Annotated in this window: 86 protein-coding genes and 1 tRNA gene; 59 read left to right on the forward strand and 28 right to left on the reverse strand. The window is 43.4% G+C overall.

Features of this window, described 5'->3' with window-relative positions:
• The 11 genes from ACYVAA_RS03650 to ACYVAA_RS03700 form a co-directional block, all read left to right on the forward strand.
• Nucleotides 1-935 (forward strand): M20/M25/M40 family metallo-hydrolase (locus ACYVAA_RS03650; RefSeq protein ID WP_460538704.1); only part of this gene is annotated, 935 nt, incomplete at its 5' end.
• A 552-nt stretch (nt 936-1487) separates the two neighbouring features.
• A complete protein-coding gene (locus ACYVAA_RS03655; protein ID WP_460538705.1) occupies nt 1488-2657 on the forward strand; it encodes an SIS domain-containing protein in 1170 nt (389 codons plus the stop codon).
• 7 nt (nt 2658-2664) lie between these two features.
• Entirely contained in the window at nt 2665-3588 is a 924-nt protein-coding gene (locus ACYVAA_RS03660) for a 1-phosphofructokinase family hexose kinase (RefSeq protein ID WP_460538706.1), read from the forward strand.
• Nucleotides 3581-4525 carry a carbohydrate kinase family protein gene (locus ACYVAA_RS03665; RefSeq protein WP_460538707.1) on the forward strand — a complete coding sequence of 315 codons (945 nt, stop codon included), beginning with the start codon at nt 3581-3583 and terminating at the stop codon, nt 4523-4525. Before ACYVAA_RS03660 ends, ACYVAA_RS03665 begins: the two co-directional genes overlap by 8 nt.
• Before the next feature lie 8 nt (nt 4526-4533).
• Nucleotides 4534-5358, forward strand: a complete 825-nt coding sequence (locus ACYVAA_RS03670; protein ID WP_460538708.1) for a class II fructose-bisphosphate aldolase — start codon at nt 4534-4536, stop codon at nt 5356-5358.
• Nucleotides 5359-6339: an amidohydrolase family protein gene (locus ACYVAA_RS03675; RefSeq protein ID WP_460538709.1), complete on the forward strand. Its 981-nt coding sequence runs from the start codon at nt 5359-5361 to the stop codon at nt 6337-6339.
• Between the two features lie 68 nt (nt 6340-6407).
• Nucleotides 6408-7814: a Gfo/Idh/MocA family protein gene (locus ACYVAA_RS03680; protein WP_460538710.1), complete on the forward strand. Its 1407-nt coding sequence runs from the start codon at nt 6408-6410 to the stop codon at nt 7812-7814.
• Between the two features lie 203 nt (nt 7815-8017).
• Nucleotides 8018-9547 (forward strand): glutamine-hydrolyzing GMP synthase, encoded by a 1530-nt coding sequence (gene guaA, locus ACYVAA_RS03685; protein WP_460538711.1) that lies wholly within the window; start codon nt 8018-8020, stop codon nt 9545-9547.
• A 222-nt stretch (nt 9548-9769) separates the two neighbouring features.
• Nucleotides 9770-11437 carry an ABC transporter substrate-binding protein gene (locus tag ACYVAA_RS03690; protein WP_460538712.1) on the forward strand — a complete coding sequence of 556 codons (1668 nt, stop codon included), beginning with the start codon at nt 9770-9772 and terminating at the stop codon, nt 11435-11437.
• 8 nt (nt 11438-11445) lie between these two features.
• Complete coding sequence (gene hemL, locus ACYVAA_RS03695; protein WP_460538713.1) at nt 11446-12735, forward strand: glutamate-1-semialdehyde 2,1-aminomutase; 1290 nt, start codon at nt 11446-11448, stop codon at nt 12733-12735.
• 128 nt (nt 12736-12863) lie between these two features.
• Nucleotides 12864-13175, forward strand: coding sequence for an ArsC/Spx/MgsR family protein (locus ACYVAA_RS03700; RefSeq protein WP_460538714.1), 312 nt, complete (start codon nt 12864-12866; stop codon nt 13173-13175).
• 18 nt (nt 13176-13193) lie between these two features.
• Here ACYVAA_RS03700 and ACYVAA_RS03705 read toward each other — a convergent pair whose 3' ends face one another.
• Together ACYVAA_RS03705 and ACYVAA_RS03710 are read right to left on the reverse strand one after the other, a co-directional pair.
• Nucleotides 13194-13679 (reverse strand): copper resistance protein NlpE N-terminal domain-containing protein, encoded by a 486-nt coding sequence (locus ACYVAA_RS03705; protein ID WP_460538715.1) that lies wholly within the window; start codon nt 13677-13679, stop codon nt 13194-13196.
• 9 nt (nt 13680-13688) lie between these two features.
• Entirely contained in the window at nt 13689-14645 is a 957-nt protein-coding gene (locus ACYVAA_RS03710; RefSeq protein ID WP_460538716.1) for a Rossmann-fold NAD(P)-binding domain-containing protein, read from the reverse strand.
• A gap of 179 nt (nt 14646-14824) precedes the next feature.
• Between ACYVAA_RS03710 and kbl the strand changes: the two genes are divergently transcribed.
• Complete coding sequence (gene kbl, locus ACYVAA_RS03715) at nt 14825-16021, forward strand: glycine C-acetyltransferase (protein ID WP_460538717.1); 1197 nt, start codon at nt 14825-14827, stop codon at nt 16019-16021.
• 174 nt (nt 16022-16195) lie between these two features.
• On the opposite strand, the gene cdaA is transcribed toward kbl, so the two are convergent.
• Both cdaA and folP read right to left on the reverse strand, forming a co-directional pair.
• On the reverse strand, nt 16196-17065 hold the full coding sequence (gene cdaA, locus ACYVAA_RS03720; RefSeq protein ID WP_460538718.1) for a diadenylate cyclase: 870 nt from the start codon (nt 17063-17065) through the stop codon (nt 16196-16198).
• On the reverse strand, nt 17062-17946 hold the full coding sequence (folP, locus tag ACYVAA_RS03725; RefSeq protein ID WP_460538719.1) for a dihydropteroate synthase: 885 nt from the start codon (nt 17944-17946) through the stop codon (nt 17062-17064). Before folP ends, cdaA begins: the two co-directional genes overlap by 4 nt.
• Before the next feature lie 15 nt (nt 17947-17961).
• Here folP and ACYVAA_RS03730 point away from each other — a divergent pair, with 15 nt between their 5' ends.
• Genes ACYVAA_RS03730 through ACYVAA_RS03740 form a run of 3 tightly spaced genes read left to right on the forward strand, consistent with a single transcriptional unit; the run spans nt 17962 to nt 20124 of the window.
• Nucleotides 17962-18513 (forward strand): DUF1599 domain-containing protein, encoded by a 552-nt coding sequence (locus ACYVAA_RS03730; protein ID WP_460538720.1) that lies wholly within the window; start codon nt 17962-17964, stop codon nt 18511-18513.
• Nucleotides 18506-19597: a BT_3928 family protein gene (locus ACYVAA_RS03735; RefSeq protein WP_460538721.1), complete on the forward strand. Its 1092-nt coding sequence runs from the start codon at nt 18506-18508 to the stop codon at nt 19595-19597. The genes ACYVAA_RS03730 and ACYVAA_RS03735 overlap by 8 nt, the downstream gene beginning before the upstream one ends.
• On the forward strand, nt 19594-20124 hold the full coding sequence (locus tag ACYVAA_RS03740) for a shikimate kinase (RefSeq protein ID WP_460538722.1): 531 nt from the start codon (nt 19594-19596) through the stop codon (nt 20122-20124). Before ACYVAA_RS03735 ends, ACYVAA_RS03740 begins: the two co-directional genes overlap by 4 nt.
• Here the strand turns inward: ACYVAA_RS03740 and ACYVAA_RS03745 are convergent.
• Nucleotides 20114-21610, reverse strand: a complete 1497-nt coding sequence (locus tag ACYVAA_RS03745) for an OmpP1/FadL family transporter (RefSeq protein WP_460538723.1) — start codon at nt 21608-21610, stop codon at nt 20114-20116. The genes ACYVAA_RS03740 and ACYVAA_RS03745 overlap by 11 nt on opposite strands.
• A gap of 116 nt (nt 21611-21726) precedes the next feature.
• A complete protein-coding gene (locus ACYVAA_RS03750) occupies nt 21727-23010 on the reverse strand; it encodes a hypothetical protein (protein WP_460538724.1) in 1284 nt (427 codons plus the stop codon).
• 133 nt (nt 23011-23143) lie between these two features.
• Here ACYVAA_RS03750 and proS point away from each other — a divergent pair, with 133 nt between their 5' ends.
• The 3 genes from proS to floA all read left to right on the forward strand — a co-directional run bounded on the left by proS (nt 23144) and on the right by floA (nt 26281).
• The gene (gene proS, locus ACYVAA_RS03755) at nt 23144-24625 is read left to right on the forward strand and encodes a proline--tRNA ligase (RefSeq protein WP_460538725.1); all 1482 of its coding nucleotides are present in this window, start codon (nt 23144-23146) and stop codon (nt 24623-24625) included.
• A gap of 183 nt (nt 24626-24808) precedes the next feature.
• Complete coding sequence (locus ACYVAA_RS03760; RefSeq protein WP_460538726.1) at nt 24809-25270, forward strand: NfeD family protein; 462 nt, start codon at nt 24809-24811, stop codon at nt 25268-25270.
• A 3-nt stretch (nt 25271-25273) separates the two neighbouring features.
• A complete protein-coding gene (gene floA, locus ACYVAA_RS03765) occupies nt 25274-26281 on the forward strand; it encodes a flotillin-like FloA family protein (protein ID WP_460538727.1) in 1008 nt (335 codons plus the stop codon).
• Nucleotides 26282-26334: 53 nt separating this feature from the next.
• On the opposite strand, the gene ACYVAA_RS03770 is transcribed toward floA, so the two are convergent.
• Together ACYVAA_RS03770 and hemA are read right to left on the reverse strand one after the other, a co-directional pair.
• Nucleotides 26335-27894 carry a WG repeat-containing protein gene (locus tag ACYVAA_RS03770; RefSeq protein ID WP_460538728.1) on the reverse strand — a complete coding sequence of 520 codons (1560 nt, stop codon included), beginning with the start codon at nt 27892-27894 and terminating at the stop codon, nt 26335-26337.
• A 154-nt stretch (nt 27895-28048) separates the two neighbouring features.
• Entirely contained in the window at nt 28049-29326 is a 1278-nt protein-coding gene (hemA, locus tag ACYVAA_RS03775; protein WP_460538729.1) for a glutamyl-tRNA reductase, read from the reverse strand.
• Between the two features lie 245 nt (nt 29327-29571).
• On the opposite strand from hemA, the gene ACYVAA_RS03780 reads away from it, so the two are divergent.
• From ACYVAA_RS03780 to ACYVAA_RS03790, 3 genes are all read left to right on the forward strand, one after another.
• A complete protein-coding gene (locus ACYVAA_RS03780) occupies nt 29572-30282 on the forward strand; it encodes a ComEA family DNA-binding protein (RefSeq protein WP_460538730.1) in 711 nt (236 codons plus the stop codon).
• Nucleotides 30283-30463: 181 nt separating this feature from the next.
• The gene (locus ACYVAA_RS03785) at nt 30464-30931 is read left to right on the forward strand and encodes a type I restriction enzyme HsdR N-terminal domain-containing protein (protein WP_460538731.1); all 468 of its coding nucleotides are present in this window, start codon (nt 30464-30466) and stop codon (nt 30929-30931) included.
• A gap of 509 nt (nt 30932-31440) precedes the next feature.
• Nucleotides 31441-32202 (forward strand): TroA family protein, encoded by a 762-nt coding sequence (locus tag ACYVAA_RS03790; protein WP_460538732.1) that lies wholly within the window; start codon nt 31441-31443, stop codon nt 32200-32202.
• 12 nt (nt 32203-32214) lie between these two features.
• On the opposite strand, the gene ACYVAA_RS03795 is transcribed toward ACYVAA_RS03790, so the two are convergent.
• The 6 genes from ACYVAA_RS03795 to ACYVAA_RS03820 all read right to left on the reverse strand — a co-directional run bounded on the left by ACYVAA_RS03795 (nt 32215) and on the right by ACYVAA_RS03820 (nt 38641).
• Complete coding sequence (locus tag ACYVAA_RS03795; RefSeq protein ID WP_460538733.1) at nt 32215-33063, reverse strand: prephenate dehydrogenase; 849 nt, start codon at nt 33061-33063, stop codon at nt 32215-32217.
• A gap of 11 nt (nt 33064-33074) precedes the next feature.
• A complete protein-coding gene (locus ACYVAA_RS03800) occupies nt 33075-34235 on the reverse strand; it encodes a pyridoxal phosphate-dependent aminotransferase (protein ID WP_460538734.1) in 1161 nt (386 codons plus the stop codon).
• 3 nt (nt 34236-34238) lie between these two features.
• Nucleotides 34239-35078 carry a prephenate dehydratase gene (locus tag ACYVAA_RS03805; RefSeq protein ID WP_460538735.1) on the reverse strand — a complete coding sequence of 280 codons (840 nt, stop codon included), beginning with the start codon at nt 35076-35078 and terminating at the stop codon, nt 34239-34241.
• A gap of 178 nt (nt 35079-35256) precedes the next feature.
• Nucleotides 35257-36471, reverse strand: a complete 1215-nt coding sequence (locus ACYVAA_RS03810; protein WP_460538736.1) for a 3-phosphoshikimate 1-carboxyvinyltransferase — start codon at nt 36469-36471, stop codon at nt 35257-35259.
• Nucleotides 36468-37505 carry a 3-dehydroquinate synthase gene (gene aroB / locus ACYVAA_RS03815; protein WP_460538737.1) on the reverse strand — a complete coding sequence of 346 codons (1038 nt, stop codon included), beginning with the start codon at nt 37503-37505 and terminating at the stop codon, nt 36468-36470. Before aroB ends, ACYVAA_RS03810 begins: the two co-directional genes overlap by 4 nt.
• Before the next feature lie 32 nt (nt 37506-37537).
• Complete coding sequence (locus tag ACYVAA_RS03820) at nt 37538-38641, reverse strand: chorismate mutase (protein ID WP_460538738.1); 1104 nt, start codon at nt 38639-38641, stop codon at nt 37538-37540.
• Between the two features lie 534 nt (nt 38642-39175).
• Here ACYVAA_RS03820 and ACYVAA_RS03825 point away from each other — a divergent pair.
• The 3 genes from ACYVAA_RS03825 (at nt 39176) to ACYVAA_RS03835 (ending at nt 43466) form a co-directional block, all read left to right on the forward strand.
• The gene (locus tag ACYVAA_RS03825; protein WP_460538739.1) at nt 39176-40363 is read left to right on the forward strand and encodes a proline dehydrogenase family protein; all 1188 of its coding nucleotides are present in this window, start codon (nt 39176-39178) and stop codon (nt 40361-40363) included.
• A 20-nt stretch (nt 40364-40383) separates the two neighbouring features.
• Entirely contained in the window at nt 40384-42102 is a 1719-nt protein-coding gene (gene lysS, locus ACYVAA_RS03830) for a lysine--tRNA ligase (RefSeq protein ID WP_460538740.1), read from the forward strand.
• A 149-nt stretch (nt 42103-42251) separates the two neighbouring features.
• On the forward strand, nt 42252-43466 hold the full coding sequence (locus ACYVAA_RS03835) for an arginine deiminase (protein ID WP_460538791.1): 1215 nt from the start codon (nt 42252-42254) through the stop codon (nt 43464-43466).
• A 102-nt stretch (nt 43467-43568) separates the two neighbouring features.
• Here ACYVAA_RS03835 and ACYVAA_RS03840 read toward each other — a convergent pair whose 3' ends face one another.
• Entirely contained in the window at nt 43569-46325 is a 2757-nt protein-coding gene (locus ACYVAA_RS03840; RefSeq protein WP_460538741.1) for an LPS-assembly protein LptD, read from the reverse strand.
• Nucleotides 46326-46389: 64 nt separating this feature from the next.
• On the opposite strand from ACYVAA_RS03840, the gene ACYVAA_RS03845 reads away from it, so the two are divergent.
• From ACYVAA_RS03845 to ACYVAA_RS03855, 3 genes are all read left to right on the forward strand, one after another.
• Entirely contained in the window at nt 46390-47190 is an 801-nt protein-coding gene (locus tag ACYVAA_RS03845) for an N-acetylmuramoyl-L-alanine amidase family protein (RefSeq protein WP_460538742.1), read from the forward strand.
• Between the two features lie 176 nt (nt 47191-47366).
• Nucleotides 47367-48986 carry an acyl-CoA carboxylase subunit beta gene (locus ACYVAA_RS03850; protein WP_460538743.1) on the forward strand — a complete coding sequence of 540 codons (1620 nt, stop codon included), beginning with the start codon at nt 47367-47369 and terminating at the stop codon, nt 48984-48986.
• Between the two features lie 81 nt (nt 48987-49067).
• On the forward strand, nt 49068-49916 hold the full coding sequence (locus ACYVAA_RS03855; protein WP_460538745.1) for a transglutaminase-like domain-containing protein: 849 nt from the start codon (nt 49068-49070) through the stop codon (nt 49914-49916).
• Here ACYVAA_RS03855 and ACYVAA_RS03860 read toward each other — a convergent pair.
• Both ACYVAA_RS03860 and ACYVAA_RS03865 read right to left on the reverse strand, forming a co-directional pair.
• Entirely contained in the window at nt 49910-50494 is a 585-nt protein-coding gene (locus tag ACYVAA_RS03860) for a thioredoxin domain-containing protein (RefSeq protein WP_460538746.1), read from the reverse strand. The two genes, ACYVAA_RS03855 and ACYVAA_RS03860, sit on opposite strands and share 7 nt — an antisense overlap.
• 392 nt (nt 50495-50886) lie before the next feature.
• Nucleotides 50887-51516 (reverse strand): 4'-phosphopantetheinyl transferase family protein, encoded by a 630-nt coding sequence (locus tag ACYVAA_RS03865; RefSeq protein WP_460538747.1) that lies wholly within the window; start codon nt 51514-51516, stop codon nt 50887-50889.
• 39 nt (nt 51517-51555) lie between these two features.
• On the opposite strand from ACYVAA_RS03865, the gene ACYVAA_RS03870 reads away from it, so the two are divergent.
• The 5 genes from ACYVAA_RS03870 (at nt 51556) to ACYVAA_RS03890 (ending at nt 55496) form a co-directional block, all read left to right on the forward strand.
• Complete coding sequence (locus tag ACYVAA_RS03870; protein WP_460538748.1) at nt 51556-52476, forward strand: WD40 repeat domain-containing protein; 921 nt, start codon at nt 51556-51558, stop codon at nt 52474-52476.
• Entirely contained in the window at nt 52473-53357 is an 885-nt protein-coding gene (locus ACYVAA_RS03875) for a DivIVA domain-containing protein (RefSeq protein WP_460538749.1), read from the forward strand. Before ACYVAA_RS03870 ends, ACYVAA_RS03875 begins: the two co-directional genes overlap by 4 nt.
• Nucleotides 53357-53722, forward strand: a complete 366-nt coding sequence (gene folB, locus ACYVAA_RS03880) for a dihydroneopterin aldolase (RefSeq protein WP_460538750.1) — start codon at nt 53357-53359, stop codon at nt 53720-53722. The genes ACYVAA_RS03875 and folB overlap by 1 nt, the downstream gene beginning before the upstream one ends.
• A complete protein-coding gene (locus ACYVAA_RS03885; protein ID WP_460538751.1) occupies nt 53723-54181 on the forward strand; it encodes a DUF4268 domain-containing protein in 459 nt (152 codons plus the stop codon).
• Between the two features lie 424 nt (nt 54182-54605).
• A complete protein-coding gene (locus ACYVAA_RS03890) occupies nt 54606-55496 on the forward strand; it encodes a hypothetical protein (RefSeq protein ID WP_460538752.1) in 891 nt (296 codons plus the stop codon).
• Between the two features lie 12 nt (nt 55497-55508).
• Here ACYVAA_RS03890 and ACYVAA_RS03895 read toward each other — a convergent pair whose 3' ends face one another.
• Both ACYVAA_RS03895 and ACYVAA_RS03900 read right to left on the reverse strand, forming a co-directional pair.
• A complete protein-coding gene (locus ACYVAA_RS03895; protein WP_460538753.1) occupies nt 55509-56009 on the reverse strand; it encodes a DUF6265 family protein in 501 nt (166 codons plus the stop codon).
• A 13-nt stretch (nt 56010-56022) separates the two neighbouring features.
• The gene (locus tag ACYVAA_RS03900; protein ID WP_460538754.1) at nt 56023-56343 is read right to left on the reverse strand and encodes a HesB/IscA family protein; all 321 of its coding nucleotides are present in this window, start codon (nt 56341-56343) and stop codon (nt 56023-56025) included.
• 104 nt (nt 56344-56447) lie between these two features.
• Between ACYVAA_RS03900 and ACYVAA_RS03905 the strand changes: the two genes are divergently transcribed.
• Genes ACYVAA_RS03905 through ACYVAA_RS03920 form a run of 4 tightly spaced genes read left to right on the forward strand, consistent with a single transcriptional unit; the run spans nt 56448 to nt 58772 of the window.
• Entirely contained in the window at nt 56448-56969 is a 522-nt protein-coding gene (locus tag ACYVAA_RS03905) for a DUF7935 family protein (RefSeq protein WP_460538755.1), read from the forward strand.
• A gap of 12 nt (nt 56970-56981) precedes the next feature.
• Nucleotides 56982-57398, forward strand: coding sequence for a YkvA family protein (locus tag ACYVAA_RS03910; RefSeq protein WP_460538756.1), 417 nt, complete (start codon nt 56982-56984; stop codon nt 57396-57398).
• Nucleotides 57399-57435: 37 nt separating this feature from the next.
• Nucleotides 57436-58044, forward strand: coding sequence for a thioredoxin family protein (locus ACYVAA_RS03915; protein WP_460538757.1), 609 nt, complete (start codon nt 57436-57438; stop codon nt 58042-58044).
• An 11-nt stretch (nt 58045-58055) separates the two neighbouring features.
• Complete coding sequence (locus ACYVAA_RS03920; protein ID WP_460538758.1) at nt 58056-58772, forward strand: Rossmann-fold NAD(P)-binding domain-containing protein; 717 nt, start codon at nt 58056-58058, stop codon at nt 58770-58772.
• 19 nt (nt 58773-58791) lie between these two features.
• Here the strand turns inward: ACYVAA_RS03920 and ACYVAA_RS03925 are convergent, their stop codons facing one another.
• Complete coding sequence (locus tag ACYVAA_RS03925; protein ID WP_460538759.1) at nt 58792-59991, reverse strand: hypothetical protein; 1200 nt, start codon at nt 59989-59991, stop codon at nt 58792-58794.
• A gap of 33 nt (nt 59992-60024) precedes the next feature.
• On the opposite strand from ACYVAA_RS03925, the gene dtd reads away from it, so the two are divergent.
• From dtd to ACYVAA_RS03940, 3 genes are all read left to right on the forward strand, one after another.
• The gene (dtd, locus tag ACYVAA_RS03930) at nt 60025-60477 is read left to right on the forward strand and encodes a D-aminoacyl-tRNA deacylase (RefSeq protein ID WP_460538760.1); all 453 of its coding nucleotides are present in this window, start codon (nt 60025-60027) and stop codon (nt 60475-60477) included.
• A gap of 7 nt (nt 60478-60484) precedes the next feature.
• A complete protein-coding gene (locus ACYVAA_RS03935) occupies nt 60485-61993 on the forward strand; it encodes an ATP-binding cassette domain-containing protein (protein WP_460538761.1) in 1509 nt (502 codons plus the stop codon).
• 82 nt (nt 61994-62075) lie between these two features.
• On the forward strand, nt 62076-62402 hold the full coding sequence (locus tag ACYVAA_RS03940; protein ID WP_460538762.1) for a nucleotide pyrophosphohydrolase: 327 nt from the start codon (nt 62076-62078) through the stop codon (nt 62400-62402).
• A gap of 166 nt (nt 62403-62568) precedes the next feature.
• Here ACYVAA_RS03940 and ACYVAA_RS03945 read toward each other — a convergent pair whose 3' ends face one another.
• From ACYVAA_RS03945 to ACYVAA_RS03955, 3 genes are read right to left on the reverse strand one after another with little or no spacing between them, the layout of a single operon-like run.
• Nucleotides 62569-63732, reverse strand: coding sequence for a beta-ketoacyl-[acyl-carrier-protein] synthase family protein (locus ACYVAA_RS03945; RefSeq protein ID WP_460538763.1), 1164 nt, complete (start codon nt 63730-63732; stop codon nt 62569-62571).
• 1 nt (nt 63733) lies between these two features.
• Entirely contained in the window at nt 63734-64330 is a 597-nt protein-coding gene (bioD, locus tag ACYVAA_RS03950; RefSeq protein WP_460538764.1) for an ATP-dependent dethiobiotin synthetase BioD, read from the reverse strand.
• A gap of 1 nt (nt 64331) precedes the next feature.
• Nucleotides 64332-65453: an aminotransferase class I/II-fold pyridoxal phosphate-dependent enzyme gene (locus ACYVAA_RS03955; RefSeq protein WP_460538765.1), complete on the reverse strand. Its 1122-nt coding sequence runs from the start codon at nt 65451-65453 to the stop codon at nt 64332-64334.
• Nucleotides 65454-65708: 255 nt separating this feature from the next.
• Between ACYVAA_RS03955 and ACYVAA_RS03960 the strand changes: the two genes are divergently transcribed.
• Entirely contained in the window at nt 65709-66089 is a 381-nt protein-coding gene (locus tag ACYVAA_RS03960; protein WP_460538766.1) for a GxxExxY protein, read from the forward strand.
• A 103-nt stretch (nt 66090-66192) separates the two neighbouring features.
• Here ACYVAA_RS03960 and ACYVAA_RS03965 read toward each other — a convergent pair whose 3' ends face one another.
• The 3 genes from ACYVAA_RS03965 to ACYVAA_RS03975 form a co-directional block, all read right to left on the reverse strand.
• Entirely contained in the window at nt 66193-66918 is a 726-nt protein-coding gene (locus tag ACYVAA_RS03965; RefSeq protein ID WP_460538767.1) for a 2-phosphosulfolactate phosphatase, read from the reverse strand.
• A 52-nt stretch (nt 66919-66970) separates the two neighbouring features.
• Nucleotides 66971-68065, reverse strand: coding sequence for a glycine cleavage system aminomethyltransferase GcvT (gene gcvT, locus ACYVAA_RS03970; RefSeq protein ID WP_460538768.1), 1095 nt, complete (start codon nt 68063-68065; stop codon nt 66971-66973).
• Nucleotides 68066-68181: 116 nt separating this feature from the next.
• Complete coding sequence (locus ACYVAA_RS03975; RefSeq protein WP_460538769.1) at nt 68182-68508, reverse strand: HesB/IscA family protein; 327 nt, start codon at nt 68506-68508, stop codon at nt 68182-68184.
• A 97-nt stretch (nt 68509-68605) separates the two neighbouring features.
• Between ACYVAA_RS03975 and mce the strand changes: the two genes are divergently transcribed.
• Together mce and thiL are read left to right on the forward strand one after the other, a co-directional pair.
• Nucleotides 68606-69013 carry a VOC family protein gene (mce, locus tag ACYVAA_RS03980; RefSeq protein ID WP_460538770.1) on the forward strand — a complete coding sequence of 136 codons (408 nt, stop codon included), beginning with the start codon at nt 68606-68608 and terminating at the stop codon, nt 69011-69013.
• A 143-nt stretch (nt 69014-69156) separates the two neighbouring features.
• Nucleotides 69157-70200: a thiamine-phosphate kinase gene (gene thiL, locus ACYVAA_RS03985; protein ID WP_460538771.1), complete on the forward strand. Its 1044-nt coding sequence runs from the start codon at nt 69157-69159 to the stop codon at nt 70198-70200.
• Between the two features lie 130 nt (nt 70201-70330).
• Here thiL and ruvC read toward each other — a convergent pair whose 3' ends face one another.
• On the reverse strand, nt 70331-70900 hold the full coding sequence (gene ruvC / locus ACYVAA_RS03990; protein WP_460538772.1) for a crossover junction endodeoxyribonuclease RuvC: 570 nt from the start codon (nt 70898-70900) through the stop codon (nt 70331-70333).
• Between the two features lie 32 nt (nt 70901-70932).
• Between ruvC and ACYVAA_RS03995 the strand changes: the two genes are divergently transcribed.
• The 14 genes from ACYVAA_RS03995 to ACYVAA_RS04060 all read left to right on the forward strand — a co-directional run bounded on the left by ACYVAA_RS03995 (nt 70933) and on the right by ACYVAA_RS04060 (nt 82949).
• Complete coding sequence (locus ACYVAA_RS03995) at nt 70933-72048, forward strand: glycosyltransferase (RefSeq protein WP_460538773.1); 1116 nt, start codon at nt 70933-70935, stop codon at nt 72046-72048.
• A 28-nt stretch (nt 72049-72076) separates the two neighbouring features.
• Nucleotides 72077-72328 carry a hypothetical protein gene (locus tag ACYVAA_RS04000; RefSeq protein ID WP_460538774.1) on the forward strand — a complete coding sequence of 84 codons (252 nt, stop codon included), beginning with the start codon at nt 72077-72079 and terminating at the stop codon, nt 72326-72328.
• Between the two features lie 13 nt (nt 72329-72341).
• Nucleotides 72342-73553, forward strand: a complete 1212-nt coding sequence (locus tag ACYVAA_RS04005; protein ID WP_460538775.1) for a PP2C family protein-serine/threonine phosphatase — start codon at nt 72342-72344, stop codon at nt 73551-73553.
• 7 nt (nt 73554-73560) lie between these two features.
• On the forward strand, nt 73561-74187 hold the full coding sequence (locus tag ACYVAA_RS04010; protein ID WP_460538776.1) for a polysaccharide deacetylase family protein: 627 nt from the start codon (nt 73561-73563) through the stop codon (nt 74185-74187).
• Entirely contained in the window at nt 74184-75284 is a 1101-nt protein-coding gene (locus tag ACYVAA_RS04015) for a glycosyltransferase family protein (protein WP_460538777.1), read from the forward strand. The genes ACYVAA_RS04010 and ACYVAA_RS04015 overlap by 4 nt, the downstream gene beginning before the upstream one ends.
• Complete coding sequence (locus tag ACYVAA_RS04020) at nt 75284-76060, forward strand: TatD family hydrolase (RefSeq protein WP_460538778.1); 777 nt, start codon at nt 75284-75286, stop codon at nt 76058-76060. The genes ACYVAA_RS04015 and ACYVAA_RS04020 overlap by 1 nt, the downstream gene beginning before the upstream one ends.
• Nucleotides 76057-77133: an asparaginase gene (locus ACYVAA_RS04025; protein WP_460538779.1), complete on the forward strand. Its 1077-nt coding sequence runs from the start codon at nt 76057-76059 to the stop codon at nt 77131-77133. Before ACYVAA_RS04020 ends, ACYVAA_RS04025 begins: the two co-directional genes overlap by 4 nt.
• Before the next feature lie 212 nt (nt 77134-77345).
• Nucleotides 77346-77433 (forward strand) — tRNA-Ser (locus tag ACYVAA_RS04030).
• Between the two features lie 303 nt (nt 77434-77736).
• The gene (locus ACYVAA_RS04035; protein ID WP_460538780.1) at nt 77737-78552 is read left to right on the forward strand and encodes a MotA/TolQ/ExbB proton channel family protein; all 816 of its coding nucleotides are present in this window, start codon (nt 77737-77739) and stop codon (nt 78550-78552) included.
• Between the two features lie 53 nt (nt 78553-78605).
• Nucleotides 78606-78935 carry a hypothetical protein gene (locus ACYVAA_RS04040; RefSeq protein WP_460538781.1) on the forward strand — a complete coding sequence of 110 codons (330 nt, stop codon included), beginning with the start codon at nt 78606-78608 and terminating at the stop codon, nt 78933-78935.
• A 7-nt stretch (nt 78936-78942) separates the two neighbouring features.
• Nucleotides 78943-79578 (forward strand): ExbD/TolR family protein, encoded by a 636-nt coding sequence (locus ACYVAA_RS04045; RefSeq protein ID WP_460538782.1) that lies wholly within the window; start codon nt 78943-78945, stop codon nt 79576-79578.
• A gap of 2 nt (nt 79579-79580) precedes the next feature.
• Nucleotides 79581-80045 carry an ExbD/TolR family protein gene (locus ACYVAA_RS04050; RefSeq protein ID WP_460538783.1) on the forward strand — a complete coding sequence of 155 codons (465 nt, stop codon included), beginning with the start codon at nt 79581-79583 and terminating at the stop codon, nt 80043-80045.
• Nucleotides 80046-80130: 85 nt separating this feature from the next.
• Complete coding sequence (locus ACYVAA_RS04055; protein WP_460538784.1) at nt 80131-81429, forward strand: MFS transporter; 1299 nt, start codon at nt 80131-80133, stop codon at nt 81427-81429.
• Nucleotides 81430-81440: 11 nt separating this feature from the next.
• On the forward strand, nt 81441-82949 hold the full coding sequence (locus ACYVAA_RS04060; RefSeq protein ID WP_460538785.1) for a bifunctional ADP-dependent NAD(P)H-hydrate dehydratase/NAD(P)H-hydrate epimerase: 1509 nt from the start codon (nt 81441-81443) through the stop codon (nt 82947-82949).
• 140 nt (nt 82950-83089) lie between these two features.
• On the opposite strand, the gene asnS is transcribed toward ACYVAA_RS04060, so the two are convergent.
• The gene (gene asnS, locus ACYVAA_RS04065; RefSeq protein ID WP_460538786.1) at nt 83090-84541 is read right to left on the reverse strand and encodes an asparagine--tRNA ligase; all 1452 of its coding nucleotides are present in this window, start codon (nt 84539-84541) and stop codon (nt 83090-83092) included.
• A gap of 205 nt (nt 84542-84746) precedes the next feature.
• Between asnS and rpoN the strand changes: the two genes are divergently transcribed.
• Genes rpoN through ACYVAA_RS04080 form a run of 3 tightly spaced genes read left to right on the forward strand, consistent with a single transcriptional unit; the run spans nt 84747 to nt 87612 of the window.
• Nucleotides 84747-86201 carry an RNA polymerase factor sigma-54 gene (gene rpoN / locus ACYVAA_RS04070; RefSeq protein ID WP_460538787.1) on the forward strand — a complete coding sequence of 485 codons (1455 nt, stop codon included), beginning with the start codon at nt 84747-84749 and terminating at the stop codon, nt 86199-86201.
• Nucleotides 86201-86824 (forward strand): phosphatase PAP2 family protein, encoded by a 624-nt coding sequence (locus tag ACYVAA_RS04075; protein WP_460538788.1) that lies wholly within the window; start codon nt 86201-86203, stop codon nt 86822-86824. Before rpoN ends, ACYVAA_RS04075 begins: the two co-directional genes overlap by 1 nt.
• A gap of 2 nt (nt 86825-86826) precedes the next feature.
• A complete protein-coding gene (locus ACYVAA_RS04080; protein ID WP_460538789.1) occupies nt 86827-87612 on the forward strand; it encodes an enoyl-CoA hydratase/isomerase family protein in 786 nt (261 codons plus the stop codon).
• The last annotated feature ends 162 nt before the right edge of the window (nt 87613-87774 follow it).

An 87774-nucleotide genomic window follows, 5' to 3' on the forward strand; every position in this document is an offset into this window, starting at 1 on the left:
GGACTGCGGTAGGTGTAATCAATCCAGATGCATCCTATAAAGTGGTCATTGAAGCCCATGCAGATGAAATCAGTTGGTTTGTGAATTATATTACAGCGGAAGGCTATATCTATGTCAGGAGAAACGGTGGGTCTGACCATATGATCGCGCCTTCGATGCGGGTCAACATCCATACGGATAAAAAGGTGGTGCCCGGAGTTTTTGGCTGGCCTGCCATACATGTCAGAAAAGGGGATAAGGAGGAAAAGCCTTCCCTGGAGAATATTTTTATAGACGTTGGGGCCAGGTCAAAGGAAGAAGTGGAGGAGTTGGGGATTCATGTCGGATGCGTGGTGACGTTTAAGGATGAATTGATGGACCTTAATGGGAAGTTTTATTCCGGTAGGGCCCTTGACAATAGGATAGGGGGGTACATGATTGCGCAGGTGGCCAAGACCCTGTTTGACAAAGGCATTAAATTGCCATTTGGTCTGTATATCGTGAATGCTGTTCAGGAAGAAATAGGGCTTAGGGGTGCAGAGATGATAGCGGCCAAGATAAAGCCCAACGTGGCCGTGATCACGGATGTGTGTCACGATACCACTGCACCGATGTACAACAAAATTACAAGTGGAGAACAGGTGGCCGGAAAAGGTCCTGTGTTGACTTATGGGGCTTCTGTGCATAAAAAATTATTGGATTTGATTATAGCCTCTGCTAAGAAGAGGGAGTTGCCCTTTCAAAGGGCAGCAGCTTCCAGAAGTACAGGGACGGATACGGATGCTTTTGCTTACTCTAATGATGGAGTGCCTTCGGCATTGGTTTCGTTGCCATTGAAATATATGCATACAACTGTTGAAACAGCCAGTAAAGAAGACATAGAGCATGTGGTGGACTTAATAGTTGGGTTCCTTGAAGACCTGGATCCGGACTATAACTTCAAATATCTGGAGTGATCAATGGAAAGAAGCCTGCTGTTTAGCCGAGCAACTTCGTTTAAACTTGAGGTTCCATCAGGTTTGTTTACAGCAATACAGTATGCCTTTAAATAGAAATAAGAAGCCAGTGCTCAGGTCACTGGCTTTTTCTTTTTTAGTTGTCAAATAGAAGTGCCCCCGGTCTTAAGATGATGAAATATTTTTTTAAAATGGATGTGCTGAAATGTAGGCAGTTTTTCAGGAGGGGATTAAGGCTTTTAGAAAGCTTTTGTTGATTGGCAGAATAATATTGTTTGTAAGGTGGCTTTTGCCCTTGATTTAAGAGGATACTTTTGTTGATGGTGGATAGATCATTTGCTTGAAACATTAATTGTTTGTAGTTCGTTATATAAAAATGATTTGAAATTTTTTTGTTTCATTTTATTTCGTTTAATTTGAGGTGTATATGAAACGAAAGTTTGTCACTCAAGTAGCTCTACTTTGGTTTTCCTATGGGTTGGAGATGAAGGAGCGGGAGGAGATGAGCGGGAGGAGACGAATTTTACCAAATACGATTATTCAAATAAAAATATGATACAAACGACCTATTTGACCTTAAATACGGAAACGGCAGAAGCTAAAGGGGCTTTCCATACTGCAAAGGAGATTGCGGGACAGCCTGAATTGTGGACCATGGTTTTTGACCAGGTTGAGCGGATGAAGGAAGAAATTCAGTCATTTGTGGCGCCGATTTTTAAGAAAAACAATGCAAGGATTATCCTTACAGGAGCGGGGTCTTCTGCCTTTATAGGAGAATCCGCACAAGGAGTAGTGCAGCAAAAAACAGGGGTGTATACTCAGGCAATTGCCACCACAGATTTGGTGACCCATCCAGAATTATTCTTTTTAAAGGACAAGCCAACTTTATTGGTGTCTTTTGCCCGTTCTGGAAACAGTCCTGAAAGTGTGGAGGCGGTAAGGTTAGCCGATGAGTTCTGTGATGATGTTTATCATTTGGTTATCACCTGTAATGCAGAAGGGCAATTGGCAGCTTACGCAGAAGATTGTGGGGGGAATTGTCTGGCCATAGTGCTTCCGGAGGCAGCCAACGATAATAGCCTTGCCATGACCGGCAGCTTTACATCCATGTTGTTGACCGTATTGATGGTAGCTGGAATTGATGAATTGACAGCCATTAAGCCAGCTTTTGAAAATGCGGTGGAGACGGCGAATATCATGCTAAGAACCAAATTGGGGGATTTCGAGAAGTTGGCAGAGCGGGATTTTAAAAGAGTGATTTTCTTAGGTTCAGGGCCTATGTTGGGTATTGCCAGAGAATGTCATCTGAAGCTTCAAGAGCTTACAGACGGGCAGGTGGTATGTAAGCATGATTCCTTTTTAGGTTTCCGACACGGGCCTAGGGCTGTGGCCAATGAGGATTCGGTCATTGTATATTTGTTTGCCAAGGATGGGCATGTGGCCAGGTACGAAAAGGATCTGGCAGATAGCATCGGACAGGACAAGCGGGATATCAAAACTGTAAGTTTTGCTGCTGCTGATACCACTGGCTTTAATTCTATTTTGGAACTGGAGGCCGTAGGTAATGCTGAAGATGCCGTGTTTAATGTCTTGCCTGCTACTCTTGTAGGACAGTTATTGGGCTTCTATAAGTGTCTGCAATTGGGCCTGCAGCCCGATAATCCATCAGTAAGTGGCGCAATCAGTCGGGTAGTACAAGGAGTGAATATTTATAAAAGATAAGTCAAGGATGATTCTCTCGGTATGTCCAAATCCATCAATTGATACTTACGCCTGGATTTCCGCAATGGAAATGGGCGGAGCCAACCGAATCTCAAAACAGGAGGAATTTGCAGGAGGGAAGGGAGTGCATGTAGCTTTGGCCCTCAGTGAATTTGGTCAGAAAACCAACTTGCTGGGGAACTGGGCAGGGCATTCAGGCAAATGGATCGTCGAAACCTGTCGAGCACTGGGAATTGAGAGCACCGGGCCTGAGTTGGAAGGGGCGAACAGAAAATGCTACACTTTTCTTTCTGATGATCCAACCCTCAACCATACAGAGCTCTTGGAGCCCGGGCCGGAAATGACCCGCGAAAAATTGGAGGAGTTTATCCATGTTTTTGAGGAACAAATGAAGCAGTCCGACTTGGCCGTGCTGTCAGGTTCATGGCCAAAGCACGCCTCCGAAGGCGCTTATACGGCTTTGGTAGAGAAGGCGGCAGCGCTGAACAAAAAGGTGATTTTGGATTGTGCCGGGGCAATGCTTGAGAATGCTTTGGAAAAAGGCTTTTTCGGTCTTCATCTGAATGAACATGAGGCCAAAGCCATGTGCGGTACCGATGATCCGATGGAAGCAATCCAGCAGCTGAGTGAAAAGGTTGATTTAATTGCCTTAACCCGAGGGAAGGAAGGACTTTACTTGAATTACCTTGGGAAACTGATCCACGCCAATGTCACCATAGATAAGGTGGTGAGTACGGTTGGAAGTGGGGATTGTTTGACTGCGGGGGTGGCCTACGGGGTAAGCAATGGTTTGTCCGTAGAGGAGATCGCCCGTCATGGAGTGGCTTTTGGAGCGGCCAACTGTCTGAGGAAGGATTTGGGGATGCTGTACAGGAGCGATGTGGAGGCATTGCTTCCCAAAGTAACGATTAAAGAATTGAGCTATGCATAAAAAAGACCTGTTAGTAGTAGGGGAACTCAATATAGATCTGATATTAAACCAGATTCAAGGATTTCCTGAAGTAGGGGAGGAAAAGGTAGCCAAAAAAATGGACGTCACTCTGGGCAGTTCCTCGGCTATTTTTGCTTCCAATATTGCTACACTTGGTGTAGAAACCGCTTTTTGCGGTAAAGTTGGGAATGATGATTTCGGGCAATTTGTCTGTGAGGTTCTTAAGGGAAAGAAAGTCGATACTACTCATATATCCCTTTCAAAAGACCATAAAACTGGTTTGACCGTCGTGATGAATTACGACCAGGACAGGGCAAATGTGACCTATTGTGGAGCGATGGAGGATTTGAGCATTGATGATATCCCCTGGGGAGAGGCATCGGCTTACCGCCATTTCCATTTGTCCAATTATTTCCTTCAGAAAGGTATTCAAAAAGACATTGCCCAGATTTTCAAAAAGGCCAAGGAGGCAGGGATGACCACTTCTTTGGACCTGCAGGTGGATCCAGATAATAAATGGGATTTTGATTACAAGTCCTGTTTACCCTATGTGGATATCTTTCTTCCTAATGAAGCTGAATTACTGGCCCTGACCGGCAAGGACCGCGTCGAAGAAGGCTTGGCTTTGCTAAGCGAATATGCCAATACTATCGCCCTGAAAATGGGAATCAAGGGAGGCTTGGTCTACCAAAAAGGAAAAGTTACAAAAGCTGCGCCATTTGTGAACGAGCAGTTTGTGGATGCCATAGGGGCCGGAGATAGCTTTAATGCAGGTTTTATCTGTAAGTTTTTGGAAGGTAAGGACTGGGAAGAATGCCTCAGGTTTGCCAACCTGACAGGAGCTCTCAATACCACTGCCGCCGGCGGAACCGGCGCGTTTGATAGCCTGCAGGGACTTAAAAACAGGGCACAAACCATATTAAAACAAGAAATTTAATCATTGTCATGAAAATAAAGGATAAATTAAGCCAGTTTACCCAGCAAAAACGCGGTCTATTGGCCACCAATTTCTATAACCTTGAAACGCTTCAAGGAGTGTTGAAAGCAGCATCTGCCCTCAATGAGCCGATCATTCTTCAGCTTACCCAGAGTTCCATTGATTACATGGGCCTGAAGACAGCGGTCTCTTTAGGAAGAGCTGCATTGGATGAATATGGTGTAGAGGGTTGGATTCACTTGGACCATGGCGGTTCTGTGGAATTGGCACAGGCTTGTTTGGATGCAGGTTTTGACTCGGTGATGATAGATGGCAGCGAGCTTCCTTTTGAAGAGAATGTAAAGATCACTCAAGAAGTGGTGAAAAGGGCGCATAAATACGATGCGCATGTGGAGGCTGAACTTGGCTATGTGGCCAAGCTTGGGCAGTCACACCAGCACCAGGGCTTTACCACCGCTGAAGAGGCTAAAACTTTTGTGGAGCAGACCGGAGTGGATGCACTGGCAATTTCCATAGGTACTGCCCATGGGTTTTATAAGGAAGAGCCAAAGTTGCGCTTTGACCTGTTGAGTGAGATTGCTGCGGTTACTCCAGCCACGCTTGTGTTGCACGGAAGCTCAGGCGTGCCTGAAGAGCAATTGAGAGAGGCGATCTCCAAAGGGATCTGTAAGGTCAATTTGGCTACAGAGATTAAAAATATCTTTATGAAGACCTTGCAGCAATTGCTTTTGCAAAACGAGGAGATCGATTTGCGTAAGGTGTTTCCAAAGGCTACCAAGGAAGTAACCGACCTGGTGAGTTATAAGTTAGACATAATGAAAAACCAAAAATAAATGATTACCCCCTTTATAGACGCACATGTTCATTTGAATACTAACTCCATCGCAAAAATGGAAAAAGCGTTGGAGTATGGGGTTTCATTTCTTTCCATCAATACGGAAATTCCTTTTTTTGACTCCATAGAAGGACAGGCAAATGTGATCGAGGAGTTGAATAAGAAGTATCCCAATCGGATCAAGTACATTACCTCATTTTCTACGGAAGGATGGGGTGAACCTGATTGGGCAGAAAAAGCTATTCAGCAGATCAAAAGGGGCTTGGATAATGGTGCTGTAGGTGTCAAGATCTGGAAAAATATTGGGATGGAACTCCAGGATAAGGATGGGCGCTTTATCATGATCGATGATGAAAGTATCAAACCTATTTTGGATTATCTCGAAGAAAACAATATTCTTTTGATTGGCCATCAGGGTGAGCCAAAAAATTGCTGGTTGCCATTGGAGGAGATGACGGTTGATTCGGACAGGAACTACTTTAGTGGACATCCCGAGTACCATATGTACCTTCACCCTGAGTACCCTTCTTATGAAAAGCAAATGGAGGCCAGGGACAGGATTCTGGAACGTCACCCCCGACTTCAATTTGTAGGGCTCCATCTGTTGAGTATGGAGTGGAGCATCGATGAAGTGTCCAAACGCTTGGACAAGTATCCCAATTTGATTACTGATCTTGCTGAGAGGATCTGTCATTTGCAGCTCCAGAGCCAGTCCCGTTGGGAGGATGTAAGGGACTTTATGATCAAGTATCAGGACAGGATCATTTATGGGACTGATGTGATTGATGACGGTTCTTTTGGAGAAGAAGGCGTGGCAGAAAGGTTTGAGCGGTTGTGGAAATTTCATTGGGACTTCTTCGCTACAGACAAGGAGTTGGAGGCCCCCGAATTTACCGGTACTTTCAAAGGGCTGAGTTTGCCCGAGGAAGTACTTCAAAAAGTACTCTATACCAATGCGGCCAAAGTCTATGGTTTTTAATGACGACTCGAAGACCTAAGCTGTGTTTGACAAAATAAAATTTACACTAAACCATTAAGTCATTAATTATGAGCAACAATAGAAGAGATTTTCTTAAGCTTTCTGGGCTAGCAGGTATGGGCTTAGTAGGGGCAGGGATGAGTGGTTTTACCCAAGCGGAGCTAGATGAAGTATTAAAGCAAAGTAAGCGAAAGCATAGCCAGCGGTTCAATATGTCCGGTTATGCTGCGCCTAAGTTGGATGTGGTCCGCGTAGGTTTTATCGGCCTGGGAATGCGCGGCCCGGGGGCTGTTGAGCGAATGAGCAAAATTAAAGGCGTAGAGATCAACGCGCTTTGCGATCTAAGACCAGAAATGGTGGATGAGGTGCAAAAGACGCTGAAAGGTACGCCGCATAAGCCTACTTCCTACTCCGGATCTGCTTATGCATGGAAAGAAATGATTGACAAGGAAGATCTTGATCTGGTATATATTGTTACTCCTTGGGAATGGCATACACCAATGGCGGTTTATGCGATGGAAGCGGGCAAGCATGTGGCGGTAGAGGTTCCTGCAGCTACCACTTTGGAGGAATGCTGGCAATTGGTGGAGACTTCAGAGCGCACCAAGAAGCATTGTATGATGCTTGAGAACTGCTGCTATGATTTCTTTGAAATGATGACCTTGAACATGGCCAGAGATGGGTTCTTTGGTGATGTCATGCACGGAGAAGGAGCGTATATTCACGATCTTTTGGGATTGAACTTTAGCAAAGATGCCTACCAGGATATGTGGAGGTTGAAGGAGAACTTCCGTGATGGCAACCTTTATCCTACCCATGGATTGGGGCCGGTTTGCCAAATTATGGATATCAACAGGGGGGACCAAATGGATTATCTGACTTCTCTTTCCAGCAATGACTTCATGATGAAGAGCCATGCCCAAGAGTTGGCAGGAGATGATAACTTCTTTGCTTCTTATGCTACCAAAAATTACAGGGGTAATATGAACACCACGATGGTGAAAACCAAGAAGGGGCGTTCTATTATGATCCAGCATGATGTGACCTCTCCAAGACCTTACTCTAGGATCCATTTGGTAAGTGGTACTAAGGGAATGGCCAGAAAATGGCCTAAGGAAGGTGTAGCTACCGGTCATAGGTGGTTTACAGACGAGCAGATGACAGAGCTTCAGGAAAAATATACTCCGGAAATTACCAAAAAAGTGGGAGAGATGGCCAAGAAAATCGGTGGCCATGGAGGAATGGACTTCATGATGATCTGGAGATTGATCGACTGTTTGAGAAATGGATTGCCTTTGGATCAGGATGTGTATGATGCAGCACTTTGGAGCGCTATTGCGCCACTGACAGAGTGGTCTGTGGCTAACCGATCCAATTCAATAGATGTGCCTGACTTCACCGGGGGGGCTTGGAAAACCAATGCCCCTGTGGATGTTACTCTCAAAGGAGGAGGCACTACTGAGGTGAGAATTTAATGTCATAAATAACGTTTTCTATTTCCCAAAGCCCTGGCTCCTTGAGTCAGGGCTTTGTTTTTTTGTTTTAAGGATTAGGCTCCATGGTAAAGAAGGTGTGAACAAGAGGAAGAGGACTGAATAAATTTTAAGGGGTCCCAAATAATATTCCGAATTTTTAAAAAACTACTTTTTCGTTTCTTTAAGTGTGGTTACCTTTGCGCATGGCAGAACAAATACTAATCCTAGATTTTGGTTCCCAGTATACACAGCTTATCGCCAGAAGAGTACGAGAACTCGATGTTTACTGTGAAATCCATCCCTTCAATAAGATTCCGGAAATTACTTCAGACATTAAAGGGGTTATTTTATCCGGTAGCCCTTGCTCAGTAAAGGATGAAGGCGCTCCTGATATAGACCTTGATCAATTCCGAGGCAAACTTCCATTGCTTGGCGTATGTTACGGTTCACAGCTGCTTGCGCAGAAATATGGTGGGAACGTGGCTCCCTCTGAGATCAGGGAATACGGTAGGGCAAACCTTAGCTTTATAGATAAACACAATGACCTTTTCCATGAGGTTTCTCATGGATCACAGGTATGGATGTCTCATGGTGATACGATCAAAGACCTTCCTGAAAGCTGGGAAGTGATTTCCAGTACTCCATCTGTAAAAGTGGCGGCTTTCAAGGTGCCTAATGAACATACCTTTGGTATTCAGTTCCACCCCGAAGTGACCCATTCACTGGAAGGCAAAAACCTGCTCAGGAATTTTGTGGTACAGATCTGTGGTTGCAGTCAAGATTGGACTTCTGATGTATTCATCGATAGCTCTATTGCAGAACTCAAAGAAAAGTTGGGGGATGATAAAGTGGTAATGGGACTTTCAGGAGGTGTGGATTCCTCTGTCGCAGCCACTTTGATTCACCGGGCTATAGGTGATAACCTTACTTGTGTATTTGTAGACAACGGACTTCTGCGTAAAAATGAATATGAAGAGGTACTGGATTCATACAAGCACATGGGCCTTAATGTGATCGGTGTGGATGCCAAGCAACGTTTTTATGATGCACTGACCGGTAAAACTGATCCTGAAGATAAGCGGAAAGCCATAGGGAATACCTTTATTGAGGTGTTTGATGATGAGGCGCATAAGATAGAAGGAGTGAAGTGGTTGGGCCAAGGAACTATTTATCCTGATGTGATCGAATCTGTGTCCGTTAACGGTCCTTCTGCCACGATCAAATCCCACCACAATGTAGGGGGGCTGCCTGATTTTATGAAGCTAAAGGTAGTCGAGCCGTTGAATACCTTGTTTAAAGACGGGGTAAGGGAAGTAGGAAGGTCGTTGCAGATTCCCGAAAACATTATTGGGCGTCATCCTTTTCCAGGACCAGGATTGGCCATTAGGATTCTAGGAGACATCACTCCCGAAAAAGTAGCTACCCTTCAAGAGGTGGATCATATTTTTATCCAAGGCCTGAAAAATGATGGGCTTTATGATGAGGTGTGGCAGGCAGGCGCCATCTTGCTTCCTGTTCAGTCAGTAGGAGTGATGGGGGATGAAAGAACCTATGAAAAAGTAGTTTCTCTTAGAGCGGTAACTTCCGTTGACGGAATGACGGCTGATTGGGTTCATTTGCCCTATGAATTCCTAGGAAAGATTTCAAATGATATTATCAATAAGGTGAAAGGTGTGAACAGGGTTGTTTACGATATCAGCTCCAAGCCACCTGCCACCATTGAGTGGGAATAAAGAAAGAGCCTGGTTTAAATCAGGCTTTTTTTATGTGGTTTTGCATCAAAATCAATTAAATTCGTGTTCCGCCTTAGAGAAAGGTATAAAATTTGATTTTAGTTGAAGGTAGGCTTTATCCACTACTGGGAATTTAATGCGAGTAAGTCCAAGGCCTTCTTGTTGAGGTTGTTTGCGGGCCCTGAGCAATGCCTTTTAAAAACTAATGAAAGTTATTCATCCATGAAAAAGATCAATCTACTATTACTCCTTGTCCTACTTTTTCAATTTTCGGTTTGGGCACAGAGCGGTACCGGGTATAGTAATGCTGTAAGACTTATTGACAGTGGTAATACAGCGGATGCCATGGAGCGCTTGCGCCCCTATTTAAGTTACAGGGATTATGGTAAATTGTCGATGTATGCCCGGTATCATTTTGCAAGAGCTGCCTACACCAACGGTCAGTACCAACTTGCCCAAGCGACATTAGAGCAACTGTTGGATGAGTATGAATGGGAGAAAGAGGATGAAGCGCATTATTTACTTGTGCTTAGTTACTTTGGGCAAAACCAGGCTTTTTCGGGCTTGAGTGAGATAAGCAAGATTAGAGAGGAAAGCCTTCAGCAAGAAGCGTTTAAGGCCAGTTATGATTTTTTGAGCAAAAATGCAACAGTAAGCTTTATGGTCGCGCACTGGAATGCATTTAAGGGCAATGAAGGTTATGTCAGGGCCCTAGAGGAAAAACTCAAGGCGCAGACCGTGCTAACCAGCAGTGAAAAACAAATATTGAATGAACTTAAGGGAATCACCAATGGTAACGGGGCCAAGGCCTCCATGGATCGAATCGTAAATAATACCTTGGATGTCGCTATCGTGTTGCCCTTTAACTATCAAGGCGGAAGCGGGGTAAGAAATATCAAAGGGAATAACTTTGTTTTTGAATTGTATCAAGGGATAGATCTGGCCTTAAAGGATGCCAAGAAAAATGGCGTGGATATTAATGTGATGACTTTCGATACAGAAAGAAAAGACGAGGTAGTACGGAAGATTTTGACGGACCCGTTTTTTCACAGGGCGGATATTATTATAGGTCCTGTTTATCCTGAAGAGACTGAGTTGGTATCGGCTTTTGCAGAGAGAAACCAGATCCCATTTATCAATCCGGTGTCCAATATTGCAGAAAATTTTGACGGAAGGGATTATGCATATCTCTTCCGGCCTTCCACTAAGGTGGTGGTAAATCATCTGTTGGAATATGCCAGAAGGCATGTCTCCGGTAAAAAAGTAGCCGTGGCCTATTCCGGATCAACTAAAGACGAACTGCTGGCCAAGGAATATGCCGAAGAGGCAAGCAGAATGGGATACCAAATAGTATATAATCAAAAGGTTGCCTCCAATAATATCAGAAGGTTTTTAAGTGATGTAGGGATAAGGTCAGGGCAATCCACTTCAAAAGTTGACCAAGTGATTATCTTTTCCGATGACCCTTATATTGCTTCCCCGACACTTGCCTTGCTGGAATCAATGTCAACCACCACACCTATATTTGTAATGGACAGTTGGTTGTTCTTTAACTTCGCGAATTTTGAGTTGTTGGAAGGCAATGACTTGCACTATATTGGAAATAATACGATCAACATGGCCAAGTCGGAAGTGGATGATTTTAGGTTTCGCTTTTTTGAAAAATACAATAGTTACCCAGGGGATTATGCCTATATGGGATATGATCTGATGACTTGGGTGTCTAATACCATCAACAACAGGAATGGGTTTGACTTCAGGGCCAACCTGAACCAGAGAGGGCAGGTAGATGGAAACCTGAGTTTTGGCTTGAATTTCAGGAACAGTCAATGCAATCTATATGTTCCGTTTTTGAAGTTGAACCAAGGAAAACTCCAAGAAATAAAATAAAAGTTTTAATGGATATTAAGAATAGTAAAGCGCTTTTTGCCAGCGCTCAACATGTCATTCCCGGTGGAGTGAATTCACCAGTAAGGGCTTTTAAAGCAGTAGGGGGAGATCCCTTGTTCATCAAGAGGGCAGATGGGCCTTATCTTTTTGATGAAGATGGCAATAAATACATAGAATTGATCAACAGTTGGGGGCCAATGATCCTAGGGCATAATCACCCTGTGATCAAAGAGGCCATTGCCAAAGCACTCGAAACAGGAACTTCATTTGGGGCTCCTACTGCAAAGGAGATAGAAATAGCAGAACTGATTACCAAGATGGTGCCATCGGTAGAAAAGGTACGAATGGTTAATTCCGGCACGGAGGCAACCATGTCCGCTATCCGTCTGGCAAGGGGTTATACTGGCAGGGATAAGTTCATTAAGTTTGAAGGAAATTATCACGGTCACGGTGATTCGTTCTTAATCGCAGCGGGTTCGGGAGCCATTACCATGGGAGAACCGAACAGTCCCGGAGTGACCAAAGGCACCGCTAAAGATACCTTGTTGGCGCCATATAATGATTTGGATGCGGTCAAGGCCTTGGTAGAAGCCAATAAAGGCGAGGTGGCCGCGATTATTCTGGAGCCTGTACCTGGGAACATGGGGCTTGTATTACCGAAGAAAGGTTTCCTTGAAGGCTTGCGGACCTTATGCGATAACGAAGGGATCGTATTGATCTTTGATGAAGTAATGACCGGTTTCCGATTGGCGCAGGGCGGAGCCCAAGAAGTATTTGGGGTCACTCCTGATTTGACCACCATGGGTAAAATAATCGGTGGGGGGATGCCTGTCGGGGCCTATGGAGGTAAAAAGGAAATCATGGATTTTGTATCTCCTGTAGGACCGGTTTATCAGGCGGGAACCTTGTCGGGAAACCCTATCGCAATGGCTGCCGGTTTGGCCATGCTGCAATATCTGCACGATCATTCAGAGGTGTATAAGGATTTAGCAGAAACCGGAAAAAGTATTGTGGAAGGGGTGAAGGCAAGTTTGAAGAAATTGGGTTTAGACTATACCACCACCCACTTGGGAAGCATGTACAGCATGTTTTTTACCAACGAAGAGGTTTACGACTTTGAGTCTGCTAAAAAATCCGACACCGCCTTATTTGGTAAGTATTTCCAGGCCATGTTGAGAAGGGGCGTTTATTTGCCTCCGTCACAATTTGAAAGCCTGTTTCTGTCCACATCCCTCGACAAGGGGCATGTAGCGCACATTGTTCAGGCCAGTGAAGATGCATTGAATGAGATTTTGTGATGGCTCTAATAAGGTCCTGCGCTTTTAAGGCGCCGGCTTCCAGCAAGAAAATAGTACAAGAACAAATAATTGACAAGAACATTATGGCAGATAAACTGAAGGTGTACGGTATCAAAAATTGTGATACAATGAAAAAGACCTTTAAGCTTTTGGATGAAATCAAAGTGGATTACCAGTTTGTAGATTATAAAAAAGAGCATCCCTCCTCCGAACTTATTCAGTCGTTTTTGGATAAAGTTAACTTGGAATCATTGGTCAACAAGCGCGGGACAACTTATAGAAAGCTGTCTGAAGATGTAAAGGAAAAGGTGGATGAGCGTGCAACTGCTATACCATTGTTGATAGAAAACAGTAGTATGATTAAGAGGCCGGTGATGGTTTATCCCGATGGGGAAATTTTGGTAGGCTTTGATAAGTCACTGATTGAAAATAAAAAATAAAACCTGGGTAACCAGGTTTTATTTTTTTGTCAGTTTGTAGTTCAGTGTTGAATCTATTTTTTTCTTGTTTTGGTCAAGCAGGGTAAATGAATTCCCGTCCTTTTCTTGAAGGAAGTTTTTGAAAATGCTTCCGTTTTCATCGATCAGACTGATGAGCATGGCGCCGGGATTTTCATTGGTCCCATAAATTACTTCATATCGTCCACTGGTCTCAAAAGTTCTGTCCCCTTCTGGCGTGCCAAGGAAAGTTTCCTTTAACCGGAACCCTCGGGAGGTTTTGTCGGGATGGTTTTCAAGATACAGTGTCATCTTGATTCCTGAACAGTCTGCACAGGGAACAGTCCCCTCATAAGTATACCAAGTAGATGTGCCTGTTTCAAGTGGCTTGTCCGCTGCTTCCGTTGTTTCATTTATTGAATTATTGGAGTTCTCTTGCGGAGAAGGATCACAGGCTACCAGCAGGCTTCCAATGAGGGGAATGAATAAAGTCCAGCTACTTTTCATTAGGGTACGTTATTTGAAGTTGACCAAATATGCCGGTAAGTTAGTCAAAATATCCTGTGTCATTTCTTCAAGCCCGTAAGAATGTTGCCAGCCCCAATCGGTTTTGGCCGCACTGTCATCTATGCTGTCAGGCCAGGTGTCTGCTATGTGTTGTCGGAAGTCAGGCTTATAGGTGATTTCAAACTCAGGAAGATGCTTTTGTATGCAGGCATGCAGTTCTTTTGGGGAGAAACTGATGCCTCCCAAATTATAGCTTGAGCGGATTTTGATATGTTCTGCCGGGGCGTGCATCAAGTCAATGGTGGCTTTGATGGCGTCGGGCATGTACATCATGGGAAGATAGGTGTTCTCAGCAAGAAAGCATTCAAACTTTTCACCCTCAATGGCTTTATGGAATATGTCTACGGCGTAATCCGTCGTGCCACCTCCCGGTAGAGATTTATATCCGATCAAGCCTGGATAGCGAAGACTTCTTACGTCTACATTGTACTTCTGAAAATAATAATCACACCATCTTTCCCCAGCTTGCTTAGAGATCCCGTAAACGGTATTGGGGTCCATAATGCAGTGTTGCGGCGTCTGTTGCATGGGCGTGTTCGGGCCGAATACAGCAATGGAGGAAGGCCAGTAAACTTTATTGAGCTTTTGTACTTTTGCCAGCTCCAAGATGGAAAGAAGGCTGTCCATGTTCAGTTTCCACGCAAAAAGAGGGTTCTTTTCACTCGTGGCGGACAGAATGGCGGCAAGATGGTAAATCTGTGTGACTTTTTCCGCTTTGACAATTTTTGCCAGCTCCTCATGGTCGAGAACATTGAGGGGATAAAAGCGGCAATAGTCAAATTTGTAGGCGGCAGCTTCATTGATGTCTGTTGCAATGACATTGTCGCCGCCATAAATTTCTGTGAGTGCATAAGTCAACTCGGACCCTAATTGTCCAGCTGCTCCTGTGATAAGTATCTTTTCCATAATCTCTGTGAAGTGCGCTAATTCAAATTAGCTACCTCTCCTTCTTATATTTAGGGTTTACATCTTTAGTAAAATTAATAAATTCAATCTTATCAATCTTACCAAATATAAATATTTTCAATTACTTTTATGTGAAAGTTTTTGAATTACGAAAATACAAAAAAAAATCCAAATATATCATGTACGAAAGTTTAAAAAGTAAATTAGGTAAGGAACTGAAAGAAATTGAAGAGGCCGGTCTGTATAAGTCTGAGCGAGTGATAACCTCCCCGCAGGGGGCGGAGATTGCTATCTCGGGAGGCAAGCAGGTATTGAATTTTTGTGCCAATAATTATTTAGGCCTTTCCAGTCATCCTAAAGTGGTTCAGGCAGCCAAGGACGCTATAGATTCCCACGGCTATGGGATGTCCTCTGTGCGTTTTATCTGTGGTACACAGGATATTCATAAAACCTTGGAGGATAAAATAAGCGAGTTTTTGGGGACGGAGGATACCATATTGTATGCTGCAGCCTTTGATGCCAATGGGGGTGTTTTCGAGCCGCTGTTAGGGCCGGAAGATGCGATTATCTCCGATGCGCTGAATCATGCTTCGATTATCGATGGCGTGCGTCTGTGCAAAGCCATGCGGTTTCGTTACAAGCACAATGATATGGAGGATTTGGAGGAGCAGCTTAAAGCAGCCGATGAAAAAGGGGCAAAGCAAAAATTGATTGTGACGGACGGCGCCTTCTCCATGGATGGAACAATTGCTCAGATGGATAAAATAGTGGCTCTAGCAGAGAAGTACAATGCTTTGGTCATGTCCGATGAATGTCACTCTACCGGTTTTATCGGAGAAACAGGTCGTGGGGTACATGAGCTGAAAGGGGTAATGGGTAAGATGGACATCATTACCGGTACCTTGGGCAAGGCATTAGGGGGAGCTTCAGGAGGCTTTACCTCGGGGAGAAAGGAGATCATAGATATTCTGAGGCAGCGATCAAGACCTTATTTGTTTTCCAATACTTTGGCACCTGCCATTACCGGTGCTTCTATTGCAGTTTTTGACCTTTTGTCAAGTACCACGGAGCTGAGGGATAAACTGGAGGCGAATACGACTTATTTCAGGGAGAAAATGACAGAGGCGGGATTTGATATCAAGCCGGGCGTCCACCCTATTGTTCCGATTATGCTTTATGATGCGGCACTCTCCCAACAGATGGCAGAAAAACTGTTGGAGAAAGGGATTTATGTGATCGGTTTTTATTACCCAGTAGTGCCTAAAGGACAAGCCAGGATCAGGGTACAGGTGTCGGCAGCCCATGAACAGGAACATCTGGATAAGGCAATCTCAGCTTTTATTGAAGTTGGAAAGGAATTGGGAGTTATAAAATAATTGTAGCGGTTATGCCAGTGCTTCAAAATTTGCAAGGTGTTTCCTCCAGAGCTCGCATAATTAACATGGGGTCTTGGGGATTGATTTTTCTGAATTTCAGGAGACTTTTATGAAAGCAGTTCTTGAAGTAAAGGCGGATAATCTTATAAAAAAAGCGGCCCAAAGGGTCGCTTTTTATGCTTCAGCAGGTCGCTGTTTGAGCTTTTTACTTTCGAAGGAAGAGGTGACAAATTCAAACTTATCATCAATGTCAATTCCTGTAAGGTAGCTGTTGAGGATTTCACGCACCTCTTGAAAGGAGAGGTTGTGAAGAATATTGCCGTTTTTGGCCATGGATACCTGTCCGGTTTCTTCAGATACTATCAGTACCAGTGTATCGGTGGCTTCTGACATTCCTATGGCAGCCCGGTGCCTAAGGCCAAAATGGGCGGGAACTTCTTTTTCCGTTACGGGAAGAATGCACCTGGCAGCTTTTACCTTTCCGTTATAGATAATAACTGCTCCGTCATGCAGGGGGCTGTATTTGTTAAATATGGAAATCAGTAATCTTTTTGAAACTACCGCATCTATCAGGTCACCGCTTTCGGCATAAAACTTCAATTCTGAATTTCGGGATATCACCATCAGGGCTCCCGTGCTGGTGCCGGCCAATGATTTGGACGCTTCAATAATCGGCGTGATGTTGAAGGCCATTGTTTCCTTTTTTCTCCAAAACAGCAACTCCTGAAGAACATTCTCATTGGAAAGGATGGATGTTTTGCCAATAATCAACAGGAATTTTCTGATTTCTGGGGCAAAAAGGATCAGGGCAGCAATCACACCTACCCCCATAAACTGTCCCAAAATGATGGACAACAGTTCCATTTTGGCAGCATTGACGACAAGGTAGACCAAGTATAGTGACATAAACCCCAAAAAAATCTTAATGGCAACGCTTCCCCGCATCAATTTATAGACCTGGTAAATCAATATGCTTACCAAGGTGATGTCTATAATATTGACGATGGAAACGTCTAAAAAACCTATTTTGAAAAGTAAGTTCAAGGGTATATGTTTTTATATAGTTTAATTGTTTCAGTTGCTTCTTTTACATCATGTACTCTCAATATTTTGGCCCCATTGATTAGGGCTACCATGTTTAAAGCTGTAGTTCCATTCAGGGCTTCTTCAGGAGTTATGTTTAAGGTTTTATAAATCATCGACTTCCTGGAGAATCCTGCTAATATAGGTTGACCTATAGTAGTAAAATAGGATAAGTTTTTAAGAATCCTATAATTTTGTTCAATAGTTTTGGCAAAGCCAAATCCTGGATCTATTATAACATCATTAATGCCAGCTTTGCGACATTGGTTCAATTTTTCATTAAAAAATGATAAAATTTCCTTTTCTATATTATTATACTCTGTTTTGCCCTGCATGGTTGCAGGATTTCCCCGCATGTGCATGCAGATATAGGGAAGTTTTATTTTTCCTACAGTAGGAATCATATCAGGATCCAATTCGCCTCCAGAAATATCGTTGATGATATCGGCCCCCTCTTTGGCTGCGGCCAGGGCTACTTCATGTCGGAAAGTATCTATGGATACCAAAGTGTCAGGAAACTTTTCTTTGAGCGCTTTTAATGCTGGTAAGATCCTGTCCATTTCCGATTTTGGACTGACATCTTCCGCTCCCGGCCTGCTGCTGTAGCCTCCAAGGTCCAAAATCTTAGCGCCTTCCTGAACCATTTTTTCTGCTTGGGATAGTAGGAGGGATATGTCTCCCGCCATTCTGCTTTTGGCAAAAAAAGAATCAGGCGTAACATTAAGAATGCCCATTACCACAGGTTCATCCAAGAGAAAGAGCTTTCCTTTAATTTGAAGTGTTATTTTTGAGGGAAATAATTTATCTTCGATTTCCGAAGAAGACGTTGGACTATCTTTCATTAAATCAATATTGCTTTGAAAACGCAAACAGTAAGCGAATATAATCAAGTTATCACCCTTTGTAAAGAACTTTTTAAGAAGAAAACGACAGATTACGGGACTGCATGGAGGATACTGAGATTGCCCTCCATAACAGACCAAATCTTCATAAAAGCCCAAAGGATAAGGTCCATCCAGGAAAAGGGGACCCAGATGGTAAATGATCCTGTCCAGGATGAGTTTATAGGGATTATCAACTATTGTATCATTGCCCTGATTCAGTTGGATTTGACAGCTGATGACCGGTTGGAGTTGGGGTTTGAGGAGTTGGAGCCATTGTATGATAAGTGGGTGGATGCTACCAGGGGATTATTGGAAAACAAGAATCATGACTATGGGGAGGCCTGGAGAGATATGAGGATTTCATCCATTACGGATATTATTTTGATGAAACTGTACCGGGTAAAGCAAATAGAAGACAATCAGGGCAAGACCCTTGCTTCTGAAGGAGTAGATGCCAACTATCAAGATATGATCAATTATGCTGTCTTTTGTTTAATCAAATTAAAGGAAGTGCAGAATGCTTAAGAAGATCATTTTGAATCTGTTCAGGTTCATAGTAGGAGGCCTGTTTGTTTTTTCCGGATTGATCAAAGTAAACGATCCAGTAGGTACCTCCATTAAGATGCAAGAGTATTTCGAGGTTTTTGCCCATGACATCAGCCCATTTTTTGAAGTGTTTAAGGACCTTGCTCTTCCCATTTCCATATTCCTTATTGTATTGGAGGTGGCTTTGGGAGTGATGTTGCTTATTAACTACAAGACCAAGTTGACCATTAATTTGCTTGTGCTATTGATTGTGTTCTTTACCTTTCTCACCTTCTATTCGGCTTATTTCAATAAAGTAACCGATTGTGGATGCTTTGGGGATGCGATCAAATTAACGCCTTGGCAGTCCTTTTATAAAGATATTGTATTATTGGTGATGATAGGTGTCCTTTTCATTTTTAAAAACCAGCTTCCGGAAGCGCGTGGGACTTGGGTGAAGATGACCATGTGGGGGACTTTGCTCATGACGCTGGGACTTTCGGTGTGGGCAGTAAGGAATTTGCCTTTCATTGATTTCAGAGCCTATAAGGAAGGCGTGGATATCGCCGAAGCCATGCAGCCTTCAGGGACATTGGAATACCGCTATATCATGAAGAAAGATGGGAAGGAGGTTGTTTTGGATGATTATCCCACTGACGAGTCTTATGAGTTTGTGGACATGCAGTTGAAAAACCCGGAAGTTCTTCCGAAAATTTCAGATTTTGCTATTTGGAATGATAGCGGAGATTTTACGGATGCCATTTTGGAGGGTGATAAGATTTTGATATTGATCAGTAATTTTGAGAAAATGGAGAAATCCAAGCTGGATTTGCTGGAGCCTTTGATGGCGCAAAAAGAAATCGAAACGGTGATTATTACTGCCAGCTCAGCAGAAGAAATAGAGGGGGTGCTGAGCGAAAAGTCCTGGGACGTTCCCTATTATTACGGAGATGCTACCGTGGTGAAAACCATGATCCGGGCAAATCCCGGGATAATGCTTCTCCAGAACGGCAAGGTCATTAAAAAATATCATATCAATAATACTCCTCAGGCTGAGGAGGTAAAACGCTTATTCACCCAATGATAAAACATTCAAAGATTGTTTTGGTAGGAATGCCTGGTTCCGGTAAATCCACGCTAGGTAAAATGTCGGCAAAACAGCTGAAATTTGATTTTTATGATCTGGATGAAGAGATAGTAAAGGAGGAGGGGATGGAGATTCCGCAGATTTTCATGAAAAAAGGAGAAGGCTATTTCAGGAAGCTGGAGACCAAGGTGCTTAACCAACTGCTTGACAGGGACAGCTCTTTTTTGCTTTCTACAGGAGGCGGGGCTCCCTGCTTCAATGAAAATATGGAGTTGATCAACGAAAAAGGGATTTCAGTATTTTTAGAGGTGAGCCTGAGTCAGATTTTGGATCGGCTTACAAAAGCTGAGGCGGAAAAAAGGCCGATGTTTCAAGGCCTTGATGCTGGTGAAATTATGCTCAAACTGCAAAACCTTATGGCCGATCGGGTCGGTTATTACGAGAAGGCAAAAATAAAGCTCAGTGGAGATGATATTTCCACTGAGCATTTGATTTCTGAGTTAATGAGCTTTTTTAGAAACTGAAGCCAACTGTAAGCAGGCCTCTGGTGCTTTTGTTGTCTATGCTGACCAGATCAGCTCCTGGGTAAGATGTGTAAAACGAGTCAAATTGACTGTGTACAAGTCCCAGGTCTATATACATTTTGGGGAGTTTTACCCCAACACCTCCAGTGAACTGTGTCTTTGATCTATCGAGTCCCGAGTTTTCGTAGGGATCTCCATAATATGCAGCTCCGGCCCTTAAGCGGAACAGTTTTATTCTATATTCTGCCCCTGCACGGTAATTGAGTGCACTGCCTGCCAATTCTGAAATTTGATCGTTTGCAGCATCCAGCCCAAAATCAGGAGAGGATAAGTGCATGCTGGAATAATCAATATAGTCCACATCAGCTGTGATAAAACCGCTTTTATTAAAGAAGAAGGCTGCACCGCCGCTCACCTTCATTGGGCTTCTAAGGTTGATTGCTGAGAAATAAATGTCACTTTGGGCAAATTCATCAAAATCAAAATTGCCATCAAGGTCATAGTATTCCGCAAGCAGGTCTGCATCAAACTCTTCTTCATATCGTGTCCAGGTTGGGGAACTATAAGATAGCCCCAAGTTTAACTGGTCCACCGGTTTGTAAATCATTCCTAAATTAAGGTTGATGCCGGTTCCATTATGGAAAAGGTTTTCCCTGAGGGAATAATACAATGACGTATTGCCGTTATTGTCAATAAATTCCTCGTTGAACGTTTTGAATGAAGTGTAATCGATGGAAGTCAGTCCCAAAGAACCTCCGATAAAGAGCTTGTTTTTATAGTTAGTACCGTAGGCAAATGAAATTTGGGTCATATTCCCCTCTGTTTCTATCAATTCGTCATGAAAAGGAGGGATTGGAGAGTCAAAGTTTGGAGAACCATCCTGGTTTGGGTCGTAGGAATACTCTGTAGGATAATAGCTGCCATTGTCCAAAACAACCAGCCCCACATCTAAGGGAAGTCCAGCGGGATCCCCGACTCCTGGAGCTCCGAATTGGTTATAATCGTTGGCATAGAAATCCAGTAAGGAGCTGTTGCCTTCAATGTCAGAGAAATAGCCAAAGGTGTTGTTGAAATTGGTCAGGCGGTTAATGCTGATCCCAAAGGAATGACCTCTCCAGTTGTCCGTGTTTAATGGATCCTTCGTCTTATTAATAACGATGCTGAGGTTGGGCAATGCAAAGTTTCCTTTGGTGTCCGACTGAGGTTGATTGAGAAAAGTGGAGTTGGATTGCCAGTTTTCATAGGAGGTGCTGAAGCTGAACTCTGATTTCCGAAAGAATCCCAATCCGGCAGGGTTTCCTGAAATGTTCGAAATATCACCGCCGAGAGCATATTGACTACCGCCCAATGCCATGATCCGGGCCGATCCGGAAGCGTTAAAATAACTATATCTCAGAGCATCGTCAAATGATTGGGCTTGAACGCCAGCCATAGAAAAGCCCCCTAATAGAATTGATCCTATGATAGTTTTACTTAGTAGTCTCATAAATTAATTAATAATACACATCCATTAACCATAATTGTATATGGCATTCACATCATTTATCAAGGATGGTTGAGTATTTAACGAAAGGGAAAGAAAAAGTGGTAAAAAAAGGGGGATTAATTTCCCCCTCTTCTTGAACCTCCAGAACTTCTGGTAGCGCTTCCCGAGCTCCTGGAAGACGATGATGATGAACTACCATAGCTGCTGCTCCTAGAACCGGAACTGCTTCTGGAAGGTGTGTATGTGCTTGAACTTCTTGATGGCGTGGAATAGGTGCTTCGACTTCTAGTCGGTGAAGTACTTCTATTGTAAGAAGGAGAGGTACTTCTGCTAGGAGTAGAATAACTTGATCTGCTTGAGGAACGCGTCCTTGTTGAGATATCCCTTGAACTGCTGCTAGAACTAGGGGTGTAGGCACTTCTGGATCTTTCAGAACTACTTGGTCGGGTCATTACTGCAGAGTTGGCATTTCTTCGACTAGGATTGGCCGAGGTAACCCTGCTTCTACCGCTTAGATAATCATTTTCCGAACGGCTAAAATCAGAAGATACCCGTCTGGAATTGTCTACTCTACTGACAGCACTTCGTCTAGCATCCGTTCTTGAAGCTGTGGGAGAAGTAGCGGATCTTCGAACGTAGTTCGCAGCGGTAGAGCTACCCCTCACTGATCTGGCAGATCTAACGATTCTTCGACTTTCTCCTGAATAAATATTGTTCACTATCAAAGGTCTGCCATAGCCGTAAAAGCCTCTGCCGTAAAATCCTCCAAAGGCATATCTAGAACCCCAGAATGGATCGTAGAAAGGACTGTAAAAAGGATCGTAAAATGGTCTTAATCCCCAGTAATTTCCAAATCCAAAACCCAAGGACAGGCTTAACCTTGGCCTGAATCCAAAGCTTGGTCCCCAGAAAGGATCATAAAAGCCTCCGAATCCAAGATTTGGGTAGAATCCGAAAGGCCCTCCATAAAATGAATTGAAGAACCAGGGATTGTTGTTCCAATTATTGCCGCCTGCTGGATTGTTGTAACCGTAAAAATTGTTATAAACGTTGATGTCTCCACCTTCACCTCCTCCGTTTTGCGGCTGATCGTCGTCGAAATAGACGATTTCATCAGAGGCGGTGTCGTCTTGGACCTGATATTTGGCGATATACTCAGGGTTTACATTTTTGGCCGAAAAATTTTCCTGCGCATATTCCCCGGAATCGTCAATTTCAGTGTAGCGGCTGAAATTTTCAGGGGTATTGTTTACAACAGCATTAGAAGTAACCACAGCGTCATCAGATGACATAAAGTACATGTCATCCGATTCTCCTTGCATGGCACTATAGCTGCTGCATGAAACAAGCCCTAATGCAGCCAAAAAACCAAGATACCGATATGAGACAATTTTCTTCATAATTCTTTAGTTTATAACTCACAACACTATATACGTGCTCTTTGGGAGAGGGTTATAATTTTTTGATTTATATTTGCTTCCCGAAATAGGGAACGAAAGTTAAAGAGTTTTTTTTAAACAACAAATAGTAAACATGAGCAAAGGACTGCCAAAAAGAAGTGAAGATTACTCGCTGTGGTACAATGAATTGGTGAAAAGGGCTGACCTGGCCGAGAATTCTGCAGTTAGGGGCTGTATGGTGATCAAGCCATATGGCTATTCTATTTGGGAAAAAATGCAACAGCATCTGGATCAGATGTTTAAGGATACCGGGCACAGTAATGCCTATTTTCCACTTTTTATCCCGAAATCCTATCTTTCTAAAGAGGCTAGTCATGTTGAGGGCTTTGCCAAGGAGTGCGCTGTGGTGACCCATTACAGGTTGAAAAACGGGGAGGATAATCAAGGGGTGATCGTGGATCCTGAAGCAAAGCTGGAAGAGGAATTAATCGTTCGTCCGACATCTGAAACGGTGATTTGGAGTACGTATAAGAACTGGATACAGTCTTACCGTGATTTACCACTAAAAGTGAACCAGTGGGCCAATGTGGTGCGCTGGGAAATGAGGACCCGTTTGTTTCTCCGAACGGCCGAGTTTTTATGGCAGGAGGGGCATACCGCCCATGCCACCAAAGAAGAGGCAGTGGAGGAAACGGTTCAAATGATGAATGTTTACGCCCAATTTGCGGAAGAATTTATGGGACTTCCCGTAGTCAAAGGGGTGAAGACAGAAAATGAGCGGTTTGCGGGAGCCCTAGAGACCTATTGTATAGAGGCGATGATGCAGGACGGTAAGGCGCTACAGGCAGGGACTTCCCACTTTTTGGGACAAAACTTTGCCAAGGCCTTTGATGTCAAGTATGCCGGAAAAGACGGGGGACTTGAATATGTTTGGGGAACCTCTTGGGGGGTAAGTACCCGATTGATGGGGGCTTTGATCATGGCCCATTCCGATGATAATGGGCTTGTGCTGCCGCCTAAGCTTGCGCCTATCCAGGTAGTGATCGTGCCGATTTATAGAAGTGAGGAAGAACTTCAGGCTATAGAAGAAAAGGCCCATGAGATCATGGGCAAACTGAAGCCTTTGGGGATTTCGGTACATTTTGATCACCGAGATACCCATAAGCCGGGTTGGAAGTTCGCCGAATATGAATTGAAGGGGGTACCTGTCAGAATAGCTTTGGGGCCGAGAGATCTGGCCAACAATACCATTGAAGTTGCCAGGAGGGACACCCTGTCCAAAGAAATGGTTAATCTGAATGAGACCAAGGTGGAGGAAATGATCCCTAATCTATTAGAGGACATTCAAGAGAATATCTATCAGAAAGCGCTTAAATTCAGAGAGGAGAGTACGACCAAGGTGGAGAGTTGGGAAGAATTTCAGCAGGTACTGGAAGACAAAGGCGGCTTCATTTCAGCCCATTGGGATGGAACCTCTGAAACAGAAGAAAAGATCAAGGAGCTTACCAAAGCTACGATTCGTTGTATCCCCTTGGATCAAGAAGAGGAAATGGGTGAATGCGTACTGACAGGGCAGCCTTCAAAAGGAAGGGTGCTTTTTGCAAAAGCCTATTAAATCATATACCAATAGATTTAGATTACTAATCAGCTCTGAACTTTCTTTTACTCTTCCCTGCAGTGAAAGGATCTTCGGGGCTGCTTGGTTTTTGACCGCTTATTTTTATTAAAGGTCAAACTTGGGGTTTCGTTTTTCAATCCCAAAAAAACTCTCTATTTTCAGCTAATCATTTAAGTTTTTATGACATTGGCAATTATTATAAGCCTTTTGTTGATAGGCCTGGTACTCGTTCTCCTGGAAGTGATTTTTGTTCCCGGAACCACTTTGGTGGGGGTGCTGGGAGCAGTCTTTAGCGGCTTAGGAATCTATTTTTGTTTTCAGCAATATGACTCAAAGACAGCTGTTTTTGTTTTGGCCGTTACCATTTTGGCCAATGTGGGCGTGATTATCTATGGTTTTAGATCAGGGGTATGGAAGCGTTTTTCTCTTAAAGAGACGATATCAAGCAGGGCATTTGATGACCGTTTGGTAGGGCTAGAAGTAGGTCAAAAAGGAAGGACCCTATCCGATATAAAACCTTATGGCAAGGCGGAATTTGGGGATAAAATTTATGAGGTGAAGTCAAATTCCGGTTTTATCTCTGCAGGGACAGAGGTGGAGATTGCACAGTTGGAAACCAATAAAATTATCATAAAACAATAAACTATGGATCTTTCAAATTCAGCCATTATTTTGGTAGCGGCCTTTGGCGGGCTGATATTGCTGTTTATCTTTCTCTACTTTGTGCCGGTTAATCTTTGGATAACGGCAATTTTTGCCAATGTCAAAGTAGGAATAGGGGAGCTTATCGGGATGCGGATCAGAAAGGTCCCTCCAAGTGTGATTGTCAATTCTATGATTACGGCTACCAAAGCCGGGCTGGCATTGACCACCAATGATTTGGAGACCCATTACCTGGCCGGAGGGAATGTGCCCAATGTAATCAGGGCCTTGATTTCAGCGGATAAGGCAAATATCAACCTGTCCTTTAAGCAGGCTACAGCTATAGATTTGGCTGGGCGGGATGTTTTTGAGGCTGTTCAGATCTCGGTAAACCCTAAAGTGATCAACACCCCCAGTGTGGCTGCCGTGGCGGCCGATGGGATACAGTTGATCGCCAAAGCACGGGTTACAGTAAGGGCCAATATTGCCCAACTTGTAGGAGGGGCAGGAGAAGATACCATTTTGGCCAGGGTAGGCGAAGGGATCGTTACTTCCATTGGTTCAGCCAAAACCCATAAGAGTGTGTTGGAAAACCCTGATAAGATCTCTAAACTCGTTCTTGAAAGAGGCTTGGATGCCGGAACTGCTTTTGAGATTCTATCCATTGATATTGCGGATATCGATGTGGGTACCAACATTGGCGCAAAGTTGCAGATTGATCAGGCATCTGCTGATTTGAAGGTGGCTGAAGCAAAGGCGGAAGAGAGAAGGGCCATGGCCGTGGCACTGGAACAGGAGATGAAGGCGAGAAATGTAGAGATGCGGGCTAAGGTGGTGGAAGCTGAAGCAGAAGTGCCAAAAGCTTTGGCCGAGGCTTTTAGGTCTGGAAACCTTGGGGTGATGGATTATTATAAAATGGAAAACATTAAGTCCGATACCGAAATGAGGGATTCGATAGCTAAGCCGGAAGAAGGAAGCAAAGGAGATAAAAATTCCAAAGGGGACAAATAATAGTAGGAAATCAAAAACGACAAAGGCCAGGGAACACCCTGGCCTTTGTCGTTTTATTTTCTTTTCTTCTTTTTCTTTTCATCAACCGGCGCAGGTGGTGTGTAAATGTCCTCCGCAAGAATTTTTTGAGTAGCAGGATCAACGAATATATCCATGTAATAAATGGGGAGAACCAGGTCGCCGGATTCCTTTATAATGCCGAAACGGTTGTTTCTCTCCACGATGATCCGATCATGTCCTTCCCTGCGGATAGATTGAAAAGTGGGATTGCAGATTTCAGTTCCCATGGGGTCAATGAGCCCATATAATCCCTTGTCCTCTGTGATGTAATAATGGTCATCAGAAAGTGAAATATGATGATAATATTCAGGTAGCAGGAGGGTGCCTGTTTTGTTGATCAGATTGGCTTTGCCTTCTTTTTTGACAATGGCCAATCCTTGATGAAACTCCCCGACTTCATCAAATTGAGGCGCAATGCTTATCGTGCCATTACTGTCAACATATCCCCATAGACCTCCAGTTTGGATACCGGCCAGTCCTTCGGAGAATTTTTGGACATTTTCAAACTGGAAGGGAATGATGAGCTTGCCTCCTCTATTGACAAATCCATATTTTTGGTCGGCTAATGCCCCGTACAGCTCTTCTCTTCCCGGGAGTATGGAGGCGATGTTTTCCGTCGGTACTACCTGCCAAACTCCCGTTCTGTCCAAAAGGCCTACCTTGCCATTCTTGAAGTAAACATTATAATGGTCTTTGTCGGTACGTACGACTGTTTTCATTCCCAAAATATCCAGTAGGATTCCATCATTTTTCATCACCCTACGCAGTTTGCCATGTATGTACTCCAGTATCACATCTTCTTGAAGGGCGATTTTGTGGTAGCTGCTGTAACGTATTTCGGCGTCCTTGTCTGTGGCTCTGATCAGCATGTACTGATTGTCCTTATATCCATAGAAATACTCTTCTTCCAGGTAGGTAAGGCTGTCAAGGATGGGGTCCAGGATGTATTCCCCATGTCTATTGATAAGACCGTATCCTGTCGGTTCATGGGAAAGGATGGTGCCCTCGGAAACCGATGATAAATAGTGATGGGGCTTGTTTGGGGTATTGGAAAGTGGAAGCAAATATCCTGAAGGGGTTTTTGCTATTACCTGGCCGTTCTTGGCGAAGTATGCCTCCTGGAAATTACCTATAGATTGAAGTGTTTTGGTACCTATGTCGTAATGGAAATAGGTGTTCTGTTTGTTGGCCAAGAGCTGATGGTAATGGCTGTCTATATGGTCGTATTCCGGCTTTAATATCTGCTCGCCGTATTCATGGTAGGCTCCGAATTTTTTATTGTCCGAAACGATGATCCACGGACTTAGGTACTGATAAATCTCTGCCCCCTCCAACTCAAGAAAGGGTTCGTAACTATTGTTCAGAAGTTTTAGTTTTTGGTCTTTGTCGCTAACGCGGATGGACTCTCCTAAAAGATAAATATGGTCGTTATTGATCTTTTGGACCAGGTTGAACTGCTGGTCATAGACTTCATAAATTTGGGATTGGCAAAAGCCAAAACTCATCATAAAAAACGAAACGGTAAGCAACCATTTCTGATTAATCCATGTCATTTGTTAACTTTTTAATTTGCAGCCTAAAGTAAAAGGAAAGCTTGTGCTTTCAAAAAGATGTCCACCGCAACGGTAAAAAAAAGTGAAGGAAAGTATCCTAAGTGAAGTTGGAGGAAATGGTTGATTTCAAAATGCTTCCAAAAAGGGATTGCAATTAGTGGGCTTTGGGGTTTTGGGCTTCTTTTTCCAGATCAAACAAATCAGAAATGATATCGATCATCCCTTCTGCTTGATCCTTTTTGCAAGCCGCCCTTAACTGTACCACCGGAACTTTGATGATTTTCTGCATCATGCTTTTGGTGATTTTATCGATGATTGCATATTCTTTTTCGCTGGCATTTTTCAGGTATCTTTCCAGCTCCTCTTTTCTTATCTGTTCCAGGGCGTTTTTCAGCTTGTTGATGGTCGGGGAGACCATCATTTCCTTTTTCCAGTCAAAGAACTCTTCTATGCTTTCTTCTATAATTGTCTCCACCTGAGCTACAGAAGCAAGCCTTCTTTTCAATGTCTCTGTCGCTTTGCTTTGGATATTGTCTACATTGTAAAGCAGTACGCCCGGAACATCTTCTACCGTGGTTTCGATACTTCTAGGAACTGATAAATCAACAAATAACTTATAGCTCTTTATGTCAAACTGTTTTGCAAGTTCTTTGGTAATGAACGGATCCGAAGTGGCGATGGAAGAGACAATCACATCAGCTGCCTGCATGGCTTCGTGCACCTCTTCGAAGGGAATAACCTTGAAGCCAAGTTCAGCTCCCATATTCAGCGCCTTTTCGTGCGTCCTGTTGGTCAAGGTGATTTCCGCTTGGGGTAAGTGGACCATGTTTTTGGCTACATCCTCTCCTATTTCTCCCAGGCCAATCAAAAGTACTCTTGGGTTGATCGTATTGGCAGTGAGTTCTTCGATAAGTTCTACCGCCGCATAGGATACAGAAGCTGCGCCGTCACGGAAGGCTGTTTCTTGTACCACTCTTTTGTTGGTAAAGAAGATGGTGTGCATCAGTCGGTGCAGGAATGGCCCGGCCATTTCCTGGTCAGCGGCTGCCTGGTAGGCTCTTTTTACCTGGTTGGAGATTTGCATGTCCCCAACTACCTGGGCTTCGAGCCCCATGGATACTCTGAAAAGATGCTGGATAGCTTTTTTGTCGTCCTGAATAATGGTGAAATATTCTAAATAGGAAACGACATTATGGATGCCTTTTTCGGTTCCGATTAATTTGATGATCTCAACGCTGAGATCCAGTTCATGCGCATAGTAAACCTCTGTCCTGTTACAGGTAGATAAAATCAAGGTGTCTTTTACATTGAAGAACTCCCTTAGTTTTAACAGAAGTGATTCTATAGCCCTGTCATCTAACGCAATGATTTCCCGGATTTCCACTGGGGCATTTTTGTAAGAAAGACTTATGGCTCTAAACTTATGCTGCATTATCACTATTCAATTAAGCTACAAATTTATTACAGAAAGTGCATGAAATGAACATTTTCCTTTGACTCATCGTAATTTAAAATCCTTCTAAATAACAAGGTGCCTGAGTATGAAGGATTTTACAAAGCAATAATGCGAATAATTGGAAAGAAATTCCAATATGATTATTTTAATGATGATAGAGGTTGTCTATGAGATGGATAGCTGTTTTTTAATGGAGGCAATGTTCCAAAAAGCTCATTTTTATGCAACGGAGAATACGTTATTTTTTGAAAAGTTATCTGGGATTTACTAAAAGGGAGTCCGTAGGGTTCCTCTTATTGCTTCCTGTTATGTTTGGAATGGTCTTGGTGCCTAAATTCTACGACTTGTATTGGTATCATTTGGCAGAGGAAGAGTATCAGGAGTATTTGGAAGAGGTATCGGTGAAGCTGAACAAGGAAAAGGGGACTTTAGGAATTAATCCAACCACTATGGTCAAGGCTTCCTTAGGGCAGGTAGAAGAAATTAAAGATACTTCCAGATGGAAAAGGCCCTTGGAGGAAAGCTATAAGACCAACAAGATTTCTTTTTCGGAAGCTGATTCAGTCGTGTTACAAATCGTGCCAGGGATAGGAGAGACATTGGCTGGAAGGATTGTTAAATTCAGGGAGAACCTTGGAGGATTTTATCGTAAGGAACAATTGCTGGAGGTCTATGGATTAAAGGAAGAGGTGGCCAAAAGGATTTTTGATTACTTTACTTTTGAGCAGGGGATAAAGTCCAAATTGTCCATTAATACAGCGGCAGTGAAAGATTTGGCCAGGCATCCCTATATAAATTATGGTGAAGCAAAAGTGATTGTAGCTTACAGGGAACAGCATGGGGCTTTCAGTTCAGCAAAGGATCTGCTGGAAATAAAGATTTTCACAGAGGATTGGGTTCAACGCCTGCAGCCCTATTTACGATTTGAATGAATGTCTGTAAAGGGGCCTTGAAGAAAAAGTGATGAGGTCTTTGTTTCAATGGTAGGAGTTTACATTTTCAATGTGTGATACAAAGCTGTTGAAATTCTAGGATAATGGGATGCGCAGTTTCCAAAGCATCATTTTTTAAAGACCGTTTTTGTTTCCGTTTTTATGAGGTGATATTTGCGGCATGACAATTTCAGATTACCCGTTTTTGCAGACAGCGCTCAATTTACCCAAAACTGAGTTTCAACTTGAAAATGCTCAGGGAAAGTTGACTATTTATGATTCCTTGCGAAAGAAATTTTTGGTCCTGACACCGGAAGAATGGGTGAGGCAGCATATTGTATATTATTTGATTGAATTCAAGCAGTACCCCAAAAGTCTTTTTGCCTTGGAGAAAGGGGTGAAGTACAACCGGTTGAATAAAAGGTTTGATATTCTGGTACTAAACAGGGAGGGTAAGCCCTTTTTGTTGGTGGAGTGCAAGGCGCCGGAGGTGAAATTGAACCAAAGGGTCGTAGAGCAGGTCTGTGTCTACAATAAAACCCTCGGAGCCAAATATATGGCCATCAGTAACGGTATACAGCATATTTGTTTAGAATATGACGAAGAAACCCAGGCTTATAGACAGCTTAGGGGATTTCCTGATTTTTAAATAAGCATTGCTTTTTCAACAGCTTTATGTCCTACTGTTAAGGGGGATCACCCGGTCAATGTTGTTAAGTTAACTATGATAAACTAAGCACATCTGTGTACAGCTATATTCATCTGTGGTCCGTATCCGCTCTTAATTTTATGGCATTGAGTACCCGGTAAAGAGAGAAGGTATTTAGTTATTATTTCCTGTAAAATGTTTAATGCCTTATTGGTGGTGATAAGAAAGTTTAAATAAAAGATAGTGAAAGTTTTTGAGTTTTATATTCTTTCTTATATTTGTAAAGCAACTAGAGCAACAGAATGTAAACCCAACAGGGGAGGGCAAAAGGCCTCGGGCTTTTTGCTACTCCCTGATCTGTGGTGGTCGAGTTGGGTGCTAATGCGAAAAGAACACAAAATCTTCATACGGTTAATTAAGGTTACAAAAAAATCCCCGGAATTTTCGGGGATTTTTTTGTTGTGGCCTATTTATTCTATTGTTTTGGTCATCGATCGTTTACTAAGTATATGAGTTTTTTTACAGACCAAATGGACAGGCAGGTGGAAGTAGCTTCCCTTCCACAACGTATTATCTCTTTAGTCCCATCGCTAACAGAGTTGTTGGTAGATCTTGGGTTGGGGGATAGGGTGGTCGGAGTTACCAAGTTTTGTATTCACCCGAAGGGGTTTAAGGAGAAGAAGACCATCATCGGAGGGACTAAGCAATTTAGATTTGATGTGATCGAGTCCCTGCGACCCGATCTCATTATTGGGAATAAAGAGGAAAATTACAAAGAGGGGATTGTAGCCCTAGAAAAGAATTTTCCGGTATGGATGAGTGATGTGTTTGATCTGGATGATGCCTTGGATATGATCCTGCGCATAGGAATGCTAACCGGAAAGGAGCACGAAGCAGCTGAGTTGGGGGAGAAAATTAGAAGGGGATTTGAGATTAGTCTACCTCCAAAAGGAACCGCGGTTTACCTGATCTGGCAAGATCCAATAATTACCGTAGGAAAGCATACTTTTATTGATAAGATGATTCATAAAGCTGGCTTTAAAAATCTGGTTGAAGCAAGGCGATACCCTCAAATAAGCTTGGAGGATATCGCCGGATTGAATCCGGAATTTATTCTGTTGAGTTCGGAGCCCTTTCCTTTTAAAGAAAAGCATTTGAAACGCTATCAAGAACAATTTCCTAATGCAGTGGTGCGCTTGGTAGATGGAGAGTTGTTTTCTTGGTATGGCAGCAGATTAATACATACCCCTGACTACCTGAAGCGCTTGTAGTTTGATTGAAGTTTATTTTTTTAAGTCTAAAATCTTTCCAATCTGATTGGTTTCCTTCATCTTTTGGGCCAGTTCTTCGTAGTGGTCCGAAGCAAGATCATCTCTGAATTCCACTAGGTTTTTGATGTAGCCATTGAGGGCTTCGAGTACATTTTTTTTGTTTTCCTCAAAGATGGGGGCCCACATTGCCGGAGAGCTTTTGGCAAGGCGTACGGTGGAGGCAAATCCACTTCCGGCCATGTCCAAGATGTTTTTGTCATCTTCCATTTTGTCCAATACCGTTTTGCCAAGCATGAAAGAACTGATATGGGAAAGATGGGAAACAAAGGCCAAGTGCCTGTCATGGTCATGCGGTTCCATGAAGCGGATTTTCATGTCCAGTATTTCGAAGGCTTCATAAGCTTTAGCTTTGAGGTGCAGGTCCGTTTTTTCCAACTCGCACAAAATCATGATCTTGTCCTTCAGCAGGCCGGCGTGGGCAGCTTTTGGTCCTGAGTATTCTGTCCCTGCTATGGGATGGGCCGCCAGGTAGTTTTTCCTTTTGGGGTGGTTCTGGAGGTCTTTACAGATGTTTTCCTTGGTTGAGCCAAAATCCATGATCAAGGTTTGGTCCGACGTCTTGTCAAGGAGTTCCTTGACCAATGAAGCCACGGTGTTGACGGGGATGGCCACTACCACGATGTCAGTATCATCATCCGGGAAGTCTGCTACTTGGTCAATAATGCCCAAGGCCAAGGCTTCTTTACGATGGGCCGGACTTTTGTCCGCCCCGGTAACAATAAGGTCTGGGATGGCCTTTTTTAGTGCCAAGGCAAAAGAACCACCCAAAAGTCCGAGTCCTATGACATGTATTTTTTTCATGTTGAAATTGTCTATTTCCTCCATGTACTGTTGATCCTATCAAAAGCTTCTTGTATGGTTTCTTTGGCAACGCAAAGGGAAAAGCGGATATAGCCATGTCCATTGCTTCCAAAAATGTCTCCAGGGGTAATGAAAATGTGGTTTTCGTAAAGCAGTTTGTCCACCAGGGCCAAAGGGTCTGTTTTTTCCGGCAGCTTAGCCCAAACAAACATGCCCGAGCTGTTTTTGTCACAAGTGGCCCCTAATCTTTCTGCCAGTTTCCAGATGAGTTCCCGGCGGATTTGGTATACCTCGTTCATGTTTTCAAACCAGGACTTTTCTAGCTTAAGAGCGGCGATGGCCCCTTCCTGAATCCCTAGGAACATTCCCGAGTCCATATTGCTTTTTACTTTCAGCACTTCCTTTACGTAATCGGATTTTCCGCAGAGCATTCCCACCCGCCAACCGGGCATATTAAAGGTCTTGCTAAGGGAGTTTAGCTCCAAGGCAATGTCCTTGGCCCCTTCTATGCTTAAAATACTCAAATATTCTTTTGTCAAGATGAAGCTATAGGGGTTGTCATTGACTAAGAGGATGTTGTGCTTTTTGCCAAATTCAACCAGTTTTTGGAGGGCTTCTTTTGTGGCATTGGCCCCTGTAGGCATGTGCGGGTAATTGATCCACATCAGTTTTATGCCTTCTTGTGAGAGGGTCTCTAATTGTTCGTGATCAGGCAGCCAGCCGTTTTCTTCTTTTAAATCATAGTAAACCGCTTTTGCACCTACAAGTTCGGTGACGGAAGTGTAAGTGGGATAGCCAGGGTTAGGGATGAGTACCTTGTCTCCCGGGTTGAGGTAGGCCAAGGAAATGTGCATGATGGCTTCCTTGGAGCCCATCATAGGAAGTATTTCATCAGCAGGTGCAAGAGTGGCCTGATAATACTTTTGGTAAAAATTGGCAATAGCCTCCCTTAGTGCTGGGATACCCTGATAGCTCTGGTAGCCATGCGCATCCTCTCGCTGACTGGTGCTGTTCAGCGCATCGATAACTTGTTGGTGAGGAGGGAGGTCCGGGCTGCCTATTCCCATGTTGATAATAGGGTGGCCTTCATTTTTTAGCTTGGCTACTTCCCGGAGTTTTTTGGAAAAGTAATATTCCTTGACATTGGTTAATCTATCAGCAGGCTTGATCATTCGTTAGGATAGTTTGGTGTTTTTGTATTCCCCCATTATTTTGATTTGGTTGCCCTCCTCAGTGATTAGGGAGACAGCCTTTTTATAATCCTCATGATTTTCAAAAAGCAGATCAATGAAAAAAGCATAATGCCAAGGTTTGTCAATTACCGGAAGGGACTGGATCTTGGTCAGGTCCAGGTTGTGGTCGCTCATGGTGTTGAGGACTTTGGCCAGGCTGCCTTTTTCGTTTTTGATGATCAGTTTGAGGGATACTTTGTCAAAAGGTCCGGTTGTAGGCTGCCCGTCATCTTTCTTCACAATGCAAAAACGGGTGATATTGTTTTTGATGGTTTGGATATCCGAGGCCAGAATGTCCAGTTCGAAAATTTCAGCAGCCGATTTACCCGCAATGGCAGCTACTCCCCTAAGTTGTTCCTCATGGATGGTTTTCGCTACTGAAGCTGTGTCGAGGTCCTCTTTGAGCTGGATATGGGGGTGTCTCTCAAAGAAGGCTTTGCACTGTAAGAGGGCCATGGGATGTGAGCGGACCTCCCTGATGTCGTTTATGGTCTGTCCCGGTAGGGCCATCAGCTGGTGGGAAATGGGAAGGTAAAACTCTCCGGTAATGCGGAGGTTGTTCCTGTCCATTAGATCATAATTGGGGAGGATAGCTCCTGCAATGGAGTTTTCCAATGCAAGTACCCCGATGGTGGCTTCCTCGCTGGTGATCTTTCTTACCAGTTCCGCAAAGGTCAGGCATTCCAGGATTTGGGCTTCAGGCCCGAATGTATTTCTGGCCACTTGGTAGTGGTAGGACCCCAGGATGCCCTGTATGGCTACTTTTTCTTGGTTTGATTTCAATTTTTCTATTGTTGTGGTTAAACCCGAAATGTGCTTCGGTTTTGGGTGTGAAATTATTGCAAGGAAATTAGAAAGTCAAAGCTTCCATTGTGCAAAGCAGGAAAAATAAAGGATTATTTTGGAGGATAACAAAACTGCCTGACTTAAGAAAAGGTCAGGCAGTGATTATATCATTGTATTAAAGGGACCAGCCGACCAGGTCACAGTGCTTCCAAAAGCTAGGGTAGGATTTGTTGACTACGTCTTTGTCCTCAAAAGTGACTTGGGATCGAGTGGCCAAAGGCATGAAGGCCATGGCCATCCTGTGGTCATCATAGGTGTCTATGAATACTTCGACGGGGATGTCGGTAGAAGGAATCAGGGTGAATTCACCATTTTCACCTTCTTCCAGCTTGGCATCGATTTTGGCCAGTTCCTGCTGAAGTGCCAAGATCCTGTCAGTTTCTTTGATCCTCAGACTTTCCAGTCCGGTGAATTTACTCTTTTGGCCGATTATTGCGCAGGTTACTGCTACCGTTTGGGCCAGGTCCGGACAGTGGGTAAAGTCAAAGTGCTCCAGTCCGCTTACTTCCTTTTTGCTCAGTTGGATGCCACCGTCCCTGAATTCGCTTTGGATACCCAATTTATCCATAATCTCTACGATTTTGGAGTCGCCTTGTAGGCTGTTTTTTTTCAGGCCTTTGAGGAAGAGCGCTCCTTGGTCTGCACAGGCCAAAAGGCTGAACCAATAGCTTGCCCCTGACCAGTCGCTTTCCACGGCAAAATCCGTGTTTTGGTATTGCTGGTGGGGAACTTTAATGATGTTGTCTTCAAAGCTATACTCAATGCCAAATTGTTTCATCAGTTCCAGGGTCATCTCTATGTATGTTCTGGAGCCGATTTTTCCGGTAAGTTCCAGGGTCAGGCCCTCAGGAAGCAATGGTGCGTTCATGACCAAAGCTGAGATATACTGACTGCTGACATCTCCTCGGATCTGTAGATGGTTGGTAAGCTGCTTTGAGAAGCCCTTGGTTTCCATAGGGGGGAAGCCCTCTTGGCCTTTGTATTCGATCTCTGCCCCTAAGCTTCTCAAGGCATCCACCAAAATGCCGATTGGCCGCTCACACATGCGTGGAGTGCCCGTAAGGGTTTTCTTTTTGTTTGTCAGCGCAGCATAGGCGGTTAAGAAGCGCATCGTCGTGCCGGCATCTAGCACGTCCAGGGTTTCGGGATCTTCTCCCAACAGCCGGATCATGGTTTGGGTGTCCCTCGCTTCGGCCAGGTTGGAGATTTTGTTTTCACCTTCCGTAAGTGCGTCGATGATCAAGACCCTGTTGCTTTCACTTTTAGATGAAGGCAAGGGGATGGTAACTTCGCCAAAACTTGATTTGGCCGCTAAAGTTATGGTGTTCATGGATGGTTAGTGTTGTAAAAATTCAAGGATGCGATGATGTCTTCCAGGCTGACGGCAATATTGTAATCGCATTCACCGATTTTTTTGAGCAGGGAGCAGTTGATGGTGGTGCCTTCATTTTTCTTGTCCTGGAAACAAAGCTTGGCTATGGCATCCAAATCATCTCCAGGAATCTCCACTTTACCAAAGATGCTGAATAAGGTCTTTGTAATGGTGTTCAGCTCTTCCTTTGGCAGTCGGATATGGTGATGGGAAAGGTAGGCTTCTGCTATCATGCCTATGGCAATGGCCTCGCCATGCAGCAAATGCCTCTCCGTATCCAGGTAAAATGATTCCACAGCATGTCCGACCGTATGTCCAAAGTTGAGGATTTTTCTGAGCCCATCTTCTTTGGGGTCTTTCGAAACCACCTCTTTTTTAATCTGAACAGACTTTTCTATGATCTCCTTCCAGTTTTGCTCCTGCCAATTTTGAAATTTCAGGCTGTTGAAATAGTTTTCATTTCTGATCAATCCGTGTTTGATGACTTCCGCATAGCCTGACCGCAGTTCAGGCAAGGGGAGTGTGGATAAGAAAATGTCAGAGATGATTACCGTTTCAGGCTCATTGAAAACTCCAATGTGGTTTTTGAAACCATTGAAATCAACCCCCAGCTTACCCCCGACACTGGCGTCCACCTGTGAGAGGAGGGTGGTGGGGATATTGAGGAATCTTATGCCGCGCTTGTAGGTGCTGGCACAAAATCCCCCCATATCCCCTGTGACTCCACCACCTAGATTGATAATCAGTGATTTTCTGTCAAATCCACAATCTGTCATCCATTGCCAGATTTCAGTGCAGGTGGTCAAGGTTTTATTGACCTCACCGGCCTGGAACTGGAAGTGCTCGTGGGCAGGGAGGTTTTTCCTGATCACGGGATAACAGGCTTGGTAAGTATTGCTATCAGTGATGATTCCCAGTTTGGAAAAGCTCTTGGTCTTCAAGTAGCTTTCAAGGTCTGTAGCAATTTGGTTTGAGAAAATAATTGATTCCAAGGGAATGATTTTTTATGGATTAAAATCTGCTATTAAGCGTCTTTTTTTACGGCGCTACCTTCTCTAAGTTGTTTTTCCTGTCTTTTGACGGATTCCTCATGGATAGTGAAGAGCAGTTCTTTCATGAATTTCTCGCTAAGGCCCTTTTTGATGCCCTTGTTTGTTCTTGAGTCCATCACTTCTTTCCATCTGTCAGACTGGAACACGGTCAGTTTGTGCTCTCTTTTGTGCGAACCGATTTGGTCGATCACGGCAAACCTTTCTGCCAACAGATCCAATAACTGATCGTCCAAGTGGTCTACTGCAGTTCTAAGGTCGTGCAGTTTTTCGCTTGGTTTTTCTTTGTCAAGCGTATTTTTGAAGTCGATTTTAGCAAGTATCTCTTTCAGCTGAGCTGGGGTAACCTGTTGTTTGGCATCACTCCATGCGTTGTCTGGGTCGTGGTGGGTTTCGATCATCAAACCGTCCAGTCCGAAGTTGATGGCTCTTTGAGAAACTTCCAGGATACCGTCTCTTCTACCTACAATATGGCTAGGGTCATTGATCACTTCCATGCCTTTCCATTCTCTTTTCAGGTGAATCGGCATAGACCAGTTAGGCTTGTTTCTGAACCTTTTGTCGTAAGCGTCACTGAAACCTCTGTGGATTGCGGCCAGTTTGTTGATGCCTACGGCGTGAAGTCTTTCCAAAGCACCGATCCACAACTGAAGATCAGGGTTCATTGGATTTTTTACCATAACAGGGATGTCCGTTCCTCTAAGTGCTTCTGCGATTTCCTGTACGGCAAATGGGTTAACAGTGGTTCTGGCTCCTATCCATAATACATCTACGTTGTGTTTAAGGGCCAATTCCACGTGAGCAGTATTACCAACTTCAGTAGTAATAGGGATGTTGAGATGGTGTCTTACGATTTCCATCCACTTAAGGCCGTCTTCTCCGATTCCTTCGAAGCTTCCCGGTCTGGTTCTTGGCTTCCAGATACCTGCACGGAACATAGAAGGAATAACGTTTTCCTTTTTCATTTCCAAGCAGACTTTCTCTACTTGCTCTGATGTTTCAGCACTACAAGGTCCGGCGATGATTACATGGCCATTAAGTCCCAAGCCCCATTCTGATGTTTGTAAGTGATCTTTCATTTTTGTTTAAGATTGAAATAAAAAAGCCCGACTCTTTCGAATCGGGCTTCTTTGGTTTATGTATGAATTTTATTTTTTATCCAGACAATAAGCAGCTCCGATTCGGCCTTTTGGACGAAAGTAAAAAAAGAAAAAGATAAAATATGTTGCTGCGTTTTTCATCATGGCTCCAAAATTAGGGGGTGCATTTTTAAAAAACAATAAAAACTAAATTAAATTTTAGAAAAATCATTGTTTTACAGCGGAAAGGTTGTCAGAAAGCAAATTTGTGGCAAAAAGATGGTGATAGATTTTTTATAAATGGCTATGTTGGCCCGTAAGAACCTGAGCTCCCGTCTGAAGTTCTCCAAAGTAGTTTAAGATAAAGCATGGAGAAAAGGAATGGGGTTTGTGGGGCAGTTAAGCATAGGTTTATCGTTGATTGGCGGAGTGTTTTTGACAAGGCTGGTCAAAGGTGGACATGAGGTATTTATAGGGAATAAAAATAAAGTCTGTAGATGTTTTTTTAATATATTTGCAGCTTGATTCAAAACGATGAATACAAAACCCAATATTTCTTTTGAGAACACTGAGGTTGCCTTCGCTTCCAGGACGGATGCGGAGCTCAGAAAAATGTATCTGATTTTTGCCGTAATGGATAGCAATATGGCCGTAAAGCTGGGAACCAACCTGGCAGATGTGGCCTTTAAACTGAAGTTACCGGTAAAAGGGATCATGAAAAAAACAATGTTCGGCCACTTTTGTGGAGGAGAGAGCATTGAGGATTGTAAAAAGTCCATCAAGGAATTGGAGCAGTTTGGGATAGGGACTATTCTGGATTACTCTGTGGAGGGGAAAGGTACGGAAAAGAGTTACGACTTTACCCGGGATGAAATCTTACGGACCATAGAAAGGTCCGCCGGAGCCAAGGAGATTCCATTTACGGTGTTTAAGGTGACTGGGCTGGGAAGTTCCAAGATCATGACCAAGGTTCAGTCAGGGGAGAAACTGACAGAAAAGGAACAAGAAGCTTTTGAACGGCTAAAAGCGCGAGTGGACATGCTGTGTAAATCCGCCCATGATAATGATGTGAGGATTATGATCGATGGGGAGGAAAGCTGGTTCCAAGGGGTGATAGATGATTTGGCTTATGCTGCTATGGAAAAGTACAATGCAGAAAAAGCCATTGTTTACAATACCTACCAAATGTACCGGAAGGACATGCTGGGCCTGTTGAAAAGTGCCTTTGCCGAAGCCGAAGAGAAAGGCTTCTACTTGGGCGCCAAGTTGGTTAGAGGAGCCTATATGGAGAAGGAGAGGGACAGGGCCGAGGACAAAGGCTACCCGAGTCCCATCAATGATACCAAGGAGGATTCGGACACTTGCTATAATGAGGCCGTAAAGTTCTGTATTGAAAACAAAGACCGTATATATATGGTCAATGGATCGCATAATGAGCTGAGCAATATCATTCTGACAGAACTGATGAATCTCCATGGAATGGCACCTTCGGACAAGCGGGTCTATTTCGCACAGCTGTACGGGATGAGTGATAACATATCCTATAATTTATCCTTTGCGGGATATAATGTAGCCAAATATGTTCCTTATGGTCCAGTGGAAAAAGTAATGCCCTATCTGTACCGGCGAGCGGCAGAAAATACCAGTGTGGCCGGGCAAAGCAGTAGGGAGTTTGAATTGATTAAAAAAGAGATGGCCAGAAGATCGTCCATCAAAAAATAAAAATAATAATATCCAAGTCTATGCAATTATTGAGCGAACAAGAGATAGAAAGAAGAAAAGACAGGGAAGCCTTGATGAATTTAGGGATAGATCCTTATCCGGCCATTGAGTTTCCTGTGAACGTGACTTCTGAAGACATCCATAAAAATTATGAGAACCATAAAACAGACTATAAGGATGTTTCTATAGCTGGTCGTTTGATGAGCAGAAGGATCATGGGCTCGGCCTCGTTTGCAGAGATCCAGGATTCCTACGGAAGGCTACAGGTATATGTTAGACGGGATGATATCTGTCCAGATGAAGACAAGACCCTGTACAATACAGTATTTAAGAAGCTTCTGGGAATAGGTGATTATATCGGTGTAAAGGGCTATATCTTCACTACCCAAACAGGGGAGATTTCCCTTCATGTGACCTCACTTACAATATTGTCCAAGTCAGTGAAGCCTTTGCCTGTGGTGAAACGTGATGATGATGGCAATGTATATGATGGATTTACTGATCCGGAGCTGAGATACAGACAGCGGTATGTGGATCTTACGGTTAATCCTGAAGTGAAGAACGTGTTTATCACAAGGACAAAGATCATCTCCAACATGAGGAGGTATTTTGATGATCATGGCTGGATGGAAGTGGAAACCCCAATACTCCAAGCAGTACATGGCGGGGCAGCGGCGAGGCCTTTTGCCACGCACCACAATACCTTGGATATGCCCCTTTACCTGAGGATAGCCAATGAGCTTTACCTAAAAAGATTGATCGTAGGTGGCTTTGACGGGGTGTATGAATTTGGGAAGATGTTCAGAAATGAAGGGATGGACAGGACCCATAACCCTGAGTTTACTTCCATGGAAATTTATGTGGCCTATAAGGATTACATCTGGATGATGAAAATGGTGGAGGACCTGTTGGAAAAGGTAACGGTTTCTGTTCATGGGACTCCAGTGGTGAAAGTTGGTAAGCAAGAAATAAATTTTGCGGGGCCTTATCGAAGATTGTCCATGTTCGATTCCATTAAGGAATATGCCGGGGTGGATGTAAGCAAGATGGATGAAGAGGAACTGCGCAAAGTCTGTGCTGATTTTGGTATAGAGGTGGATGAGACCATGGGCAAAGGGAAGTTGATAGATGAGATCTTTGGTGAAAAAGTGGAGGATCATTTGATCCAGCCTACTTATATTACTGACTATCCGATCGAAATGACGCCTTTGGCCAAAAAACACCGTACAGAGGAAGGCTTGGTAGAGCGATTTGAACTGTTTGTCAATGGTAAGGAAATCGCCAATGCCTATACGGAGCTTAACGATCCTATTGATCAGAGAGAGCGTTTTGAAGACCAGTTGAAACTGGCTGAAAGAGGGGATGATGAGGCCATGGCAATGGATGAGGATTTCTTAAGAGCCTTGGAATACGGTATGCCGCCTACAGCAGGTCTGGGGATTGGTATCGACCGGCTGACCATGATGTTGACCAATAATTCTACCATTCAGGAAGTGCTGTTTTTCCCTCAGATGAGGCCGGAGAAAAAAGTGAAGATAGCTACCGATGAGGATTTTGTGGCTTTGGGAATAGCGCCTGAGTTGGTGCCGGCCATCAGGGATCTGAATATCCATACGATAGATCAGCTGAAAGAGCAGGATCCCAATAAGCTGTTCAATGATGTCTGTGGAAGAAGGAAGAAGTTGAAATTAAAAGTCAATAATCCGAGTAAAGAGGATGTGGCAGGTTGGTTGGTCTAAGCCGATCATCCTATTGGAAAATAAAGAAAACCGGACATTTATTGTCCGGTTTTTTTGTTTATGGCAATATTGATAATTGATTGTTTCTTTTTTGTTAATTTTTGACGTATATTATTGAAAATTTTTAAATTGTTGTTTCGTTAAATATGATGGACCTGAGAATAAATTCTGAATTTGGAACGCTCAAGACAGTCTTGATGCACAGACCGGGAAAGGAGATTGACCGTCTTACCCCTTACAATAAAGAGTTTTTGCTCTTTGAGGATGTTCCCTATTTGGAAGCCATGCAGCTGGAGCATGATTATTTTACCAATGTGATCAAGCAAACCACGGGAGCACAAATTCTTTCGTTGCATGAACTGCTGATGGAAACCATGTCAGATGACCAGATCCTTTTTAAAATGATGGAAGAGGCTTTGACCTTTTCGAGGCTCTCCCATTTTACAGAAAGTATTTTGGAAAGGCTTTCGACATCGGAGTGTGCCACTGCTCTGATAGCGGGAGTGAAAGTACACGAGCTTAAGAAGAAAATCAACAAGCTTCCATTGGTGGATTTGATGGACCTGGCTTTCGTTATTCCTCCCTGTCCCAACCTGTATTTCCAACGGGACCCCGCAGCGCTCACCCCAGGTGGGATGATATTTTCGAGCATGAAGATGGAAGGGAGACAAAGGGAGGCCAATGTGGTTCGGTCGATATTTGAGAACCATCCCGATTTTAAGGACAGCACAAATAGGATTTATCCCATCGATGGACATAACAGCCCGGCCTGTATAGAAGGAGGGGATGTCATTGTGCTTTCTGAAAAGGCCGTTGCGATAGGCAATTCAGAACGGACGGATGAGAAGGCGATCTACCATGTGGCCAAAGCGTTATTGGCTGAAGGAACTGTGGAGAGGGTGTATGAGGTTCACTTGCCCAAGCAAAGGAATTTCATGCATTTGGATACCGTGTTTACGGTATTGGATGAAAACCTGGTGCTTACCTATCCGGATGCACTCGAAGCAGTATTGCAGACCAGTCTTTATACACTAAAAAGTAAAAATGATGACCAGGTCCATATCAAAAGAACGGTGCTCAAAGAATCTCTTTTGACCGTTTTGGATAAGGAAATTCCTTATTTGGAAATCATCCACATGGGGAATGGTTATAAAGATTATGCTTTAAGGGAGCAGTGGTTTGATGGGGCCAACGTTTTTGCGATTGGGCCTAGGAAAGTGATTTCCTATAAGAGAAACAAACATACCAACCGGGCCTTGAGGGACGCAGGGGTGGAAGTGATCGATATTCCTTCCTCAGAGCTTTCCAGGGGCCTGGGCGGACCTAGGTGTATGACCATGCCATTAAGCAGGGCTAAAATTTAGGCAGGTCTGATTAGAATGTCCCCTGCCGAATATTGAATTATGAGACCGCGTTCCGCGGCAGATCACTGAATGTCCTTGTTGTCTGTAACCTACTAAGCTCTTCTAAAAATCGAAGAAAGATCTTCTTCTGGAGATTTTCAGGTCCTGAAGGATGCTGGCTTTGACCCTGATGTCGATATTATAACTGGTAAAGGAGCCAAAAGGAATCCAGCTGGCATTCATCTGCCAACAGTGCAGGTCCCGTGCAATACCGATCATGGATTGGGTGATTTTTTGAGTAGATAAGTCAAGCCCTGTATTGAAATTGATTTTCCACTTTTCTGAAAAACTCACATCACCAGAAAGGTTGATTGCCTGGGTAATGTTGGTGGAGCCCGATCGGTCACTTTTACTATAGCTGAGGTTATAGCTATAGTTGATGTTCCATGGAATACTCCAGTCAATGTACTGGCTGGGGTCGTTGGCTATGCGGTTGATTTCGTTTTCTACCGCATCGTTCAACTGACCGCCTTGTTGGAGGTAATCGTTGGTGAGCTCTTCGCGAGTGTCGGCAGGTGTTTTTTCTACCCCTCGTGGATTAAAGCTTCCGTTGAGGTTCAGGTTTGCCCGGCTGATGGTGCCCACTCCTTGGCCTCTCTTCCAGGCGTATTCGTTGATTCTTCGGGTAAAGCTATCACCGTCTTCCTCGGTAAAGGTTTGGGTAGCGTAAGGGTTCAAAGTGGCTGAAAGCGCAACGGATATTTTGTTGTCAAAGAACGAGGTCCTTGTGCTCATGTTGATCGGAGCGAGGTTAAAGGAGTCGGCCACGAAGTTGTAATTGGTGGAAATATTGAAGGATTGCAACAAGGGGAATTTCTTTGAGGTAGTCTCTGCTGTATCACTTTCCACTCTTTTTTTAGCTTCCAAGGTATTCCGGATGGAGATGTTCAATGACCTTGATTCCCCTCTTGGGGCACCGCCATAAAGGAATCCCTGAAAGCGGCTGTAAAGTTGGCGGTTTCCTTCTTCGTCCACCTGTACACTTTGGTAGTATCCGTATTTCGGATCCGAAAAGTCCGGGGTGAAGGACATGCCTATAGTAGGCTGCACATGGTGTCTGATCGCTTCCAGTTTGGAGTTTTTACCAAAGGTATAGAACCCGTAAATATTGGTGGCCAAATTAAAAGAAGTGTTATAATAGCCTACCCTGCTGAAGCCATTTTCCAAAATCCTGTCCACCCGTTCTTCAGGTGCATTATAGTAATAGTTGACCCGATCGAAATACCACAATTCGGTGTACTGAAATCCAGCTGTCCCGGTAAAATATTTGAACAAGGTGAAGTTGGATGAGACGGGAAGTGTATGTCGAAATCCATTTTCAGCCTGTTTCAGCAATGTAGGAAGATTGGCCCAAGTGAATGGGACGACATCTGGGGTTTCTTCAATATCCAAAACCTCCTCCTGCAGGGATGCGTTGTCTACCCCAAATTCCTCAACCACTTTATTGTTTACCGAATTTTGGGCATTGAAGTTCCAGGCAAAATTCAGGGTCTTGAGGGGCTCAAACCGCGAGTTACGGAAGGGGGTTTGCCTGTTCATGTTCACCGAGATGTCCGGGAGGATCAGCCTGACCTCATCGGTCTGAATGTTTTGGGAATGCCTTAAATTAGCAGACATGCTAAAGGGCGTTCCGGTAAAAGTCTTGCTGTATGAAATGTTAGAGGTGAATTCAGAATTGGTGTTTCTCAGGTAATTGTTCGGGTTGACCACCAGGTTGTTGTAATTGGTCGTCCCTGCATTTACCGATGCGGAAAATCTCGAGTTTCCTCTGGATTCCGGGCTATGGCTCCAGTTGACCCACAGGGTGGTATAATCAAGTGGGTTGGCTTCGGTCTCTGGGCTTCTGAACTGTTGGAAGTCCACGTTGAAGCCGCCTCCATATCGGTATCTTTTTTTGTAGGCAGTAGCAGCCTTGATACCATAGCCACCTTTGGAAAATATCTCACCGGTCAAGCGGGAATGGATGTAATCGTTGAAGGCGAAGTAGTAGCCAAAATCCCTTAAATAGAACCCTCGCCTTCTTTCTTCCCCATAAGAGGGGATAATGATTCCGGAAACCTGTTCTTCTTTCTGGTCGGGAATAAAGCCAAAAGGAAGGCCGACAGGGGTAGGGATACCGTTGAAATAAAGGTTAAAAGGTCCTGATATGGTTTGTTTACCTTCGACAGATTTGATTTTGTTGGAAGAAATATGCCAATGGGGTTCGGCCAGGTTACAGGTGGTATAATACCCATGGTGAAGGTAAATATTGCCCTCATCGTCTTTTTTTACGGTTTCACCACGTAGGAGCCCCTCTTGTTGTTCGGTGACCACATCAGAAATGATGGCTTTTCGCGTTTTAAAATTATACCGCATTTCTTTCCTGATTTCGTAGGTGCTGCTGCCCTCTTTAAAGATAGGGCTACCCTGTACCGCACCGGTAGAGTCGGTAACGCCGGAGGCATAAAGTTCATTGGTTTCCCAGTTGATTTCGATGTAATCGGCATCCAACCGTATGTTGCCATATTCAAACCATGCCTGTTTGTAGAGATAGACTTTTTTCTCTTTGAAATCGGATAAAATGCTGTCTTGCGCCGCGTAGTTGATGGTGCTTTCTATGTCACCTTTGGGCACAACCTTTGTAGTGTCCCCATTAGGAATGGTGTCATTAAGTGCTAAGCTATCGGGAAGTGAAGGGGGGATGCTGTCCGTTAAGGGGGAAAGATCAGGTGCTATAATTTCCTTTTCTGCAGGTCTCCGAGTCGTTCTTTGCGCAAGGGAGCAATGTAGGGAAACTATGATCAGGATAAGGGAAAGATAAACTACCTTAATATTCTGCACCGATTTACTTCTATTTGCTTCGAAAATTTATAAATTTTGCGTAAAGTTAACGTTAATAATGTTTATGAAACGAACCAGTGTCAAAAATGTTATAATAATTTCTCTGCTGACTTGCTTTGTGCTTTTGTCTGCATTTACCCCTGTGGGCGAAAGTATGAGGGAATTCAAGCTGAGAAGGGTGGTGATCGATGCAGGGCACGGCGGAAAGGATCCCGGAACCAGTGGGCGCATATCCAAGGAAAAAGATGTGGCCTTGTCCATTGCCTTACAGGTGGGGGAATATATAGAAAAAAATATTCCTGATTTGGAGGTGATCTATACCCGGAAATCAGATGTGTTTATCGAATTAAAAGAACGGGCAAATATTGCCAACAGGAACAAAGCAGATTTGTTTGTTTCCATTCACTGTAACGCAGTCAGGGGATCCAGTGCCTATGGCACGGAAACCTATGTGATGGGGGCCAACCACTTTGACCGGAATTTTGATGTGGTGAAGCGCGAAAATGCGGTGATTCTCATGGAGGAGGGATACAAGGAAAACTATGAAGGTTTTGATCCTAATTCCCCGGAGTCCTATATGATGTTCAATCTGATGCAGAAAGCCTACTTTGCCAACAGCCTTTCCCTGGCCCAAAAGGTGGAAAATGACTTCAAAACCAGATTAAACAGGCACAGCCGTGGTGTAAAGCAACTCCCGCTGTACGTCCTATGGACCACCAGCATGCCGAGTATCCTTATTGAAACGGGCTTTCTGTCCAATTCCAATGAAGAAAAGTACCTCAACAGTAAAAACGGACAAGCCTACTTGGCGTCCGCTATATACAGGTCCATCAAGGCCTATAAGGAGGAGGTAGAGGCGTATTGATCACGGATTTTTGATCACATAGATATTACAACCGGCTTTTGGCCGGTTTTCTTTTGCCTGTTTTTTGAGGTGGCAATCTAAAATCACCTGTTTTTTTCTATATTGAAAGAGACGAACTTTTATATTAATTTCCTTTCCGATCAAAGGAAATGAACCTTAATCAAGTATATAAGCCCATGAATACAACCAATCTAGCAAAGCATCAGGAATTACTACAGGAGCTTCAAGGCCTTATTGAGAAAGTCAAGCAGGGAGGGGGGGAGAAAAGGATCCAGAAGGAGCATGCAAAAGGCAAACTTACCGCCAGGGAAAGGATCAAGTATTTGATAGATCAGGGGGCGGATTTTTTGGAGATAGGGGCGCTTGCTGCCCATGGGATGTACCAAGAAGAGGGGGGCTGTCCTTCTGCCGGGGTCGTCGCGGGAATCGGTACCGTTAGCGGTCGCATGTGTGTAATCGTGGCGAATGATGCTACTGTCAAGGCGGGGGCATGGTTTCCCATGACGGCCAAAAAAAACCTCCGGGCGCAGGAGATTGCCATGGAAAACAGGCTGCCCATTATTTATTTGGTGGACAGTGCGGGAGTGTTCTTGCCCAAGCAAAATGAAATTTTTCCTGACAAGGAGCATTTTGGCAGGCAGTTTAGAAATAATGCCAAGATGTCTTCCATGGGGATAGTGCAGATTGCCGCCATCATGGGGAGCTGTGTTGCAGGAGGGGCCTATTTGCCCATTATGTCTGATGAAGCGCTGATTGTGGATAAGACAGGGTCCATTTTTTTGGCGGGATCCTATTTGGTCAAAGCGGCTATTGGGGAATCCGTGGATAATGAAACTTTGGGAGGAGCCACAACACACTGTGAAATCTCAGGTGTGACGGATAATAAATATGCCTCTGATGAGGAATGCTTGGATGCCATCAAGCGGATTTTCGAAACACTTGGTGAAAGTGAACATGCTGGGTTTGACAGGGTAGCTCCAAAAGAGCCGATGAAGTCTAATGACCAATTATTTGACCTCTTCCCAACTGATCGGGCCAAACCTTATGATATGCATGAATTGCTGGACTGTTTGGTAGACGAAGGAACTTTTGATGAATACAAAGACGGCTATGGAAAAACGTTGGTGTGCGGAACGGCCCGTATAGAAGGTTGGGCTGTGGGGATTGTGGCCAATCAGCGGAAAATGGTGAAAACCAAAAAGGGAGAAATGCAGATGGGGGGCGTGATCTACTCTGATTCGGCAGACAAGGCCGCCCGGTTTATCATGAACTGTAATCAACGAAAGATTCCCTTACTCTTTCTTCAGGATGTAAGTGGATTTATGGTAGGTAGCAGGGCTGAGCACGGAGGAATTATCAAGGACGGGGCAAAAATGGTCAATGCCATGGCCAACTCTGTGGTGCCAAAGTTTACAGTGGTCATTGGCAATTCTTACGGGGCAGGCAATTATGCGATGTGCGGAAAGGCCTATGATCCTCGCTTGATTTTCAGTTGGCCAACAGCTCAGATGGCCGTGATGAGCGGGGCTTCGGCGGCAAAGACCTTACTTCAGATCAAGGTAGCTTCATTCAAAAAGGCGGGAAAAGAGATTACAGAAGAGGAGGAAGCCAAGTTGCTCAGTGATATTACCGATAAATATAACCAGGAATTAAGTCCTTATTATGCAGCGGCCAGGTTGTGGGTGGATGGGGTGATTTCACCGGAAGAAACCCGGAAAACGGTGTCCATAGGTATAGCTGCAGCGAACCATGCTCCTATTACGGAACGGTTTAATGTAGGAGTTATACAAACTTGATCGTAAATTTGGGCGTAGAATAAAAGGAAGTGTTTATAGTTTTTGGCTGAATAGGACTCCCTGAATACTTGGAAGGAAAATATGGAAAGGCTAAGTGAAAAAGAATTGCATGCATTGGTTTCTCTACTGGATGATACCGATCATGAGGTGAAAGAACATGTAAAGGACAAAATCATCTCATTGGGCAATGATGTGATTCCTTTTTTGGAGAAAAAGTGGGAAAGCAGCTTCAATCCGGAAATCCAAAAAGAAATCGAAGAGTTGGTTCATGAGTTGCAGTTTTCCCTGCTAAAAAAAAGGCTGGAGGATTGGCGGGATTCCCAGGAACAAGATCTACTAAAGGGACTTTGGATCATCAACACCTATCAATACCCCGATCTGGAATTTGAAACGCTGAATGCAGCCATGCATCAGATATATTTTGAAGTGTGGACTTCATTTAAGACTGAAGTTTCCCCTTACGATCAGATACGCTTGGTCAATAATGTGCTGTTCAATCAGCTAAGGTTTTCAGCCAATACAAAAAACTTTCATTCTCCTGCTAATAGCATGATGAGCAATGTGATCGATACCCGCCGAGGAAACCCCATCAGTTTATGTGCTATTTATTATTTGGTGGCCAGAAAGTTAGGTTTGCCGGTTTATGGGGTGAATTTGCCCAATCTATTTGTCCTGACCTTTAAATCGGAAGAGACCACATTCTATATCAATGCCTTTAATAAGGGACTGATCTTTAGCCGTCAGGATATCAATAATTACCTGGAGCACCTTAAAATAGAGCCCAAAGGAGAATTTTTTGAGCCCTGCGACCACATGGACGTAGTGAAAAGGACATTTAGAAATTTAATGGTTTCATTTGATAAACTGGGTGAGTTGGATAAGGTAGAGGAAGTCCGGCTATTGCTCCAAATTTTGGAGTCGGATCAGTAAGCAGTTTGGATAGTACAGCCCACCGGTCTTTGATAGTTGGGGACAGGGTTTTGCCCTTGAAGCACCTGATTGATAGCCGATTCCAAGTATCTTTTTGTGACACTTTGGGGAAGCTGTGGGTTATTGTCGATGGCACCATGGTAAACGACGGCAAATCCTGTAGGGCTTGGAGTCAGCACAAAGGCCTCTGGTGATTTTGTGGCTCCCAACATCCCGGTAAGCTGTTGGTCCGGATCAATCAAGTAGCTGAAGGCAATGTTTTTCTGTGCTATTTTCTTTTTAATATTGACGAGGCTCTCCTCCTCTGTTTTTCCAACAAGTGGATTAATAAAGGCAAAGAGAACTCCCTTCGCGTGAAAAGCTTTTTGTAGGGCCAAGATCCTGTCCTCATACAATTTGGCAAAAGGACAGGCATTAGTGGTAATAATGAGCACTACTGCCTCGGCCGATTTATGGTTCTCAAGCTTATATTGCCCTCCGAATACAAGATCTTCCAGCTCGATTTCTTCTAGTTCTTGGGCCTGGGTAACCATTACCGGGCTTAAAATCACTGTCAATAAAAAGAGTAAACTTTTCATGGCGATAGACTTGTTGCCTTCTCTAATCTACAAAAAAATGGACAAGAAAAGCAGGTAAGCCAAAGGTTTAGCACAAAGTACATAAGCCCCAAATTATTGCCATTTTAGTTAGATGAGAAGATTTAGGGACTAAGTCAACTGCCCAAGGCCGGGTCAAATTGGGTGGGTAGCTTATGACATCATGTTTTATATTTTATGGATTCCCCTAATTTAAACATTAAGGTTAAGGGAGGTTTTTTTGGGAGCTGAGGATTTCTTAATGGCCTTAATACCTTCACTACCTTCATGCTTTATATTATAAATCAAAAAGGAATTAAGTAAAATAAAGGGCGGGGGTTGGTATAAAAGGATAGAAGTTCTTCCTACCAATTATGTTATCGGCTTGATTTAATTTACCAAATGGTATAGGTCAGGACCAAGTCGTCTTCTTTGTCGACTTTCACCGAGTAATAGTGATCGGCGAAATCTGTTCCGTAGATTTTGCCTTTAATTACCCTGTCATTGATACAAAAAGGGGAGAGAAGAATGTGCTGCCGCAGGCTGATGCCTTTTCTGCCCTGACATTTGAAGATGGATTCCTTGGCAGACCAAGCGATGGTGTATAATATGGGGTCATTGTCCAAAAAATCAATTTCCGAGGGATCAAGGAATTTAGGTCCCAATCGGACCACCTTTTCTTTGATATAGTCGATATCTATCCCTACGGGCATCTCCTTATGGAAAATGGCCGCTGCCAGTCCTTTGGTGTGGGTCAGGGAGACGTTTCCATATCCATCCATGGGATAGGACTTGCCGTGTTCGTCCTTATAAAAACCAGGATAGCCCATGTTGATGGCGTCCAGTGCGGATTTGATGGCCAGCCTTGCCCCCTTCCATTCTTTTTGTTTTTCGTAATGACTGATGTTCGCAAATGATAGCCTTTCCCTAAAACTTAAAAAGTCAATGGCTTTATCTTCTTGTTCGTCAATATTCTTAATGGCCAGGGCAGATAAAGGACTAATTTTTTCTATTTTTGCTTGCATAGATTAGAAGAGCGGCTTAGGTGAATCAAAATGCAATATATGTCAAAAATTCAAGTAAATAAACTTTATACTTTAACAGGACACAACGATAGTATTTTTGCCTTGGCAGAGGGGAAGGACCCCCGGTATTTCTTCACCGGTGCCGGAGATGGGATGGTGGTGCAGTGGGATCTGGAAGCGCCCAAAGACGGTAAACTGATCGCCAAATTGCCCAATTCGATTTATGCGCTGGAAGTGGATAGGCAACGAAACCTGTTGTTTATTGGCCATAATTTTGAAGGTGTCCATGTGATTGACCTGAATACTTTAAAGGAACTTTGGTCACTAAAGGTTACTGACCATGCCATTTTTGATATTAAGATATATGGAGATAGGGCATTTGTAGGTACAGGGGATGGGGTAATCACCGTTTTGGATATCAATGAAAGGTCCATTCTCAAGCATATCAAGTTGGGGGAGAAGAATATCCGAGTAATGGACGTGGATAGGGAAAGACAGCATTTGGCGGTAGGTGCCAGTGACAATACCGTGAAAGTCTTTGAACTGAAGGATTATGCGCCGGTAAAAAAACTGGAAGGGCATAGCAATTCTGTTTTTGCTTTGCGTTATTCTCCCAATGGTAAGGTGTTGGTGAGCGGGGGAAGGGATGCCCATCTTAAAATATGGAATGCAGAAAGCTACCATCAGGAAGAGAACATCGTTGCCCATATGTATGCCATCAATTACCTGGCCTTTCGAGAAGATGGCAAATATTTTGTAACTTGTAGTATGGATAAATCCATAAAGCTGTGGGAAACCGCGACCTTTCAATTGAAAAAGGTGATTGATAAATCGCGGCATGCAGGCCATGGCACTTCTGTAAATAAGGTGATTTGGAGCAGGTACAATCAGCAGGTTATCGCCGTGAGTGATGACCGTACCATTTCCATTTGGGATATTGAACTTGATGAAAATTTATGAAAATAACACCGTTAGAAATCCGTCAAAAGACGTTTGAGAAAAATTTCCGAGGATTCGATAAGGACGAAGTAAGTTCTTTTTTGGTGTCACTTTCCCAAGAATGGGAACGGGAAATGGACGAAAAGCGGGCGTTGCAGATCAGGCTTGAGCAGGTGGAGAAGGAAACGGCCAAGCTTAGAGAAGTGGAAGATTCTCTTTTCAAAACCCTCAAAGCAGCGGAGGATACCGGTGCGAGCATGATCGAGCAAGCGAATAAAACCGCTGAACTGATCCTCAAGGAATCCCAAATGAATGCTGATGCCATGATTGCGGAAGCAAAGAACAAATCCCGAAGCATCATTGAAGAAGCGGAAAGCAATGCCAAACGGATTGTAGAGGACCTCAAAGGAGAAGTGAAAAATTTGGTGGGAAATTATGAAGAGCTGTTGGCGCAAAGGGAGATGGTTATCCGTAACCTGAAAAACCTGGCAACAGAAAGCTTGGAAAATGTGAAGCAGTCCCAAGAGGATATCAAACGAATCGATTTAGAGATCCACACCAAAGCAGTGAAGGAGCTTAGCCGCTCCGTTTCACAGTACGGAGGGGAAATGGAGTTGAAGCAGCCCAAGGAAAAGTCACATTCCTTTGTCATCGAGCCAAAAAAGGAAGCTGAACCTGTTAAAATAGAAGAAAAAGCGGAGCAGCTTTCTGAAAAGATACAGGCAGAAGAAAAGGAAACACCAGCGGTTGAAGAACTGTCAGCTGAGGATAAAGCTGTTTCAAAGGAGACTATCCCGTTTAAGGAAAGCCCAAGCCCAGAGGTAATCAAGGAGGATAAACCGAAGGAAGACCCCGGGGCCCCTAAAAAAGCTTCAGGATCATTTTTTGACCAGTTTGATTGATGGGGAAAGTATCGCTAGAGGGGATAGAGTTTCATGCCTTCCACGGGGTTTTTTCGGAGGAAAAAAAGCTGGGAAACCGCTTTACGGTGGATATCCATGTGGAAACCGATTTCAAGAAAGCCATGTTGGAGGATGACCTCGACGAAACCGTCGATTACGCTAAAATATACCAAATAGCCAAGTCACACATGCAAGAGCCGGTGCACTTACTGGAACACCTGGGGCACCTGATGGTTCAGGATATCCTAAAGGTTTATCCCGCCCTCAAAAATGTGGAGGTGGTTATCAAAAAGCATAATCCTGCTTTGGGCGGGGTAGTCAATTATTCCGTAGTAAAAGTTTCCTATCCCGAAGATTACAAATAAGTGTACAAAAGAGCAGAGATCACCAAGACCAGAAAAGACTTTTGGACGGCTTTTGGGCAATATATGAAGCCCGTGCCATCTGCGGAGGGAGTTCGGGTCAATTGGCAAAATTACAATACCCACGTTCCCCAAGTGTTTTTTAGGATGAAAGCGGAAAGGGGCTTTGCCTCGATAGGAATAGAGGTCAATCACAAGGATACCGAAATGCAGGAACTGGTGTTTGAGCAATTCGAACAGTTCAGGGCTTTACTTCACGGCACATTGGGAGAGGAGTGGAGTTGGCAACTTCATGCTGTGGACCAGTATGGCAAGGTCACCTCCAAGATCGAAAAAAGGATCGAGGGTGTGAATGTAATGAACCGGGACTCCTGGCCTGAAATTATCTCTTTTTTAAAACCAAGGATTATCGCTCTGGACGAATTCTGGTCCAATATCAAACCGGCTTTTGAGGATTTTTAAGAGAAAATTATTATCATTGTTTATAGTGTTTGTTTGACATTTGTTTCGTAGTGATTTCATTATCTGACTATCCAGGATTTTGCACGTAGCATTAATAGAACAAAATAGTTAACAGAAATCCTTCTGATGGCCTTTGGAGCATTCGGTTTTGGGACAGTTGATGAAGGCGTTAAGAAAATGAGTTAGCTCGCGAAGTGGACGAGCGAGATCCACTCATTTTTAGTCTACAGCAAATGGCACAAAATCAAATTGAGACAAACTGATCGTAATCGAAAACGAATTCACTCAATTTGAAGAAGGCTCCGTGGCCTAGATTTTTGGTTCTTTTCATCAATGGAAAAGAACAGGAAAAAACAAAAAAAACTCATAAGATTCGGTTATGTGTAACATTACGGATGCTTATATTTCATTAAACCTGTTTTTTATGAAAAAGACTTTTATTGTTTCGTTTTTTTGCTTGATACATGTTGCCGTTTTTGGGCAAAACCCATCTCCTAAAGAAGAGGTTTCCATTTATGAGGTTGGAAAGCCCATTAGGAGTTATGAAAGCAACTTTGAGAACCTGTTTAGCAACTGGTCTTCTGAAATTGTATCCAATGCTGATGAATTTGAATTGGTGGACTATAGCTTTGTTGAAAAAATCGACGATAGTCAAACCTATCAGCATTACAGAAATTATTATTCGGGGGTTAAGGCAGTTGGTGTGGGGATGTCAGGTTCTACTTCCTACCATTCCAATGAAGATAAAAGGGTTTATAAAATTAAGTTGAAACCCCATAATTACTATTTGGACAGTTCCGGGTACCCTAATAGCATAAAGAGGTTTATTACTCCTGAGTTTTTTAAAGAAATGGTTCAATTGATGGAAAGGGAGATCAATATTGATGAGATGGCGCTTAATCATTACTTGGTTTCAAAAAGGACGATAGAGAGTGATTCCACTTACAAGACCCTTCCTGATGGATCAAAAGAGATCCGAGATTATTCCAATAAAACCGAGTTCTCAAATTTTGAATACGTGACACCCCATGAGCTGTCAACTGATTTTATAAACATCAACTACAAGAAGACAAAGACCTTAAATGACCTTTCACCTGAGGAAGCGAGGAAATTAACTTTAGAAGGACTATTGGTGGATAGAATAAATAAACAAAGACAATTTACCAAGATGATTGGTTTGGGGGATGTGGTTTATAAGATCAACTTTAAATACAAAGGTGAGCCGTATACGCATTATGTCATCTGCGATGCAGAGGGAAAAAAAGTGATTTACGATAATGTGTTTTTGCGGATCAAACTTCCCGGGGAAGGCTGATCAAACAGTTTTCTAAAGTTTCACCTTAACGTATTCCAAAGTTTCGACAGAAGTCTGCCCATTATGCTCCATGGCCAGTTTGAGGGTCAAGGAGCTTTTTTTTCTATGAAGCGTCAATCCACTGAAGTAGGCAGTCTTTCCTTCGGATTTTATAAAACGGAAATTGACCCACTTGTCTTTATCCTCCCAAGGAGAAAAATCACCGTTGAAGTGTTTGACCTTAAGGTAAAGCCTGCCCTCCTCTTCGACGATTGCCATGTATTCAGAGAAAATGAGCTTTCCCTCTTCCACAAAACGGAAAATCCCCGTCATGCTGTTGCCTTGGGGCGGGAGCCAAAGCTCATCACATTCTCCGCCAAAGCCCGTACCCTTCCAATACCCCACTAGCCAAGATAAATCCTCTAATTGGCCCATGGCGGCCGGTTCATCCTTTTCCAACTTGAGGACCTCTTGGGCCATGACAGTATGAAAGAAACCAATAAGGGCCGCTATCATCAGGAGACATCTTTTCATGGGAAAAGGAGGTTTATTCAGTTACATCGTGTCTTTTGGGAATATCGGGATTGACAAAGGTAAAACCCCGGGCATCATTGCCTTCATAGAAATCGATCTCCATTCCCATTAGGAACATAACATGCCTTTTTTCGATCAGCACAGGGATTCCACCAAATTCAAAAGCCTGGTCCCCTTCTTTGGATTTGTCAAAGCCAAGGGCGTAGGACATGCCCCCACAGCCACCGCCTTTGACACCCACTCTTAAAGAGTATCCTTCCGGGATGTTTTTGTGCTTCATGATACTTTTGATCTCCTCTTGCGCCTTTTCGGTTATTTTAATAGGAATTAACATGACTAGTAAATGTTCAGAATGACTTCTTGGTTCAAAAATAATGACAAATAATCAACTTGTGTTTGAAATATTTTAGATATTCGGGTAGAAATCAAAAAATGCAAATGGAGTACGTTGTTGAATTGTTAAAGGTCATTTTGCCGGCGGGCCTTGTGGTTTATGGAATGTATGTGGTGGTGGTTTCATTTTTGTCCAAAGACCGGGAGGCCAAATTGGTAGATTTGAAAACCCAAAACTCAAATACGGTGCTGCCGATCCGTTTGCAGGCCGGGGAGCGTTTATGTTTGCTCTTGGAGCGGATTTCCCCCAATAACCTGGTGAGAAGGGTGAATGACCCGTCCTACTCTTCCGGAGAGCTTCACGGTCGGTTACTGCACGAAATAAGGGAGGAATTTAACCATAACCTGGCCCAGCAGGTTTATTTTTCTGATGAAACCTGGGAAAGTGTCCGGAATGCTGTAGAGGGGGTGGTGACATTGATCAATACCTCCATGCAGGAAGTGGCTCCAGATTCCAAAGGGGTAGAGCTGGCCAAAAAGATATTTCAGCATTCCTTGGAGCAGAAAAATGATGGCATTTCATTTGCCTTGAAAAAGGTGAAATCAGAAATTAGGGTATACTTTTAAGTTAGGGAGATCATGGAAAACTGGAATAGTGAACAAGGGAAAGTCTTGGACAAGGCAAAAAGGTTTTATCATAAAAAAGCCGAGAGGATAGCGCAGAGCAAAGAAAAGCTTCATCAATTGATCCAGAAAGTTTCTGATAAGCTACATCAATTTGCTGACAATCCTACCATTAAAGAATCCAGGTTTTATTTGGATGTGTTGCTTAGGATGGTCAAGGCCTATTACAAAAATGAGTACAGGTCCTTTTCCACCAAAACACTGGTGTTGATGGTCCTTGGATTGCTGTATTTTGTCATCCCCTTTGATATTATACCTGATTTTATTGCCGGCCTGGGCTTTGTGGACGATTTGTCCGTTTTATTGGCCGTTACCAAAAGCATTCAATCGGATATTGAAGATTTTTTGGACTGGGAGAGAACTAAGCTTTAAAGGCTCTTGTTAATAGCCCAAAAAATAAGGAAATTATATGACGGCCATTACTTCTTCGATCACTCCAGAGTTGATCGACCAAGCAATGAATTATACAGCATATCGAGAACTGATCGATAAGCTGCTTCAGGAAAACAAAACGACTGGCGACAACCATTCAGAAGCAATGATGGACTATGCCCGGATCAATGTCCAAAGGATGAAGCGATGGGATAAGACCTCCAAGGTCAGTGAAGATATCCAAGAGCTGATTCGTGGAATAGAGCAAGATCAGATTTGGTTGGTTTTGACCGAAGGCTGGTGTGGGGATGCGGCCCAGAATATTCCCTATATTGAGAAATTGGCTGCTTATAATGAAAAGATCAGCGTGCGGTATATCCTTAGGGATGAAAATCTGGACGTAATGGATGAATACCTTACCAATGGAGGTAGGTCCATCCCGAAGCTTATTGCCATGGAAGAGGGATCTTTGGAGGAACTGTTTACCTGGGGCCCCAGACCACAGGAGCTTCAGAAGATGATGCTGGAATATAAAAATGACCCCAAGGGCGTTTCCAGCGAGGAGTTCAAGAAAAGCATCCATCTTTGGTATGCAAGGGATAAGAACCAAAGCATAGAATCTGAATTTGTGCAATTGTTAACCTAAAATTGATTTCCATGAAGACCATCGCCATTGTTTCCGGTGCATCGGGTTTGATCGGTGTACAGCTTTTGCACCAGCTGTTTCAGGAAAAGTCCTATGATTACGTCATTACGGTGTCTCGCAGGGAACTGGCTTTTAAACATGCCAAAATGGTTCAGGTGGTCGCGGATTTTGAGCGGTTGGAGCAGGTAAGCCTGTTGGACAAATTAAGGGAAAAGGACTTCGGGGGCGAGCATCATGAGCTGATCAATGCCCTTGAAAACAAAGGAGCTGTCATTCATGCCTTTTGTGCCCTGGGGACCACCATCAAGAAGGCAAAGAGTAAAGAAAATTTTTATAAAATAGATCATGATTACGTGATCAATTATGCAAGGTGGGCACACCGGTGGGGAGCTACGAAATTTTTATATGTCAGTTCTCTTGGCGCCGATCAGCTATCTTCCGTCTTTTACAGTAAGGTAAAGGGAGAAGTGGAAGAAGATCTTAAGGTGGTTCCATTTAAGTATTTGGGGATATTTAGGCCTTCCATTTTACTTGGCCATAGGAAGGAGGTCAGGATTGGCGAAAGTTTGGGTAAAGTATTGGCCAAAGCTGCTACTTCTTTTGGGCTCTTTAAAAAGTATAAGCCGATCTACGATCATCAAGTGGCCAAGGCGATGATTCATCAGGCCATGAATGATGAACTGGAGGTAGTTAAAATCATCGAGTCCAGGGAGATGCAGATTTTTTAGGGTACAGTGGGCCTGCTACCTAATGATTCTGGGCCGCTTGAGGTTTCGCAATCAACCATTTTTTGCTAACCGCCATTAGCACAAGCGTATACGCGGAATAAATCAATGCCCATTGCCAAGGGGCATATTCCGGATACCAGGTCTTCCATTGGTTAAAGTCTGATCCCCCATCGGGAATAAACTCAAACAGGCGCATGGCCGGAATACTAATGCTTAGCAAAACAATCCATTGGGTTTTGGATAAATGTAGATTGGGAAGTAGAAGTAAAAAGAAATACGGAGCTCCCAAAAATGCAATCCGGGTAAAATCTCCCCCAGCAATGAGGCTGAAAAAAGTATAAATAGCTATCAAAGGAACCAGCACCTTATGGTGAGGGTTTTTGAAATTGACCAGCTTCTTCCAGTTCCAAACCAATACCCAAACAAAAGCCCCGAAGGCTATTGACAGCGATAATACCCACCTTATCAGGAGATCGGGGTGAGCAAGCAACCCCAATGTATTGTAAAACAAATTGACCGCCCCGTTTTTCCCAGCATTTGCTGCTGGAAAGAAGTGGGTAGTAATCGTTAATGTCAACCAGCTTATCAAGGTGGCTCCAATCAAGGACAGACAGGCTTTTTTATCTCCCCTTTTCCAAAAATCCAGTCCTGGAAAGAGGGAGAGGGTCAAGAGAATTGGGAAAATGGATTCTTTTTGGATGGTGGCAAATGGAGTGGCGACTAACAACAAAATCCAATTTTTAGAGATAATGGCATAAAGAATTAACAGCTGGAAAAAGTAAATGGGTACATCCACAGTAATGGGATCGGATAGATTGGCCTTGAGAACTCCCACCCAGTGAAACGTGATCCAAAACCATCCCAGCCAGGCTTTAAACCTGTCCAGCCCCATATTTTCCGAAAGCTTAAACCACAGCGGTATCCAAATAAGTCCAAAGAAAAGATTGATGGCTTTAAAGTTGGTGAATACAGCGTCTGATGGAAGCTGGGCAGCAAGCCAAGTAACGAAGATACGGACACTAAAGGGGTAGTTGATTTCGTAATCTAAGGCTTCTCCACGAAAGTAGTCATAAGCTTTTTCGTATTGATTGGCATCGAAAAGTAGGTTGAGGCTGTGCTGAATAGGCTGCTGAAACCAATTGAAAAGGACAAAGCCCAATAGGGTGATCCCCATGGCCAAAATGATGTTGTGAAAACTGTATATCTTCCCTGATTTCAACTATCTTCGGATTTCATTAAAAATTCGAGTACAATGATAGCAGTTATTCAGCGAGTTTCTGAATCTTCGGTGAAAATTGACGGTAAAGTAAAAGGGGAAATCGGCCAGGGGCTGATGGTTTTGTTGGGGATCGAGGAGGCGGACAATTCAGAGGATATCGTGTGGTTGACCAAGAAAATCATCAACCTGAGGATTTTCGGGGATGAGAATGGGGTGATGAACAAAAGTTTGTTGGATGTGGAGGGGGATGTGCTTTTGATCAGCCAATTTACCCTTCACGCAAGTACCAAAAAAGGAAATAGACCTTCTTATATCAAAGCGGCAAAACCGGATATAGCCATTCCTCTCTATGAAGAGTTTATAGGTATCATGGAAAAGGATTTGGGGAAAAATATTCAGACCGGAGAGTTTGGAGCAGATATGAAAGTGGCTTTGGTCAATGACGGGCCAGTGACAATAAGCATAGATACAAAGAACAAAATCTGATAAGAGGATGGATCAAAGTACATTTCTTTCCATACAGCATGCCAAGGTCAAGTATTTTGACAGGACCATATTCACTGAACTCAATTTCACCATGAAAGAGGGTGAAAACTGGGCGGTCTTGAGTGCATCCGGTGCAGAAAAGACTTCTTTCTTGGATACGGTTTTAGGGAAAACGGTGCTGTCTGAAGGAAGGGTGACAAGGGAATTTGCACTGGACTACCAACAATCCATGAGGGAGCAGGGGAAGATCAACAGTTTTAGGGACCTGATATCTGTAGTATCCCAAAAATATACTTTTACCAATAAATCCAACCTTCAGAATTTTTACTATCAGCAACGTTTCAATTCTTCCGAATCAGAAGAGGCTGCCACGGTGAAAGAGCATCTACAAGGGGTAGAAGAGAAGCAAGAAGGGCCTTGGAATGTCATGAATGTGATGGATCTGTTGGAGCTGAATGCCTTGAAGGATAAGTCCTTGATCAAGCTTTCCAATGGGGAGTCAAGACGCTTGGCCATCGCCAGCGCTTTGCTGAGAAATCCAAAACTTTTTCTGATGGATCAGCCCATGACCGGTTTGGATGTGGAGACCAGAAAACATTTTAATGAAGTTTTGGGAGCTATCGTGGAATCCGGGATACAGGTGATCATGACTACCTCACCGGACGAGATTCCGGATGCGATCACCCATGTCGCTATCATGGATGGGGGGAAGGTGATTCAGGTAGAGGAGAAAAAGGATTTTCAACAAACCGATTTGGTCAACCATGCTGCCCTTTCGCAGTTTGACCATAAAAAACTAGATGAGCTGATCCGTCTTAGACCGATAGCCAAATTCAAAACGTTGATCCAGATGAACCAAATCCATATCCAGTATAATGGAAAAGTGATATTGGATGAGGTGAATTGGAAGGTAGATCAAGGAGAATGCTGGGTGTTGAGAGGCCACAATGGGGCAGGGAAATCCACTTTGCTCAGTCTGATCAATGGGGAAAATCCACAGGCTTATGCCAATGATATGGTGTTGTTTGATCATAAAAGAGGGACGGGCGAATCGATTTGGGATATCAAGCGGCCCATCGGTTTTGTCTCCCCCGAGCTGGCCAGGTACTTTCCCAGTAACCAGACCTGCCTAAAGGTGGTGCTGTCTGGGCTTTTTGATTCCATTGGCTTATTTAAAAAGGTGACTCCCGAGCAGGAAGAGCAGGCCATGGATTGGCTTAGGCTGTTCCGGATAGAGCATACCGCCAAGATGCTTCTCAGCCAGATCCCATTGGAAAACCAACGGTTTTGCTTGCTGGCCCGGGCCATGATCAAATCACCGGCATTGTTGATCCTTGATGAAGCCGCGCAGGGAATGGATGATGAGCAGCGGATTCTTTTCAGGGAGACCATCGATCATATTGGAAGGCATAAGGATGTCTCCATGATTTATGTGAGCCATTACGAGCAGGATATTCCTAAGGTAGTAGACCATGAACTGGTACTGGAAGATGGAAAAGTGGTGAGGAAGATTTGAAAGGTAAGAAGGTCGAAGTAAGAGTTACGAAGTAAAGTAGATAGCACCAATAACTATTAGCCAAGAAAATAATTACCAAACAATGACGATAGAAGAAGCACAGGAAAAAGTGGATCATTGGATCAAAACGGTAGGGGTGAGGTATTTTAATGAACTGACCAATATGACCATCCTGACGGAAGAGGTGGGAGAGCTGGCTAGAATTATGGCCAGAAAGTATGGGGAGCAGTCCTTTAAGGAAAGTGATCAAGGCAAGGATCTGGGGGATGAAATGGCGGATGTGCTATGGGTGCTGATCTGTCTGGCCAACCAGACCGGAGTGGACTTGACCGAGGCGCTGGAAAAGAATTTTGAAAAGAAGAATATTCGGGACAAGGACAGGCATAAAGGTAATGAGAAGCTAAGGTAGTAGGGAGTCTAAAGTCTTGAGTAGTGAGAATGGCGTTTGAGGTTTCTTTAGAGCTATTGTTAGTGATTTCAAATCCCAAACGGCTTCGAAACAGCTTTTTGAATCATGGCATGACTCCAAGTCATGCCATGATTGTGTTTAAAGGGGGCTATCCAGCATCTATCCTCTAGGCTCTTCCAACTATGGCACAAATGGCCTGTCCGCCAAAACCCAAAGCGGTGATCAGGATACGGTTGATGGATTTGGGAGGTGCCGATTCATTTTTGATGTAGTCTGGAAGGGCAGGAAGTTCCTGGTTTTGCAAAACCGAAATGGCCAAATCCAGGTTGGCTGCTAAGCTTGAACCAAGGGAGTGGCCGATTTTCCATTTATTGGAAATGGTAAACGGCACTTTATTGTTGAAGATGGTTTGGTAAGCAGTTCTTTCGGCAAGATCTCCCAGTTTGGTGCCTGGAAAGTGACCGATAATCAAATCAATGTTCTCGGGAATTCTATTGGTAAAAGCATTTTTAGCTGCAGAGATGATACAGTCGCCTGAGGCAGACAATCCCGTGGAATGGTGGATTTTTTCCATCGCTGAGCCCACTCCATCCAAATAAGCTAGTATACTATAATTGGACTTAACCAGTTTAAAGGCGTATGCCCCCTCGCCTAAAACCATGGTGTTCTGTTCCTTTTCAAAATCCATGGACCTGCAGGGATAGCCATTATTTTCTTCACCGGCATAGATCCTTATGGCCTTCATTTGGTCGATGGTCAACTGGTTTGTAGGACATTCGACTGCGGCGGCAATGAATGATTTCGCCATGCCGCTGTTGAGCCAGGCGAAGGCATTTTGCAGTGTCAGCCCGAAGCTGCTGCAGGTGGAGGACTGAAAGAAAAGTGGGCTTTCTGATTCATGCAATAAGCTGGGCCAGCTGCTGGCAAATCCAAGGGTAGAGTGAGGGGAAGTCCAAACCGGCAAAGCAGGGTTTTCAGTCTGCATCCTGGATAGAAAATCAATGCTTCCACGGGAAGTTGCTGCATTGATCATTTGGTCCTCAGCAGGCTGTAAGTTCATCTTATGAATCAGGTAAGAGAGCAATTTTGCTTCCTCTGGAAACCGCTCTGGCTTATGTCCTAACTCCCGGATGTAGGATTGTATGTCCTCCCAAATAGATGGAGGAACGCTTGCTTTCCAGTCTCCTTTTTTATTTTGATCCAAAAAATGACTGCCACTGGCATACCTTTGGCCTTCTTGGGAATCATGGAGTCCTAGAGGGTTAAGCCCCATGGCTTTGATAATGCCAATTTGATGTTCTTCTGATCTTACCATTCTGTTATCATTCATCTCATCCAATTTGTTTAAGAAGTGGTAATTCCTTTTCGTCTTTGGCCCATTCGTCCATCCTATATTGCGCTGTAGGTGAAAAACGCTTTAAAATAGCCTTTTCTGAGGATGCGTTTTTTTCTCCGTTCCAGATAATCGTGAAGTCATGGATTCCAGCGCCTTGGAGTGCTTGTAAGGTTAACAGGCTATGGTTAATACTGCCCAAGTAATGTCGGATTACGATAACAGGATGAAGCGCTGAAGCCAGTAGGAAATCCAGAAAGGTCTCCTGATCATTTAAGGGGACCATCAATCCTCCAGCCCCTTCCACGCAGAGCTTTTCTTCCTTTTGGGGAATAAGGGACAGGGGCAATTGAATGGTGGTATTTTCAATAGCGGCAGCCAGATGAGGAGACTGGGGAGTCTTCAGCCGATAAGCTTCCTGAAGGACTTTGGTAGTGGGGGAGTGCTCTGAAATAAACATGGAATCTGACCGGTCCAAATCCCCGCATTGTACCGGCTTCCAATAACTATGGCCGAAGGTTTTGCACAATGAAGCAGCACAAACTGTTTTACCGATTCCTGTACCGATCCCTGTGACAAATACGCTGTTATTCATATTAAGAGTTCAACAAATTGATCAATTGAATTAATTCACGCTCTGTATTAAAAGCATGGAGGACCATGCGAATTCTTTCTTCACCAGGTTTCACTGTTGGAGAAAGGATGGCATAGCAGTTAAAACCTGCATCCTGAAGTAGTTTAACTTTGGCTTTCAACCTGGTGATATCGGCACATTGCCAATACTGAATGGGACTGTTGTTTTGGGAAAAGCTGGTGGATGCATTTTTAGCCAACCGCAAATAGGAGGCAATACTTTTCTCCAGGTCGTCAAAGTTGTGTTGCTGTTGAAATAATGTTAAGGCTGCTTGGATGCTTTCCACTTGGTCGCTGGAAGGGGCGGTGGTATAAATAAACGCCCGGCTGAAATTGATCAAAAAGCTTCTGAGCATTGCAGACCCAAGTACCATGGCCCCGTGGCATCCCGCGGCTTTTCCGAAGGTGATGACCCTTGCAAACAGGTTGGGATGGGAAGAATAGGCTTGCGCAATGCCTTTGTTTTCCGGCCCGAGTGTGCCTAAGGAATGGGCTTCATCGATGATCAAGGCAGCTTGGTGCTGTTGGCAAAGGTCCAGCATTTTTTTGATATCAGGGATATCCCCATGCATGGAAAAAAGGCCTTCAGTAAGGACGAAGATCCTTTTTTCCTTTCCTGATTGAAGTTCGAGTTTTTTCTCCAGGTCATCCAGATCATTGTGCTTGAAGGGCGTCTTTTGCGCAAACCCCAAGCGCATGCCTTCTTTGATGCTGGCATGGACATGCTCATCAAAGACAAAACAACTGTCCTTGTCTCCGAGTGCGGAAAGAAGGCCAACATTGGCCATATAGCCTGAATTGTAGAGCAAAGCTGCTGGGCTCAGCATAAAGCCGGCAAAATCCTGCTCCAGTTTTTCAATCTCAGGGTGGTTGCCGCTGATCAGACGTGAGCCGGTGGCCCCCATCCAAGCAGATGTAGAAGATTGGTTCAATACTTTCCGAAGCAGGCCTTTGGTGGAGTAGCCCAGGTAATCATTGGAAAAGAAATCCACTTTGTCCGGTGAAGGGGTTTTTAGGGTCCTCAGCCTATTGGAAGAGGCTGCTTGCTCCAATTTGGACTGGATAAATTGGTGGTGCTTTTCCATGGAGCACAAAGGTATGGTCTATGGACCGAATTGCAAAGCTAGACAAGGAATGGCAAGTGTTTTTAACCACAAAGGGCTCTAAGGTGACGCAAAGAGCTCAAAGCTTTAGGGTAAGGCATGCGTAAGGGGGAATTGATTTTTCAATGGAAAGTTTATTAAATATTCAATTTGTAAGAATATTATTGATCTAAGTAGGTCTTTTAGTTATATTCATCGAAGTGTTTTTTGTGGGTATTATCTCTTGATTTTTTTACAATGACTGAAAATGAAATAGCTAAAAAGATAATAGGTTGTGCCATTGAGGTTCATCGGGCTTTAGGACCGGGATTGTTAGAGAATGTATATCAGGAATGTCTTTTTTATAAGTTAAGAACGTCTGGCGTGTTCGTATGCAAAGAGGTTGAATTGCCTGTGGTTTTTGAAGAAGTTAAACTTGCCTGCGGTTATAGGTTAGACCTTATGGTTGAAAACAAAGTGGTCGTGGAAATAAAAAGTGTGGAAGTCCTAAGTGATATTCACCTAGCTCAATTATTGACCTATTTAAAGCTGGGAGACTTTAAGCTGGGACTATTGATGAACTTCAATGTTTTGCTTTTAAAGCATGGAATAAAAAGAGTTATCAATGGAGATTTATGAAAAACCTAAACGGCAAGCAATAACTTGAGATTTCTTAAATTTTTTAGAAAAGAATCTTAGTGGTCTCGGTGATACCTTAGTGCACTTTGTGGTAAAAGTAATATCAGATCACTTTTTGCACTGCTGCTTTCACCAGTTCGTCACCTTTCAGTTTGCCGATGAAGTCGTACTTGTCCAAGGTAAGACAGAAATCAATGTCGGCTTCGATATTGTGGTTTTGGAGCCGCTTGGCGTGGGAAGCCTGGCTAAGGAAGCCTTTCAGGTCATTTTTGTTTTCTTCATACAAGGCCTTCATAGCAATGGCCCCATCACAGTCATATACAAACTGTGCCGATAAAACACTGACCAATGCCCCTGCATACAGGGAGTCCTCCAGGTTAAACATGCCCTTCCAGCCAGCGCAGTGGATGATCACGTCCTTTCCTTTTTGGACCAGATAATCAGCTGTGGCCTGTAAGTTCAGGAATGCACCGATAAGTACTTCCGCAGCATCTTTTTTTGACTTTTCAATGGTGAGGGTGCCGTTTGTGGTGGTGACAGCGATTTTTTTGCCTTCGTAAGCATTGTTCAAATAGCTCAAGGGAGAGTTTCCCAGTTCAAAGCCTTCAGCCGTCTGTCCGTTACGTTCCCCCGCAATGACATAACCATTTGCCTTCATGGCCCTGCAGGTTTCCAGTCCAGCTACAGGAGTGATGGAATGGACCTTGTTGGCCAAGCCGGTGACCATGGTAGAGGTAGCCCGAAAGATATCAACGACTACGACTATCTTGTCCTTAAGGTCATGTAAATGGATTAACTCCGGGCTAAGGCAAATTTCGATTTTGTTCATTATAGGTAAAAGCTCCCGAAGAAAACGGGAGCTGTGGTTTATGGTGTTAATTTTATTTTTTCAACAAAGGCAGCTTTTCAATCACCGCAGCAAGGTTTTTGTTCCGTACGCTAACGGCTATTTCAGTGCCTGGTTTGGCATAAGCCGTTTCTACGTAGCCCAAACCTATACCTTTGCCCATGCTCGGGGACATGGTTCCAGAAGTAACTTCACCGATCTGCTTTCCGGATTCGTTGACAATAGGATAGTGGGCCCTGGGTATACCTTTGTCCTTGAAAGTAAAGCCCACCAACTTTTTGTTCACCCCTTCTTCTTTTTGTTTTTTAAGGTTCTCGCTATTGATAAAGTCCTTGGTGAATTTGGTGATCCAGCCTAAACCTGCTTCAAGCGGAGAGGTGGAGTCGTCGATGTCATTACCATAAAGACAATAGCCCATTTCCAGTCTCAAGGTGTCCCTGGCTCCCAAACCGATAGGCTTGATGTCAAATTCGATACCGGCCTGAAAGATAGCATCCCAAACTTTATCGGCATCTTCATTTTTGACATAGATTTCGAATCCACCGGCGCCGGTATAGCCTGTTCCCGAAATGACCACATCTTGGACACCGGCAAATTCTCCAATAGCAAAATGGTAGAACTTGATGTCATCCAATTTTACAGGGGTCAATTTTTGCAGTGTTTCACTGGCTTTGGGGCCTTGTACGGCAAAAAGGGAGATGTTGTCAGAAATGTTTTCCAGTTCTGCCCCCATATTGTTGTGCTTGTTTACCCATGCCCAGTCTTTGTCGATGTTAGAGGCATTTACCACAAGCATATATTCTTCTTCTCCGATTTTATAAACGATCAAGTCATCCACGATTCCTCCTGTTTCATTGGGGAAGCAGGAGTATTGGGCCTGGCCGATGACCAGTTTAGCAGCATCGTTAGAGGTGACTTTCTGGATCAGTGCCAGGGCATTTGGGCCTTTGACCATAAATTCCCCCATATGGGAAACGTCAAATACCCCAACGCCGTTCCTGACGGTGTTGTGTTCTTCTTTATCAGATGAGTACCTCACGGGCATATTATAACCTGCAAAAGGCACCATCTTGCCTCCCAAAGCGATGTGTTTATCGTTCAGTGCAATTTTTTTAATCGTGTTTTCCATATACTTGGGTTTAATTTAGCTTGGGCAAAGGTAACAAATGAGACCAAAGATTACGAGTGGGGCATAAAAAAAGACCGGCAACAGTGGCCGGCCTAAAAACGTTTTGGTAGGAAGGGTTAAATGGCAAAGCTTTCGCCACAACCGCAGGTTCTGGAGGCATTGGGGTTGACAAACTGGAACCCTTTTCCGTTCAGTCCGTCTGAAAATTCCAATGTTGTGCCCGCCAGGTAAAGGAGACTCTTTTTGTCCACAATGATTTTGATGCCTTTGTCTTCAAACACCTGGTCATTGTCAGCGATGTTTTCATCAAAACCCAGGTCGTACATCAGTCCTGAGCAGCCACCACCTTTTACAGAAACCCGGATGTTTTCATGCTCCTTTCGGCCCTCTTCCCTTTTCAATTCTAAAATCCGCTCTTTTGCTTGGTCTGAAATGATGATCATATATTTTATGGTTTTAAATCTGCTAATGAATTTCGGATAAGCTTGAAACATACTTACCTTGGAAATAATTCCTTCTACAAATATACAAAATTAAGCCATGAGAAAAATTGAGCACTTGGGAATAGCGGTAAAAGACCTAAAAAGATCCAACGAATTGTTTGCCAAATTACTCGGCAGGGACTTCTATAAGGAGGAAGAAGTGGAGGGAGAGGGAGTGGTGACTTCTTTTTTTAAAGTGGGCGAAACAAAGATTGAATTGCTGGAGGCCAGTAAAGAAAACAGCCCCATTGCCAAGTTTATAGAAAAACGCTCGGAGGGAATCCATCATATAGCTTTTGCTGTAGAAGATATTCATGCAGAAATGACAAGGTTAAAAGAAGAAGGTTTTGAAATACTCAATGAAGTGCCCAAAAGAGGGGCGGATCATAAATTAGTTGTATTTTTGCATCCTCGAAGCACTAATGGTGTTTTAGTGGAACTTTGCCAGGAGGTAAGGGGTGTTTAGTATTCAGTATCAAGTATCAAGTCTTTAGTATCAAGTATTAAGTACAAGGAGAGTGAAGAAGAGATGGTCAGTGGACTGTTGACTTTGGTCGGATTAAAAATATAGTTCCCATGAGTGGGAAGAAGGTTTAATAAAGCATAATTATGAGTGAAAAGCGAACAGAAATAGGTGAATTGGGAGAGTTTGGCCTTATTGACGAACTGAACAAACATATTATAATAAGGCATAAAGATACCCTGAAGGGAATAGGTGATGATGCGGCGGTTTTGGATGCGGGAGAAAAAGTGAAAGTAGTGACTACAGATTTGCTTCTGGAAGGAGTGCACTTTGACCTTGCTTATGCACCCTTGCACCACTTGGGGTTCAAAGCCGTGGCTGTCAATATCTCTGATATCGCCGCCATGAATGCCCTGCCCAAGCAAATTACCGTAAGTTTGGCCCTGAGTAACCGCTTTTCGGTGGAAGCAGTGGAAGCACTTTATGCAGGGATCAATGCTGCTGCCGAGCATTATAATGTGGATGTCATAGGCGGAGATACGACAGCCAGTAGGTCTGGTCTGGTGATCTCTGTTACGGCGATCGGAGAAGTGGAGAAAGGCAAGGAAGTCTACCGTTCGGGAGCAAAAGTAAATGATATTGTCTGTGTGACCGGGGATCTGGGAGGTGCCCTGATCGGTTTGCAAGTATTGGAAAGAGAAAAGGAAGTGTTCATGGCCGACCCCAATATGCAACCACAGCTGGAGAAATATACTTATGTGACGGGGAGGCAGCTTAAACCGGATGCAAGGATGGATATTGTCCATGAACTTAGGGAGCTGGGAGTGGTGCCGACAGCTATGATGGATATTTCCGATGGCTTGGCCTCAGAACTTTTTCATATCTGCAAGCAGTCCAATGTGGGAGTGACCATTTATGAGGATAAGCTACCGATAGATAAGCAGACTTATGACACAGCGGTAGAGTTTAATCTGGATCCCATTACTTGTGTGCTCAATGGGGGAGAGGATTATGAACTGCTCTTTACCATTAGCCAAGAAGATTTTAACAAACTGGAAAAACACCCGGATGTGCACTTTATAGGTCATGTCACCAAGGAAGAGGACGGTAAGTATCTGGTGACCAAAAGCCAAACGGCCGTGGAGCTTAAGGCCCAAGGTTGGGTGCATTTTCCCGAAAAGAAAAAATAGAGGCCAGGAAAGCTGAGGTTTTTTAACCACAAACAAAGGGTACTAAGGAAGCGCAATGGTTGCTGAGCTGTTGATGGATACGAACATGCTTAGGAACCTTTGTGCCTCCTTTATTTATTTTATGGTCAAGTTATTTTATTCTATCAGGGTTTTCTTCTAGGAAAGCTTTCCAGCCAGCCGAGCGGCCACGGCTTTGGAGCCTTCCATCATGGAAGTGATGACAGAGCGCTACTGCCAGGGCGTCCGTAGCATCCAGCAGTTTGGGGACATCAATGTTGAGCAGGGTTTTGAGCATGTCTGCTACCTGTTCCTTGGAGGCATTTCCGTTTCCGGTTACCGATTGTTTTACTTTCTTGGGCGAGTATTCGGCGATGGGGATATCCCTCGCCAGTGCCGCGGCCATGGCTACCCCCTGGGCCCTTCCCAATTTAAGCATGGACTGGACGTTTTGGCCATAAAAAGGGGCCTCTAGTGCGACTTTATCCGGAAGGAATTCATCAATGATGCCGGTGATGCGTTCGAAGATTTTTTTGAGCTTTAGCTCATGGGAACCGTATTTTTTCAGGTGGATTACACCGTATTGGATGGTTTCGTATTTATTGCCCTTGACCAAAATCAGCCCATAGCCCATGACATTGGTTCCTGGATCTATGCCCAAAATGATTTGCTCTTTCACTGCCTTTTTCGCTATTTTGCCCATTAGCGCAATTTAGCAGAAATCCTTCCATGGGCATGAATCTTTTCGCACTTTTCTTATTTACCGCTTTGGCCATTTATTTGGCCATTCTGGTGGTATTGTCCATCAAGTGGAGGCAGAAAATGGGAGTCAGGGAAGAGAAGGAAGATGTATTTGATTATCCAGTTTCTTTGTTGGTGCCCTTTAGGAATGAACGGGAGAACTTGCCTGAACTGCTCGAAAATTTGGCAGAGCTTTCATATCAAAGTTTAGAGGTTGTGCTGATTGACGATCAGAGTGAAGACGGAGGAGGAAAGTATGTTAGGGAGTGGATAAGATCAAACGGCAAAGAGAATTTTAAGCTGATAAAAAGCGAGGGTGAAGGGAAAAAAGCGGCTGTCGAGCATGGCGTAGTGGTTTCAGAAGGGCGGATTATTCTCACTACTGACGCGGATTGTCTTTTGCCAGTGGATTGGGTGCAAATGATCCTCCAACCTTTCAGGGATCCTAAAGTGCAGATGGTGGCCGGTCCTGTAATGTCAAAAGAGGGCAAAACAGAATTTGAACATTTCCAGCAGATCGATTGGGCAGGAATACTTTTGATGACCAATTTTTTCTTTCAAATTAAAAGGCCTGTCATGTGCAGTGGGGCCAATATGGGCTATAGAAAGGAAGCGTTTTATCACTTAAGAGGGTATGAAGGCAATGCCCATTTATTGTCCGGGGATGATTCGTTTTTACTGGAGAAGATGTACGACAGGTTTGGAGGAGAGGCCATTACGTTTTGTACAGAAAATAAATTATTGGTGAAAACTTCCTCTGCAAATTCATGGAAGGCATTTGTGGCCCAGCGAAAGCGATGGGCCCGAAAGTGGAACAAACACCGACTGTGGCAGAATGCATACGGGGCCGTTGCCAGTACGGTTCTTTCATTATCAAGTTTATCAAGTATCATTCTGTTGTTTGGTGGGAGAGGTTTTCCTTTATTATTTGTGTTGTTTTGGGGACTTAAATTTGCTTTTGAGTATGTGGTCTTGGGCCAGGTTTTAAAGGGTTACAGGGTGCGTTTGCCCGTTTTAAGTTTTGTTTACGCGAGTTTTTGTCATCCCTTTTATGTTGTTTTGGTAGCGATTTCTTCCTTTTTTGGGCATTCCAGCTGGAAAGGAAGGTGATCTAAAATTACTTTAATGTTTAGCTAAAATGTCCGAAGAAGAATTTGAATTGATGGATGAATTGTATTTTGTACAATCCTATGTTTATTTAAAAGAGACGCTCAGCTGGGAAGATGAGGCGCTTTTGAGTACCTTGCAAAGATTGTACAGCAAAGAGCTGATCAAGTGCCTTTCCGGACCGGATGAGGAAATCTTTGGCCAGGTGAGTATACCGGAAAAAGGAAAAAACTATTATTATCTGGCTACCAAGAAAGGGCTGATGGCCCACAATACATTATAAAAATTAGAGCCCGGTGACCACGGAAACAGTAAAATATCAAAGAAAAGAGCTGGAATTGAAAGCCTTGTTGGAGATCACCCAGGCGATCAATGAAAACAAAACGGAAACCGTATTGCTCAATATATTCAAATTCACTTGTCTGGTGCATTTAAATATACGGTCTTTGGTGCTTTATGTGGCCAATCAGGAAGGCTATGAGGAGCGGGTAAAACATGGGGTAAAGCAAAATATTCCCAAATTGATTCCGCATAGTGATGTGGATGATAACAGGGAGATCGGCAAGTTGAATTTGGTGATGCCCTCTGAATATTCCTTTAACGAGCTGGATATCTATGTGCCGGTGTACCATAAGGATAAGATGCTCGCGATCTTACTGCTTAAAACCAAGGATACTGAACGGGAGCTGGACTTGGATTTTACACAAGCCTTGACCAATATCTTGGTAGTGGCTTTGGAAAACAAGCGATTTGCAAGAAGGCAGTTGGAACAGGAACGTCTAAAGCGGGAAGTTGAGATTGCCAGCAATGTGCAAAGGATGCTGTTTCCGGCCGATCTGCCAGAAACCGAGCGGCTGAAAGCCAAGGTGACTTATTATCCGCACAGCACTGTAGGAGGTGACTATTATGATTTGATTAAAAAATCAGAGGATGAAGTCTTTTTTTGCATCGCTGATGTGTCAGGAAAGGGGATGCCGGCAGCTTTGCTGATGTCCAACTTTCAAGCTGCTTTGCGGACTTTGTTAAGGAGTTCTTCAGATCTGGAGATGATTGCAGGGCAGCTGAACTTTACTATTTTTGAGAACACCAATGGAGAGCGGTTCATTACGTTTTTCCTTGGGTACTATAATTATAAAACCAAAACGCTGCAATTTGTCAATGCCGGGCATAACCCGCCGGTGCTTTGCCGTGAGAGGACAGGTGAGGTTGAGCTGCTTCAAGCCGGAACCACTATTTTGGGGGCTTTCAAGGATTTACCTTTTTTGGAAGTGGGAGAGAGAAAAGAGCTGCAAGATTTTACCATCCATCTCTACACGGACGGTTTGACGGAGGTATTTAACAGTCAGGATGAAGAATACGGGGAGCAGCGATTTTTGGACTTTATCGACAGTCATGCTGAATTGGAGCCGGAGGTGTTTCATCAGGAGTTTTTTGAGGACTGGAGTCAGTTTTCTGGAGAGGTGCCCCGAGGAGATGATATTACCTTATTAAGCGTCCGTTTTAAATAAGAACAGGATGGTCATTCATTTTGTGCCGAGAATAATTAAATGGTTTTTCGGACGGTTTACCTGGAATAAAGACCGAAAGGAGCGAAAACTCTATCTGACATTTGATGATGGGCCTGTTCCCGGTGTAACGGACTTTGTGCTCAATGAGCTCCATAAGAGAGGGATGAAGGCTACTTTTTTTGTGGTTGGGGATAATTTGGAGAAATATCCAGATCTGGCTGCAAAAATTGTTTTGGAGGGGCATCAGCTAGGAAATCATACCTATAATCATTTGAGGGGGACAAGTGCCGAAGACAAGGAGTATTTTGCCAATATTGAAAAATGCTCCCGGGCCATCGCTGCTGTTTCGGGCTTCAGACCGAGGCTTTTCCGTCCGCCCTACGGAAGGATCAAAAAGCGACAGGTCGATCAATTGATAAAGGATTATGAGATAGTTTTGTGGGATGTGCTTTCCGGGGATTATCACCCCGGGCAATCCGCCGAAACGTGCTTGTCCAAAACGATGCAGTATACCAGAAGTGGTTCGATTGTTTTATTTCATGATCAGGAAAAGACAGAAAGGGTGGTGAAAGCTGTTTTGCCCAGGTATTTGGATTATATTCAGTCGGAAGGTTATGAAACGGCTTTGTTATGATGCTGGTTGGAACCCTCATAATCGTCGGCTTGCTTATCCTTCAAGATTTTTTGATGTGTTATTTCCTTTGTGCTCACCTCAAGGATTTTTATCGGGAGATACCTGATGAAAAGCTTCCCAAAATCAGCGTGCTGGTTCCGGCCAGAAACGAAGAAAAATTACTGGCAGACTGTTTAAAGGCTTTGGGAGAATTACGATATCCAAAAGGCAAACTTGAAATCATTTTAGGGGATGACCGGAGCAGTGATGGGACAGCAGCAATATTAAGGAGTTGGGTGGCCAGGACTCCTGATAGCAAGTTTTTGGAGGTCCAAGCTGTTTATTCTCACCTTAATGGGAAGGCAAATGCCCTTGCTCAAATGGCAGAAAAGGCTACCGGGGACTTATTGCTTTTTACGGATGCGGACTGTCAGGTTAATCCAGGTTGGGCAGTGGAAATGGTGAAGGCTTTCCGTCCAGCTTTTGGTTTGCTGGTAGGAGTGACACGGATAAAAAGTCCATTCTTGATCCAACGGCTTCAGGGGATGGATTGGTGGTTGACCTTGGGGATGATAAAGGTAACGGCTGATCTGGGGCGATTACTGACAGCCGTGGGGAACAATATGCTGATCAGCAGGGAGGCTTACGATGCCGTAGGTGGGTTCCAGAGTTTGCCTTTTTCGGTTACGGAAGATTTTTCCATGGGACAAGCGATTGCGGCAAAGGGCTACCGTCCAGCTCATCAGGTTTCTTCAGGCAGTTTGGTGGACACCAAAGCGGAAAAAAGTTTTTTTGATTTGATGAGGCAGAGAAAGCGGTGGATGAGGGGCGCCTTTAGCTTGGCCTTGCCCTGGCAATTATTACTGGCACTTCAGGCGTTATTTTTTCCAGCTGTGATAGCAACACTCTTTGTTGATTTGTGGGTGGGGGGAGTGCTATGGCTGGCTAAGGTAATGCTTCAGGCTGTTTTTATTTGGTGTTTGGCCAAAAAGGCAGAGGTGCGGGTACCGTTTTGGGAATTATTTATTTTTGAAGTTTATTATTTAGTAATTTCATGGTCAACAATAGTGTATTATTTTTGGCCTTCGAAAATTAATTGGAAAGAGAGAGAATACTGATGCAATTTATTGATACCCATGCCCATATTTATTCCAAAAAATACGATAGTGACCGAGATGAGGTGATCGAGAGGTGTAAGGAAAATGGTGTGGGCACCATTTATATGCCAAATGTGGATGTGGAGTCAATCGATGCGATGCTGGAAGCAGAGCACCGTTATCCTGATGTTTGTATTCCGATGATGGGATTGCATCCCTGTGATGTGGACAAGGACTTCGAAAAGCAACTTTATATAATGGAGGACTGGCTGTCCAAGCGCCATTTTTGTGCCATAGGGGAGATTGGAACAGATCTCTATTGGGATAAAACAAAGTTTGAGCTACAAAAAGAGGCCTTGAAGATACAGGTGGGATGGGCGAAAGAAAAAGAGCTTCCGATTGTATTGCACTGTAGGGAGTCCATAGACGAGACCATTGGCCTGATCAGGGAAATGAATGATGATCGCCTTACGGGGATTTTCCACTGTTTTACAGGAACGGTAGAGCAGGCAAAGGAAATTATCGAGATGGGGTTTTTATTAGGCATTGGAGGCGTCTCCACTTTTAAGAATGGCGGCTTGGACAAGGTGCTTCCGGAAATTGGGCTTGATCATTTGGTTTTGGAAACGGACGGTCCTTATTTGGCCCCTGTTCCTTATAGAGGAAAAAGGAATTCACCTGAATATATACCCATTATCGCAGAGAGAGTAGGTGATCTCACGGAAAATACCCTGGAAAAGGTAGCTGAAATCACTAATTTAAATGCCAACAAAGTTTTTAATCGTTCTGATGTATGAATTATAAGATCGTAAGATTAAACACCGCAGCAAAGAGTGAGATAAAATCCTCCGTTCTGATCATTTATACGGGAGGGACTTTAGGGATGGCTTATGATGAGTCAGGATCATTGGTGCCCTTTAATTTTGGTCAGATATTGGAAAAAATGCCCAACCTGACCAATCTCAATATTGCGATTACAGTAATCTCCTTTCCTGAGCCCATAGACTCCTCCAATGTAAATATGCAGCATTGGGTGGATATGGCCTATATCATTTATGAAAACTATGACTCCTATGACGGCTTTGTGGTGCTGCATGGTACAGATACCATGGCCTATTCAGCCTCCATGTTAAGTTTTATGCTGAAGGGCTTAAGCAAGCCTGTTATTTTTACAGGAGCCCAGCTGCCCATCAGCGCCATGCGTTCAGATGCCCGGGAAAACCTGATGACATCTTTGGAGATCGCCATTTCTAAAGCCAATGGAAAGCCGATCGTTCCTGAGGTATGTATTTTCTTCAATCACATGCTTTTGCGGGGAAATAGGGCTAAGAAGATGCAGAGTGTTCATTTTGATGCCTTTGAATCAGAAAACTACCCCCCTTTGGCAGAAGCAGGGATCGTGATCGATTATAACTATGCAGCCATAAAACCCTATAAAGAAGGGGTTCAGCTCAAGTACCTCAATAAATTGGATAAAAGCGTGATGATCCTGAAGCTGTTCCCAGGCATTACATCAGAGGTGATTGATAGCTGTTTTAATATCAAAGGGCTAAGAGGTGTGGTCTTGGAAACCTACGGCTCCGGGAATAGCCCTACCGAGCAGTGGTTTATCGACACCATAGAAAAGGCCGTGAAAAAGGGGATTATCATCCTGAATGTTTCCCAGTGCAATGGGGGACGGGTGATTCAGGGAAGGTATGAGACCAGCAAGGAACTTAAAAGGATCGGTGTATTGAGCGGGGGGGATATTACCTCTGAGGCGGCCATCTGCAAGATGATGTTTTTATTGGCGAATGAGACAGATGAGGAAGAAATCCGCAGGAAATTGATCGCCCCAATAGCAGGAGAAATGTCGCTTACGAGCAATTAATCAAAGTTCTGGTGGGTGGTGAAAGCTAAAATGTTTTAGAGAACATTATTTTTTTATTATTGACAAGTGGTTGTTATTCAGGTAGGTGAATGGGCCATGTTTGGAATAAAAGATCTGGATACATTTATTTTTATTTAAATAAGCAATAGTTTCCTTGCAGGAACTAAATATTATATTTTTATTTGTCGCCTCGATTGTTAGCAAAATCACACAGAGAGGTGTCCGAGCGGTCGAAGGAGCACGCCTGGAAAGCGTGTATACCCCTAAAGGGTATCGAGGGTTCGAATCCCTTCCTCTCTGCATTTTATCATTCTCGTCGGTGAGCAGCCGAAGATAATTCGAAAGTTCTTTCTTTCAGTACTGCCCTAAAGTAAGTGTTTTACAATGCATGATCATCCGTAATAACTAATAAAGCTTTTTTATTATTAAAAAGTTAGTTATATTGTATGTAAGCTTAATAGTAGAGGGGTGGCGGATACCTGAAGAAAAAAATTATAAGAGTATCCCTTGTCATTTGATTTGAAAAAATTATATCTTTAAAAGCTCAATATTTAAATTGGAAACCGTTTAACCTTTATTTAAAAGTCTATTAAAAACTAAATTATGAAAAAGTTAATCGCTTTGTTCATGCTTACCGGAATGCTTCTGTCTCCGGTTATTTCAAAAGCACAAGATGCCACAGAGGATACTTCAGCAGAAGATACTACTGAAATGGCAATGGAAGAGGAAGCTGTAGAGGAGCCCGCTCCTGTGGTAGCTGACGATGATATCGTGGTGGAAGATCAGCCATTTCATCAAATAATCAAGGACAAGTTCATCGAAGGTGATCCTACTTTCATGACTCCAGTATTGATCTGTTTGATTTTAGGACTTGCTGTAGCCCTTGAAAGAATCATCACTCTTAACCTTTCTACTACAAACACCAAGAAGCTTTTGGCTAAAGTGGAAGATGCTCTTGATCAAGGTGGTATCGAGGCAGCTAAAGATGTCACTAAAAGCACTAAAGGTCCTGTAGCCTCTATCTTTACTCAAGGTTTGATGAGGTACTCAGAAGGAATCGAAATGGTTGAAAAATCAATCATTGCTTATGGTTCCGTTGAAATGGGCCGTTTGGAAAAAGGTCTAGTTTGGATCTCTCTTTTCATCTCTCTAGCCCCAATGCTTGGTTTCATGGGTACTGTAATCGGTATGATCGGTGCATTTGACTCTATTGAAGCAGCTGGTGACATTTCTCCTTCTCTTGTAGCAGGTGGTATTAAAATCGCCCTTTTGACTACAGTAGCAGGTTTGATCGTTGCAATTATCCTTCAGTTGTTCTATAACTACTGTGTGGCAAAAATCGATTCTTTGGTAAACGATATGGAGGATGCTTCCATCACTTTGGTGGATATCCTTGTAAAGCATAAATTGACTAAGTAATCAGTCTTTTTAAGCACCATTAAATTAATTAATTAACCAAAGAACTTAACGATATGGATTCTTACGATATAATGCTATATGTAGGATATCTTTTGATCGGACTGGGCGCACTATCAGCAATTGTATTGCCGCTTGTCAAGTCAATCGATAACCCTCAAAGCTTGCTAAAAATCGGTGTAGGGGTCATAGGAGTAGCCGTATTGTTCTTTATCGCTTATTCAATTTCCAGCGATGAGGTACTTCCAAAATATGCTGTAGCTCCTTTCAACCTTACTCCAGGTACTTCCAAAGCAGTAGGTGGAGTATTGTTCACCACCTATATACTATTCTTCCTTTCGTTGATCGGAATCGTAGTAACTGAATTGAATAAACTTATAAAGTAATTTAGCGATGGCAAGAAAGAAAAACCGAATGAGTCAGGAGGTAAATGCAGGATCCATGGCGGATATCGCCTTCTTGCTACTTATCTTCTTTCTTGTAACCACGACAATTGCTTCTGACAAAGGTATTACTAACATCTTGCCCCCAAAGCAAGATCCTAACGTGCCGCCACCGGATATTAAGAAAAACGAACGAAATATCTTTAAGATATTGATCAACTCAAACGATCAATTATTGGTGGAGGATGATTTTAGAGATAACACAGAGGGATTGGACCAGGAAATCAAAGAGTTCATCCTGAATTTTGGCGAGCCGAATCAGGAAAACATTGATTTGTTCAACAGTCTCCCTAATTCTTTGAAGGCCCAGGCCAACAGAGATCCGGAATCCTCAGATCATCCAAACGAAGCGGTCGTTTCGATCAAGACCAACAGGGGAACAAGTTACGAGCTATACCTCGAAGTATTGGACTTGGTGAAAAAAGCATACTTTGAAATTTATGCTGAAAGAGTAGGCCTTTCTGCTGATGAATACCGGGCACTGTCCAGTAGAAGTGCAGCAGAAAAAGAGCTTATGGAAAGAGGAAAAGAAAATATTCCTATGGCAATTTCAATAGCTGAACCAGATAAAACAGGAGGAGAATAATTATGGCAAAGTTTAAGAAAAAAACCAAGACCGAAGAAAATATTCCTACTTCAGCATTGCCGGATATTATCTTTATGCTTTTGTTCTTCTTTATGGTAACTACGGTGTTGAGAGAGCAGGAGATTTTGGTAGAACAAAAACTCCCGGCAGCCACGCAGTTACAGAAGTTGGAAAAGAAATCTTTGATATCCTATCTTTTTGTAGGGAAGCCCAAAAACCCAAGTGTTTTTGGTACGGAACCAAGAATTCAAGCAAATGATGCCTTGATCACGACCAATGACATCTTGCTTTGGGTAAACCAAGAAAAGGATAAGTTGTCTGAAGCAGAGAGGGACCAGATTACTATTTCCCTAAAAGCAGATAGGGATGTGAAAATGGGACCAATCGCTGATATTCAGTTAGAGCTTAGAGACGCAGACGCAAGAAAAATTCTTTATGCTTCTGTAGGAAGAACGACTACCGAATAAGATTTTAAATCATTATATTTCTTAAAAGCTATCTACCCTTTCGGTGGATAGCTTTTTTTATTTAATAGATATCTAACAAAAAGCCATGGTTGAAAGCCGAAAGAAAATGCAGTTTGCCTGGTCCATGTATGATTGGGCGAATTCTGTTTATAGTTTAGTAATCACATCCACAATTTTTCCGGTTTATTACAATAGTGTGACCAAGTCAGAGGAAGCTGGTGATATGGTTTCATTTTTCGGTGTTGAATTGGTGAATACCGTTTTGTATTCTTGGTCCCTCTCGTTTTCATTTCTAGTTATCGCTTTTTTGTCCCCATTACTATCAGGAATGGCTGACTCTGGTGGAATGAAACTTACTTTCATGAAAATATTTGCCTCCTTGGGGGCCGTTTCCTGTATGGGCTTGTTCTTTTTTCGGGGTGAAAACTTGGAATACGGGATCATCTGTAGTGTATTGGCGAGCATTGGGTATTCCGGTAGTATCGTGTTTTATAATGCTTTTTTGCCTGAAATAAGTGAGGAAAAGGAATATGATATGTTAAGTGCCAGGGGATTTGCTTTGGGCTATATTGGCAGTGTGGTTTTGTTGGTGATAAATTTGCTCATGATTCAGTTCCCCGAAGTTTTTTTTCTTAGTGACGGGGGAGAAGCTGCGAGATGGTCATTTTTGCTCACCGGTATTTGGTGGTTAGGTTTTTCCCTAATTCCATTTAGTATGCTGCCCAATAATCCATATCATAGAAAATTGGACAAATCGCTATTACTGTCTGGATATCGGGAAATAAAAAAGGTGTTTAATTCATTAAAAGTAAAGCCTCAGTTAAAACAGTTTTTGCTGGCATTTTGGTTTTACAGTATGGGCGTTCAGACGGTCATGTATATGGCGGCTTCTTTTGGAGATAAGGAACTCCGAATGGAGGGTGATAAGCTGATCATAACTATCCTGATAATACAAGTGGTTGCTATCTTGGGAAGTTATTTGTTTGCATTTATAGCAAGAAGTAAGGGGAACCGATTTTCTTTGGTTAGCATGGTGCTGATCTGGATAGGAATATGCGGCGCAGCTTATTTAGTGACGACAGAATATGAGTTCTATGCCCTTGCTTTTGTGGTAGGTTTGGTCATGGGAGGAATTCAAGCTATTTCAAGGTCTTCATATACAAAACTTATTCCCACAGAAACCATAGATCATGCATCGTATTTCAGTTTTTATGATGTGACAGAAAAGTTGGCCATTGTGCTAGGTACCTTTTCTTATGGCCTGATAGAGCAGTTTACGGGAAGTATGCGAGACAGTTCATTAGTTTTGGGAACGTTTTTTGCTTTTGGTCTAGTGTTTTTATTGCGCTTAAGGTTTCCGAAGCATAAATTGGTAAAAGTTTAACGATAGATACAATGCTTGAAATTATTTCAGGAGAATCTGTAAAAAAGCTGGATGCAGATTTTATCAGTGACAAGGGGATTACTTCTCACCGTTTGATGGAAAATGCAGCGGGCGCTTTTTGTAATTGGTATGAAGGTAAATTTCATCGTAACAACAAAATCGGTATTTTTTGCGGTACTGGAAACAACGGCGGTGACGGTTTAGCCATTGCCAGAATGTTATGGCGGAAAGGATATGAAGTTCTGGTCTTTTTGCTCGGGGACTTTAGTAAAGCTTCTGCTGACTGTAGGTTAAATTTGGAGTTGCTTCCAGATAAGCTTCCTGCCATCACCATGAGTGGGGAGGACATAGAGCATATTGATTTTGATTTCGACGTCCTTATTGATGGAATATTGGGGATCGGAATAAACCGGCCATTAGAAGGAGATCTCCTTAAATTGGTTCAGCGGCTTAATAAGAAAAAGAAAACCGTCAGAATTGCCATCGACATTCCTACCGGTTTACCTTCGGATGGCTGTGTAGAAGGAGAGGCCTATAAGGCGGATATAACCGTTAGCTTTCAGTTTCCGAAGTATTCTCTGCTGTTTCCAGAGCATGGACCTTATGTAGGTAAGTTAAAGGTGGTAAATATTGGAATTGGACAGCCTTTCTTTGGTCAGTTTTCAGAGGGTAAATATTTCCTTCAGGAAAAGGATATCTGTGGTAGACATCGTTGCTTTAGTAAGTTTAGTCATAAAGGTGATTTTGGTAAGGTATTATTGGTAGGAGGAAGCTACGGAAAAGTCGGAGCCATTAGGATGTCAGCCGAGTCCGCCTTGAGGACCGGAAGCGGGCTGGTTACTTGCTTGACAGCCAAATGTGGTGTAGGAGTCCTACAAACAAGTTTACCCGAGGCGATGGTCATCACGAGCGATTCAGAAAATTTTGTGGGTACTTATGATGTGAAAGAATTTGAGCGCTTTGACGCTATGGGTATCGGACCGGGGATGGGAACAGCCAAGGAATCTGCCAAACTGCTACAAAGTATTTTACAATTTTATAAGGGGCCCATGGTCATCGATGCTGATGGGATTAATATTCTTTCGGAATATCCTAAAATCAAAGAATTGCTTCATGAGGGGGTGATATTGACTCCCCATATTGGAGAATTCGAAAGGTTGGTAGGCGGATGTAAGAATCATAAGGAGCGATTAATGAAAGCTCAGGATTTTGCAGTCAATCATCAATGCATTGTAGTTTTGAAAGGGGCTCATACTGCCATTAATTTACCCAACGGAAAGCAGTATTTTAATTCTACGGGAAATAAGCACATGGCTACCGGCGGAAGCGGAGATGTGTTGACAGGAATGATTACATCGTTTTTAGGCCAATCCTATTCCCCAGAAGATGCTGCCTTATGTGGAGTCTATCAGCATGGATTGGCAGGGCAAATTGCTTCGGTAAAAAAGAAGCGCGGAACCATAGCATCAGATATTATCAAGTCGATTCCAAAGAGTTTCGATTTGTTGAAAATTGATTGATAAACGGTTCTTGCTAGTATCCCGATAGCTTTACAGAGTTACTGGGCATCAAAATCAGCAGAAGTCAAAGAATGTCATTCTGCCCATTTATTTGCCATTGAAAAAAAAGCCCCTCGCAGATTGCAAGGGGCAATAGTTGATTAGAATTCGGCATTACCGGGTGTTCGAGGAAAAGCAATGACATCTCTGATATTCCCCATTCCTGTAACGAACTGCACCATTCTTTCAAAGCCAAGCCCAAATCCAGCGTGAGGAGTGGCTCCAAATCTTCGGGTATCCAAATACCAATACAATTCCTCTTGGCTGATGTCCAACTCATCCATTCTTGTAGTAAGCTTCTCAAGGCTTTCCTCTCTTTGTGATCCCCCTACAATCTCTCCGATTCCAGGAAAAAGAATGTCCATCGCGGCTACCGTCTTTCCGTCGTCATTTTGTTTCATGTAGAAGGCTTTGATGTCTTTAGGGTAATCAGTCAGGATAACCGGTTTTTTGAAATGCTTCTCCACCAGGAACCTTTCATGCTCAGATTGAAGGTCTGCTCCCCATTCTTCGATGAGGTAGTTGAATTTTTTCTTTTTGTTCGGTTTGGAATTTTTAAGGATATCTATCGCCTCGGTGTAAGTCAGTCTTTGGAAATCATGGTCAATTACGAATTGTAGCCGTTCCAAAAGTCCCATTTCACTACGTTCATTGGCTGGTTTCTTTGCATTTTCCTCTGCAGCTCTACTGTCAAGGAACCGGAGATCATCTTTACAATTTTCCACCGCGTATGAAATGATGTATTTCAAAAAGTCTTCCGCCAAGTCTTGGTTGTCCTCAGCATCACAAAAGGCCATTTCAGGTTCTATCATCCAAAATTCCGCCAAGTGTCTTGTTGTATTGGAGTTCTCCGCTCTAAATGTAGGGCCAAAGGTGTAAATTTCTGATAGTGCCATGGCTGCCAGTTCCCCTTCCAGCTGGCCTGAAACTGTCAGGTTGGTCTCTCTTTCAAAGAAGTCTTCCTTAAAATCAATTTCTCCCGCCTCGTTTAAAGGAGGTTGTTTAAGGTCGAGTGTAGTGACCTTAAAGGTCTCGCCAGCTCCCTCCGCATCCGATGCGGTGATGATCGGGGTATGAATATAGAAGAAACCTTTCTTGTTGAAAAATTCATGGACAGCGAAGGCCAGGGCATGCCGGACTCTGAAAACGGCTCCAAAAGTGTTGGTTCTCATTCTCAAATGGGCGTTTTCCCGTAAGAATTCCATGCTGTGCTTTTTCGGCTGCAAGGGGTATTTTTCCGGGTCAGCTTCTCCCAAGATCTCAATTTTTTCGGCGATTATTTCCGAATCCTGACCAGATCCCTGGGATGCTACTATTTTTCCGGAGACTTTGATGCAGGCACCTGTAGTTACCTTTCTTAGCGTCTCCTCATCAATGACATTCGGATCTGCAACCACCTGGTAATTGTGGATGGTGGAACCGTCATTGAGAGCAATGAAAGAAACATTTTTGTTGCCTCTTTTGGTTCGTACCCAGCCCATAAGAGTGGCTTGTTCTCCGATTTTATCACTTTCAAGCAATAATTTAATCTTTGATCGTTTGTTGAATGCCATAGGAGTTGAAAGTTATGTGTTTTACCGCAGGAGGGTAAAACCTGTCATTGGTTTAAAATGGAATGCAAAAAAACGATATAATAAGCTTTTTATCAAAATTTTGCGGTAATTTCCTAAATTTGAATAGAAATTAGTGGCCCAAATTTTGCCACCGATGTAGACATTTGACTTTTAAGAAGAAAGATATTCAAGATTACGCGATCGTATGCAAAAACTGAATTTAAATCAGGTATTATCCCAAAAACTGTCTCCCCAGCAGATTCAGTTTATAAAGTTGTTGCAGGTGCCAACAGCCGAATTAGAGGCAAGGGTGGAAGAAGAGCTTGAAATCAATCCCGCTTTGGAAGAGGGTAGAGAAGAAGGTGAAGAACAGCAGGGCGAGGACATTCTTGCTGATAACTATGAAGAGGAAAATAAAGAGGAAAAGGACCTTAATTTAGACGATTATCTTAGTGATGACTATGGGGGCTATAAGATGCAGGGCGACGGAAACTATTCCCCGGATGATGAAGATCGCGAGATGCCCTTGTCCAGCGGAGTGTCCCTTCAAGAGCAGTTGATTTCACAATTGAATTTCCTGCGATTGGACGAGCATCAGCGCATCATAGGAAGGCAGCTAATCGGCAGTATTGAAAGTGATGGTTATATCAGAAGGGATTTAGAAGCCATCATCAATGATTTGGCCTTTAGCCAAAACATAGAAACGGACGTGGATGAGGTAGAAGAGGTACTTAGAAAGATCCAGAACTTTGATCCGGCTGGAATAGCGGCAAGAAGTTTACAGGAATGTCTGATTATCCAATTGGAAAGGAAAGAACATCAAGAGGATGAGCTGGTTCAGAAAGCACTTTTGGTAGTAAGCGATTGTTTTGAGGAGTTTACCAAAAAGCACTACGACAAAATCCTAAAGAAATGCAATCTTGAAGAGGAAGACCTCAAAGAGGTGGTCCATATGATTACCCGCCTAAACCCAAAGCCCGGAGGAGAATCTGAGGGTTTGATGAGAACGCAATACATCATACCTGATTTTATTCTCAACAATGTAAATGGAAAGCTTGAGATAAGTTTAAATTCCAGAAATGCCCCTGAACTAAGAGTGAGCAGGTCGTATTCTGAGATGTTTGATGCTTATGAAAAAAGTGACAAGAAAGATAAAAAATTAAAGGAAACGGTCAGTTTTGTGAAGCAAAAGCTGGATGCTGCCAAGTGGTTTATAGACGCAATAAAGCAACGTCAGCAAACCTTGCTAAAGACGATGCATGCCATTTTGGATTATCAAAGTGAGTTTTTTGTAGAGGGGGATGAGTCCAAATTGAAGCCGATGATCCTAAAGGATATCGCGGAAAAAATCGATATGGATATTTCCACCGTATCGCGGGTGGCGAATAGTAAAGCAATACAAACCGAATTTGGAGTGTTTCCGTTAAAATATTTCTTTTCAGAAGGGATTTCTACCGAAGGAGGAGAGGATGTCAGTAACCGTGAGGTGAAGAGCGTGCTCCAGAAAATCGTAAATGACGAGGATAAAAGAAAACCATTATCGGACGACAAGTTGGTGAAGCTGCTCAATGAAAGGGGCTACAATATAGCGAGGAGGACGGTAGCAAAATACCGCGAGCAACTTCAAATTCCCGTGGCAAGATTAAGAAAAGAACTGTAGTGTATAAGAAAATAGCATCCATCCTTTCTGTTGTATTTCAGCCCTTGCTAATGCCCACGTTGGTGTTTGCTTTGATCCTATACATCGTTCCTGAGGCCACGCAGGTTCCTGAGGAACTGAAATTTTCAATGTTGTTTTTGGTAGTGGTTTCCACACTTATGGTCCCCATGTTAAGTGTCATCGGCTTGAAGTACATGGAGTCCATTCCCAGTATCCATATGGCGGAGAAGAGGGATAGGTACCTTCCTTTCTCTTTTGTTAGTATCTTTTATGTGCTGGTGACTTATTTTTTTTATGAAAGGCTGAATTACGATGAATTGATCATCGTTAGTTTGGTGACCATTACAGGGGCTATTATCCTGCTTACCTTGGTGACTTTCTTTTGGAAAATCAGTGCCCATTTGACCGGTTTGTCAGGCGTATTGGCCATTATAGTCGTGCTCAACTGGAGGTTTCCAAATGCCGCTTTATTGTATCCAATGATCGTTACCGTGATGCTTTGTGGCTTAGTGGCTTCTTGCAGGCTCTATTTGAATGCCCATAAACCAGGAGAGCTTTTGGCAGGTTTTTGTTTGGGCTTCCTTACCTGCTTTTTGTCTTTTTACTACTATTTAATAGGTTAGCTATGATGGTGTTTAATACTATTGATTATAAGAAGCAGGGCAATTGGGTAGAGATTGCGCTTGACCGCCCCCATGTTTTCAATGCTTTGAACAAGGAAATGTTGACTGAATTAATGGTGGCTTTTTCGCAGGCAGAGCAAGATGAAGATATCCGGTGTATCGTGTTTACGGGAAACGGTAAGGCCTTTTGCAGTGGACAGGATTTAAAGGCTTTTGGAACAGGCCTGAATAGTATACCTTTTGGGGAGATAATAAGAACCCACTATAATCCACTTACTACAAAAATGAGGAACTGTAAAAAGCCCATTATTTGTAAATTAAATGGATTGGCTGTAGGTGCCGGGTGTTCATTGGCCTTGGCGGCAGATATGGTCATTGCCTCAAAAGAAGCCTATTTGGCTGAGATTTTTTCACATATTGGCCTGGTAATGGATGGAGGCTCGACTTATTTCTTGTTGAAGAAGGTGGGGTATGTCCGTGCATATGAAATGGCCACTACAGGAAAAAAAGTCTTTGCTGATGAGGCCGAGCAAATGGGATTGATTAATAAAAGTGTGGATCCCTCAGCATTGGAAGATGCTGTTCAGCAGTATGTCGATGTATACACCAATGCTTCATCGGTTGCCATTGGACTGATAAAGGAAATGCTCAATAAGTCCCAAGAAATGACCTTGGAAGAAGTCCTAGAAATGGAAGCTGTTTACCAGCAAAAAGCTGGTGAAAGCAAGGATTTTAAAGAAGGAGTTTTGGCTTTTCTTGAAAAGAGAAAGCCTGACTTTAATCGATAGGCATAAAAAAAGCGGCTGAGGGGTTGTTCTCAGCCGCTTTTTTTATGATTTGTATCTCCTTTGTTTAGAATAGGGCTACAGAAAGGCCGAAATTGAATTGAGACGCTTCCGTTTCTAATGGACCATGGTTGCTTTTGAATAGGTCATTAAGTCCATAATAAG

The sequence above is a fragment of the Echinicola sediminis genome (assembly GCF_054777495.1).

Bases quoted from the DNA above. Each gene is read 5' to 3' on its own strand.
- asnS (WP_460538786.1), bottom strand. From the start codon at position 84,541: ATGGCATTCAACAAACGATCAAAGATTAAATTATTGCTTGAAAGTGAT.
- ACYVAA_RS03835 (WP_460538791.1), top strand. From the start codon at position 42,252: ATGGACCTGAGAATAAATTCTGAATTTGGAACGCTCAAGACAGTCTTG.
- ACYVAA_RS03790 (WP_460538732.1), top strand. From the start codon at position 31,441: ATGAGTTTTTTTACAGACCAAATGGACAGGCAGGTGGAAGTAGCTTCC.
- ACYVAA_RS04050 (WP_460538783.1), top strand. From the start codon at position 79,581: ATGGCAAAGTTTAAGAAAAAAACCAAGACCGAAGAAAATATTCCTACT.
- kbl (WP_460538717.1), top strand. From the start codon at position 14,825: ATGTACGAAAGTTTAAAAAGTAAATTAGGTAAGGAACTGAAAGAAATT.
- ACYVAA_RS03665 (WP_460538707.1), top strand. From the start codon at position 3,581: ATGCATAAAAAAGACCTGTTAGTAGTAGGGGAACTCAATATAGATCTG.
- ruvC (WP_460538772.1), bottom strand. From the start codon at position 70,900: ATGGGCAAAATAGCGAAAAAGGCAGTGAAAGAGCAAATCATTTTGGGC.
- ACYVAA_RS03935 (WP_460538761.1), top strand. From the start codon at position 60,485: ATGGATCAAAGTACATTTCTTTCCATACAGCATGCCAAGGTCAAGTAT.
- ACYVAA_RS03825 (WP_460538739.1), top strand. From the start codon at position 39,176: ATGAATACAAAACCCAATATTTCTTTTGAGAACACTGAGGTTGCCTTC.
- ACYVAA_RS04025 (WP_460538779.1), top strand. From the start codon at position 76,057: ATGAATTATAAGATCGTAAGATTAAACACCGCAGCAAAGAGTGAGATA.
- ACYVAA_RS03740 (WP_460538722.1), top strand. From the start codon at position 19,594: ATGATAAAACATTCAAAGATTGTTTTGGTAGGAATGCCTGGTTCCGGT.
- ACYVAA_RS03865 (WP_460538747.1), bottom strand. From the start codon at position 51,516: ATGCAAGCAAAAATAGAAAAAATTAGTCCTTTATCTGCCCTGGCCATT.
- hemA (WP_460538729.1), bottom strand. From the start codon at position 29,326: ATGCAGCATAAGTTTAGAGCCATAAGTCTTTCTTACAAAAATGCCCCA.
- ACYVAA_RS03915 (WP_460538757.1), top strand. From the start codon at position 57,436: ATGACGGCCATTACTTCTTCGATCACTCCAGAGTTGATCGACCAAGCA.
- ACYVAA_RS03900 (WP_460538754.1), bottom strand. From the start codon at position 56,343: ATGTTAATTCCTATTAAAATAACCGAAAAGGCGCAAGAGGAGATCAAA.
- ACYVAA_RS03675 (WP_460538709.1), top strand. From the start codon at position 5,359: ATGATTACCCCCTTTATAGACGCACATGTTCATTTGAATACTAACTCC.
- ACYVAA_RS03735 (WP_460538721.1), top strand. From the start codon at position 18,506: ATGCTTAAGAAGATCATTTTGAATCTGTTCAGGTTCATAGTAGGAGGC.
- ACYVAA_RS03745 (WP_460538723.1), bottom strand. From the start codon at position 21,610: ATGAGACTACTAAGTAAAACTATCATAGGATCAATTCTATTAGGGGGC.
- ACYVAA_RS03965 (WP_460538767.1), bottom strand. From the start codon at position 66,918: ATGAACAAAATCGAAATTTGCCTTAGCCCGGAGTTAATCCATTTACAT.
- floA (WP_460538727.1), top strand. From the start codon at position 25,274: ATGGATCTTTCAAATTCAGCCATTATTTTGGTAGCGGCCTTTGGCGGG.
- ACYVAA_RS04000 (WP_460538774.1), top strand. From the start codon at position 72,077: ATGTCCGAAGAAGAATTTGAATTGATGGATGAATTGTATTTTGTACAA.
- ACYVAA_RS04015 (WP_460538777.1), top strand. From the start codon at position 74,184: ATGATGCTGGTTGGAACCCTCATAATCGTCGGCTTGCTTATCCTTCAA.
- ACYVAA_RS04040 (WP_460538781.1), top strand. From the start codon at position 78,606: ATGGATTCTTACGATATAATGCTATATGTAGGATATCTTTTGATCGGA.
- folB (WP_460538750.1), top strand. From the start codon at position 53,357: ATGGGGAAAGTATCGCTAGAGGGGATAGAGTTTCATGCCTTCCACGGG.
- gcvT (WP_460538768.1), bottom strand. From the start codon at position 68,065: ATGGAAAACACGATTAAAAAAATTGCACTGAACGATAAACACATCGCT.
- ACYVAA_RS03660 (WP_460538706.1), top strand. From the start codon at position 2,665: ATGATTCTCTCGGTATGTCCAAATCCATCAATTGATACTTACGCCTGG.
- bioD (WP_460538764.1), bottom strand. From the start codon at position 64,330: ATGAATAACAGCGTATTTGTCACAGGGATCGGTACAGGAATCGGTAAA.
- ACYVAA_RS03760 (WP_460538726.1), top strand. From the start codon at position 24,809: ATGACATTGGCAATTATTATAAGCCTTTTGTTGATAGGCCTGGTACTC.
- ACYVAA_RS03945 (WP_460538763.1), bottom strand. From the start codon at position 63,732: ATGAATGATAACAGAATGGTAAGATCAGAAGAACATCAAATTGGCATT.
- ACYVAA_RS03845 (WP_460538742.1), top strand. From the start codon at position 46,390: ATGAAACGAACCAGTGTCAAAAATGTTATAATAATTTCTCTGCTGACT.
- ACYVAA_RS03955 (WP_460538765.1), bottom strand. From the start codon at position 65,453: ATGGAAAAGCACCACCAATTTATCCAGTCCAAATTGGAGCAAGCAGCC.
- ACYVAA_RS04045 (WP_460538782.1), top strand. From the start codon at position 78,943: ATGGCAAGAAAGAAAAACCGAATGAGTCAGGAGGTAAATGCAGGATCC.
- ACYVAA_RS03920 (WP_460538758.1), top strand. From the start codon at position 58,056: ATGAAGACCATCGCCATTGTTTCCGGTGCATCGGGTTTGATCGGTGTA.
- ACYVAA_RS03860 (WP_460538746.1), bottom strand. From the start codon at position 50,494: ATGAAAAGTTTACTCTTTTTATTGACAGTGATTTTAAGCCCGGTAATG.
- ACYVAA_RS03850 (WP_460538743.1), top strand. From the start codon at position 47,367: ATGAATACAACCAATCTAGCAAAGCATCAGGAATTACTACAGGAGCTT.
- ACYVAA_RS03700 (WP_460538714.1), top strand. From the start codon at position 12,864: ATGAAAAAGACCTTTAAGCTTTTGGATGAAATCAAAGTGGATTACCAG.
- dtd (WP_460538760.1), top strand. From the start codon at position 60,025: ATGATAGCAGTTATTCAGCGAGTTTCTGAATCTTCGGTGAAAATTGAC.
- ACYVAA_RS03875 (WP_460538749.1), top strand. From the start codon at position 52,473: ATGAAAATAACACCGTTAGAAATCCGTCAAAAGACGTTTGAGAAAAAT.
- ACYVAA_RS03890 (WP_460538752.1), top strand. From the start codon at position 54,606: ATGAAAAAGACTTTTATTGTTTCGTTTTTTTGCTTGATACATGTTGCC.
- ACYVAA_RS03770 (WP_460538728.1), bottom strand. From the start codon at position 27,894: ATGACATGGATTAATCAGAAATGGTTGCTTACCGTTTCGTTTTTTATG.
- ACYVAA_RS03995 (WP_460538773.1), top strand. From the start codon at position 70,933: ATGAATCTTTTCGCACTTTTCTTATTTACCGCTTTGGCCATTTATTTG.
- ACYVAA_RS03690 (WP_460538712.1), top strand. From the start codon at position 9,770: ATGAAAAAGATCAATCTACTATTACTCCTTGTCCTACTTTTTCAATTT.
- guaA (WP_460538711.1), top strand. From the start codon at position 8,018: ATGGCAGAACAAATACTAATCCTAGATTTTGGTTCCCAGTATACACAG.
- ACYVAA_RS03680 (WP_460538710.1), top strand. From the start codon at position 6,408: ATGAGCAACAATAGAAGAGATTTTCTTAAGCTTTCTGGGCTAGCAGGT.
- mce (WP_460538770.1), top strand. From the start codon at position 68,606: ATGAGAAAAATTGAGCACTTGGGAATAGCGGTAAAAGACCTAAAAAGA.
- ACYVAA_RS03810 (WP_460538736.1), bottom strand. From the start codon at position 36,471: ATGAACACCATAACTTTAGCGGCCAAATCAAGTTTTGGCGAAGTTACC.
- rpoN (WP_460538787.1), top strand. From the start codon at position 84,747: ATGCAAAAACTGAATTTAAATCAGGTATTATCCCAAAAACTGTCTCCC.
- ACYVAA_RS03820 (WP_460538738.1), bottom strand. From the start codon at position 38,641: ATGAAAGATCACTTACAAACATCAGAATGGGGCTTGGGACTTAATGGC.
- ACYVAA_RS04035 (WP_460538780.1), top strand. From the start codon at position 77,737: ATGAAAAAGTTAATCGCTTTGTTCATGCTTACCGGAATGCTTCTGTCT.
- ACYVAA_RS04055 (WP_460538784.1), top strand. From the start codon at position 80,131: ATGGTTGAAAGCCGAAAGAAAATGCAGTTTGCCTGGTCCATGTATGAT.
- ACYVAA_RS03750 (WP_460538724.1), bottom strand. From the start codon at position 23,010: ATGAAGAAAATTGTCTCATATCGGTATCTTGGTTTTTTGGCTGCATTA.
- ACYVAA_RS03905 (WP_460538755.1), top strand. From the start codon at position 56,448: ATGGAGTACGTTGTTGAATTGTTAAAGGTCATTTTGCCGGCGGGCCTT.
- ACYVAA_RS03940 (WP_460538762.1), top strand. From the start codon at position 62,076: ATGACGATAGAAGAAGCACAGGAAAAAGTGGATCATTGGATCAAAACG.
- ACYVAA_RS03800 (WP_460538734.1), bottom strand. From the start codon at position 34,235: ATGATCAAGCCTGCTGATAGATTAACCAATGTCAAGGAATATTACTTT.
- ACYVAA_RS03795 (WP_460538733.1), bottom strand. From the start codon at position 33,063: ATGAAAAAAATACATGTCATAGGACTCGGACTTTTGGGTGGTTCTTTT.
- hemL (WP_460538713.1), top strand. From the start codon at position 11,446: ATGGATATTAAGAATAGTAAAGCGCTTTTTGCCAGCGCTCAACATGTC.
- folP (WP_460538719.1), bottom strand. From the start codon at position 17,946: ATGAAAGATAGTCCAACGTCTTCTTCGGAAATCGAAGATAAATTATTT.
- ACYVAA_RS03855 (WP_460538745.1), top strand. From the start codon at position 49,068: ATGGAAAGGCTAAGTGAAAAAGAATTGCATGCATTGGTTTCTCTACTG.
- ACYVAA_RS04060 (WP_460538785.1), top strand. From the start codon at position 81,441: ATGCTTGAAATTATTTCAGGAGAATCTGTAAAAAAGCTGGATGCAGAT.
- ACYVAA_RS04080 (WP_460538789.1), top strand. From the start codon at position 86,827: ATGATGGTGTTTAATACTATTGATTATAAGAAGCAGGGCAATTGGGTA.
- ACYVAA_RS03975 (WP_460538769.1), bottom strand. From the start codon at position 68,508: ATGATCATCATTTCAGACCAAGCAAAAGAGCGGATTTTAGAATTGAAA.
- ACYVAA_RS04020 (WP_460538778.1), top strand. From the start codon at position 75,284: ATGCAATTTATTGATACCCATGCCCATATTTATTCCAAAAAATACGAT.
- ACYVAA_RS03655 (WP_460538705.1), top strand. From the start codon at position 1,488: ATGATACAAACGACCTATTTGACCTTAAATACGGAAACGGCAGAAGCT.
- ACYVAA_RS03960 (WP_460538766.1), top strand. From the start codon at position 65,709: ATGACTGAAAATGAAATAGCTAAAAAGATAATAGGTTGTGCCATTGAG.
- ACYVAA_RS03910 (WP_460538756.1), top strand. From the start codon at position 56,982: ATGGAAAACTGGAATAGTGAACAAGGGAAAGTCTTGGACAAGGCAAAA.
- thiL (WP_460538771.1), top strand. From the start codon at position 69,157: ATGAGTGAAAAGCGAACAGAAATAGGTGAATTGGGAGAGTTTGGCCTT.
- ACYVAA_RS03785 (WP_460538731.1), top strand. From the start codon at position 30,464: ATGACAATTTCAGATTACCCGTTTTTGCAGACAGCGCTCAATTTACCC.
- ACYVAA_RS03705 (WP_460538715.1), bottom strand. From the start codon at position 13,679: ATGAAAAGTAGCTGGACTTTATTCATTCCCCTCATTGGAAGCCTGCTG.
- proS (WP_460538725.1), top strand. From the start codon at position 23,144: ATGAGCAAAGGACTGCCAAAAAGAAGTGAAGATTACTCGCTGTGGTAC.
- ACYVAA_RS03895 (WP_460538753.1), bottom strand. From the start codon at position 56,009: ATGAAAAGATGTCTCCTGATGATAGCGGCCCTTATTGGTTTCTTTCAT.
- ACYVAA_RS03780 (WP_460538730.1), top strand. From the start codon at position 29,572: ATGCAACGGAGAATACGTTATTTTTTGAAAAGTTATCTGGGATTTACT.
- ACYVAA_RS03670 (WP_460538708.1), top strand. From the start codon at position 4,534: ATGAAAATAAAGGATAAATTAAGCCAGTTTACCCAGCAAAAACGCGGT.
- ACYVAA_RS04010 (WP_460538776.1), top strand. From the start codon at position 73,561: ATGGTCATTCATTTTGTGCCGAGAATAATTAAATGGTTTTTCGGACGG.
- lysS (WP_460538740.1), top strand. From the start codon at position 40,384: ATGCAATTATTGAGCGAACAAGAGATAGAAAGAAGAAAAGACAGGGAA.
- ACYVAA_RS03870 (WP_460538748.1), top strand. From the start codon at position 51,556: ATGTCAAAAATTCAAGTAAATAAACTTTATACTTTAACAGGACACAAC.
- ACYVAA_RS03710 (WP_460538716.1), bottom strand. From the start codon at position 14,645: ATGGAAAAGATACTTATCACAGGAGCAGCTGGACAATTAGGGTCCGAG.